The sequence below is a fragment of the Rheinheimera sediminis genome, from assembly GCF_004005375.1.
Lineage (GTDB): Bacteria > Pseudomonadota > Gammaproteobacteria > Enterobacterales > Alteromonadaceae > Pararheinheimera.
The window spans coordinates 1-115,343 of sequence record NZ_RZUF01000014.1 but is presented as its reverse complement, the minus strand read 5'-3'; the positions used below and the strand labels follow the sequence as shown (position 1 = coordinate 115,343).

Here is a 115,343-nt window from a genome sequence, read left to right as displayed (position 1 = left end):
AACTGAAAGACAGCACAGCTGAATTTGTGCAAAAAACTGTGGCTCAAATCAAAAAATATGCGCCTCATCAGCTAACGGTCGACGGCACTTATTTAAAGATTATTCCAGAGTCTCTGACCAACCCGCAAGTCGATATTATCTCCAACCATTTTTACACCACCAACAACAATAACAACCCAGAGCAAGTGAGCAAAGATCTGGCGGCTATTGGCGGGAAAAAGGTGTATCTGATTGGTGAATTTGGCTTAACCGACAGCAAAAATATCGCTGCTATTCTGCAGGCGGCGGTGCAGAGTGAAGTGAAAGGCGCGAAAACAGCAGGCGTTTTTGTCTGGGGCTGGCGTGGTCAGCGCCACAATGGTGGTTTTTATTACCACAAAGAATACACAGGTCATTACAGCTACCGTTTGCCTGGTTTTGCGGAGGCTGCTTTTAATGATGAGCAACAGGTCGTAAATTTAGTCCGCCAGGCGCAAGCCAGGTTGGCGGGCAAGGCTAAACCTGATGCTTTACCTCTGCCTTTGGCGCCTAAGCTCAGAGCCATTACAGATCCTATGAATATCCAATGGCTGGGCGCCGCTGTAGCCCGCTATTACCGCATCGAAAGAGCCAGTTCAGCACAAGGACCATGGCAGCTATTAGCTGACAAAGTCTCAAATGCCAAACTGCCGTTTGACCCGGCCAAAGATAGGATTTTTTCCGATCCGACTGCATTAAAACAACAAGGCCCAGTGTATTACCGTGTGATAGCGGTGAACGAAACAGGCCAGTCAGCACAGTCCAACATCCAAAGCTGGACCAGCGCTGCAGCACTCTAATAAAAGTAACAAGGATATATAAGATGAACAGAACTTCGCTGTTGCTGAGCTTAGTGGCTTTGGCCGCCACAGCATCGCAGGCGGCAGACAGCTGGCCAAAAGCCCAGTCGCCACTGAAAGCGGATCCGGCGCTGGAACAAAAAATTAATCAGCTGCTGGGTAAAATGACGGCTGAAGAAAAAGTCGGCCAGCTGATCCAGCCGGAAATTAAACATCTGACGCCGGCTGATGTTCGCAAATTTCATATTGGCTCAGTACTGAATGGCGGCGGCTCAGTACCACAAGGCATCAAACAGCATAAAGCCAGCGACTGGGTGAAGATGGCCGATTCCTATTATCAGGCTTCCATGGATGCTTCCGATGGTTTTGCTGCCATTCCTATTGCCTGGGGCACGGATGCTGTGCACGGTGTTGGTAACTTGTATGGCGCCACTTTATACCCGCACAATATTGCCTTAGGTGCGACACGCAACCCTGAACTGATCCGGAAAATTGGTGCAGCCACAGCGGCAGAACTTGCAGCTACGGGGCTGGACTGGAACTTTGCTCCTACAGTGGCCGTGGCGCAGGATGACAGATGGGGCCGCACTTACGAGTCTTATGCGGAGCAGCCAGAGCTGGTGGCCTCTTATGCCGCCGCTTTAGTGGAAGGTTTGCAAGGCAAAGCCAACAGCATTGGCTGGTTTGGCGCTGGCCAGGTGATTTCGACCGCTAAACATTTTATTGGTGATGGCGCTACCTTGGATGGCATAGACCGCGGTGATGCGGTGATCGGCGAGCAGCAATTGCGCGAGCGCCATGCCGCTGGTTACTACAGCGCTATAGCAGCTGGTGTGCAGTCCATTATGGCGTCTTTTAACAGCTGGCAAGGGGAGCGTTTGCATGGTCACCGCTATCTGTTAACCGAAGTGCTGAAAAACCAGATGGCTTTCGACGGTCTGGTGATAGGTGACTGGGACGGCCATAGTTTTGTCAGCGGCTGTAGCCCAGTCAGCTGCCCGGCTTCTATCAATGCCGGTGTCGATATTCTGATGGCACCTAATGCCAACTGGAAAGAGCTGTATGCCAATACCCTGGCTCAGGTGAAATCAGGTGAAATTCCAGCGGCACGACTGGATGATGCTGTGCGGCGTATTTTGCGAGTCAAGTTCCGCTCAGGTTTATTTAACAAAGGCTTACCGTCCAGCCGAGCCCTGGCAGGCCAGCAGCAACTGATAGGATCGGCTGAGCACAGAGCTGTTGCTCGTCAGGCGGTGCGTGAGTCTTTGGTGTTACTGAAAAACCAAGGGCAGTTATTGCCTTTAGCACCACAAGCTAAAATCCTGCTGACAGGAGATGGCGCAGACAATATAGGCAAACAAACCGCAGGCTGGAGTTTAAGCTGGCAAGGCACAGGCAACAGCAACAGCGATTTCCCGGGCGCTACTTCTATTTATCAGGGCATGGCCGCTGCTGTGACTGCAGCTGGGGGTCAAATCGAGTTAAGTAAAGACGCCAGCTTTAAACAAAAACCTGACGTCGCAGTCGTGGTCTTTGGTGAAGAACCTTATGCCGAAATGCAGGGTGACACCCAGAATCTGCTGTATAAAAACGGCGACGACACAGACCTCAAATTACTGAAGCAACTTAAAGCTCAGGGTATTCCTGTGGTTGCTTTGTTTATTACAGGCAGGCCTTTATGGCTGAACCGTGAACTGAACGCAGCAGACGCCTTTATGGTGGCCTGGCAACCTGGTACCGAAGGTGCTGGTGTGGCCGATGTGATCTTCAAAGCCAAAGATGGTTCAGTGCCTTACCCTGTCAAAGGCAAGTTGTCGTTCTCCTGGCCAGCTACAGTGGAGCAACTGGTGCTGAATAAAGCTGACGCCAACTACCAGCCGCTATTCGCCTATGGCTATGGCTTGAGTTACGGCGAACAGGACAAGCTCAGCACAGCTTTGCCTGAAGTGATGCCAAAAGCCAAAGTGTCACAAGATCAACTGGCGTTATTTAAGCGCCGGCCTTTAGCGCCATGGCAAGTGCAAGTGATAGGCTCGGAAAATAACAGAGCTTTAATGACAGGCCAAAGCATCAGTGTCGATTCCATTAGTGTCAAAGCTGTGGATTATCAGGTGCAGGAAGATGCCCGCGAAGTCAGTTGGAATGGCAAAGGGTTAGGCGCAGTGATGCTGGCCAGTCAAAACCGTCAGGATTTATCTGCCTACTGGCGTGACGGCGCTGTGCTGAAATTTAAACTGAATGTCAGCGCAGCCCCAACTGCTGCAGCTTTTGTCGCTATAGGCTGTGGCCCTTCCTGCTTATCAAAAGTGGATATCACGGCTGAGCTTAAGCAACGCGCCGGTAAAGGCTGGCAAGATTTTGCGGTAGCGCTGAACTGTTTCCCGGACGCAGGCTCGGATTTTGGTTTAGCCCAGCCGCCTGCAGCGCTGTTTAAACTGGTGCTGGAACCTTTTGGTTTGCAAAGCAGCGGTAGTTTAAAGCTAAGTTTTGCTGATGTTGAGCTGAGCAAAACCCATAAAGCAGATAAAAACTGCGCAGCGCTTTAAGTTGTGGGGTTAAGGGGTCTGGCTAGGGGTCTGGCACCACGCTGCCTGACCCCACTGTGAGGATTACTGGATTTAAGGATAATCAGATGTTTAGACTTGCTTTCAACTATGCAAAATATGTGGTGCTGCTGCTGACGTTCTGTTCGCTCCATGCCTGCAGTGGCAACCCCAACAGCCCTTCGGTGCAGGACGCTGCTTCCACTGGTTCAGTTCAGCAGCAGTTTTCGGATTACAATACCAATCCAGCAGCGCCGGATAAGACTGGAATGAGCAGTACTGCCAGAGAACTGGCCAGCCGTATCCGGATAGGACTGAATAAAGGCAATACGCTGGAGGCTGTTGGCAACCAGGGGGAAAAATCCTGGGGCAACCCAGCCATTACAGCCGACTTTATCGCCCTGGCAAAAAAATCTGGTTTTAATGCGATACGTTTACCTGTGTCCTGGGACCAATATGCAGATCAGAGCACTGCCGCTATCGATCCAGCCTGGCAAAATCGCATTAAACAGGTGGTGCAGTACTGCATCGATAACGACTTGTATGTGCTGGTGAATATTCACTGGGATGGTGGTTGGCTGGAGCGCAATGTAACGCCTGAAAAACAGCAGCAGGTGAATGCCCGCCAAAAAGCCTACTGGCAACAAATCGCTACTTTATTGCGTGATTTTGACGAGCGTCTGATCTTTGCCAGCGCCAACGAGCCACATGCCGAAAACGCTGAGCAGATGGCGGTGCTGTTGTCTTATCACCAGACCTTTATTGATACAGTCCGGGCCACAGGCGGCAAAAACAGCTACCGGACTTTGGTGGTGCAAGGACCGTCCACTGATATCGAAAAAACCCGCAACTGGATGCATCAGCTTCCTGAAGATCCAACTAAAGATCGCATGATGCTGGAGCTACACTATTACAGCCCCTATAACTTCACCCTGATGGCTGACGATGCATCCTGGGGCAAAGCGGCCTACTACTGGGGTAAAGACTTTATGTCTGACAACGATTCTGAACGCAACGCCAGCACAGATGAAGACTACGTCGATCAGATGTTTAGCTCTGTGAAAAAACAATTTGTAGACGCAGGCATACCCGTTATTTTGGGCGAGTTTGGTGCTGACATCCGCGGTAAGCTGACAGGTGACGAGCGAACACGCCACCTCAATAGCAGGGCTCACTATTTTAACTACGTGACCAAAAGCGCCATAGCACATGGCCTAGTGCCCTTTTACTGGGACACTGGTTCTTTGCTGGACAGGCGCCAAAACAAAGTACTGGATCAACAAGCCCTGAATGCGCTGATGTCAGGCAGCAGCGCATTCAAATAAGCAGCAAGCGGGAGTCAAGGCAGCAGCCGAATGGCTCCCAGTTTCATCTGGCCCGATAAGGTCTGGTTTGCCAAAGCCGGGTCCGCTGCATGGATAAACACCGCCAGCTGACTAAGCTCTCCACCGCTAAAACACTGCTGCTGATTACAAAACTTCTGTAGTTCAAGCTTCACGTCCTGGCCTTGCCTGAACTCAGTTCCGGGCTGTACAGGCCACTGGCTGAGATCCACGCTCTGGTAGTAACTTTTTCCAGCACTGAACAGTTCCAGCGCCAGACGCTGCATCTTTTGATCAGGTTGCAGATAGAAGCTCAGGTGCCGGCCCGCCGCCAGCATAACAGGCTGTTGTGGCATATAACGTAAGCCGGTATGGCCAGCTGGATGCAACTTGTACCTGGCTTGCAATACACAGTCGTTTGACGCAGTACAAAGTGCCTCAACCTGCACGCCATCGCCAGTGCCAGCGATCAGTTGCTGTAAGCGCTGCGAAAAGCCTCTGGACCAGTTGGGATCAAACAGCGTTGTGGCATCAGGCTGTGGCTGAGCCGGTAACAAGGGCAGTTTTTCAGTCAGAAGCTGACCGTTTTTCAGGTCAGCATGGAACTCCAACTGCAAGGGCAGTTGCTGAAACGACAACTGATCCAGCGGCAGCTCTGCAATCCAGTACCACTTTTGTTGCTGCAAAGGCCAGCTCTTGCCCTGAGCCCGCACTGTGACTTGTTTGACGGGCTGAGCAGATTGTACCTTCAGTTGCACCAGTACCTTGCGCTGTACTGGCTGCCAGGCCAAAGGCGACATCAACACCAGTTGTTCAGCCGCTGGGGCTACCACGACATCCTGCTGATACAAAGTGGCTGGTAGTTTATTTGCCAGTAGCAGATAAGGCTGGGCGGCAAAAGCTTTAAAATCATCAACCCGCACTGCAGGCTCAGTCGACAGAGGAACATAACTGTGCTCAGCAGTAAAATTAGCCCAGGTCATCATGTAAACCAGCTGCGAAGCCAGAGGGTCAGCCTTTAAAGCCTGCAACAAAGGCAGGTAAAAACCAGCTTTGGCTTCATTAGGCTTACCCTGACCAAATTCGGTTAAGGCCGCGACTTTGCCTCTTTCTTTGGCAAATTCCACTAAAGTCCGGCTGGTGGCAACCACAGACTGGATCCAAGCCTCTGTATCGCCGTGCTGGTAATCGTCAAACCCCAGCACATCGACATAAGCATCGCCCGGATAACGCTCGGCAAAAGCTGCTTTATCGCCGGCAAAACCTGAAGCAGGTGAATAGGCATACAAAAAATTGTGTACGCCTTTTTCCAGCCGCAGGTAATCAACAATAAAGCGAAACAAAGCTTTGTATTGTTCAGGGCTGCTTTGTGCTGCCCCCCACCAAAACCAGCTGCCGGTGTTTTCGTGCAGCACACGGAAGATCACCGGAATGAAGCTGCCATCATCCGCTTTGAGCTGATGAGCCCAGTCAGCCACCTGATCCAATTCAGCTGTAAATTTCTGATGAAAACTGCCACCTGGCAGTATTTGCGCCACCGCAGGTTGGGTGTCCCAAAAGTCCCCTCCTGTCACAGGGTTATAAAAGTGAGTACTGATGGTAATAATACCGCCAGCTCTGTATGCGGCCTTAACAGCAGCGCTGATATCCCCTTCGGGTTTTGGCTGAATAATAGATAAAGTATCCCAGCCATAAATGGCAGGCATCTGCCCTGTTAGGCTGGCGATATCAGAATGGGCTTTGGCGTCGAATTTTTTACTCAGCACTTTGGTGCTGGCGTGCTGCTGGCCAAATAAAATGCCCTTGCCCTGCTGTTGATGCAAATACTGCAGCAAGGAGCGGCCTTGTGCTGTCAGTTCAGGGTCAGCTGCGGTTAAAGGTTGGGCGCTTAAAGGTTGAGCAGTGAAAACAGACAGGCTCAGACTGAGCACTAACGCTGTTACTCTATGTGTTAGATTCATGGAGAGTCCTCAAAACAGATGCGCTGCAGCGAGGGAAAGGGAGACTGCAGCGCATCTTAAAAAGGCGATGGGCACAGTGCCCATCGGTTTTTTGGCTTTGTAGTTACAGACGGGCACGTACACCTAAAGTGATACGACGCTCCTGCACTGACATGGAGTGGAACTGGCTTTCAAACTGAGCATAACTGCGCTGATTGGTTTCAGTTAAGTTGGTGCCCTGCAGATAGACAGTCAGATGTTGGTTTGGATCGTAGTTAATCGAAGCATCCAGATAGCCTGCGTCTCTGGCCCAGTTACCCAGGCTGATAGGCGCTTCGTTGGTATTTAAGCCAACCCGGCCGTTAAACTGTTTACTACGCCAGTTGTAAGCCACACGGGTACTGAAAGGACCGGCCTGATACCACAACACCGCATTGTACTGGTGCTTGGAGTTGGACTGCAGCGGGAAGGGATTACCTTCCAGATCTTTGTCCGTCGATTCACTGTCCGAGTAAGTGTAGTTCAACTCTGAACCTAAACCGTTAAAAGGCTCAGGCAAGAAGTTGTACGACTGTTTATAACCCAGCTCAAAACCTTTCAGGTCCGAAGCACCGACATTTTTTGTCGTCCAGACGTTGACGCTGCGACGGATCACACCATCAGAATCGGCGTACTGGCGCTGTTCCTGTAAGGTCTCAGTCGCGCTTTTGACGTCGATCAGGAAAATGCCAGCGCCTAAAATGCCGCCTTCGGCAAAGTACCATTCAGCTGAACTGTTGTAGTTCACAGCACGCCATGGTTTCACATTCGGATTCCCCTGATCGTTACCACCACCAGCACTGGTGACTGTGCGCTCTGTGCCATCCGCATCTGTCACAGTGTACTGCTGATACCACAAGGTTAAACCTTCGCCTACGTTGACTAAATCGTTACGGCTCATGGTTTTAGCATAAGAGAAACGTACTACTACATCGTCATGTGGGAAGAAGTTGATGTTGGCTGAAGGTAAGTAATCAGTGAAATCAACTTCAGTCACTTTAGTGCCAGTGGCTTTGAATACTGAGTTCCAGGATTGGCTACCATCAGCACCACCACCAAAATGGTTACCTTCTTCATAATACAAAGGCACTTCACTTTGCACTACGGTACGGTCAGTGCGAACCACCTGTAAGCCCACATTACCAGAATAAGGGATACCCCAAATACCTATGGCATCGTCAAAATTGCCCTGGAAATAAGCCGAAGTTGAACGTTCTTCCACATTATAGGCTTTGGCCGGGTCGTTAAACTTCTGCGCGCCGGGATAAACAAAGTCCATAAACTGAGCCAAGTTATCCAGCGACTTAGGATCTAAACCTGCCACTCCGGATTCAAAGCCTTTAAAAGGACCAAAGTCGGTGTAAGAAATCAGCTGACTTTGTAAGTCAGTGGCAGCAGGTAAACCCAGATTGCCATCGCCTTTAAAATCACGCCAGTCCGGATAACGTTGCCATACCTTGTCGCCCGGTAACATTTGGAACCACAGGTCTGGGTCTACGCTTGGATCTTGCCAGGTGGAATAGCGACCTGTAGGAGTCAGATAGTCATAACGGGTGGTATCGACATCACGGGTGCCCACACGGGCGCCAAATTCGAAGGAACTGAAATTTCCAAGTTCATACTCGTACTTACCATCGGCGCGGAAAGCGTCCATGCTGGCTTCGTCTTTAATCCCATAAGCATAAGCCTGATACAGGTTCAGCCTGTCTACGCCAGACAAGTTATCGGTATAGCTAAAAGTTGGATATTCAGTTCTGAAATCCACAGTTACGTTAAACGGATCTCTTGGGTCATTCTGACCATTATTGTCTGCATCTATCCAGTACCAAGCCGGAGTGCCTTGCTGGAAGGTGGCGTCTTCGTAAACTTTTTCTGCTGTCGCATAGACATAACGCACTGAGCCGGTAAAAGGACCTCCATCGTCAAAGTTTAGCTGCAGATTGGTATTCACTGCATCTGTATGGTTTTGACGACTACGGGTTGTGGCCTGAAAATCCGGCGCTTCAATCACAGCAACCTGCAGTGAATGCAGTACCCGGTCTGGCGCACCACCAATGCCCGGCACTGTGGCTTCTTCAGTCAAGACTGAGCCAGGTCTTAAAACGTCGTAATTGGAGTTGTTACTACCGTTAAACTGAGTTTCGATACCCCGGTCAAACTGATCCATTTTGGTGTAAAACACCTCGGCACTGGCGGTCCAACTTGAATTAAGCACTTTTTGCAATGAACCGGCAAAACCTTCTCTTTCACGCTCCATCACATAAGCTTTGACGCCATAACCTGCTGGCACCAGAAATCTGTCATTGACTGTATTACCATTGCCATTTAAATCTGTTGGATCGCCACCAGCGTTCGGCCAGGCCATACGTGAATCTTCATACATCTGGTAGTTGGCTGAGTTGCTGTTTGAATTAAAAGCAGCCAGCGTAAAGCCAATATCACCATTGTTAAAACCAACAAAAGCATTGGCATCATGGTTGTCTTTTTCTGTAATTGAACCTCGTGAGCCTTCAACACCCGCTGATGCGGTCCAGCCCTGCGACATCTGCAAAGGTTTACGGGTTTTTAAATCCACCACACCAGAGATACCACCGGCAATCATCGAAGCGGGCATCGACTTGTGCACATCCACAGATGAAATCATCGCAGATGGAATATCAGAATAGTTGGCCTGTACATTGGTAATAGACCATGGACTCAGGAACTGCTCGCCGTTCAGTGTCGTCAGAACCTGCGGCATACCACGCACGTTTAAACTGGAGCCCTCACCTGCAGTTCTGTCAATCTGTACACCGGTGATACGCTGTAACGAATCGGCAATAGTGGCATCAGGTAACTTACCTATATCTTCAGCCACAATAGAATCTACGATGTTACTGGCTGCCCTTTTGACATCAATGGCCGCTTCCTGGGCGCGACGTATGCCTTTGACGCTAATAATTTCGATATCTTTGTCGGATTTTTTATTGTCGCTTGCTGGAGTCGCATCATCCTGCGTCTGGCTGTTTTGTTGCGCCTGAGCTACAGATAACGCCAGCGCACAGCTTACCGCCAATAGCGAGAGCTTCAGCGGCAATCGAGCTGATGTGTTCATTTGTTCCACCCCTATCTTACTGTTTTTATGATTATTTTAAGTGTCAGATAATGTCGGCGAGCCCCAAGACGCCCTGTCATCCTTCACCCTGTTGTTGGCTTTGTTATGGTCTTTCGCTTTTATAGCAGCGCTGTTTTACCATTCTGGTGCAGTACAGCTGAGAACTGCACCAGAACAAAAATATAACCGGTTACATTAGCATGCAAGAGCAAATTAGAAATAAATCTGTAATTACAATCAGACAAAAACGACTTAAACGCCAAATAACATAGGCTTAGGACCAAAAACGCTCACTACTTATACGACTAAAGTCTAGCCGGCTTTCCGCTAGAAACACCAATGAAACTGGTTACAGTGAAATACTGAGCAACCAGCACCAATTCAGTCCAATAAATTGAGGTACAGTAACAACCTGGATAACAGCCTGCATATTCAGCCGGACTGATTCAGTTCACTCACAGTTTCTGTTAAACTCTGCCGCGCCTTTTTTCAGCCACAGAAGAAGTGATGATGACTCTTGCAACTCAGGTCCTGGCAGTCAATGACGACTTGCCTATTCGTACAGATTTACCTGTTCATTCAGGCAAAGTTCGCAGTGTGTACTGGCTGACTGCCGCTGACAGCGAGCGGTTGATCCGGGAAAAAAATTACCCTGTAGCACCAGACACGCCACTGGCCATCATGGTGATCAGCGACCGCATCTCGGCTTTTGACTGCATCTGGCATGGCGAAAATGGCTTAAACGGTGTGCCTGGCAAAGGTGCAGCATTAAACGCTATCTCGAATCACTGGTTCGCCTTATTTAAACAACATGGTTTAGCCGACAGCCATATTCTGGATATTCCGCATCCGCTAGTGTGGATAGTACAAAAAGCCCGTCCGCTTAAAATTGAAGCCATAGCCCGCCAGTACATTACCGGTTCTATGTGGCGCGCTTACAGCAAAGGCGAACGTGAATTCTGTGGTATTACCCTGCCGGAAGGCCTGCAAAAAGATCAAAAACTGCCGGAAATATTAATAACTCCATCCACTAAGGGCATTCTGACTGGCCTGGCAGGTGTGCCGGAAGCAGACGATGTCAACATTTCCCGTGCCGATATTGAACGTCATAGCGCTGCTTTTGGGTTTGAACAGTTGTCTGACATCAGCTTATACGAAACCCTGTTAAAACAAGGTTTTGGCGTAATAAGCGACGCTTTAGCTGCACTGGATCAGATGTTTGTCGACACCAAATTTGAATTTGGTTATGTCAACGACGCCAATGGCCAAAGCAAACTGATTTATATGGACGAAGTGGGCACACCAGACAGCTCACGTATTTGGGATGGCGCCAGCTGGCGCAGTGGCAGCATTGTCGAGCAATCGAAAGAAGGCTTCCGTCAGTGGCTTTTGAGTAACTTCCCGGACCCGGATATTTTACTGAATAAAGACCGTATGCCAGAGCGTGCAGCACTGGCGCGCGACAACGCCCTGCCCACTGAAGTGATGATGGATATTTCCCGCACTTACCTTGGCATAGCGGAAAAAGTCACAGGCCGGAAAATTGAATTAGCAGCCAACCCTAAAGCCGAAATTATTGAGGTGTTGGGCCGTGATTATGGCTTGATAGTCGGTTAATTCTGCGGGGTCAGGCCTGACACCGTTAGTTTAAAGAGACAACAGATGATCCGTCAGGCAACAACCGCAGATGCAGCAGCTATTGCAGCCATTTATAACCACTATGTGCTAAACACTACTGTTACTTTTGAAGAACAGACAGTGACCACTGAACAAATGGCCGAGCGTATAGAGCAAGTACAAAACGATGCTTTACCCTGGTTGGTGCTGGAACGAAGTGGCGACCTGTTGGGTTATGCTTATGCTACGAAATGGCGGGTACGATCGGCTTATCGATTTTCGGTGGAAAGCACGGTTTATGTCAAAGATGCAGTGACAACCAAAGGCATTGGCAGTCAGTTGTACCAGCAACTACTGGCTGAATTAAAGGCTTTGGGTTTGCATCTGGTGATTGGTGGCATCACTTTGCCTAACGACAAAAGCGTAGCGCTGCATGAAAAGTTTGGCTTTGAGAAATGTGGCCACTTTCATCAAGTAGGTTTTAAGTTTGAACAGTGGCGCGATGTGGGCTACTGGCAAAAGTTGCTATAGCAGCCCGCAGTTTTTTCAGGTTATACCCATAGTCCTTAAAGTTGCTGCTTTGTTGACTGCACCATTTCGTCCCGGTCACATAGGTTTATCAGGCTACCGGGGGTCTCACTGGCTTGTCACCTCGTCGAAACTTCAAGTCACTTGGGTATAAAGGTCAATAGGCGCTATTTTTTTATATCGGATAGCACTTTTTGCAACAGCGCTTGGGTCGACCAATCCAGCTCGTTATGGGTTAAAGCCGGAGTGTAATACTGACCATTGGCTCTGGGTCTGTTGACATAAACTTTGTTCGGGATAATCACCTTGCCAAGGCCTGATGGTAGTGGCTCGAATCTGACATCCATATAAGTGGAATCGGCACTGCTGGGTGCACCAGCCAGTTTGGTATTTTCAAACAAGCTAAATACATCCACTGCATCCAGACAAGCACTGGCACATTGGCCCGGCATAATGACATATACAGGTGCATGCAGAGGTGGCAGCTCTGCAGTTGGATCTGGCAGGACCGAGGCTACATCAGCTTCAGTGTCATTGCCTTCAACGTAAAAAGCATTGCCCGTTTCCAGCGACTTTTGCATACCCTGCCCTACAGCCTGGATCCAGGGCAACATCGTGGTTTGGCCCTGAGCTTTAAGAACATCATATAAAGATTTTACATAGGCTGTATTACCGCGGGATGCAAACCACCAAACTTCGGTATTTCTAAACAAGGCGTTACCCAGAGATTCCACCCGCTTTTTGCCCCATAAAGCACTGGCAACCTGAACACTCCAGTACGAGGATCCACCCTGGTTGTGGCGTAAATCCAGCACTATAGCCTTTGCCTGCAACAGCAGTGATCGCTGCTGCTCAAGGCTACTGAATAAGCTTTCATACAGCTTGATCTCATCAGCATCAGGACTAAAAGTAGGCATAGCAATCCAGGCTATATCCTGCAGCCAAGTTAAGCCAATAGCTAACTTGTCACCATTATAAGCGGCCTCAACATGCTGCATAGCAGTGGCAGGACGCTCCACCCAATTTAAAGTGATATCAACAGCTTCAGCACCGGATTTTACCAGTTGGCATTGCTTTAAAGGCGGATTAAATGGATTACCATCATCCAGCAGCAGCCTGCCGCCATAAGACCACCAATGTCCTGGCTGGCCTGCTTGCCCTGCAAAAGCAAACACTCTGTCTTTGATCAGGCTTTCTACTGGCTTACCTTCACAAGACAGCACCTGCATTCCTGCTGTTACACCAGTCTGCTCACTGTAATACACCCATAAGGCATCGCCGCGCCAGACGGTATTAAAACCAGGCCAGCGTCTGATGGCGGGTACTGAATCAGGTAAAGTAGCATAAGCTCCGGCATGACCGTCCTGCAAACTGGTGCTGAAACGGTCAATAGCTGCTTCATAGCCGTAGGCATCCGTCACTTGGGTGCTCAATAAAAGTGCATTGGTTTTGGCTTGCAATAACTGCTGTCGAAAATCAGGGTTTTGCCTGTCAGCCATACCAGGATGGTTTTCAGCCGTTATTTGATAAGCAGCTTCAATATCCTGACGGGTGAGTTCTGCCCATTCCTGAGCGCTAGCAGGCACTGTAGCGTAAACACGAACAGGAAAGACTGCAGCAGACCATACAAATGCCAGAATGAAGACTACAACTTTTATAGCAGAATCCATGAGTTACCATACTACAAAAAAGAAAAACAATAACTTAGCACTGCTTGGGCTTCAAGCTGATTTCCCGATAAGCGTAATTTTTTGTATTCCACAGCATATGAGGTCGTCATGCTATTCAGCACACCTGACTCAAGCAGATAAGGCGTCTTTGCCAAAAAGTAGGATTAGATGCTGTTGAATAATTCACAACGCTCAGATCGCATTCTGCCGGACTGTAAGAGGATCCACATCAGCTAATCACGCAGCTCAGTTCGCTGTTGGTTTTTCTTGCTTTAACAAACGCCTTAAACTGCGCGCGTCTTCAAAACCAATTTCGTAAGCGATCTGTTCACGACTAACACTGCCTTCGGCTTGAAGTTGCAGTGCCAAAGCCAGCCTGACCTGTTGAAGTACCTGGCGATAGCTAGTGCCCAATTCTGCCAGCTTGCGCCTCAGACTGCGTTCGCTTAACCCTAAAGCTCTGGCCGTGGCTTCAATGTTTTCTATCTGAGGCATAGTGCGAATGATCCGGCTCTCCACCCACTGTAGCAGGTCACGATCAGCCACCTCGGTTTTTAATACCTGATCCAGCACAGTTATTACTTCTGCATACACAAAAGGATCAGACTGGATATTCGGCTGATCCAGTACTTTGCCACTGAAAGTAATACTCAGCTCAGGCTGCTCAAACAGCACTGGACAGTTACAGAGCAACTGTAGCCTTTTTGCATCTTTAGGTTTGTAAGGTGTAGTGACCTGAAGTACAGGATGTAGATTGGTTTTGATGAAGTTAAGTGAGGTCATGATCACAGCCAGAGCTTCCTGCATCACAAAACGCCGCACCGGTGAATCAATAAAACGTGGCCGGATCATAATACGCAGGTCAGAACCTGCGAGAGCAACAGCCTCAAACTCAATCATTGAGCCGGTAATACGATGGTATTTACCCGCAGTTGAAATAGCCTGTCGCAGATTTGCACTAGCCAACATAGCACTGGCAACTAGTCCCATAGAAGCAAAAGGTTGGCGCATCCCCACAGCCAGACCTAAATCTGGATCGGCGGCTAATTCTGTCGCCCTTAGCAACAATTGTTGACTCTGTAAAAAAGTGAGGCGATCGCGCCCTGGCAAGAAACCATCTGCGTTGAAAATTTTCCACAAAGGGTCCTGCCTGATTGGAAGGCCCCTGTGCTGCAGTTCGTGGAAGGTATGGAATAAAATCTGCGGCGTTATCGAAATCCGTTCCTGACGCGCCAATAACTCTGTACTCACTCCAGGCTCCATTTTTATTTTGTGGAGGTCTGCCCTTTTACGAGCCAACCCCCAACAGAATTTACACCGAAAATCGTTTTACCCGTCCTGCCAATTCATCACTGCTACCTAAGGTGTCACGCACTGTCAGTTGGATGCGCTGGGCAATCTGATTCAATTGCTTCGACATGTCCGACAAATGGCTCAGGTTTTTAGTGATTTCGTGAGCAACCATGCTTTGCTGCTCTGTTGCGCTGGCTGTTTGCAAGGCGTGATCTTCAATCAATCCCGCCGATTGTTGCACAGAATGAAAAGCCATCCCTACCTGAGTATTCAGCTGCTCGGTGTTATCGGCTAAAGTGACACCTTGCTGAATACTACTGACTACGTCAGCTACCCCAGATTGTAATTGCTGGATCATCTGGCGAATATGTTCAGTTGATTGCTGAGTTTTACTGGCCAGAGCCCGGACTTCGTCAGCAACCACTGCAAAGCCACGCCCCTGATCGCCAGCTCTGGCCGCTTCTATCGCGGCATTAAGCGCAAGCAAATTGGTTTGTTCTGCAATGGTCTGGATCACTCCGGTGACAGAAGCAATTTGCTCCGACTGATTAGCCAAATCCCCAACCACCACCGCAGCATGCTGCACCTGTTGCGACAACTGATGCAAACGTTCTGTTGATTTTGCCAACGCATGCTGCCCTTGGTTAGATGTTTCAGATAACTGATGCACCTGATGCGCCGTTTCTGCGGCATTATGCGCCACGTCTTTGGTAGCACCACTCATTTCCTCTATAGCTGTCACTATCATATCCAGCGCCTGATCCTGCTGCAAACTAAGCTGACTGGCCTGCTCTGCGGTCACCCCCATCTGCTGCATCTGAGTTTGCACAGACAAGCAGCCACGCTTTACTTCGCCAATCAGGCTGCCAAGTTTAGCGATAAATTCGTCCAGAGCCCGGCTTAAATCTCCAGTCTCGTCCAGCCTTTTGCTATTGATACGTCTAGACAAGTCACCGTCGCCACTGCTGATTTGCTCCACATCCACTGTCACAGTGCGGATTGCATCTGAAATCCGCCGCGGCGCTATCCAGGCCATCAGTAAACTGCCCAACACCACCAGAGTCGCAATCACAGTAACCACCAGCTTAAAGCGAGCCGCCAGTTGATCAATTTGTTTCCGCTCTGCGGCTGCATATTTGCTGATTAATGCCTCGGATCCATCGTACAGCTCCCGTAACTGGCTAAACACCTGCTCAGATTGAGCGAGCGACTGCTGAATATCCTCGGCCGATGAAGTGTCACGACTCAGCAGCAACTGAGTGTCTTTCTGCCACTGCTGATATAACCCGGAAAAAGGTTCCAGGTAAGTGACAATTTCATCCAATTCTACAGTTAACTTCTGAAATGTCTGCATCCGCTGCAAAGCCTGACTGGCGTTACTTTCTGTATCAGCACGCCAGCTGGCTCGCTGCACGGCATCTGCCGTTGTATTAGTCAGCAAATTGGTCAACGCCAGCCTGGATTGATAAAGATCCCGATCTGCATTCTGAATTAAAGAGGCACCGTCGGCATAACGGCCAACACTGGATTGAATAAAACTGATCAGCAAAAACGACGCTGCGACTACAGCCAAAAACACCAGGCTCAAGCAACTAAACACTAGGGTATAGCGGGAACGAATGGTGCGAAACCAAGACATAAGACACTCCTTTTAAGCAACGGGTCTTCTGTGATCTGCAGTAAGAACCGCAGGTCAAAGCGGCATATGGCAGAAATGAATGGGTATATACAAGGGCTGCAGTGGGAAGCAGCAGTGTTCAAGGTTCTAAATCAAACACATATTCCTTATTTGGAAAATCCTAACAGAGGTTGCCGACTTAGCAAGGAGATAAATCAGGAACTATGCATATATTTTAGCTGCCAGCCGGATAGCGAATCAAAGCTGAGAATAGGCGGTAAAATTATTTTAATAATGGCCGATTTTGTCCACTTTTCGGCCGAAGCCGCCCTTACTGCCGTTACTTACTCGTCATATGCTCATTTAAACACCAAGGCATTTTGCTTGCCCGGCACCACACACAAGGAGTACCTCTATGAAGAAGCGATTGCCGAAACATTGGCTCGGCGCTGCTGCATCTATGCTGGCAAGCAACATGGCTTTTGCCGGAGCTTTAGAGCAAAGTAATCAAGGCATTCAATTGCTGTTTGAAGACAGCAACTATGCCGAACTGGGCTGGGCTAAAGTCTGGGTTGATGTGGAGGGAACGGACCTGCTCGGAGTCAATACTGGCGACGTTGCACCGTCCTATGGCATGGGCACTCTGGGCGTGAAACTGCAGCTGACACCGGACTGGTCCGCTGCCTTGCTGGTCGATCAGCCGTTTGGCATTACGGTCAATTATAGCCAGGCGTCGCCCCTGTATGCCGGTACTGCCGCCCGAGTAGACAGCACCGCGACCACCGCACTGCTGCGCTATAAATTCAATCCCCACTGGAGCTTGTATGCAGGTCCCAAAGTGCAGTGGCTCAACGCCGACGTTACCTTGGGCGGTCTGGCAGCTGACGTATTTTCCGGTTACCAGTTGAAGATAGATCGTGAAACAGGCTTGGGCTACGCAGCAGGTGCATCCTATGAACTGCCCGAAATTGCACTGCGAATTGCACTGACCTATCACGCTGAAATCAGCTATGCCAGTGCGACCACAGAACGTTTACCCGAAGCATTGGGCGGGCCAGTGACCATTCAGAATGACGCCCACTTCAAAACACCACAGTCCGTCAATCTGGATTTCCAGACCGGTATTGCAGAAAACACATTGCTGTTTGGTCTGGTGCGCTGGGTGGACTGGTCGGCTTTTGAGCTATCCCCCAGTACTTTTAGTGAACTAACAGGCGAACCTTTAGCCGGTTATCCGAACGATATCAGCACCTATATGCTCGGCGTTGCCTATCAGCTAACGACTGAACTGACCCTTGCCAGCACGCTGGCGTTTGAAGATGAACGCAACAGATACGGATCAGCACTGGGCCCGGTAAACGGTTTTACCAGCTTTGGCTTGGGCTCAGTGTACAACAGCGGACCAGTCCGCCTGAGTCTGAGCGCTGGCTATTACCAACTGCGGGATACCGATCCTGTCAGTGCAGACACAGTAACAGGACAATTCAGAGACAACAGCCTGACGGCTGTTGAACTGAAAATGGGCTACAAATTTTAACCAGGAGCACAGCTATGAATTCAGCATTACCTAAAGTTTGCATTATTGGAGCTGGCCCGGCTGGCCTTGCTATGGCCAGAGCCTGTGTGGTGATGGGCTTAAGCTACGATCAGTACGACGCCCACAGCGATGTGGGTGGCCTGTGGGACATAAAGCAACAAGGCTCGCCTATGTACGACAGTGCCCACTTTATCTCATCAAAAACCATGTCAGGCTTTGATGGTTTGCCAATGCCGGAACAGTACCCTGACTATCCGTCACACCAGCAAATTCTGCAGTATATTCATGCCTTTGCCGACCAGTGGCAGTTGCGGGATAAGATCAGCTTTCAAACCAAAGTGGTGGATATTGAAAAACTGCAGGATGACAGCTGGCAAGTGAAGCTAAGCACAGGCGAAAGTAAAAATTACCTGGCCGTGGTTTGCGCGACAGGCTCGAACTGGTTTCCGCGCCTGCCAAAGTTTGCTGGAGAATTCAGCGGCGAAATCCGCCACTCCAGCACCTATCGCAGCCCTGATGAATTTAAAGGTAAACGAGTGATGGTGATAGGCGCAGGGAATTCAGGGGTAGATATTGCCTGTGACGCGGCCACTCATGCCGACAAAGCTTTTTTATCGGTTCGCCGTGGTTACCATTTTGTTCCTAAACATATTTGTGGCGTTCCTACCGATGTGTTTGCTGCCTCGGGTCCACAGCTCCCCCTCTGGATGCAGCGTATGGTGCTGGGCGGGCTGCTGCGGTTTTACGTCGGCGATATCACTCGCTTAGGATTACCAAAAGCAGATCACAAGCTGCTGGAATCGCACCCTATTCTGAACACACAAGTGCTGTATTACATGCAACACGGTGATTTGATTGCCAAACCAGATGTAGAGCGGCTGGAAGGACGCTCTGTGCTGTTTAAAGACGGCAGCAGAGAAGAGCTGGATATGATACTGCTGGCCACTGGCTACAATCAGGTGCAGCCCTACGCCAGAGATTACTTCAGATATGAAGGCGGCCGGCCCAATATGTATCTGCAACTGTTTTCACGCGAGCATAAAAACCTGCTGGCTCCCAGTTTTATTGAAACCAACTCTGGCGCTTTTAAACTCTTTGATCTGATGGCCTTCGCTATTGCCAACCACCTGAATGACCAACTGCAGGGCAAACCGCAGGCAAAATGGCTGGCAGAGATGATCCAACGCGATGAACCGGACCTGACCGGAGGCATCGACTTCGTCAAATCCGACCGTCATGCCGCCTATTTTGACAGTAAAACCTGGCAAAACTACTTGAAAAAAATATACCGGACCATGGGCTGGACTCTGCCTACCGAACATCCGGCCGTGCTACAGCAAGCAGCCACAACAGCGCGCAGCGCATCTCTGGCTCATTCCGGCTAACCAGTCGATGAACTTGGCACAACGCTGGCACCTGAGCCACAGAGGAAAAGTATGAGAAAAACCGCATTAATCACCGGTGCCGCCGGCGGTATAGGTCAGGAACTGGCCAAATGCCTGACTGAACAAGGCTACCAGTTGTTGCTGGTAGACCGAGATGCACGCCAGCTGGCGTTGATGGAAAAACTATATCCAGCGAGCCAAATTTATCCGCTGGACCAAACGAACAAAGAACAAGTAGCTGCGTTTTGTGATCAGATCCTGGCAAGCTATGATTTTGATCTGGCTATTATCAACGCTGGTATGCTGGTGATTGGTGAACTGACACAGATCAACAGGCAAGCATTGACCAGTCAGTTGGAAGTGAATCTGGTTTCAGCTGCCGTGATGATCCAAAGTCTGGCGCAGCGCATGAGTCTGGCAGGCAAAGGCCATATACTGGCTACAGTGTCGATGGGCGGCATAGTGTCACTGAAGGGCTCAGCCGCCTATTCCGCCTCTAAATTTGGCTTAAGGGGTTTACTCTGGGCACTGCGGGACGAGCTGAGCAGTAAAGGCGTTCATGTGACCGGTATTTATCCGGCAGGCGTTGATACCCCTATGCTGCGACACGAAGCTTTGCATGGCGGTTCGGCGTTAAATTTTGTGGGTGAGCCCGTCAGCACTGCCGATGTGGTACAGGCGTTTTTGGCTGCCATCGCCAAACCACGACTGGAAGTCTATGTACCCTGGTCGGAAGGACTGACAGGCCGCATAGCGGGCGCCTGGCCTGGCCTGCTGGCTAAGCTCTACCCTGTGCTGGAACGTCTAGGTGAAGCGGGCCGGAAGAAGTTTATTCAAAGGATCAAGAGCGATTCTCCCCCAAGTCCTTGACACTGCAGCTTTGTTAACTCCACCATCCCCCCCGGCCACATAGCTTGACTATGCTGCTGGGGTCTCAACCTAAATGACTTGGCTACAGAGCAAGAGCCTGATTTAAACCCGGCAGAATTGAAAAAATCCGATTGAATTGTAGAGATTAGCTGTACTAGGATGTGATTCCAGCGCAAAGACGCCTATTGTCTGTATATATGGCTGTAGTTGAGGCATATCACAATGAAAACACCACGTCTGATTTTAGCGCTGCCTCAGATCAAAACGTTTCCAAAATACCGGTTGTGGTATTTCAGCTTTATTCTGAGTTGCTGTGCAGCATCGATTGCTGCCAGTTTTTGGCTGATTCCCTTCAATGAGGAGTTTTTTAATGGCTCTGGTTTCGCTTTTGACCTGATTACGCTATTGATTGTGCTGTTTATGCTGTGGACTGTGCAATGTGCGCATATGCAGATGCACACCTATTGGATCCTCAGTACCGGCTTTGGCTTATGGCTGCTTGCCGCCGTACTTGATGTGCTGGATGAAGTACTGTGGCAACCCATCTGGCTGGGGATTTACTTTGAGGATTCGTTCCGGACGCTTGGCATGATTCTGTTCGCAACAGGTACATTGCAGACCATGTACTATCTATGCGATCTCTACAACCTGGTAAAACAGCAATCAGCCTCAGATGAGCTAACCTCCTTACCCAATCGCCGTCAGTTCAGGCAAACACTGGATCAGATTGGCACAGCTCAGTTTAGTATTGCTTTAATCGATCTGGACCATTTTAAAAAAATTAATGATGAGTTTGGCCATGACGCCGGTGACCAGGTGTTGATCCAATTTGCCGCTTTGCTGCAAAGTCTGACACCAGAAGGCGCCTTGGCAGCGCGACTGGGTGGCGAGGAGTTTGGCTGGCTATTTTATGACGAGCAGCTGCAGGTGGATGTATTATTGCAACAACTGCTGCAGCAAAGCCGCACCATCCGACCGGACAACCAGCGCCCACTCACTATCAGTATTGGCGCAGGCAAACGAACACCAGGTGAAGCACCTGAACATCTGATGCACAGAGCTGACCAATCCTTGTATAAAGCCAAAAACGCGGGGCGGGATCAAATTCAGTGGTCAGAGTAGCAAGGCCCAGATAGTGAGTTGCAATACTGCTGCTATACTGAGGCCAAACAGTATCAGACCCTTGATTATGTGCAGAAAAATAGTATCAGCTCTGTTATTGCTATTGTGTCTGAGCCCTGTGCATGCCAGCAGCGAGCTAGAACTCAATACCAAACGGGTGTTAATTTTGTACTCCTATGACCCATCTTTTCCTACCTCAGGAAAAATTCTGGCTGGGGTATTGTCGGCTTTTGGCTCCAATTTGCCGGTGATCGACCAGGAGTTTCTTGATAGTAAAAGGTTATGGGACCAACAAAGCCAGAACCTGAGTTTCCAGCTGCTGCGGCATAAATACCAAGACCGCCCGCCTTATGATCTGGTGATCACAGCAGATGACGATGCGCTTCATTTTGCGCTGCGGCATAAAGCAGAACTTTTTGCTGTCGCTCCTTTGGTTTTTCTTGGTGTCAATGATATTGCCACAGCAGAACAAGCCAGTCGGCGGCCCGACGTCACAGGCGTAGTAGAAGCAGCGTCTTTTGGCGAAACACTCGAACTGGCCAACAAATTATTTCCCGAACGCACCAGAGTACATTTGATTGTCGACCCAAGCATTAGCGGCCAGGCCGATTTGCATTCAATGCTGTTGCTAAAGCCGCAATTCCCTCAGCTGAGTTTTATCACGCAGAATTTGTCAGATCTAAGCTGGGATGAATTCAGCAGCAAGCTGGCACAACTGGGGAAAAAGGATATGATCCTGCTGCTGTCGGCCTACCATGATAAAAACACCAAAGAAAAATCCTTTGCTGAAAGTCTGGCGCTGATCACAGAGCTGACCCAGGTGCCAGTCTTCCATTTCTGGGAGCATGGTATCGGCAGTGGTGTGCTGGGCGGTTATGTAATCAGCCATTATGAACAGGCCAGACAGGCTGGTTTAATGGCAAAACAACTACTGAGCGGTGCCACAGATACAGATGTTGCGTTGGTGCTGGAAAGCCCAAACCTTGCCATTTTTGACTACCCGCAACTCAGGCGCTTTGGGATCGGCAGCGGAGCGCTGCCAGAGGGCTATCAAATCCGCAATAGCCCGGTGTCGCTGTTCAGCCAATATAAACTGGAATTTAGCTTTATTATCTCACTGATTGTTATCTTAGCCTTATCAACCCTGTATCTGGCGAAACAAAACCTGCTGATGAAACGCTTAAGCGATAACCTCAGCGAAAAATCCAGCTTTCTGGAATTATTGATGAACACACTGCCAGATCTGGTCTGGATAAAAAATGCCCATGGCAGGTATTTAAGCTGCAATAAAAGATTTGAAGATTTATATGCCGCAAAAGAGCATCAGATCCGGGGCAAAACCGATGAAGATTTTGTCAGCAAAGAACTGGCTTTCATCTTCCGAACCCATGACCGTCAGGCCATACTACAAGGCGGTCCTCTAGTGATTGAAGAACAGGTCTGTTTTGCCAGCGATGGACATACAGAACTGCTGGAAACCATTAAAACGCCGATATACGACCACAGTAGTGGCGAACTACTGGGCGTGTTGGGTGTGGCGCGTGATATTACAGAACGCACGAAGAACGAACTAAAAATCCGCCAAAGTGAACAAAAATACCGGCTGCTGTTTGAAGAAATCACCCAAGGTGTACTGGTGTACAACACAGAGCAGGAGCTGGTGGATGTCAACGCTGCAGCTCTGAGTATTCTGGGTAAAAACAGTGCAGAAGTGATGCACCAAAAGTTCGCGCTGGATCTATGGTTTAGCCATTGCGAATGTTCAGCTGCAGTCAGCTATTCAGACTTAATCAGGCAGGCTTTTACCGACAGCCAACCGCAGAAAAATATCTTACTGCGCGGAATAACGCGGCACAACCAGCAGCTTGTTTGGCTGGCTGTGGATATAGTGCCACTACCAGACCCCTCAGACAGCAGTAACACCAAGCTTTTTGTCAGCTTTAACGATGTTTCAGCACAAAAAATCTCTGAAGCCTCATTAAAATTGGCAGCCAGTGTATTTGAAAGCTGCGCGGAAGGAGTGATGATCACAGACGCCCAGAGTCGTATTATCGATGTCAATCAATCGTTCTGCCAAAGCACCGGCTACAGTAAAGAAGAAGTGGCAGGCCAGACTCCAGCTGTTCTGGCGTCAGAAGAATTGCAACCTTTGGTGTATCACGACATCAGACTGAAGCTGAGTAACAGCGGAGTCTGGCAAGGCGAACTGCGCCACCGCAAGAAAAACGGCAAGGAGCTTTCTGTCTGGCAAACCATTACAGCGGTGAGAGATAACAACGGAATTTTAAGTCATTATGTCTCTGTATTTTCTGATATCAGCCAGTTGAAGCAGTCGCAGCAGGAAATTTACCATCTGGCCTATCACGACGCTCTGACAGGTTTACCCAACAGACGCTTTCTGATGGAGCAATTGGCGCAAAAAATTGATCAAGCTCAGCAAGCCAGCCATAGTTTTGCTGTGATGTATCTGGATTTGGATAACTTCAAAATTATCAATGATACCCTTGGTCATATAGAAGGCGATAAAGTACTGGAAATTATTGGCCGGCACCTGACTGCACTGGCTACAGGCGCCAGTACTATAGCCCGGGTCGGCGGTGATGAATTTGTGTTATTGCTCAGTGCTGATTTGAATACAACCGAGGCAGAAGACATTGGCCGCACTATTTTAAAGCAAATTGAACAACCTATAGTGCTGAGTGGTCAGCGCATTAATTTGTCGGCCAGTATTGGCATCTGCTTTTACCCGCAAGATGGCAGGCAAGTCCAGGATTTACTGCGCAATGCCGACATTGCTATGTATAAAGCCAAGCAACATGGCCGCAATTCCTGCCGTTTTTATAACAAAGCAATGGCCGATGCAGTACTGGAACGTGCCCAGTTAGAAAATCAGCTGCGGTTGGCTATTACCAGAAATGAACTCAGACTGGTGTATCAGCCGCAGTATGATCTGCAGTCAAAACAGATAGTTGGAGTAGAAGCCTTACTGCGCTGGCACAACGACATACTAGGTACTGTGCCACCAGATAAAATGATCCCTGTGGCTGAAGAATCCGGCTTGATCCTACCAATAGGACTCTGGGTATTGAATGAAGCCACACGCCAGGCCAGAGTCTGGCTGGATAAAGGCCTGAATGTCGGACGGGTTGCAATTAATATTGCAGGCCCTCAGCTTTATAGCGGCCATCTGGTGCAGCAAGTGACTTGTGCACTGGCAGAATACAAGCTGCAGACCAAGCATATAGCACTGGAAGTAACAGAAACTTTCATTATGCAGCAAAGTGAAAGCTCTATTGAACAACTGCGGGTACTGTACGCTATGGGCATTGAAATCGCCATTGACGATTTTGGTACAGGCTACTCATCGCTCAGCCACTTAAAACGCTTGCCGGTAAATAAACTGAAAATCGATAAGTCGTTTATCAGTGATATACCAGGCGACAAAGATGACGTAGCTATTGCCAAAACCATAGTAGCGCTGAGTAAAAGCCTCGGCTTAACCGTAATTGCCGAAGGTGTTGAAACTCCGGCCCAGGCCGATTTTTTGGCCGACGAGGGCTGCCATGAAGCTCAAGGTTATTTGTTCAGCAAAGCTGTCCCGAGCAGCGGCATCGAACAATTGTTGGCAGAGCAGCAAAGCGCAGCCTTGTTACAGAGTTAAGTTTTGGACTCTGATGCAAAATCACCAAAGATGAAATAACGTTCTCTCCTATGCTGCTGAACAGGGAATGCTGTTGGTAATTTTTCCTGACTGGAGTTATGGTGTTCTCATCCACACCAACCGGAAACTGCTGATGAAATTGATATTCTCTGTATTATTGCTGTCCTTAATGCCGCAGTCACATGCTGCAGAAGAAATAAGGGTTAAACCGTCACTGACCCCAAAGTGGCAAACAGCCAAGCTGCGTGTGCCAGAGTCTGTGCTCTGGTATCAGAACGCAGCTAACAAGGATACCCTGTTGTTTGTCTCCGAAATTGACGGTAAAGGTAGTGAGGCAGATGGCTTGGGCGGCGTGGCGATTTTAAATACTGATGGCAGTATCAAGCACCAGGACTGGTTACGCGGCTTGAATGCACCCAAAGGAATGGCAATGTATCAGGGCAAACTGTATATAGCCGATATAACCGAAGTAGTTGTAGTGGATATAGCTTCAGCGAAAATACTGAATAAAATTCAAGTACCGGATTCAGTATTTTTGAATGACGTTGCCGTAGACAGTCAGGGTACAGTTTATATTTCTGATACCAGAAAAAACCGTATCTACCAGTTGGAACAGCAGACTATCAGCGTTTTTCTGGACAATATAGAAGCAGCAAATGGCTTAACAGTACTTGACCATCAGTTGTATATAGCTGCAGGCGATAAGCTGCTGAAAATTTCTTTATCAGAAACACAGAGCACTTTATCTCAAGTGGCCATTGGCTTTGCTGAACGCGCAGATGGCGTAGAAGCAGTTGGTAATGGCGATTTCATTGTCAGTTGCTGGGCTGGTTTGCTGTATTACGTCCATGCCGACGGCCACATCGAACTGTTGATGGACAGCAGAGAGTCAAAGCTGAATACCGCAGATATTGGTTGGGATCCAACTACAAACACTTTATATATCCCAACCTTCTTTGGCAATTCAGTACAGGCGCATAGGCTACAACGCTAAATATCTATAGTCACTCTTGATCCGCATAGTGCGAAATTAAGCGACTGAGTTGCGAAGCATCTTCTTGCTCTAAATAGCGGGTATGAGCCAGTATAAATCGATCGTCCCGATAAAGTGTTACAAGCACCCGATCTACAGCCTGAATAAAAGCCTTGGTACTGGCAGTGTTAGCACACATCAGATGACCAGTAATCAATTCGGGAACATCGGCGATAGCATAACTTCGGACGCTCACCCCTCTTTTTCGGCTCAAAAACAAACTCATTTCGGTGGGGTAAGCGATGGCAAACTCAGCTCGTTTTGAAGCAAACATACCGATAAAATGGCTATCATATAAAGGCGCTGATAAAGGTGATACCTGTTTGGAAGGTAATTGACGGATCTGCTGGTCCAACACATCACCAAACGAAATATACTTCGGTACCAGCAATTGAGCACCAGGTGTTGCTTGCATCACCTCAGCAATACTCTTTACTTGGCCATGACTATTAAGCAATGCCTCAGCCAAAGCAGGAGATTCACTTAACTGATATAGCCGGTAGCCCAGATAAAAATTCACTGGCTTGGAAAACAGGTATTTTTCAACTCTACTGCTGTTTTTTACTTTGTCCAAAGTGCAAATCGGTTTTTTACCGCTCATCATCAGCTCGCTGCGGGCAACCGGAACCTCAATCAGTCGGATTGGCTTCACCAATTGCTCAAACAGCAACACATTGGTTTCGGTGTTGATAGAGTTATACTGGCCAGCATTGAGCATATTCACTGTAGGCAGATCGTAGTGATGAAACTCGAGCCGGACAGGTACATGAACGGCAGCACCATGGGCTGTGCAAGCCATACTTATCAGCAACATACTGAAGCACGGGAAGCTTTTCGGCATAGCAAACCTGTAATGGCACAAAAATACAAGTGTGCTGAAAGTTTTACAAATAGTAAAGTCTGAGCCTGTTTGACTTCGTTTTTAGATTAACCCGAACTAGGGATACCGAGCGTCAGACTTTGATGATTTAATCAATAAAATCAAATAAATAAGAGCATTTTTTAAAAAACCGATCTCTTTACTGACTGAATTCACAGATTTTTGTGCATATCAAGGCGCTTTGTCGTACGCCATAGCGAGCTATGGTCAGACAGAGCGACACAGAGAGGCGTAAAAAGAGACCTATTCAATGGCGCGGCTTATCCAGAGCTCATCAGGTTAGATTAGATTTTGTTCACTGTGCCGGGGCAATTTGAATGCGAAAGGCGAAGTACAGCTGAGTGCCTTACCACAAGCAAAGGGTAGCACTTGCACTCAGTACATCCCGCTTTCCCTATGGCGCGATCAAGGCCAAGCCAGCAGCAGCCTCCCAAGGACTGCAACGAACAGTTAAAAATCGACAAGAATTTTACCGGCAAAAATCTTTTGGCTGGTCCCGTCATCTTTCATGGTTTGAATACTCTGCTTGATGGCGACTTCCAATTCAGGGCAGTTGCAGCGGCTTGATAAGCCGATGTACACAGCTTCAGGTTTTACCAATTCAGTGGAGAAGCTCGTTTCTTTAAGTTGTTTCGCTAATTCAGGATGATCTTTCAGGACAGCCTGTACCTGAGTAGGTGTTAATAAGGCGGCATCAATGCGTTGTTTCGCTACCATTTGCAAAGCTGTTAACACTGAGTCAACTTGCACCAACTGCCTTTTTTTCATAGTATCCAACACCATTTGGAGCTCAGGCGCTGCCTTGTACGTTCGTATTGTGACCAAAGTCATAGTGGCTAATTGCCCTGGATGATCTAAACGTAGATTTTTACTGTTGGCGTAATACACTTTTTCCGGCAAGCGGGCTCCAAATTGAATGTAGTTGATAGCCGGATTACCTTGTTGCGGTTTGAGAATATTGATCATCAGATCGGCTTCGCCAGTTTTCATCTGTGCCACACAGCGAAAGGCTGGAGTTTCTTGACTGGCAATTAAGGTAAAATTGGCTCTTCGGGCTATTTCCTGCAGATAAGACACCGAAAGTCCTTCAGGTTGTTTGGTTTGTGCGTTAAAGCCATAAAAGCCAGGAAAAGTTCCCAGACACCAACGAAGTTGAGGCTTTGCTTCTGCAGGACTAAAGAGCGAAACCATAAAAACAAGCCATAACAATCTATTCCTCATGCTGCACTCTCCCTGAAAACAATTTAAAGATGTGTACTGATATCCATACTTAAGCTGAACTTCGTAAAAAAGGTTCACAGCAGCTGATTTTACAGAGTGAAGTAAGCAGGATAACCATTGAGTCCTCCAAACAACAACCATAAGCTCGCTGATACAACATAGTAAGGTATAGTAAGGTGATGCTTATCCCAAAATTCTGGTTAGTTTATACTGGCAAGCAAAGCAGCAATAATCTTTAACTGAATTATCCCTGCTGCACTCTGTTCCTGCCCATAGCCTTGGCCTGATACAAGGCCTGATCTGCTCTGTTAAGAATAGATGCTGCGTCATCCTGCTGACAATACTCAGTAACGCCGAAACTTATGGTAAAAGCCGGCAAATCCGTTTCCTCCAGACTGGCTATATGCTGCCTCAGCACTTCAGCCAACTGGCAAGCTGCTTCAACTTTTTGTTGTGGCAATAAAATGGCAAATTCTTCCCCACCTAAACGGAACAAGGTATCGGTTTTGCGCAGGCGTCTGCCCAGGTGTTCAGTTAAAGTCTGCAGTACTTTATCACCTGTTTGGTGGCCAAACTGGTCGTTGACCTTTTTAAAGAAGTCCACGTCCAAAAGGGCAATACTGAAGGCACTGCCACGTTCTGCCAGGCTGATCTCCATACGCAGTTGCTCCTCCCATTTATGTCGGTTAAAGGCGCCTGTTAATTTATCTCGTGTTGCCAGCACCAGCAGCTGTTGCTCTATTTCCTGCCTGTTGCTGATTTCTTGTGATAAGCGCTGTACCATCATTTTCAGGTCCTGTTCAAGCTCAGTGAGTTCATCCTGATGTTGTAGCTGGGGAAATACCGGGCTTGCGATGGGTAGTCCCTGCTCTATTGAATGATGCACATTTTTGATTTCGGTCTGAATACGGCCAATACGCTGACGAAAAATCTGCAAAATATAAAAGGTCAGGTACAGTCCTATCACAAAAGCACAGACACCAAGGCCGGTATTAACCAGCATAAACTCGTTTTCATGTTTATCTGTGTAGCGGCTGGCTTCCAGCGTCAGCTTCTCCATATGCCGTAAAATGGCCACAATGTTTTGATCTAAACGGGCCGCTTCGTCTTCAAACCTCTGCCATTGCTGATCTGTGGTATGGCCTTCTTGTAATGCCAGTTGCAACTGATGTTCAAAACTGTCACTTTGCTGATGAAACGCCTTCATACTGACCAAAATTTGCTGATGTTCAGCTGGGGCAAAACGAATCTGATGCTGCTGTAAACTTTTAGTTAATATCCGCTCAGCTTTGGTCAGAATCAACTTCAGGCCGTCACGCTGCTCAGCAAAAGCCTGCTCAGGTGCCAGTACAACTTTGTCCTCTGTACCTTTTAACCGAAACTGTTCAATCAGCAGGTGTTGTTTCAACTGCATGATTTCCAGCTCACTGACCATTTCTGTCAGCGGCACGTCAATTTCTGCAACTTCATGCATTTCAGCATCTATTAGTTTGAGTTTGTAAATAGAGTAGAGAATAACGACAAACATAAAGGACAGCAGCACCACCAGTAAACCACTGATTTTTCGCTGTAAGGATGCATTAAACCATTGCTGCATGGGAAGATTCCGACCAGATGAAGCACTGAGAAACAGGCATTTTGGACTGTAACACCAGTATAATTTAGTATCTGTCAGATATCTTAGTGCTAAATGGCTGATTTAGATAACCTTGCTTCAACTCCTGCCCTTAAGCCGCAGTTGATAACGCCTGATCCCCAGCCAGGCCAATAGCAGTGGGAAAAATCCACACAGCAGCCATAAGCAGCGTAGGGCTAAACCACCCACACTGCCATCATGCAAAGGATGCAGCCAGTTTAATATTCGTTCTTTACTACCCTGCTCACGGATATCCAGCAGCTGAGCCACAGCGCCGCTGTAGGCATCAATGAGAATGTAACTGTGCGGGAAACGACGGGACGGATCGCCCGGCAGCTGAACCCTGAATTTGTAGTAAGGCCCCTGTAGGGCTGGCGTTTCAATCCAGGCCAGTTGCCCTTCTGGTGCTGCACCTTGGGCTGCACTCAGAGCCTGTTTTAAACTGATGTGCTGCTGATCGGGCTCCACCTCTGGCGTACTAAGTGGTGCAGCCTTGGCCTTTTGGCCTGGCAGCTGTTGCAACACTGCAGCCGTAGGTTCTGGCAACGCCAGCATAACTCCAGTCAGGGTGAGCAGTAGTAAGGGGAGAACACTAAGCAAGCCCAGACTTTTGTGCCAGTCGTACAGCGCACCTATGGCTGAACTGCGGCCTTTAAAACTGAGACTTTTCCGCCATTGCCCGGCTTTTGGCCACCAGGCCAGAAGTCCCAACAGAAGCAGCAACAGGCTTGCCAGGCCGAGATAACCCACAATCACAGTGCCAGTGCTGCCAAGCAGCAACTGATAATGCAGCTTGTATAACCAGGTCATCAGATGCTGGCCCCAGAATTCTTGCCGCAAGACAGTACGACCATCTGCTGATAACCACAGCAACAAAGGCGCAAAGCCCTGGCCCACAGTTTCTACCGGATTGTAGTAGCGGGCTGGGATTATTCCGGCAGAGTCTGTGACCTCAAAGCGCCAGGGACCGGTACGATCCGGATACAGCGCCCGCACTGTGGCAAGTGCCTGTTGATAATCAGCTTTAGCCTGAGCCTGCTGCAACTGGGGATGCAGCGCCTGATCCAGCTCCACATAAAACACCACTGCCGCGCCTGATAAGCTGATCAGCACCAGCAAGAGCCCAACCGACAGGCCAAGCCACAGGTGCAATCGCCGTGCTATTTTTCGCCAGGACCAGAGCTGCATCAGTAACGCAAGTGCACTGATACATTCAGAGCTCTGGATTCACCAGGGCTATGCAAAGTTTGACTGCCGTCCCACCAGACATACTCATAATACTGATCGGTCAGGTTTTGAATTTGTGCAGTGATTTCAGTTTGCTCATTCAACTGATAGCTGGCCTGTAGGTCCAGCAGCAGGAAATCACCAAAACGGCCTTTATCATTGCTGGTCGTCAGTTCATAGGACGACTGCGCCCGCACTGCCGCAGAGAAACTCAGTTGCTGGTTCAGGCTATAGTCCACTCCAGCGTTGTATAACCATTGAGGTATATGATCAATGTCTTTGCCCGCCAGCGCAGGTGTGGCAGGGTCTGGCGTTTCAATCTCGGCCTGTTGCCAGGCCACAGCGCCCCACAGACTTAACTGCTGCAGCGGTGTCCAGCCTAATTGCAGGTCGACGCCTTTGCGTTCAGTCGCGCCCAGGTTATCAAAATCGCCCAGCGGGTCATTCAGCTTACGCTTAAACTCGCCGCTGGCGCTTTGTTGCCATAAAGTAGTACGCAGTTGTAGATCATTCTCGCCCTGATACTTCAGACCCAATTCCCAGCCCTTGTTGATCGATGGCGCCAAATCAACCTGGCGTGGCGGAATTAAATAAGCTCCTGAACCTGCACCAATCTGAAAGCTGCGGCCCCAGTTGCTGAACAAAGTCAGCTCGTCCGATGCCAGCACAGCGACGGCCAGTTTTGGCTGACTGATGCTGCCATAGTCATTGATCGGCGCATCGGTGCCAGAGCGAACATCAGTGAAGTCACCTTCGACCTGATCAATACGCCAGGATGGCGTAATACGCAGCCAGTCATTCGGCTCCATAGTGGCCTGGGCGTAAATACCCTGTACCTGCAGATCGAATTGCTGATCCCTGGTCTGGCTGGTGACCAAACGTTCTTTCGTCAGATAACGTCTGGATTCATTGTCCTGTACTTCAAGGCTGGCACCGAATTCCAGATAAAAGCGCTGTAACAGAGCAACTTGCGGGCTAAATCCCAGCGTACTGGAAGCGCCATAATGCTGCTCTTTCGTCACTCGGTTTTGTTGAGACGCGGCAGCTGAAAACTTCACAAAACGGTCATCGTCTAGCTGATTCATCCAGACCAGAGTTTTTACATCGGCCTGCTCGTTCAGTTTGGCGTCCAATCCCAGAATAAATTGGTCCATAGCCCGCTCGTCCAGATCGCTCTGATTATAGGCATTAGTCGCTCTGGGGTTACTGTAGGCCAGATCGGCCGTCAGATAACCAGGCTCCTCTAAATCAGCCTGATAAGTACGGGCGCTGGCGTTGAGCGTCAGAGCCTCCGACATATCCCAGCCCCATTTACCGGAAAAGCCGTAGCGGGTCGATTCAGAGTGGTCACGGTAGCCATTCGCTTTACGATAACTCAAGGCATAATTCTGGCGCAGGTCGCCCTGCTCTATACCTGCTGCAAACTGAGCCTGAGTCTTACCAAAGGAGCCGGCAGATAAACGGCTGTCGAGATAATTCCCACCACTGCGGGTGACGAAGCTGACATTACCGGCAATATTGTACAAACCAAAGCGGGGGTCTGTAGTACCACGCACCACTTCAGCCACTTCAATTTCGAGCGGGAAAATCATGTCCAGATAAGGCATATTGCCGTCATTAGAGTTAGAGGGTATACCGTCGATCAACAACTTCACCGCATTAACTTCGCCTTCACCATTAAAACCACGGAAAGATAATTTACCGCTGGACGAGCCCTGATTAAATTCAGTCAGCATCACACCAGGCAAACGGCCGAGCAGTTTCCAGGCGTAATCGGCCTCTGAGCTTTGCGCCACGTCAGCACTCATTCGATCGACTGAGGTCAGCACCCGACTGGCATCCGTCAAACCTTTACCCACCACTTCAATATGTTCACCGATCTGAAAACTGGTATCGCCTTTTTTCATCTGATCAGTTCGGCGCTCTGAGGCTGTATCCGCCTGCACTGGCAGAGTCAGCATAGCTAAACCGAGGGCAAGAATAATGGGCTTTTTATTAAATCCAGCGGAATAGAGTGAGGTGTTCAAATTAAATCCCTAGCAGTTTCATTGAGTTATAGTACTGAGATGATACTGGCCAATTATAGAGGAAGTACCAAAACCCGACACTGCGACAAATTGTCACAGCAGGCGTAATCAAGCGGCAATGTCACCGAATAGCCAGGCCGATCCAAGTCAGGATCTCTCTGTTACACCAAACCTCAATCCGGGCAAAAGACAAAACCCGTTGATCTGACAAAGTGCAGTAAGGATCCATCGGCTGTATGATTAAACTGTCCAGTTCAGTTGGTCACGCCAGCTTGATTAGCGCATACCGCAGATATTGGCGGGGATCCAACCAGGGCTACCCTCTATATCCTGAGCTTAGTTGGCAATTCAGTGCTGGCTTACCACTGCAGCTTCAAATCGCGGATAGCAGCATTTTTCTGTTCATATTTTAGTCAGAATACTTTGCTACGCTGATCCCAAAATTAAAGGAGCAAGTGCAATGAAAAAGAACCTGATCACGCTGTTTGCCCTCTTTGTTCTGAGCGCCTGTGCTGCAGATCCTACAGCATTGCTTGGTGAACAATTCATTGTGAAAGGGAAAGGCAGTCCAACCATTATCTTTGAAACAGGAGCAGGAGATAACACCAGCTCCTGGCGTGAACTCAGTGAAGCTCTGTCACGCCATGCCACTGTCGTCAGATATGACAGGCAACAAAGTCTGTCACTCAAAGCCCGCACAGGTAAAGAAATTGCACATCAGTTGCAGCAAAAGTTACAAGCTCAGGGCCTGCAGCCACCTTATATCCTGGTCGGGCATTCTATTGGTGGACCTTTTGCGTTGAGTTTTGCTACAGAATTCCCGACTCAAACAGCGGCTGTGGTTTTAGTAGATGGCAGACCTGCCGGCTTTACTCAGGCTTGTGAACAAGCCAAAGGCAGACTTTGCGATATACCGGCCTTGCTCAAACTGACCTTGGCTCCCTGGGTTGCAGCTGAAATTGAGGGCTTGGAACAAACCTATCAACAACATCAGAACTATCAGCATTTCCCTGATATCCCGGTAGTGCTGTTTTCAGCCACAAATCCTCCTCCTTTATCTGACGCGACCTTTATGCGGGTCTGGATTGAACAGCAAGAGCTGCAAGCAAAAAAATTCAGGCAAGGTAAGCTCATCCTGGTGCCTGACAGTGGACATTACGTACACCATGATTATCCTGAATTGGTTGCAGCGGAAATTTTGCAGCTGATTCAAAAATAAGCAAAAAAACGACAAACACACACTGCTGTGGCTAAGGTTCAAAACCTGCCTGGCACCGTCTGGATCGCGCAAGCTACCGCAAGCGCGATCTGAAGCAAACTGAGCAAGCTATACCTCGGACTGAGACCACAAAGTTCCACTATTGGAAAATAACCTTTATAAGTTACCAAAAGGTATATAAAAGGTTAACGTAGAAGTATCCTTATCAGGAACACAACAATCGGAGCTTCTATGAACTTACTACGCAATTCGATCAGAGTATTATCTTGTGCCCTGTTATTGCCTTTGTCGCTGTCTGTTGCTGCACAAAGCGAGCTGAATACCACTCTGATGCTAACCAAAAAGACCGACAAAACCTACCTGAGCTGGTCAACGGAAGTTCCTGCCATAGCACGACAGGAAATTTACCGCGGTACCAACAGCCTGTTTGAACAGGCTGAGCGCATAACTGTATTAGATCCTTATCAACAAGTGGCTGAAGACAATAGCTTTGAACCACATCAGGACTATTGGTACTGGTTAAAAGTCATTGATGCGGATGGTCAGGAATATCTGTCCAACTTATCTGCCACAGTGCCGGCGTTAAGCTTTCAGCCTTTTGCCACTATCGCCAATGCCAGCCGCTGCAAAGCTGGTGCTACCTTTACCAACGAAACAGTGGACTGTGGGGGTGTGACTGTGGGCAGTAGCTGTGGCAGCGATGATGAAGGCCAAAAACCGGTGATCACACTGAAAAACGCCAGTGTGAAAAACCTGCGTATTTCGGCCAGTGGTGGTGCCGATGGTATTCATTGCAGCAGTGGCAACTGCACTATTGAAAACGTTGTCTGGGAAGATATTTGTGAAGATGCTGCCACTAACAATGGTAAGACGATGACGGTGAAAGGTGGTTTAGCTTTTAACAGTGCCAATGGCCCGGGTGGCAAACCCGACAAAGTATTTCAGCATAACTCAAAAAACAGCACCACTGTATTAACAGGTAACTTCACCCTGACCGGCGAACACGGCAAATTATGGCGATCTTGTGGCGACTGCACCGATAACGGCGGCCCACGTTACCTGACCATTTCAGGTATTACTGTGAATGGAAAAATTGACAGTATTGCTGGTGTCAATAGTAACTATAAAGATGTGGCTACTATTCGTAATCTGAAAATTAAAGATTACAAAGCAGGCAAGCCACCAGTTTGTGAACACTACACAGGGGTGAAAAAAGGTCAGGGTAAATCGGTAAAAGACAAAGAATACTGGAATAGCGCCAGCTGTAACGTCAGCAAAACCGACGTAACTAAGCTGTAAATTACTCAGATACAAGGCAGGAGCTCCCGACAAAAACTCCTGCTTTGCGCCAGCTCATTCCGAACAGTGGTATAGGGTATTCAGCAGTACCTCTTGCACCGGCCCACCACATGAGTGGTCGCAAATAGGCCCTAGTCTCAATACAAAGTTTAAAAACTCAGATCACTTTTTTGGTGAAGTAGCGACTTTTCATTTAGTTAGACTAAAGTGTATCAATAGAGCTATTGTTTACAGGAAGAGAGCTTATGAACCTGAATGAATTTACTATCCGTACCAAATTCTCCGCACCTCTTATTGCTATTACCTTATTCACCATACTGATCAGTGTTCTCAGCATGAACAACGGCAAACGTCTGTCTGCAGATGCTCACTTGATCTCTACAACCTTTATGACAGCGATCAATGTGGGCCTGAATGCAGACCGGGACTTATATCAAGCGCTGACCGCCAGCCAAAACTATGTCACCAAGAAAATAGTAGGTTTGACTGATACGGCAAAAGAACGTCAATCTTTCGATGAAAATGCCAAGCAAGCACTGGATAGAATGAATCAAGTACTCGAGCTATTAAAAGAGTACCCTGAGGCACAACAAGGCAAAGTTGAATTTCAACGTGATTACAATAGTTGGTTAGCTGAAGCCAAAATAGTCTTTGCCATGGCTGACGAGGGAAAAGCGACAGAAGCAGCTAATTATTCCAACACTACCGTCATGCCACTGTTCGAGAAACTCAGAACGCACTACGATGTCTCAGGTGAAACTGTTAAAAATAAAGCCGACCAGGTCTCTGCTGAAGCCAAAGAAGCAGGAGATCAGCAGCGTTTAATACTGATTATAGTCATTATTCTGGTCATTATCGCCAGCACAGTCAGTATCATGTTTGGTCCAAAAATGGTCACAAAGCGCGTGATGGAATTAGACACTATGATTGCCACCATCAGTGCAGGTGAAGGTGATTTAACGGGACAATTAGACAGCTCTGGCCGCGATGAGTTATCGAAATTAGCCGGCACTTTTAACGGTTTGATGCGTAAACTACAGCAGTTGATCAAGATGGTGCAAAGCGATGCTTCATCGCTGAATCAAGCTGTGATCCAACTGAATCAATCCGCAGAAAAAGGCCAAAAAGTATCCAAAGAGCAAAACTATAACCTTGATCAGATAGCGACAGCAGTCAATCAGCTGAGCCATGCTGTGCATGAAGTTGCGGGCAATTCGCAATCTGCTTTGTCAGAAACAAGAGAAGCCAAAGATAAAACCTCCCAATCCGGCAAAGTGATAGAGGAGTCAGTGCACAGCATCACCAAGCTGTCCACTGCTGTCACTCATGCCAGTACTGTGATTAGTAAACTTGCAGAAGAATCGAAAAATATTACTCAGGTGCTGGATGTGATTCGAAGCATTGCAGAACAAACCAACTTGTTGGCACTTAACGCCGCTATAGAGGCAGCCAGAGCCGGTGAACAGGGCCGGGGTTTTGCTGTTGTGGCAGATGAAGTGCGAACTCTGGCAAGCCGCACGCAAAAATCGACTGAAGATATTCAACGTATGATCGCAGGCCTGGAACATGGGGTGAATGAGGCAGTCACCGCAATACAAACAGGAACCAATAATGTAGATACTGTTGTTGCCATGTCGCAACGGATTCAGGACTCACTGCAGATCGTAGAAAGCTCGGTGAATCAGGCCAATGATATGATTTACCAAATTGCAACGGCGACAGAGGAACAAAGCAAAGTTGTGGATGAGATCAATCGTAATGTCACTATGCTAAACAGCTTGTCACAGGAAAGCGTACAAATCGTCAGCATCACCACGCAGGTATCTCAAGATATCGCCCGCATGGCTGTCGGACTCAACAATAATGTAGGCCGCTTTAAAGTCTGACACTTAAAAGCCTTTGAATAAAGGCACTGTGATGCCAGCTATCTGGCATCACAGTGCCTGCTGCACTATCGGCTATAGTCTTCTGAAATTCACCAGTCTGTACAAAGCCGGCAGCACCAGCAAGGTTAGCAAAGTGGAGGTGATAATGCCGCCTATCACTACAGTGGCCAAAGGCCGCTGAATTTCGGCACCAGTACCCGTATTAAAGGCCATAGGCACAAAACCCAGACTAGCCACAAGCGCTGTCATCATGACTGGCCTTAACCTCGATAAAGCGCCCTGCTCCAGCGCCGCCACAAGCTCCATGCCCTGATCACGCAACTGGCGGATAAAACTGACCAGCACTATGCCATTCAGCACAGCTATACCTGATAAAGCAATAAAACCTACAGCAGCAGAGATAGACAGCGGCATATCACGCAGCAATAAAGCAAAAACTCCGCCTGTCAGTGCCAGCGGCACACCACTGAACACCACTAAAGTATCCCGTACTGAATTTAAAGCGCCATACAGCAAACCGATGATCAGCAGCAAAGTTAAAGGCACCACTATGCTTAAACGCTCCGTCGCCGATTGCAGTTGCTTAAAAGTACCGCCGTAATCCAGCCAATAGCCATCTGGCAAAGGCAAAGCATTGATTTGCTGCTGCACTTCGGCAATAAAACTGCCTAAGTCTCTGCCTGTGACATTGGCTGTCACCACTACATTACGTTTACCACTTTCCCTGTTAATTTGATTCGGGCCTGTGATTTCTTTAATAGTAGCAATTTCACCCAGCGGCACATAACGCAGCTCAGGCGAATCATAGACAGGCAAAGTGACGGGAATACGGGCTAAGGCTGCAGGGTCTTGCCGCAACTCTTCCGGTAAACGCAGCACTAACTTAAAGCGCTTGTCACCTTCATACATCAGCCCAACCTGACGGCCACCAATAGCGGTTTGGATCAGTTGCTGCATTTGCGCCACATCCATACCAACCAAAGCTAAATGGTCACGCTGAGGTTCTATTGACAGCAAAGGCAAACCCGCCGCCTGTTCCATCCGTGCATCTTCAGCGCCCGGCACAGCAGAAAGCACAGCAGCAACCTGCTCACCCACTTCGGCCAAAATATCCAGATCATCGCCATACACCCTTACCGCCACATCAGTACGAACCCCGGCGATCAGTTCATTAAAACGCATTTCTATTGGCTGGGTAAACTCGTATTTATTGCCCGGAATTTGCTCGACTAATTGCCTAAGCTCTTCTTCAAACTGAGCTTTACTTTTATCCGGGTTAGGCCAATCCTGCTGGTTTTTCAGAATAATAAAAGTATCGGCAACATTGGGTGGCATAGGATCTGTAGCCACTTCCGGCGTGCCAATTTTAGAGAATACTTTATCTACTTCAGGCAGAGTGGCGACTTCCGCTTCCAGCTGCATTTGCATCACCACCGACTGGGTTAAACTGGTGCCCGGAATACGCAAAGCATGCATAGCAATATCGCCTTCATCCAGTTGAGGCAAAAACTCCGAGCCCATTTTAGTGGCTTGCCAAAGCGCCGCCGACATTAGAAGCACAGCAGCAACAGACACCAACAGCGGCGTTTTAATAGACAGCACCAGCAAAGGTTGATACGCCTTTCGTAACGCCAGCATTAAAGCATTTTCTTTTTCCGAAATTTTGCCACTGACAAACAAGGCAATAGCAGCCGGAATAAAGGTAATGGCCAGAATTAAAGCGCCCAATAACGCCGCTATGACGGTAAAGGCCATAGGCTGGAACATTTTGCCTTCAACACCACTTAAGGCAAAAATCGGCAGGTAAACCAACATAATGATAAAAACCCCAAACATAGCGGGTGTCATCACTTCTTTGGTGGCGGCTAAAACCACTGCAGAACGTTCTTTTAAGCTCAGTAAACGGCCATGCCGATGCTGAGCTACACCCAGTTGACGCAGGCAGTTTTCTACCACTATCACAGAGCCGTCGACTATCAGACCAAAATCAATAGCCCCTAAGCTCATCAGGTTGCCACTCATTTTATTGGCCGCCATACCGCTGATGGCAAACAGCATACTCAGTGGGATCACAAGCGCTGTTAACAACGCGGCCCTGACATTGCCTAAAAACAAAAACAGGATCACCACCACCAGCACAGCACCTTCCAGCAGATTGGTTTCGACTGTTTTGATGGTTTTATCCACTAAGGTAGTGCGGTTGTAATTGGCTTCAGCTAACACACCTTGGGGCAAACGTAAGTTGATCTCCTCAAGCCGGCTCGCCACTTGCTGCGAGACAGTGCGGCTGTTTTGCCCCAGCAGCATCATCACTGTGCCAAGCACTACTTCGTTGCCGTCCTGAGTGGCAGCGCCGGTGCGAAGTTGTTTGCCAATAGCTACATCAGCCACATCTTTTACCCGCACCGGACCGTCGTCTCTTTTGGCGATCACCAGTTGGCTGATATCCTCTAACGACTGCAACTGACCTGGTGAGCGGATCAACCATTGCTCACCATTACGTTCTATATAACCTGCCCCGACATTGCTGTTGTTTTGCTCCAAAGCTTGCGCCAAATCATCCAGCGTCAGTTTAAAGGCCAGCAGTTTGATCAGATCAGGCGCCACCTGATATTCACGGACATAACCACCAATGGTATTTATTTCGGTGACACCCGGCACTTTGAGTAGCTGAGGCCGGATCACCCAGTCCTGAATAGTGCGTAAATCTTCTGGGTTATAAGCAGAACCATCAGCTTTTTTCGCATCAGGTACTACTTTGACAGTGTAAGAGAAGATTTCGCCAAGGCCTGAAACTATAGGCCCCATTTCCGGATCTATATCGGCTGGCAGTTCGTTTCTGACATTTTGCAGCCGCTCCGACACTTGTTGTCTGGCCCAATAAATATCAGTGCTTTCGGTAAATACCACTGTGACTTGCGACAAACCATAACGCGACAATGAGCGGGTGTATTCCAGTTGTGGCAAACCTGCCATCGCTGTTTCAATGGGGTAAGTAATACGCTGCTCGGTTTCTAGTGGTGAAAAACCTTCTGCAGCTGTATTAATTTGCACCTGCACATTGGTGATATCTGGCACAGCGTCTACCGGCAAACGCGATGCTTGCCAAAGCCCTGCTGCAGCCAATAGCAGCGTCAGCAATATGATCAGCACTGGCCTTGCCAATGCTGTTTTGAGGATATTATTTATCATGACAACCCCTTAATGATCATGGCTGGCGCCAGACTTCATCAGGTCGGCTTTGAGGATAAAACTATTGGCTGTGGCGTATTGCACACCCAGTGGCACACCGGATAACACTTCCACTTGTGTATCGTCGGCACGGCCTAATTGCGGCATACGAATTTCAAAGTTATCGCCATGGCGGATAAAAATTACGGTTTTGCCATTCCACTGCTGCAAAGCGGCTTTGTTGATCACTAAAGGCGCATCTATAGTGGCGACAGTGACGTCTGTTTTGACATGCATACCTGGCCGCCAATGGCCGTCAGGATTGGCTATTACACCGCGGGCGCGGGCAATATGGCCGCCTGTCATTTGTGGCGCTATATAACTGATTTGGCTTAGGGCAGATTGATGACCATGTAAGTCTTTTACCAGAAAATCATCCCCGACTTTGAGCTGTTCTGTATCAGAGGGAAAAGCCGACATTTCAATATACACAGAAGAAAAATCACTGATTTCCAACAGCGGCTGTTCAGATACCTTGCTGCCAACGCTGACGTATTTGGCTGTCACTTCACCTGAAATAGGCGCATAAACAGAGTAACTTTTTAAGCTGGCCGGGTTTTGCACTGTCGCCACTAACTGACCTTTCGTCACTTTATCGCCGACTTTCACCGCCAGTTGTTGCACCAAGCCAGCATAAGCGGCACCAAGCTGCACCTGCTGCTCTGGCAGAGCTGCCACTACACCAAATAAATGCAGTTGGGTACGGATTTGGCCTGCTTTTGTTTGCTCCAGCTCTATACCGGCTTTTTGAATAGAGCGCTCCGACATCTGAATACGGCCTTCAAAGGAGTCATAATGCCATTGATAGTTTTTGCCCTGATAACTGGCCTTTATCTCCACTTCAAAGGAATGAGGCTCACGAATCACTGTATCGCCCAGCCAATAATCCAGCTCAGGGCTAAAGTTGATGGGTTCGGCAGCTTCACCCAACCGCTGTAAAGTGACCTCTGGTCTTAGCTCTGTTGCCTTTATGGCTTTGCCATTTTGATAAAGATATAAACGCAGCTCGGGCTCTACCCCGGTTTCGTAAATAGTAACTTCCACAGCAACATCATCCTGGGTCAGTAAACGCCCGCCCTGTGGACCTTTGGCGGCTTCGGTTTCAGAATATCCGTCTTCGTGGTCTGTGCCAGGGTCATCACCGTGAGCAGCAACCAAAGCAGTAAAGCCCATAGAAGCACTTAGCAATAAAATGGTTAAAAAGCGAAAAAAATTCATTGAAAAAGCTCCTGCTGTATAGGGAGATTGATGCTGTTGCGCTCTTGGGTTAAGACTTGTGGACCTTTCACCACCATAGGTAAACCGGTCAGACGTTCCAGCTCTAAAAGTTGCAGATGCAAAGCGTATTGCAGGTCAATGACGTTACGCTTGGCCGATAAAATTTCCTGCTGCGCTGAGAGTAAGTCGGTCATGTCAAAGATGCCTTGCTGATAACCGGCCGACATCTGCTGTAGAAGTTGTTGCGCCAGCGGGATCACAGCTTTTTGATAATCAAGAACTTGCTCGCTGAGCTGAGTCAGTTGCAGATAAGTGCGCTCTGTTTGTAATTGCAGTTGCTGCATAGTCTGTTGCTGCTGCAGCTTTGTTTGTTCAGCCAAAGCTTCACCTGCCAGCACAGCGCCCCTATTGGGGTTCTCCAGAGTAAGCGGCATACTGAGCTGCAGCACAAAGGCATTGTCGTTGCTTTGTTCATTGCGGCGAATGCCAGCACCAAGGGTTAAATCAGCCTGACCTAAAGCTTTGGCTAACTGCAACTGACTATCCAGCACCCGGCTTTGCGTCAGCCACCATTGCAACTCTGGCGCTTGTTGTAACTGCGTCAGTACATCTGCTAAAACAGGCAAAGTCGGAAGCAGGCTTAAATCACCTGATACCGCATTAAAATCAGGCTGACTTGCCCAATGACTGGCTAACAAACGCAGGTTAACCCGCTTTTCAGCCAACAGACTTTTATGCTCCATCCGGCTTTGCAGCACTTTCAGTTCCAGTCGGGTGACATCCGCATCTGTGACATTGCCCGCTTTAGCGCGTTGTTTCGCCAGGTCAAGCATATGCTGTTCAGTCGCCATTTTTTGCTCTGTCCACTGCAACAATGCCTGCTGATGCAACAGCTGCAGAAAAGAGCGCATAGTGGCCGCCAGCGCATCCACTTTATCCAGTTGGTATTGCTGCTCAGTTAATTTGCTTTGCCATTGGATCAGCTCAAGCCGCTTCTGGCGTTTATCACCCAGTTCAATCAATTGACTCAGGCTTAAGGTCAGTTCGGCATTTTTAAAGCCAGTGCTGTCGCCCGTGCCAAGCACATCGGCCAGTTCCAGCTGAAGTTCAGGGTTAAGCCTTTGTCCGGCACTGATAGCTGCGGCATCATGGATACGCTGCTGATAGGGGTAAAATTGCAAGCCAGGGCTTTGCACTAAAGTGCGTTTTAACGCTTCTTCAATAGTAAGTGTTGTCGCTTGGGCAGGCATTGCCCACAGCAACACTAAGGCCAGCAGCACAGAAGCCGCATGGCCGGAATTCATAGTCATCACTATGCTCCACCAGATTATTTAAACAAAAAGTAAAAAACGGTTGTTTAACCAGAAGATTTAAAGATTGGGTGGCGGCACTAAAGGGGTATAGCTGGTGGTGATCATCGCATATTGAGCTAAGCCCGATGCTTTGTGTACCACAGGGTCTGCAGATACTGAAAAGAGTTCGGCTATATAGCAGGCAACATGAGCATGAGTGGGATGATGGTTATCCTTATGTTCTGCTTCATGTCCTGCGGCATCTTGTGCGCTTTGTTGAGTACCGTCTTGCGTAGCACAATGCTGGTGTTCACTGTGACTGGAGTTGTCGAGTAAAGAAAAGGGGTGATCCTCCTGTGGCAAATGCATCACAATGCTTTCACAGGCCGAAACGGCGTGATTCAGCATAATCAGCATCAATACAAGCAGGCGGAGCATAGGTTTTGGCATAAAGCCCTCGATAAGAACTGTTCGAATCATAGCCTATAGTTCTGCACCAACTCAAGCTTATAGATAAGGTTCAAACGCCTTTGAGTAGAGTTCTACAAACTCACCTTGTTGGTTTTTCACAATAAACAAAGCGGCAATGTGGTGTTGGTTCGCAAGCTCCATGGCTTTTTCAGGTCCCATCACCATAAAAGCTGTGGATAAGCCGTCCGCTGTCATACAGGACGGATGGATCACTGTAGAGGACAACATCATGTGCGTCACAGGCTTGCCGGTTTTAGGATCTATCAAGTGCGAATAACGCTGGTTGTTTTCTTCAAAGAAATTACGGTAGTCGCCTGAGGTAGCAACTGCATTGTTTTTAGGCCGGATCAGGCGCTGCAACACACGACCTTCAGCCACAGGTTTTTCCAGGCCTACGGTCCAGTCTTTGTTTTCCAGAGAAGTGCCTTTGACACGAATTTCACCACCAATTTCAGCCAGAAAATTGTTGATGCCTTGCTGCTCCAACACTTCTGCCACCAAATCAACACCATAACCTTTGGCAATGGTGGATAAATCGACATAAAGCTCTGGCTTAGTTTTATAGACACTAGTGCCTTCCAGCTGCAGATGTTGTGCACCAATTTGTGTTCTGGCCAAAGCTATAGCCGCATCATCCGGTACTTTTTCTGGTCTGTGTGTGGGGCCAAAACCCCATAAATTCACCAAAGGACCTACAGTAATATCCAGATAACCGTCGGTCAGTTGTGCCAGCCGGATCCCCTCTGCAAACAACAGCCGCAGCATTTCTGAAGCTTCGCGCGGCTCTGTCGAATCACTGCTGTTAAATAAGGACAACTCAGAATCTTTGATATACGTAGAGGCCACCTGATTCACCTCTTTTAATGCCAGATCAATCTGAGCCTGAACTTGCTGTTGATCCGGCATACCAGGCTGGTTGATATAGGTGATATGGTAGGTGGTGCCCATGGTTTTGCCTTCCAGCAACACTTTTTCGCTATCAGGTTTTGCACAGGCGGCTAAGGTCACTACAACAACACAAGCGAAAACATGTTGTTTCAGACCCAACAAAGATGCGGTATTCAAATCGGTTTTCCTTCAGAACAGCTCTGTGGTTATTATCCCACAGAGCCTTTGGTCAAAGCTTTGCACTTATCTGATCTAATGGCTTAACCATCGCCCCAGTGCAGATTTATCTGTGCAACTGTCCTGCCCTTTCTGGCTGGTAAACCAATTGCAGTACTTGTATCGGTTGAATATCGCCATCAGGCATAGGCCAGTGAATTTCATCGCCCTCACGTAAGCCAAGCAAAGCTGAACCTACAGGAGCCAGCACTGAGACTTTATCGCCCGTCGCATCCAGATCTTTTGGATACACCAGTGTCAGGCAAGGTTCTTCACCTGTTTTTAGTAAACGCAGCCGAACTGTAGAGTTCATAGTAACCACGTCCTTTGGAATTTCTTCGGGTTCAACCACAGCACCTCGTTCCAGTTCTTGCTCCAATAGTAAACGGGCCGGATCTGTCGCTGGTAATCGGCTTAACAGCTGATCTAAACGGTCCAGATCCAGACTGGATAACAGCAATTCAGGTAAGACTGGGTCAGGTAAAGTTGGATTCATCAGTTTCTCCTGTACAGAAGGGGTAAAAGTAAAAGCAGGGGGTTGCTTGACCGACATCAGATCACACAACATAAAACGCAAAGTGCGACGAAACAGCTGAACTTCAGCCACCTGCCCGACATTTTTCCCCAATAAAGCCGCGCCTAATGGGGATAACACCGAAATAAAACCTTGTTCTGGTTTTGCTTGTTGTGGGTAAACCAAAGTGATCCAAGATTCGGTCTGATCAGACAAATCCAGCAACAGAGCCGAACAGCCTGGCACTATGCCAGTTTCGCTCAGAGCTTTGCGTTTGTGGTTCGCAACAGAGCCTAGTTGCTGCAACAGCTGCTGTAGTCGCCAGGGCGGTAAGGGGTGAATAGCCGAACTTGCCATAAAAAATAGCGCTGAAACATCGGTTTTAGCCGATGTTTTTTTAATAAAGATAGTCATTCCAGACTCCGGAATTTAAATAATCAAAATCAGAGAGGGTAACGAACAGCCGACCCCGTCACACGGAGCCGGCTTAAGAATGGAAGACGGTAAAAAAAGCAGCGTGATAAGACGGCGACTTTATTGCTGTTTTCAAAAAAATAACCTCCGTCTTGTTGCAATGGGAAAGAGAATTCGATTGCGAACACCATAATGTATTTGGCTGCAAAATTCAAAGCCCAGCTTGCTTTGCCGCTGTGTGCCTTAGCCCACAGATCTGTGGTTAAAATCAGTCCATGCTCACCAGTCAGCCCAATACAAGGAGTACGACATGAGCTATTTCACCACCAAAGACAATACCCGGCTTTATTACAAAGACTGGGGTAGTGGCAGCACTGTGATTTTGATCCATGGCTGGCCTTTATCTTCCGACAGCTGGGAGGATCAGGCCATAGCCTTGGTCAATGCCGGCCACAGAGTCATTGCTTACGACAGACGCGGTTTTGGCCGTTCTTCCCAGCCCTGGCATGGTTACGATTACAATACGCTGGCTGACGATTTAGCTGAACTGATCAACCACACCGCTGTGACCGATGTAGCTCTGGTTGGCTTTTCGATGGGCGGCGGCGAAGTAGCCCGTTATATGTCACGTTTTGAAGGCAAAAAAGTCAGTAAAATTGCGCTGATTTCCTCCGTCTTACCTTTTCGTTTACTGACGCCGGATAACCCAAGCGGCACGGATGCAGCCACTTTCGAACAAACAGCTTTGGCATTAAAAACCGACAGACCGCACTTTTACACCGCGTTTTTCCAGAAATTTTTTGGTATCAGTTTATTATCCAATCCGGTTAGCTCCGCTTATTTAGCCTGGATGCAAGGCATAGCTATGCAAGGCAGTTTACGCGCTACGTTACAGTGTCTGAACTCTTTTCCGTCCACTGATTTCAGGGCAGATTTAGCAGCCATACAGGTACCTGTGTTAGTGATCCATGGCACCGAAGATGCCACGGTACCCATTCAAAGTTCGTCCCGCTTAATCCATAACTTTATTCCGGACGCTGAACTGATTGAATACGATGGCGCACCTCATGGCTTATTTGCCACAGAAAAAGACCGCTTAAGCCAGGATCTCATCCAATTTTTAAAAGCTGTCTGATGTAAGCAAACTGCATCAAAGCGCATAGAAAGCACTTTGGCGGTGGGTTCAACATACCGTCTGAGTGCTTATTTTTATGTTTCCATCAGAGTATAAATATCGGACTAAGAAACAAAACACTCTCTTGACTGCCGCTTATCCCACTAATCAGGCCATTTACTGCAAAACCTGTTCTTTCAGCCCTGCTTTTGGCATACTCAAGCCGTTATAAATTGATGGTTTCCAGTGTAAATCCATAACTAAAAAGCAACCAAAATACCCAGAGGGAAAGATCCATGCGTAAGACCTTGATCGCCAGCGCTATTGGTGCAGCAATCGCTTTAAGCGCCTGCTCCAAGCCAGCCGAAGAAGCTAAAACCACTGCTGCAGTTGAGCAAGCACAAACTGCGGCACCAGCAGCGGAGCAAGTAGCTGTGAGCAATCCATTATTCGTAAAAAGTACTCTGCAATACGAAGCCCCAGAATTCGATAAAATCAAAGTTGAACATTACCAACCAGCCATGGAAGAAGGTATCAAACAGCATATGGCTGAGATCCTGGCTATCGCTGGTAATACCGAAGCAGCCACTTTTGACAATACTATAGTCGCTATGGAAAAAAGCGGAGAGCTGTTAGGCCGCGCTTCTACGACTTTCTATAACATGACGGGCACTATCAGCAACCCAACTATTCAGAAAATTCAGGCTGAGATGGCGCCTAAATTTGCTGCGCATTCAGATAATATCAACCTGAACCCAGAGTTGTTTGCCCGGATCAAATCTTTGTATGACACTCGCGCCACCTTAGGTTTAGACGGTGAAGCCACTCGTTTAGTGGAAGATTACTACGAGCGCTTTGTTCGCGCCGGCGCTAACTTAACTGAAGAACAGAAAACTAAAATTCGTGCATTAAACGAAGAGCAGTCTACGCTGACCAACAAATATCAACAAAACCTGATGGCGATGAAAGATCAAATCGCTGTTTATGTCGACACCAAAGAAGAATTGGCTGGTTTGTCTGAAGCAGAAATTACTGCGGCAGCCGAAGGTGCAAAAGCTAAAGGCAAAGAAGGTAAATTCATTATTGAAATTACCAACACCACTCGTCAGCCAGCTTTAGCCTCACTGGAAAACCGCGATGTACGTAAAAAAGTATGGGAAGCCTCAGCAAACCGTGGTACTTCAGGCGAAACAGACAACCAACCTATAGTTGCCCGTTTAGCTCAGTTACGTGCTGAACGCGCTAAGTTATTGGGCTATGACAACTGGGCAACTTACCAGTTAGAACCTACTATGGCAAAAACACCTAAAGCTGTATTGGATATGTTCGCTTCTATGGTACCGGCAGTGGTCGAAAACACCAAAAAAGAAGCTGAAGCTATTCAGGCGATGATCAAAGAAACTGGCGGTGATTTCGAATTACAGCCTTGGGACTGGGAGTTCTACGCTGAGAAAGTACGTAAAGCCAAATACGATTTAGACGAAGCCCAAGTGCGTGAGTACTTTGAATTTGAGCGCGTATTAACAGACGGTATGTTTTACACCATGAACAAGCTGTTTGGCATTACCATGAAAGAGCGCCCGGATTTACCTGTGTACCACCCTGATGTAAAAGCTTATGAAGTCTTTGACGCTGACGGTACAAGCATTGCGTTGTTTTATGCCGACTACTTCGCACGTGACGGTAAACGTGGCGGCGCCTGGATGAGTTCTTTTGTAGAACAAAGCAAGCTGTTGAATCAGAAGCCTGTGGTCGTGAACGTGATGAACATTCCGAAAGGCCCGGCTGGCGAACCTACGCTGGTGAGCTATGACAACGTCACTACTATGTTCCATGAATTTGGTCATGCAGTGCATGGTTTATTCTCCGATGTAACTTACCCGACTTTAGCTGGTACTTCAGTATCACGCGACTTCGTTGAATTCCCGTCCACTTTCCAGGAGGACTGGGCAGCTCACCCTGATGTAATTGGCAACTACGCCAAGCACTACAAAACAGGCGAAGCCATTCCGGCTGAACTATTAGCAAAAATCATGAAGTCACGCAGCTTCAACCAGGGTTTTGATACGCTGGAATACATGTCTGCGGCGCTGTTGGATATGGAATGGCATGCTCTGCCAGCTGATGCACCACTACAGGATGTACAGAAGTTTGAAGCAGAAGCACTGAAGAAACACGGTGTGGATCTGGCTGCTGTACCACCACGTTATAAGTCGACTTTCTTCGCTCACGTCTTCTCTGGTGGTTACTCAGCCAGTTATTACGCTTATATGTGGAGTGAAATTCTGGCAGCTGACGCCTATGCCCATGTGCAAAACCAGGGTGGCTTAAAGCTGGAAAACGGCATTAACTTCCGTAAAAACATTCTGTCTATTGGTAACAGCAAAGACCCAATGGAAGCCTATAAAGCTTTCCGTGGTCAGGAACCTACTACAGATGCACTGTTAATCCGTCGTGGTTTAAAAACCGGTATTAACTAACAACTGAAAAAAGGGTGGCTCAGATTGTTAATAATCTGAGCCACCCTTTTTGTTTTTAATGACCTGCGATTTGCATCTGGCCTATCAGTACTGAACCTGTCAGCACACCACCCCGAGGGTCCACGTCTTTGCCTATGGCCTGAATATCCATAAACATTTGCTGCAAAGTACCAGCTATGGTGATTTCAGATACAGGGAACTGAATTTGACCATTCTCAACCCAGAAACCAGCTGCACCACGTGAGTAGTCACCTGTGACTGTATTGACGCCCTGCCCCATCAGTTCGGTTACCAACAAGCCGGTGCCCATATCACGGCACAGCTGAGCTAAATCAGCATCGCCGTGCTGCACTAACCAGTTATGGATACCACCGGCATGACCCGTACTGGGTAAACCTAACTTGCGGCCTGAATAACTGGTGGTCAGGTAGGTATTTAATACGCCTTTATCCAGCACTGTTAAATCACGGGTTTTCACACCTTCGCCATCAAAAGGGCTGGACGCTAAGGCTTGTTTTAAATGCGGACGTTCAATAATAGTTACTTTGTCTGACATCACGCTCTGGCCGACTTTATCCAGCAGGAAGCTGGATTTGCGGTAGATACTGCCACCACTGATCGCGGATACCAGATGACCAAAAATACTGCTGGCGATATCAGCACGGAAAATCACCGGCACTTTTTGTGTGCCTAGCTTGCGGCCATTTAAGCGTTGTACTGTCTCCAAAGCAGCTTCGCGGCCAATTTGGGCTGGGTCCAGTAAGGCGCTCAGTTCGCGGGCCACAGTGTAGCTGTAATCGCGCTGCATATCGTCGCCGTCTTCACCAATGACGACACAGCTTAGGCTGTGACGGCTGCTTGGGTAACCGACCAGTTGACCATGGCTGTTGCCATACACCTTCAAGCCCTGATGCGACGAAAATGAAGCGCCTTCAGAGTTAGTGATACGGGCATCATAAGCAAAAGCTGCTTCTTCAGAAGCTTTACACCATTCAATAGCTTGTTCGGTAGTGACAGATGCAGGGTGGAATAAATCCAGATCCGGTGGTGATAATTCCAGCCAGGCCGCGTCAGCTAAACCCGCATGTGGGTCCTCTGAGGTATAACGGGCGATATCAATAGCAGCTTCGACTGTGCGTTTTAAAGCAGCTGGGCTTAAATCAGCAGTAGAGGCAGAACCCTTGCGCTGACCGACATAAATACTAATACCTAAACCGCCATCCTGATTAAACTCGACGGTTTCCACTTCGCCATGTCGGGTTTCCACACTTAAACCTCGGGTGCGGTTCATTGAGGCTTCAGCGCTGCTGGCACCCAATTGTTTTGCATGCGCCAGCACTTGGCTGACCGCATCTTTTACTTCGGCGATTTCTTGCCAGATTGTAACTTCGGTTTGACTCATTGCTTTACCTGTCAGAGTTGTTCTGTTTTAACTGCCAGAATTTGGACCCAGCTTATCATAGTTCCTCAGCAATTGGACGTAGGGGCCCAACGCAGCTGCCGCTATGTTGGACAACTCGGCCCAAAGTAATTGGAGTTGCAGCAAGGCGACAAGCGAGAGAGACCCCAGGAGCATAGTTGTCTATGTGACTGGGGCTATGAGCGCAGTCAACGCCGCTGAGGCTTCAAGTACGAAGGGCGCCGCTGCTATTGCTCAGTAGATCGGGTATACTATGTATATTAATTAAGATGGTAAGAGAATTCTATGGCCGATATGACCGACTTTACCCATGGCGACGACTGGGATGTTGAGCATGGTAAAAGTAAAACCCAAGTCAAAAAAGAGATGACTGCATTGCAGAAACTAGGGGAAGATCTGGTTTCTTTGAGCCCTGCTGCACGTGCTAAGTTAGATTTAGATGATGAATTAAAAGACGCTTTGGCGCTGGCTGATAAGCTGTCGAAAAAACACGAAGCGCTGCGCCGTCATATCCAGTTTATTGGTCGTTTAATGCGTACCCGTGATCTGGAGCCTATTGAACGTGCTTTAGCTGTGCTTAGAAACACCAATCAGGCGGCGACCCGTAAGTTTCACTTAGTGGAAACCTGGCGCGATAAACTGATTGCTAATCCAGATGCCTTAACTGAATTTGTTGCAGCTTTCCCTGAAGTGGACGTACAGCAGTTACGTGCACTGATACGTAATGCGAAAAGAGAACAGGAAAAGGATCTGCCACCTAAGGCATTCCGCGAACTGTTCCAGCTGATTAAACCCGCTATTTTGGAAGACTAGTCTCTGGGGCAGCGTTGGACCCAGTGGGGTCAGGCTAAAAAGCCAGACCCCACCGGATCCCAAGCTTAGATCAACCGTTTCACCACTAAATCCGCACCTATGCGGCGCAGCTGGCTGAGTAGCTTTTGTACCACTTCAGGATAATCCCGCACCGTCTCTATTTCGGAATAATGCAATATTTCACTGCTATGTGCTGTGATCACTTGCTTTTCCTGCTCCAGTAAAGCCTTCAACTGTTGCAGATCATCTTCAACATAAATACCGTTTTCAAAATCCAATGCAAAAGCGCGTGGATTCAAGTTGTGGCCGGTAAACAGATGTTTTACCCCGTCCACACTTAAGCCTTTGAGGTGGTAGCTGTTGTCTTCATGTTTCCACAGTTTGACATGCAGCAAACCTGCATCAATAAATTTTTGATTCGCCCGAACAAACTTACGCAAGATAGTTTCGTAAAAATACGGCAAACCACCAATTTTGCTAAAACGCTGACCGGGCGGAATATAAAAATCATTCGCAGTTTTGTCGCCTACCACTATAGTCACAGACACGCCACGTTTTAAACACTTCCGCAGCGCACGGGCTAACGCTATGGGTGGATTAAAGTAAGGGGTATAAATCAGTACATCCTGCTGAGCTACAGCAAGCAAAGCCAACACTGTACTGTTCAGCTCATTATGACGACGACCTAAGCCGATCAATAGTGAGGCGCGTAAAGCAGAGTCGTTTTTATCTGCATACTGATACCGAGTGGCTTTTGCCTGTTTTAACCATAAACGTGACTGACGTTTGACCGCCTGACTGACATAGCCTTCGTCGTCAAGCAGCTCTGGGGTTTGTTCCTTATCGCCAAATAATTGCTGATGCGCCTGCACTATGGCGTCAGTCATCACCTGATTTTGCAGCACTAAATAACGGTCAGCACGGTAACGGTTTTGTTCAGCCAGATAGACATTGTTCAGTGAAGCACCACTGTAGAGCAGAGTTTGATCAAAGACAAAACCTTTTAAATGCAAGACACCAAACAGCTCCCGCTTTTTAACAGGAACACCGATGATTTGAATAGGATGATCGTAGTCTTTAGCAATTTCACGGTAAAAATCGTTGTTGGTTCGTGCGCCGTCCTGACCTATCAGGCCGCGACGGGCCCGATGAAAATCAACATAGACTGTCACCTGCAAATCAGGTTTTTGCTGTTTAGCTGCAAATAAAGCCCGTAGAATTTGCTCACCTGCTTCATCCGCCTGCAGATACAAAGCTGTGATCACAATACGATGCTGTGCACGCTGGATCAGATCCAGCACTGTGCTTTTGTATTCAGCGGCAGACCACAACACTGAAACGGTTTCAGCCACCAGATCTGTTTTTGGCAATTTAGCCAGACGACGTCTGTTTAACAAAGTTTGTAACATAACAGGCGAAATTCTCAGTCAGCGCTTAATTCTAATGAGTTGGATCTTGCCGCAAAACGGCACAAAGTCCTAGTGTTTTTCGTCTGAAAGATTAGAGCGTGTTGACGTTTCAGGATTATTTTTGCAGCAGTCTGGCCGGTTTTTATGCAAGGCAGCGCGAGTGCAGTGTAGTTATTCTACATAAACGAGTGCTAACGCAGCAGAAAGGCCGGCCAGGCGCTGCCCTTCGGGTTCGTCTGGCGGCGCCCTGAGCTTTGTTGCCTACATGGATGTAGGTAAGGGGCGTGAGCAGGAGCGGAAGCTTCACTCGTCGCTCATTTAGAATAACTAAACTTCGCTCCTCCTTTCGCGCTCAAAGCGCCTCCAGAACGAACAAAATTAAATCTCGAAACGTCAACACTCTCTAGTTACGCAGTGCCACCTACCGTCATGGCATCCAGTTTTAATGTCGGCTGTCCCACCCCTACTGGCAGGCTTTGACCTTGTTTACCACAAACACCAACACCAGCATCCAGTGCTAAGTCGTTACCGACCATAGACACCTGCTGCATAGCCTCCGGGCCATTGCCAATCAGAGTTGCTCCTTTAATTGGCGTGGTAATTTTACCATCTTCAATCAGATAAGCTTCCGAGGCTGAAAACACAAATTTGCCTGACGTAATGTCAACCTGACCACCACCAAAATTCGGCGCATAAATGCCTTTTTTCACGCTGCCGATAATTTCCTGCGGGTCATAGTCACCAGCCAGCATATAGGTGTTGGTCATACGCGGCATAGGCAAATGGGCAAAAGACTCACGACGGCCGTTGCCTGTAGGTGCCACATTCATCAACATAGCGTTGTGTTTATCCTGAATATAGCCCTTTAAAATACCGTTTTCGATCAGCACATTGTATTGGCTAGGCGTGCCTTCATCGTCAATATTCAGCGACCCCCTGCGATGGGCCAAAGTACCGTCATCCACAATAGTGCAGTGTTTGGATGCCACTTGCTCACCAATACGGCCAGCAAAAGTAGAAGAACCTTTACGGTTAAAGTCGCCTTCCAGACCATGACCCACAGCTTCGTGTAACAATACACCAGGCCAGCCAGAACCTAACACCACAGGCATAGTGCCAGCAGGTGCGTCGACCGCAGTTAAGTTGACCTGAGCCATCCGCACAGCTTCACGGGCATAACCCTGCCAGCGCGGCGAACCATTGACGTCTTCAAGGAAATATTGATAGTTGGTGCGGGCACCACCACCACTGCCACCGCGTTCACGGCGACCATTGTGCTGCAGCAGTACAGAACAGTTTAACCGCACTAAAGGGCGAATATCTGTAGCAAAAGTACCATCAGAGGCCGCCACCAGCACTTCTTCGTAGACACCAGACAAGCTGACAGCTACTTGTTCAGCACGGCTGTCGAGGCTACGAATATAGACTTCCATTTGCTTAAGCAGCTCAACTTTCGCTGTGTTATCCAGACTCTGTAGTGGCTCACAAGGCAAATAAATTTCTGGTTGGCTTTGTTGCTTAAAAACCTGTACTGAACCTTGTTTTCCTACAGCTGCTATACCACGAGCCGCTTCAGCCGCTTGTTTCAGAGCCGCAGCAGAAATAGAATCGGCATAAGCAAAACCGGTTTTTTCACCGCTAATAGCGCGAACACCAACACCACGTTCGATATTAAAAGAGCCGTCTTTGACCAGGCCATCCTCCAGAGCCCAGGATTCATGCACGCTGGACTGAAAATACAGATCGGCATAATCTAATTGATGAGCAAATAAAAATCCCAGGCTTTGCTGTAGATCATTCGCAGTCAGATCACTGGCGCTTAACAGGTTATGTTCGACATTACTCATGCTTTAACTCACTTTGAAATCTGTTGTGGTGCCTTACCGGCATTTTCTCTGCCAGCTGCTGGCAAAGATCTAAATCTGTTTCGACACTCAGCACCATTTCGTTGCTGCCATCGGCTTCGGCCAGAATGCGGCCCCATGGGTCAATAATTAAACTATGACCGTAGGTCTGGCGACCATTGATATGAGTGCCTACCTGAGCTGGTGCTATAACAAAGCTCTGGGTTTCTATAGCCCTGGCTTTTAATAAAGTGTGCCAATGGGCCTCTCCTGTGACAGTAGTAAAAGCCGAAGGAACAACCAGTACGTTCATGCCTCGCGCGACCAGAGCCTGAGCCAATCCGGGAAAGCGCATATCATAACAAATCATCATACCCAGTTTTAGGTCATCAAACTCTGCCACACTCAGTTTATCACCAGCCATAGTAGTGGCTGATTCCATATACTGCTGGCTACTGTCATTGACCAGAGCGTCAAACAAATGGATTTTCTGATAGTCGCCAATCAAATCACCAGCAGGACTATACAACAGACTACTGGCAGCAAATCGGCTTGGATCAGTAGTTTGAGTCGGCAAAGTTCCCACCACTAAGTACAACTGGTGCTTTTTCGCTAAAGCAGCATACCCCTGCTGCATCGGTCCGGCACCTACAGGCTCAGCCAACTTCAGGTTTAACCCCTCAGGGCCGGCAAATACAGCCACGCCTTCTGGCAATACAGCAAGATGTCGCTCAGCTTTTGGTAGCTGCGCCAATAATAGGTCTACTTTAGCCAGATTTGCTAAAGTGTCTGGGCCACTGGTCAACTGAACTGCGGATAAACGCCACAATTTAGCCACTGACCTTTTCCTTATTTTGTTTACTGACAGAGGGTTTGGCCGGTTTTTTAGTCGCGTCTTGCTCCTGCTGTAAACGTAAACGTTTTTCCTGCTCAGCTTTTAATAGCTCTGAACGTGGCACTTCAACCTCTGTGGTATGACGCGCTACTTCCACTACTTCCGGCTGATCAAAATTACCTGTGACTACAAAATTCACTTTGGAGACCACTTCTGCAGACTCGACAATTTCATCTAAGGCCAAAGCCGCTAAACCAGTGGCAGGATTAAACTGCAATAACGCCACCAGCACTGGCAAACTGGAGGTGATTTTTGGCAAAAACGCCATCTGATAATCCAGCTGCCGGGTGACTAAGTCGGCATAGCCCTGAATTTCAATTTTGCCTGCGGCCCCATCAACCAGGGTATTATTGGTATGAACTACACCTTTATCCAGCTGCACATCGCCTTTTATTTCAGTGTAGAAAAACCCTTTTGAGAAAATATCCCTGAAATCCAGCTTCAATTTACGCACCAGAGAACCGAGACTAAACACAGATAACAAGCGTGCACCTTTATCACTCACTTCTGATAAAGAGCCTTCACCTAAGGTCCAATTCAACTTGCCACCTAAGGTGGCGTAATTAAACTGAGTTGGGCCACCAGCCCAGCTCAGCCGTTCGACTTTTACCTCAGCAGGACTACCCGCTATGGCAGAACTTAAATGATAGTCTTTCATCAACTGGCCGAAGTCAGGGCTGGTTAAAGTTGCAGATAAGTTAGTTACGCCTGCTTCAGCATCTTTTTGCCACTGACCTTGTATACTGAGCTGGTGTTGTTTATAGCGGGACTCAAAACGCTGAATGAATAAACGCTCACCATCAGATTCGGTCTCGACGTTCAGCTGACCTAAATCAAAAGGCCCGAATACGCAATGTTTGCAGTCCAGTTTTAACCGGGGTAAGTCGGCCAACCAAGGCATAGGTTCGGGTTTCACCACTTCAGCCAGAGCTTTGGCAATTTGTTGCTCTTTCGTTAATTTGGCCATGGCTTGTTCTGCCACTAAAGCTTCAGCCTCAACTTGTTGAGGGTCGTAAGGGAATAACTTTAAAAACTCAAGATTGGCTTCAATACCTTGACTACTCAGGTCTTTTGGCAACTTTAACTGGCCTTGGGTTTGAGTTGCGGTAACCTCAGCCAGCCAAAAGTCTGCTTCTGGTTTGATCTGAAACTGAACCTGATCAAACTGCATACCTTCAGTCACTGTCAGTGTATTGATCTTCGCTTTAACCGATGTTAAAGCTGGGAGCAAACCGGCTTGAGCGGGTTGTTGACTGACTTGATGACGCACCAGCTCGAACCAGGGCATAAAATCAGTTTTGTCGAGATTTGCGCTGATGGTGAAACCATCTGCAAAACCGGCATTGTCTTTGGCCCCTAAACTTAAATGAGCACGGCCAATTTGGCCTTGTGCATGGGTGTAACTGGCATCAAAAAACACCAGGTCCTGATAACTCAGAGCTATTAAGGAGTTGTCCTGGCTACCACTGGAAGACCAGAATACGGTACCAGCCTGGCCTGATTTTTTCGCCAGAGGCGCAGGTAATAATAATTCGGTATCAGTTACATCCAGCGCTAAATCAGCCTGATAAGTATAACCCTCGCCAGCCAGCAGCAAGTCGAGTTTAAACTGCCAGCTTAGAGGGCCGCTGGCAAACTGCTCCAGTTGAGGCGCTAAATTCAATAATAGATCCTGGCTGTTCTGTAAGCCCTGGCTCAACAAAGATACCTTGTAGTTATCTTGTTGCTGCTCACCACGAAAGCCAAACTGCAGCGGAATAGCACTTATAAACAGCTGCAAATCGTCAGCAGTCACTATGTCGTTATGAAACTTCAGCTGGCCTGTCAGACCCTCTCCAATTAAAGCAGGGACAGATAAAGACAGACCATTTCGCTCAAAGTCGATAGTACCTTTCACATCCACTGTAGGATCTTTCAGGCCAATAGTCAGACGTACATCGCCTTTAACCGGACCGGTGACACCTAAATAAGCCAGAGTTTCGCCAACAGAATCATGCAGAGGCGAAGCCTGCATTAAGGTGGTGACCTGCTCAGCCAGCAGCTGTTGTTTAATATCAATAATTAAACTTTCAGCATGGAACAGATCAGGGATCCCGACCTGAACACCTTGTTCAACTGGAGCATCTACCAAATAACCTGATTTACTGCTGATCAGCATGGCTGCATTTTCAAAAAGCAGTTCGGCGGACAAGTCCGTTAAACTTGGCCAGCTTTCATCAAATAGAAACTCGGCATTACTGACTTCAGCCAGTGCCTGAAATACACCGTCTTTTTCAGCATAAGGATAAGCTGAAAAGTCACCTGACCACAGCACCTTGCCTGAACTGATATCACCGGAGACCAACGCAGGTTTAAGGTAACGGATAACAGACTCAGGCATGTAAAACTTAGGGAAAAATTGCTCCGCATTTTGAACTGGCACACCATGCAGCTGCGCAACTAAATCCATATTGGGTTTATCGTCCAGATTGACCACCAATTCGGCTTCCAGGCTAAAAGCGTCATGCCATAAACTCAAATAGGGCACAACAACTTGCCAATTACCGGCGCGCTTGCGCCAGGCCAGCTCTAATTCAGCACCTTTATAAGTCCAATCCTGACTAAAAGCCTGACCCCACTGCAGTGCGCCGTCACGGGCTTTTAGCCCAATCCAGCCAAAATGCGGTGACGCAACAAAACTGCCATTAAAACCTTTGACACCTGGCACATCAGCCACTGGAGCTGAAGACAACTCATTAAACTGACCAGATAAATACCACTGCTGGTCTTCCGTTAAAAAATCTAACCTGTCTATTTTGCCATCTAACTGATAGGCCAAAAGTGACTGTAATTGTTCAGAGCCATCAGAAAACAACTCCAGCAGAGGCCTCGCTGTCCCTAATTGCAGGTTTTGTAGTGACGCCTGGAAACCCAGTTCATTCTGGCTTAGCTGTAACTGCAAGCCAGGCCAGCTTTGACTGCTGTTACTCAATGTCATAGGGCTTGAACTTAAGCTCCAGCCTTTCGCTCTGGGCAACCAACGCAAATAGCCATCCGACAAGGCCACTTTGTTCCAGACTCCGTCTTTTAGCCAGCCGACATTGTTATCCGCCAGAGCCACATCAATTTTTTGTAACTTCCCGGCTTTAATATCGCCCCAGGCGGCAAAATTTAGTTTAGCGCTATTTAATTTGCGGGTTTGAGGCAGTAACTGCTGAAACCAGGGCAATAAGTCAAGCTGTTGACTGGCCAGATAGAGCTGGCCATCGGCTTTAGAGGGCTCGCCTGTTAGATCGATAATAAAAGATAAGGTATTGGCGGTCACGTCAGCCACGGACAATTCACCCCAGCCCTGATGCCGCTCACCTTCGTTTTGCCAGTTCAGTGCTTTGATTTCCAGTCGGATATCTTCATCCTGAGCGTTGTTAAATACCAGTTGGCTGTCGAGCACGGAAAAATGCTGAAGCTGCTTAAAAAACAGATCCTGTAAGGCATCAAATAAGGGTTGATTGTCCGAAGGCGCAGCCACACCAGTGCCTAACCAACGCTGCGCATCCACTCTGTAGGTTAGACCCGTTAGTTCAAAATGAGCTGCACTGAGCTTCATGCTACGTAATGAACGCCAGAAATCCAGCCGGATGCCGGTTTCCTCGATGGTTAATTGAGGCTGAAAATTACTATCTAAAACTTGCAGTTGCTGCAATACCAAAGCAGGCCCAGTGCCCTGCCAACCCGCAGATAAAGCGCCAATCCGAACTTCAGTGCCGTATTGTGCTTTAATCCACTGTTCGATGTCTGTTTTATAGCCAGGAGCATAAGGCAGACCAAAACGTAGAGCTGAGACTAGGGTGGCCATCAACACTACGAAGATAGCAAAGAAAATCCACACCTTGTGTAAGCAATAAAGCCAGGCCTGTTTCACAGTCCGCACTACATCATCACCACGTCGAATTGCTCCTGACCGTACTGAGGCTCGATCACGACACTAATTTGTTTACCAATAAAGACTTCAAGTTCAGCCATGCTGTGAAATTCATCGTTGATTAACGCATCTTTTACTGCGGGTGAGGCATAAACCACAAATTTATCGGCCACATAAGCCCGGTTCACCCTTACTATTTCACGTAAAATTTCAAAACAGACGGTTTCCACTGTTTTTAAGCTACCACGGCCAGCACAAACAGGACATTCGCCACAAAGCACATGTTCCAGACTTTCTCTCGTGCGTTTGCGAGTCATCTCAACTAAACCCAGAGCAGAGAAGCCATGAATATTAGTTTTAGTTTTATCCCGGCCTAACGCCAGTTCCAGGCTATGCAATACGCGTTTTTGATGGTCTTCGCTTTGCATATCAATAAAGTCGATAATAATAATGCCGCCCAAATTGCGTAACCGCAACTGACGGGCTATTGCCTGAGTGGCTTCAGTGTTGGTATTAAAGATGGTTTCTTCTAAATTACGATGTCCAACAAAAGCACCAGTATTGACGTCTATAGTGGTCATGGCTTCTGTTTGATCGATCATCAGATACCCGCCACTTTTCAGCATGACACGGCGCTCCAGCGCACGCTGAATTTCATTTTCAACATCAAATAAATCAAACACAGGCCGCTCGCCAGGATAATACTCCAGCCGCGCTGTCATCTCTGGCACAAACTCCTCGGTAAAGGCATGCAGTTGCTGATAGGTCAGCTTACTATCGATGCGTACCCTCTCTAAATCAGAACCAACAAAGTCACGTAATATACGATAGGCCAGCGTAAGTTCTTCGTACAACATGGTTTCTTTGCGGGCATTTTTTTTACGTTTTTGGATCTTCGCCCACAGCTTTTGTAAGAACTTACCGTCGTGCAATAATTCGTCTTCACCAGCGCCTTCAGCTGCAGTGCGCACTATGTAACCACCGCTTTCATCAAGGCAAGTACTGACAATATCTTTTAAGCGCTGACGTTCAGATTCACTTTCAATACGTTGTGATACCCCCACATGGGCAGAACCCGGCATAAATACCAGATGACGGCTCGCTAAGGTGATATCTGTAGTTAAACGAGCGCCTTTGGTTCCTAAGGGATCTTTGACCACCTGCACCAGCAAAAACTGGCCCTCATGCACTAACAAGCGAATATCTTTCACAGGTCCGGCTTTAAGTTCAGCATCGGCGATGTTCAGACCCGCAGTGACTATATCAGAGGCATGTAAAAAGGCAGCTTTATCTAAACCTATATCAACAAAAGCGGCTTGCATACCGGGTAAAACCCGGCTGATTTTTCCCATATAAATATTGCCAACCAGCCCATGTTTAGCCTGACGCTCAATATGGACTTCCTGCAATACACCATTTTCAATCAAAGCCACCCGGGTTTCACTGGGTGTCACGTTGATCAGTAATTCTGCGCTCATTGCCTGTCCTTCAGAGTCTGTAACAGCTGTGCGGTTTCGTACAAGGGTAAACCGACCACAGCAAAATAACTGCCATCTATACGCTGTACAAACTGACCAGCCAGTCCCTGAATACCATAGCCGCCGGCTTTATCTACAGGCTCACCTGTAGTCCAGTACCAGAGTATCTCCTGCTCAGACAAAGCTTTAAACCAGACTTTAGTGGCAACAGTAGTGCTGACTAAACCCTGTGCTGTTGCAATAGCTACAGCTGTTTTCACCCAATGACTCCGGCCGGATAATAACATCATCATGCGCTTAAAATCGGCTAAATCAACTGGCTTACCTAACACCAGTTCATCCACCTGCACTATGGTATCGGCCCCCAGAGTCGGCAGCGGTAGCAGTTGACTCTGATAACCTGCCTGAGCTTTTTGCTCTGCTAAACGCAGTACGTACTGATCGGCAGTTTCGCCTGCAAGCTGGGTTTCATCAATTTCGCCTTTGACCAGCACAAAATCCTGCTGTAGCTGAGCTAACAATTCGCGACGACGGGGAGAAGCAGAAGCAAGCGCTATCATAGGGACACTCAATGAATTTTAAACTGGCGACGGATACGGCGTAGTAACCAAAAAATCCACGGCCACACTGCAGCCCCTGTGACTACTGGCCACAAATACGCCATGGTAAAGACAACACCTGTTAAGAAGTGACTCAACCAAAAAATAAAGTAGTGATAAAAAGCCAGAAACAGGGCTATCACTAAGCTTTGCTGCAAAATGGAGAAATTACGGATTTTTAAATGATGTGCTGAACAAAAGTAAATAATCACAGAATAGGCCAGCGCATTAACACCAAGCACAGTGCCTACCAACACATCCAGCAAAAAACCTGTGACAAAAGCTGTACCTATACTGACGCGAAACGGCAAAGCCAAAGACCAATAAAACAACACCAGCAAAGGCCAGTCAGGTCGAAACAGCTTTACAACCGCAGGCAAAGGAACCACAGCCAATACCAGGGCAAACATAAGAGACAAATACACCAGATACAAACGATGCGACTTTTCCATCAGAAATCTCCTGCCACGGCAGCAGCTTCGGCATCAGGCGGTGCTATCTGTTCATCAATTTCTGGTTTCGCTTTCGGCCAAACCAACAATACATAACGAATACGGTCTAACTGAGCATAAGGTCTGGCATACACCTGTAAAAACGGCTGCTGTGCATTACGAGTAATTCGCACTACTTCGGCCACAGGATAGCCTTCAGGGAAAACACCATCCAGACCAGACGTAATCAGCTTATCTCCTTGCTGAATATCAGCACTGTGTGGAATATGCATCAACCGCACTTCATCGGACTGCCCCAAACCTTCAGCCACGACATGATCGCCATTACGCTCTACCCGCAACGAAATGGCATGAGTGGTATCGGAAATCAATAAAGCACGGCTACTGGTAGGGCCCACACTAACAATCTGACCCAATACGCCTAAATCATCAATCAAAGGCTGCTGAGCCACAACACCATCGTTGCTGCCTTTGTTTAGTACTATCTGATTACTGAAGGGATGACTATAAACAGCGAGCACCTCCGCTACCAGACGTTTACTCTCTGCAACAGGCACTGAACCTAACAGGGAGCGCAGCTTATCGTTTTCCTGCTGCAAAAACTGCAGACGCTGCATCTGAGTGTTTTGTCGCAGCAAAGTTTCACGCAGCTTCTCGTTCTGCTCCAGCAAACGTTGATGTGACATAAATTGTTCGGAGGCATCAGACATCATGGCCGCAGGTAAATTAGCCAAATAATATAAGGGACTCACAGTTGCAGTCAGGTAACTGCGCAACTGAGTGGAGCTGTCGGTAAATCTGTCCAGCGTCATCAGCCCAACGCTGCATAAGACTGCAAAAAACAGTCGTAATGGCAGTGCTGGGCCACGCTCAAAGATAGGTTTCATTCAGGACTGACTTGTTAGTCGTAACTAAACACATCACCGCCATGCATGTCGATCATTTCTAAAGCTTTACCACCACCACGAGCGACACAGGTCAGCGGGTCGTCAGCTACAACCACAGGAATACCGGTTTCTTCCATCAGCAGACGGTCTAAATCACGCAATAAAGCGCCACCACCTGTTAATACCATGCCACGTTCTGAAATATCAGACGCCAACTCTGGCGGAGATTGTTCAAGTGCAACCATTACAGCAGAAACTATACCAGCCAGAGGCTCTTGTAAGGCTTCTAAAATTTCGTTGCTGGTCATAGTGAAACTGCGTGGTACACCTTCGGCCAGGTTGCGACCACGAACTTCGATTTCAAGAATTTCGTCGCTTGGGTAGGCAGAACCAATTTCTGTTTTGATACGTTCAGCCGTGGCTTCACCAATCAGGATGCCGTAGTTACGACGGATGTAGTTGATGATCGCGTCGTCAAACTTGTCACCACCAATACGAACTGATGAGGAATACACCACACCGTTCAAAGAAATAATAGCTACTTCAGTGGTACCACCACCAATATCTACCACCATAGAACCTGTAGCTTCAGACACAGGCAAACCTGCACCAATAGCAGCGGCCATTGGCTCGTCGATTAAATAGACTTCACGAGCACCAGCACCCTGAGCTGATTCACGGATAGCGCGACGCTCAACCTGGGTCGAACCACAAGGCACACAGACCAGTACGCGAGGGCTTGGACGCAGGAAGCTGTTGCTGTGCGCTTGTTTGATAAAATGCTGCAGCATTTTTTCTGTCACATAGAAGTCGGCGATGACACCGTCTTTCATTGGACGAATGGCTTTAATATTGCCAGGAGTACGGCCAAGCATCCGCTTAGCTGCGTGGCCGACGGCCGCAACACTCTTAGGTCCGCCAGTTCTTTCCTGACGAATAGCAACTACTGAAGGCTCGTTCAGGACTATGCCCTGATCTTTTACATAGATGAGTGTATTGGCTGTCCCCAGGTCGATCGACAGATCATTTGAAAACAGACCACGCAGTTTATTGAACATGGAACAGACTAATCCTTTTAACTAAGAGGTGGTGACACAAGGTGCCCAAAATAATGTCGCTTATTTTAAGTAACAAAACGCCAAGAAAATAGCTTTATCTTTAGTTTTTACCAAATTAAACCAAAGCTATTGAAAAGCCAAATGTTTCGCAGTCAGACAAGGTAAAAGCAGTTAAGTTTTGTGGCAGGAAGAATATAAATACTCTCTGGCTGGAACTTGCAGCCGCCGCGGCAAAACCGACCTAAAATCGGAGACAGATTTGCTCCTTGACTGGCAGAGTTTTCAAGCGAAATTTGCCTGGCTTGCCCCACCGAACTCGATCACCTCACGCAAATACCCTCTGTCTCTTGCTCAAGCTACTTCATGCCTCGCAGGAATTTATCTTGGTGTACATGTATAAAACCTATTAAGATAATGTTTTTTATTTTATACAGGGATGTCTGTACTTATGCTGAAAAATGTTTTTGCTTTAACTATGTTGTTGACCCTGTCTGCTTGCGGCGGCGGTTCTGGTGATTCAACACCTACTGCGCCTCCGGTATCCAAGCAGCCGGATTTGTTATTGACAGCAGAAAACTACCAGGACGTGACACCTATAGCTTTTGCTTTTCAAGAAGCACTGTTACAACTCAGCCATTATAGCTATGGCAGGATCCGTAATCTAAGTGAAACAGACCGCAAGCAGGATATTGTGTGCAGCAATGGAGGTATACGCTCTATCGACTGGACTGGCGCCATCTCTGCTTCAGGTCAGGCCACACCGGGTGCAGTGATCACCGAAACCTTCAAAGATTGTCTGGTTACAGAGTTTGACGAAGTGCTCAATGGTGCTGCTGTGATTAGTGTAAAAGCAGAGTCCACTGCGACCAATGTGAAACTCCAACTGAATTTTCATGGCCTTGAAATCAGTTCTTCGCCAGCCATAGTTGTGGTCGACCCTTTTGAGCTAACTATCACCGAAAGCGCCGATCTGTATTCAATCAAACCTGTTTTGATCAACAACAAACTAAGATTCAACTTTAAAGGTGAGGGTGTTTACAGCCTGAGCAATACAGTTCTCAATCATCAACTCAATATCAAAACAGCTTTGTATACCTCATCCTTTCAAACAGACTTAACGGTAGATGGCTTTCAGAGCGGCTTAAAAATTGCCAGCAGTACAGCCTTTTCCGGCTATGTCGGCGAGTATCCCCATGAAGGGGCTATTAGCATTACAGACATAAAGAATAACAAGTTAGAAGTGAAGGCCAATTACGTTGAAAATTCCTACCTCGCTAATATCATCTTTAGTGGCGTTTCAAATCCGGCAAGCACACACTGGACTAGCCTGATTGAAGGAGTGTTATGGTCATGGCCAGGACTGAATTCTCACTATTTTTCAGAGTTCAGAGCCGATAATTTTGCGTTTAGTGGTTTTTATCAACCGGAAAAATTGTCACGCCTCAATGCAAATGATTCAGTGATACTACAATTCTCCCGCGAATTAGCGCCATCCCAGGATCTGAATCTTTTTTTGGAGGGAAATTGGACGACTCCCAATATTCCTCTTGAGTATCAAATCAAAGGTTCTCAACTGATACTGTTTATACCCGAAGGCATGGAATACGACGAAGAATATCGTCTTAGCTATTTTGAGATTACATCCGCCAAGGGCTATAGCATTGCAGTCGCAAACTGGGACAAATTTAAAGGCAATAACGCTGTAAAAGCAGAGATTACGGCCAGCACTACTGTCTTTGCTAAAGACCAGTATCCGCAACTTTCAGCGGAAAAATCAGAATCAAGAACCGGTCTTGCACTGATATATCACTGGTCAGAAGTCACAACTACAGGTCTGGTATTTAGCTCGCCCAATAACAAAGAAACCAGTTTTTATTACACAGGGTCCACCCCAAAAGAAAAGCCTTTAGTAAAACTGACTGTGACTGATAGTAAAGGTAACTCGGCCTCTGATATTTTGCAGTTGTCACCCTATACTCAAGGACTGAATACTTTGTATTTTACAAGTGACGACGGTGACTATATTGGCGCGGGTCAGACAGTTTTACATCAAACAGAGGGTAGTTTTGTTAGTTATTTCAGCATGTTTAATCAATGGAATGCGGTAAGAGCAAGTGTTGAATACAGCGAAAATAACCAAAACTATAACTGGAGCTTGAGTTTCTCTGCAGCCAACGGTATTCCTTTAGCCGCCGGCCACTACACAGGAGCCAGCCGTTACCCCTTTCAACCTTTTAATACAGCAGGCCTTGATTTTAGTGGCAATGGCAGAGGTTGTAATACCTCAAGAGGCGAGTTTACCATTCATGAAATTGCCTATAGCGGTGATGAAAATTCACCTCAATTAGACGTATTAGCCATGGACCTGGTGCAGCATTGTGAAGGAGGCTCAACCAAAATTAAGGCTTCTATCCGGATTAACTCCAGTGTAGCGCTGGTGCTCTGACTAGACCTCACTTAGGCAATACCGTCAAGGTGGAAAAGTCCATTGCTCGTGCAAGGCAGATTTTATCAATCTGCCTTTTTTATCAGGTTAATTGAGTTTTTCCTGCCAAAAAATCTGACGCTTGTTGCCGCGAAAACGGCCTACGCTGACTTCCGCAGCAGGATTTTCCAACAGTAGAGGCTGACCCACAGGCTCTTTTAGCCAGTCAAACTGCAGCCATGGCGGAGCACTATAAAACACTGGCCAGCTGCCTTGGGTATTTGCAGGCACCTCAACAAATAAACTACTAGCGGCACTCTGCCCGCCACTAAGATATCCAATAGCACCAGTCTTGCCAAGACCAGACTCCACCGTCAAATTCGCAAAGTTCACTCCACTGCAATTATCTGCAGTATTAACAACAAAGCCGGAACCATTCCAATACTCTGCAGATAAGCTCACAGGTATTGATACAGAATTTGTCGGATGAGATTCTGCTGCAGAACCACCCGTCAGGCGCAAACGTCCGTACCTTAACTCTGGCACAGTGATAGTGCTAAAAGTAACAGGCAGACAAGCAGTATTATCTGCAGCTTTGACACAAATGCCATCACTGTCTTTTACAAAGCTATCCGCTAAGTTCAGCGTCAAACCTAAAGCAGAACTTACAATTGGCGGGCTGTAAGGCAGAGTTCGGGCAAAACTAAGCTGTTCAGCGCTGGCTGGCAGTGTGGTTACATCACTCATCGCCAGGTCAAACAAGCCATCATAATTATCATAATTTACTGGCTCCAGCTGGCCTCTGCTCACCGCAGAAGGCGTTGCTACAGTACTTAAAGTGGTGTAGCTGGTCGCACCAAGCATTGCAACGTCTGAAGCTGCAGTCATGGACTGAGCTTTGAAAAAGCTAAGACCATAGTTCAGGGTTGTTTGGTTCTGCACATTTTTTGCGGTTAAGGTAGCACGAGGGAAAATCTGATAGCTCAAAGGTTGTGCCAAATAAGCAAACTTAGCTATAGTCGGATCCGCATTTGCTGAGTTACAGGCGCCCAGCACAGGTGTGTTTACTGTTGCAGTAAAATAAGCAGGAGTAAAACGCCCTACAGGAGCGCTGGTTGCAGGAGCAATGGTGTAACCAAAGTAGCTGTTCACAACAGGGGTTGCAGTAAAAGAGTAGACTCCCACTTCAGAGGCCGTTTGGGTTATTGTAACTAAGCCACCAGCAGACTGTTCATGGTTATAAGATGCGACTCCAAGCATACCCGAGCTGGCACCATCAGCTACTAGGGGGGAGAGCAAAGCATGGGATAACGCAATAGCATCGAGCTTAAAGTTTGGTGTGCTGATTGGATTCGCACAGATATTGGTATCGCCATTATTCGCAGAAGCTTTGGCAATAAGGGACAGATTAAAACTTTCACCTGCTTTTTTGTATACCGCACAATTGCTATAAGGTGAGCCACAGCTCACAGGCGCAGCACTGCCATTGCCTTCCTGAATGCAAATACCTGCAGGACGGGCTATAAACTGATCCGAACCTGTCATCAGCAGCCCATTGTCACCTCTGGATGCCGAACCATCATAACGAGCATTCAGTTGCATTTGGCCAGCATCTGTATAATTCAGCGCTATAGTGGCCTGGCCGCTGGAATTAAACGCCAGATTTTGAGCGACAGCTGAACCCAAGCTCTGAGCTATAGCTGTTGCATTCACTAAAACCGGGCGACTTTCAGGTCTGTCTGATGCATTTGGGTCCATATAATCCGACCAAAGTCTGACGGGTCTGGTGACATCTTTAAAACCAGGCACACATTCTTGGCTGGAATTATCCTTGCGCACAGCGCGGATCAGTACATTTTGTGGCTGATTGGCAATCATATCCTGCACATCAAATACAAAACCGCTATCGGAAAAACTCAGAGAACAATTACTTGTTACTCCGTTTTGCTTACATTGCAGAGCATTTGTTGTAGACACAGAAGCCGAACCAGCCTGAATACCTATGATAGTTGAACCAGCCAGGGTTTTCGTCAAGTTGATGCTTTGACTACCGGTAAAAGTGATATTGCCTGCCGACTCAAACACAGCGCCATTACTTGCAGTCAGTTGTAGCGAAACCTGATTTGCATAAAGTTGCGTGCAGGCAGCATTTGCGCACGCCTTAACCGTTACTTCAGTTGGATTACAGGTCAATGAAGAGTTGCCATAACTAAGCTCAAAATGATGAATACTTTCTTCACCTATAGCCACAGGAACAGGGGCTTTAAAACTACAGACTTGTACATTATCCAAAGCATGAAAATTGGTATTAGTCCCTGTCGAACCGGTAAAAGAGAGCAAAAAATTAGCTGGCATTGCTGGCTGGCTGGCCAAATTCACATTGGATGAATTTAATATGTCAGTAAAGACGCTCCCCGTAGCCTCACGTCTTTGCAAGCGAAAACCCACCTGATTGGCTGTTGTAGCAGTATCAATAGTGATTCTGAACCTATCCCCCCGACCCGGGGTGCTGCCACTGATACTCAGGCTACGGGCAAGTTTGCCGCTCCAGCCCAGCCAAGAATAACCAGAGGTTCCGACACCTGCACCGCGAACTCCTATAGCTTGAGCGCTGTCGGTGTTATTTGCGACACCACCGGTTCGGCCTTCAGTTGCTTTGGCATAGTTACCAAACTCATCAAAGCCAACGCCTAGCCAGCCTCCGGCAAAACCCGGTTGAACAGGACTGATATTACTGCGCGGAGCATACCCCAAACTGCCACCAAAGCTACCAGGAACTGGCGTCATAGTTGCGTCAGACAAGACTAAACCTATACCATCAGCACCGTTGCCACCATAGGCAAAATGATCGAATTCTATAATCAGCTTATTGCCAGTAGTAGGAAAACCTTGCCGAAAGGTGATAGAGGTCGATTGATTTGGCTCGTTGTTGGTTAATTGCAATCGACCATTCACTAGCTCAGGCACACTGCCACTACGAACTGTTCTGTACCATTGGTTGTAGTTGTTAAACTCCTCTGTTATCAAACAGTTGGCAATCACACTACAACTACTGCGCTCCTGCATTATTTCGATAATTTTACTTTGACTCTGAGCTTTGGCATAAATGCGCACTTCGTCTAAATCGCCATTAAAATAACGATTAGCAACATTATCCCGGCCTAGTTCCAGAGCAAGATTGTTAGTAGCAAGTTTCTTTGTATAACTAGCGGTATTTATATCTGCATTGCCATTAATAAAAATGCGCTGGACGCCATTTTTATAGGTAATAGCGACATGGGTCCATTGATTCAACGGCACACTGGCATCACTGGTCAAAGTCCTTGCGATTCCGTCTTGATCATGCCACCACCAATATATTTTTCCTGCAGGAGTTAAATGGAACTCGTAGTTAGTATCTTTCGACAAAATAGTCATTAAATCTGAGCCAGGATAAGCTCTTGGTCTCACCCAAATAGCTACTGTTAATTCGTCAGTAATATCCAGCTTGTCGTTATCTGCCACCGCAATATACTGATTTGAACCATTGAACTGAGAAAACGCGCAGGTACCAGGATCATCAGCAAGAGCAGGCACACTAATTGAAGATAACAAACCATTGTATGTGCGGCCGTTTAAACTGTTGCCAGAGGTATCAAGTACTTCATCACTTGCACCAGTCCAGGCTGCAGTGTTTAAACTCCAGGACAAGACAGGTTCAGCACTAATACAACTGGACGTCTCAGTTCGCAAAGCATTTATTTCTGAAGTGTTTAGTACGCGATTAAAAAAGCGGACTTCATCCATTTGTCCCGTCATGCCATAAGTCGAATCAGGATAAGCGCCTATACCAAAGGCTGCAGCAGAATCTGCACTGATATCTATTGGAGTTCGTGCATCGTTATTTGCGTGGTTAAAATCTAATGATTGCCTATTGCCATTTAAGTACAAAGATAATTCAGAATTGGAGTAACTATATACCGCAACGACATGGTGCCATGCACCGTTGGATACAGTAGAGTCGGTACGAGTGACAGTCCTGAGTGTCCCGTCTCTCATGATCACGCTAAAAGCCAGTCTGTTACTATTGTTCCGATATACGACAAATCTGTTGCTACTGGCGGTATTGTTTTTACCGTACGCCATATAGATCTGGCCTGATGTACCTGAAGATTTAACCCAAAACGCCACCGAAAAACTATTTGCGTTATTTATATAGGAGCTTTTAGGGGCTGTAACCAAGCTAGACCCTACTGAAACCCCAGTTCCGGTAAAGTTACCATATCCACAAGTACCCAAACCATTAGTTGTGGCAAGTGCAGGCACGAGGTCTGCAGTAAAAGCTCCGTTGCTCGCTCGGCCATGCAAATTATACACAGATGAATCTAGCACCTCGCCAACAGCACCGGTCCATTCACTCTCATTAAAGTTCCAGGACAATTGGTTATTGGCCCCAGTGCAGCTTGCGGGCCTCTGGCCATTGGAGGTATCACAAAAGGTAGAACCTGTAATAGAGCCGTTATTTTCTATATGAGGCGAAGTTATATTACCAACAACCTGTCCACCGAAGCCAATGCTGATAATCTCATTCGCTACAACATTCCCCTCTATCTGCCCATTACCATTTGGCAAACTAATTTGATTGGCAAAGACTGTACCTATAATTCTACTACCACTTACAACCAGCGTCTGATCAACAGTAACATCACCATTAATTTGGCCATTGGAAAACTCCATAGTCAGATTTCTAGCTGAGACATTACCTGTGACCCTACCACTGCTCTTCAAGTTGAAATTATTGACAACACTTACAGGCCCATTAATAGTGACAGAGCTAGCGGTTAATAAGTCTCGTCCTGCAGTCACAGAACCATTGATGACCGTATTGCTGCCAATCAATACATCTTCAATCGATTGCACATTACCGTTGATAGTTGTAGAAGTGCCAGTATCTATAACTCGGGCATTTATATCACCAGTATGCACATTAGAACTGCTTAAATTAACCTCATCATTTACGCTAATATTAGCTTTCGCCTGAAAACCATTACCTGTAGTAAGGTCACCTCCAACATTAATAGTTAGATTTGCTGAGTTTCCTGACAAATTAATTTTAGCATTCTGCCAGTTTGCAGTACCTGCAATATTCCACACCACAGTCCCGGTTACATTAACGACATCATCCCATTGCAGAGTTAAATTGCCAGGACAATTAACGGTTTGTCCATTCCCAGGACGGCTACAACCACTAGGCCTGTTTGATGGCAAATTATAGGTAGCAGCAAAGAGTTCAAATGAGAACAACATCAGCAGCACTAACAGTACATTATTTTTCATCTAGTAACCCACTACTGCCACACTTCCATCTCCAGGGTTCGTGAACTGGTATAGCTGCCTTCACCGCAACTACCTATACTGGTCAGATAATAGTGCCTGATCCCTGTGTTTGTATCATCACTTTCCACACAGCTAACCTGAGCTTTGCACTGCGCTAAACCTGCTACTGAAAAAACATAGTCTTTCACTTCACACACCATGGGTTCGCCTATCGCAGTGCTATCCGAAGCCGAAGTTTTTCTCTGTAGCGGATAAAGCTCAGCCAAACCTAACTCTAAACCACTTTGAGCTGCAAAAAATGCTCTTGCTCCTAACACTTCGGTTGAAACCATACTTGAACTACTAATCACTAACCGGCTTAACGCAGCCACAAGTAACCCCATCACCACAATAATAAACAGTGCCACCATCAGCATGGAGCCTTGTTGTCTTTTGAAAGAGCCAGTGGGGTTATTAGGGCACATTGGGGATATGGATCTCCTGATTAAAAAACAGATCATCCGCAAAATTACTGCTAAAACTCAAAACAACATGCACCACAGAAGAGCGTTTTAATACTCCATCTGAATAGGTAAAAGGTTCAAGAGGCTGACCAGGAATAAAGACAAGATCTATAGCCATTAAAGAGCCCGACTCTCTTTCCAAATCAGTCGTCTGAGGCTCCTGAGCAAGAACGCCATAATGACTGAATCTATATATATGATAAGAGTTTGGGGTCTGGGAATTTGATTCAGTCAGCAGACAGTAACGGACTGGAGAGCTCCAGACAAAAAATCGCTGGTTTGGTGAAGCCTGAGGAAAACCTGCGGCCGTGACAGAGTTAAACTCTAGTGTCACTCTTTGCCCTGAGCTTTCGTCAGCCGCTATCGCCCCTTTCAGCTCTAAGGTACGATCTTTACTGTAGTAATGTTCAGGCTGTGTGGGGTAAACGGTGATGAAATCTCCTTCGGCAATCAAGCTGGAAAACGCGCTCTGGCTGCTGCTTTGCCCGCTAAAAAACGTCATATCTAAAGCAGTTGCGGCGTTAACACCAGGCAGTTCTGTATAGCGCCCGGCAAACTTCAGCGGAATAAATTCAACACAAAGTCCGTCTGTAGAAATCCTTACACTGTTGGGTAGCGCATTACGCAGCTCACGGGTTAAGCGCTCTATCACAAACCTGCTCTGACTTAATAAACGCTCGCGGTCGGCAGATTGGGCGTACATTTCGGCGCCGCCACTTAGATAGCTCAGGCTGAGCGTAGAGACTATACCCAGCAGAACAATCACTAAAATCAGTTCTACTAAACTAAAACCCCGCGCAGCCCTTAGCATCACCAATTTCCTCTGTAAGCGGAAAAATCTATGGTTTCGCCAGAGGGCGTTGTAATACTTACCACTATCAGTTTTAACTGTCGCTCCAGGCAAAACTGATAGGGATCAGGCGCCAAAGTACAGTTTTGGTTATTCATAATACCGTCTCTATCACCGTCATAGCCAACCCGGACTGCAACCCCGTAGTTAAGGTAACTACTGGCTAATGACTCAGAGATAATATTTGCAATGGCCACGCCGTTTGAGCTAAAGCCGTTAAAATCATCGACGTCATCAAAACTCAGCCGCTCTTCACAGCTGCTTCCACTACAGTCTGGCGGAAAAACCAATGAGTCAGCAGAAAGCACCGGGGTTGTACAAGGCACAGAGCCCAGCTCTGCACCCGCATCGCAGCGGTAATAGCCACCAGCCCGGTCTGAATATTCATCAAAAGAGCGAGCCAGAATTTCATTTAAAAAGCTATGGCCAAGCTCAGCCGCCCTCACCCTGTGCCAGGGATCAGCGCTTTGCTTATACAAAGGCCCAAGACTCGCAGTGATCACCAGCAAAGCGATAGCAAGCACCACTATACCCAGTATAATTTCGACCAGGGTAAAACCTTTAGGCACAGGAAAAGGCTTTAACTGCATGCGTGAATATAGCCTTCAGATTCAATACAAACAGCAGCATTGACAGCACCGCTAATGCTAATTCTGAGGCCGCTGTGAAAACGCGTTGCGGGCTCAGTGTCAGTCACGGCTTGACCCAATGAATTAAAGCGAAAACGCAAGGGTGAGCTAAGTTCGCTGCCATCACTACTGGCGTTCAATAAACTTAACCTAATGTCGCTATCAGAAAGAAGCAGTTGATCAGCGTCATTTTGCTGCTGAGGGCTAAAAGCCGAAGTATCGCTACAAGGATTGATCGCAGCTGAACCTAGTTGGGTAGAGGTAAAAAGCACCTGATGACAGGCGTCAGGCGCTGTATTTTGCATGGCGCGATTTTGCATCAAACGCAACACAGCAATTAATTGATCCTGAACTGTAATTTCCTCAGTGCCAGCTTTGCCCAAAAACTTAGGCAAAGCAGTCACTGAAAGAATGGCAATCAGTATCATCACAACTATCAGCTCAACAAGCGTAAAGCCATGTTGTTTTGGATACTTCATCGCTTGAAGTCTTAGTTACAAGTCCCAGCGTCCACTGTGACTGTTGCTGGAGTAGTTGTAGCAGTTGCCGGAGTATAGACAACACGACAACCTGTAGCTGCTGCATCTGTCGCATTGTTGGCAATCACTATAGAAGCAGGCACTGCAGCTACAGGTGGAGTCACAGTGTTGTCCTCTGGCGTAGCAGGGACAAGAACAACGGCAATATCACCAGTGAATTCAGCGATAGCTCTTACACTGTCAACACTCATGGCAGGAGAACCAAAGTTAAGAGCAACCTGAGTAGAGCCAGTGGCCGTATCACATGCAGGCGTGGTGCCTGTTGCTGCAATAACGGAATTGGTCGCAGTGTCAAAACAACTTAATGCTGCCGTATTTAAACCAGCAATAATAGCTTTGCCTTCCACTATCTTTAAGCCTGATTTCAAACTACCAGCTACACCTTCCAGCACTGATGCTTTAGCATCACCCTGGAAATTTAAAAAACGTGGTGCCGCTGTTACAGCCAAAATACCCAAAATTACGATCACGATAATCAGTTCAACTAAGGTGAAACCTTGCTGATTTTTATTGATAACTTTCATACCTATTCCCTTTTAAAAGATTAAATCTGTTTACTAACTCTTATTCTTAAATACAACGACGCTGCCTGTAGCTGGATTATATTTAAAACCGTTCAGGCCAGCTTCGTCACCCGGAGCTGGCCTCGCAGCAATGCCTGCAACCTGATAATAAAAACAAACATTAGCAGTACTTGTAGCACCTTCCTGCACAAATAAAGTTGCGCCAGAATCACGAATGGCCTGCAGTGTTGGGTTTGTAGCGCTAATAGCCACTATTGACAGAGGTCCATTTTGCAAAATCGTATTTAAAATTTCCTGGCAACGAAGGGTAGTGATATCACCTACTTCACTGCCAGCATCGTCGTCAGCAGCCCCAGTAGGGTAGCCCTGACTGATACCCACTGCTGTACTGGTTCCATCAACCAGAATACGTATATTGTCAATCACAACACTAGTAGTATCCAGCGGGTTTGTAGCATCGACAATACCGTTAAAACCATTTCCTGAAGGTCTGCCTTCCACTTCCCACTGGCCACGGACTAAACCAACGGCTGAGGCAAAACCACCTGCTATACCGTCGATAGAGGCATCTTCAGCTCGCTCTGTTACATTCAGAAACCGCGGCAAGGCCGTTGCCGCCAATAAACCTAAAATTATCACTACAATGATAATTTCAATAATAGTGAAACCACTTTGTCTTCTCATTAAGTCAACTCCCTCGCTTTATTTATTAGTTTAACGCGCATTGCGTTTATTTTACCCACTATTATCAACTTGTCTTGCATTTCTTTCATTTCAATGACTATTTACTAACCACCTTTGTAGGCGTTGAGCATGTCCCACATCGGAGTAAAAATACCTAAAGCTAAAATAAGTACCATAGCTGACACAACAGAAATCAAAATAGGTTCTATCTTTGCTGTAAGTCCCTTCAAATCATAGGCCACTTCTCTTTCGTAAAAAGAGGCAACTTCTGTCAACATCTCGTCAACCTGGCCAGTTTCTTCGCCCACGGCTAACATTTGCAGCACCAAAGGAGTAAATAGTTCACTTTGTACTGCAACGCGCAGTAAACTTTCACCCCTTTCAATGTTTTTGCGCATTTCACGGATTTTTTCCGCCATATAATCGTTGTCAACAGCTTCAGCCACCAGGGTTAAAGCTGAGGTTAAAGGTACTCCAGCTCTGAGCATCATCGAAAATGAGCGACTAAAACGGCCCAAACCTGCTCGTACTAAAATAGTCCCCATCAGAGGCATTCTCAGTTTCCAGTAGCTCCATTGGTAGCGGCCCTTGTCTGTTTTTAAGTACAGCCTTAAGGCCCAGAGCCCAGCTAACAAAAGCGCCAACATGTGCTGCCAATAGTTAATAAAAAGACTGGAACTGGCAAGCAATACTTTGGTGGCCCATGGTAATTCGGTATTAAATTTGGCAAACATAGTGGCAAACTGCGGTATAACCAGAATATTCATAATTACCATCGCCACTGTGATCGCAATAAGTACAAAGGTCGGGTAACGGGTTGCTTGTTTTACCTGCTTTTTAGTTTCCATTTCCTGCTCAAAATAGCCAGAAAGTTGCAAGAAGGACTCGTCCAAACGACCTGTGTTTTCCCCTACATGAACAATAGACACCACCAAACGACTAAATACTTTGGGATGCTGTGCCATAGCAGCAGATAAAGTGCGACCTTTTTCCAATTGCTCAGCTAAATCACGCAATACAGTATTCAGAGCAGCAGAACTGGTACTGTCGGCCAAACCCACTATGGCTCTGATCATAGGAATACCAGCTTTCATCAGAGAGTACATCTGGCGCGAAAAAATAATCAGCTCCGTCATACTGACCAACTGCCAGGGCCAGACAATAGCCACGCTCTGTTGCTTTTCTTGCACAAGCTGAATTTTAACCGGGATCTGGCTGCGCTTGAGCAGCATGTCTGCTACCGCAGCTTCGCTGCCAGCCTCGACGTTACCGCTTACAGCCTGGCCTTGCCTGTCTCTTGCTGTATAGCTGAACGTGGCCATTAGTCAGCACCCTGTTGCGTCGCGTTTTCTGCGTCAGCAGTGCTTAGTTGGCTACTTAACGGCTCTTCCAGTTCCAGGTACTCAGATACTTTAATGACTTCTTCTATACTGGTCAGGCCCAGCATCGCATAATCCAGCGCCATATCGCCCAAAGGCCGGAAGCCTTCGTTCTGACGCGTAGCTGCAGCAAAACCCTCTGCATCGCCACGGCGCAGCGCATCAGCCAGTTCACGATTCATCACCAGTAATTCAAAAACACCAATACGGCCGGAATAGCCGGTGTAATTACAGTTTTGACAGCCCTCACCACGCCAGAACTGCTGGCTTGCTGCTATATGTTTATGCTGCAACCAACTCATCTCGGAGGAGTCCGGCGAGTAGGGCTTTTTACAATGTGCACACAAACGCCGAACCAGGCGCTGTGCCAGAATAGCGCGCAGTGCACTGGCGACTAAATACTCAGCTGCCCCCATATCAATTAAACGTAAGGTACTGCTGATAGCATCGTTAGTGTGTAAGGTGGATAACACTAAGTGGCCTGTTAAAGCACCACGCAAACCAATTTCTGCGGTTTCCTGATCCCGCATCTCACCCACCATGATGATATCCGGATCCTGACGTAAGCTGGTTCTTAATACATTGCTGAAGGTCAGGCCTATTTTGTGGTTCACCTGTACCTGATTAATCCGGGGCAAACGGTATTCCACCGGATCTTCAACGGTAATAATTTTATTACCTTCTTTGTTCAGTTCACTCAGCATGCCATACAAGCTGGTGGTTTTACCCGAGCCTGTAGGGCCTGTCACCAGGATCATGCCATGGGGTGTTTTTAAAATGCGGCGCAAACGTTTCAGCAACGCATCCGGCATGCCTGTTTGTTCCATCGTCAGCAAACCTGCCGACTGGTCCAGCAAACGCATCACCACCGACTCGCCATACTGCACTGGCATAGTCGACATACGCACGTCGATGGTGCGGCCTTTAATTTTGATTTGAAAACGACCATCCTGCGGTAAGCGTTTTTCCGAAATATCCAGCTGCGCCATCAGTTTTAGCCGCAACACCAAAGCGGGCACTATACTGACTTCTTTTAATACGTTTTCCTGCAACACACCGTCTACCCGCTGGCGAATACGCAGCAGTTTTTCGTCAGGTTCAATATGAATATCCGAAGCCCGCACCTGCACAGCATCTTCAAAAATAGACTGCAGTAATTTGACTATGGTGTTGTCGTTATCTGTCGGGTCGTTTAGCGCACCAAAGTCCAGAATATCGGTTTCGGCGTACTCTTCTTTTAATTGAGTGGCAAAGTTTTCAATTTGTTTGGTACGGCGATACAAGCGATCAAAGGCACTGATTAATTGGCTTTCCCGCACTATCGCAATAGAAATATCTTTTGGAGCCAGCATAGGCGCTATCTGGTCCAGCACGGACAAATCAGCTGGATCGCTCATCCCCAGCAAAACAGAGGCTCCCCTGTCTTCCAGTACTAAGGCACGAAAGCGTCTGGCATGAACTTCTGGCAACAAAGCAACAGCTTTGGGATCAATTTGCTGCGAGCTGATATCCAGCAAATCCACTTTGAGCTGCTGTGACAAAAACTGCAGTAACTGATCTTCAGTTAAAAACTGCATATCGATCAGACTGCTGCCTAACTTGCGGCCGGTCTTTTGCTGCTGAGCTAAGGCTTGCTGCAGTTGGTGTTCGCTGATGATGTTTTCGTGCACCAACAGGTCACCAAGCCGCATTTTTAGTCTGGGTTTTAACATAGAATCACTCTAGCGCCGCTATACGTTTGTTTACATAGTCAAGGCTGGCTGATGATAAACCAGCACCTGTTGCCCTTGCCTGACGGTAAGCTAACAAAGCCTGTGGCTGTTGTTGCATCGCATCAAAACTCAGCGCCATGCCTAACCACCAACGCGCCTGGTCTGGTTGCTGCCTGGCCAGTTGCTGAAATACCTGCACTGATTGCGCATGCTGATGTGTTTTTTGTAAAGCCGCGGCTTTTAGCGCATAAAAATCTATGAATTCAGAGAGTTCAGGCTCGCCCTCTAAATAACTCAATGCTTTGCTCCACTGCTGTTGCTTGACCGCCAAAGCCGCTAACGCCATAGATACTTTAGTATCTTGCACGCCTGCTACTCTGGCTTGCTCCAGGATCTGTACTGCTCCTGCTGCATTGCGCTGGACTTGCGCAAGACGGGATAACTCTAAATAAGCCTGACTGGATCCTGGTTCCAATTGACGGATTTGCTGCCAGCCACTGACCGCCTGCTGCAGATTGCCAACAGACTCGGCTTTTTTAGCTTGTTGCACCAGCCTGTCTTTTTGCTGTTCTGGGCTCAGCTGCACTTTTTCAATAGCCAGAGAGCGGGGTTTGTTTTCTACTACTACTTGCTGGTCCCGCTGGGTTTCCAGCAAAGTGTCCTGCTCTGGTACAAATTCCGCTGCCTGATCAAATTCACTGATTTGGACTTCCGCATGAAGCAGCAGCTCAGCTGAAGAGTCAGAAGAACTGTCCTCTACTGCTGGTTCGAGGATTTGCACCGGCACAACCCGTGGTTCTGCAACAGCACGACTGGCAAAAGCTTGCAATTGATCTGCAACTGCAGCCTGTGGCGCTGGAGTGCCGGGCGACTCAGCCGCCGTTTCTGACAAAACGCGATTAGCGACTATATCCTGCAAGCTGACCGCTTGCTCTGTCGCAGCTGCAGGCGCTGTTGATGCGGCTAAGTTTTGCACTGCAGGCATCAGCTCAGTCAATACAGCCAGCGTATTTGGCTGATCCTTCGGCACTTCAGCAGCAAGCACCTCCTGCGGTGTTGTGATGGCAATACGCTTCAAATACCAGGCCTGGCCCCACCAGCCAGCCAACAACGCCAAAGGCACTGCAGCCCAGACCAGCCACTGTGATTTACGTTGAGGCTTAAAACTGACAAAACCTCTGGTCTGGGGTTGCTGTTGCTGCTTGTCTAAATCACGCAGCATTTTATTGATCACACTCATCACCAAAGCTCCCTGAAATACCAGGCAGCGGCAACAACCATCAGTAATGAGACCAAAAGGCCCACCCCCAACAAACTCAAACCAGAACCATAAGTCAGGACATCCTCAGTATCTTTAGCTGCATAACTCAGATGTCTGGTATCAACCTGCAGCTTATTTTCGCCAAAAGCCAGCATCAGGCCCTTGTGACTTAATACATTTACCAACCTGGGTATACCTCTGCTGTATTTCCAGATGGCCTTTAATGCACCCGGTGAAAATAAGGGTTGGCGCACTCCAGCTATATCGACGCGGGCCTGGACATAAGCCTGCACTTCGTAAAAAGACATACCACGCAAAAAATAGGAAAAACTGACGCGCTGACGCAGCTGACGAAATTTATAACTGCCTAAACGTTTATCCAACTCAGGCTGACCAAACAGCACCACCTGCAATAACTTTCGTTGCTCAGTTTCGAAATTGGTCAGCAAACGCAAAGCTTCCAAAGTGTCATCAGGCAAAGCCTGCGCTTCATCAATAATCAGCACAACCCTTTTGCCTTCTGCAGCAAGCGCAACCAATCTATGCTGTAACAACTGCACTAACTGCTGATTGTCTATAGTGCCCGCTTGTTGTAAGCCTAATTCGGTGGCGAAAGCCCAGCGTAACTCCACAGGAGATAAAGAAGGGTCTGGAATATAAGCTATCACCCAGTCAGCTGCAGCTTCGTTTATCAGCTTACGGCACAACATCGTTTTCCCTGTGCCCACCTCTCCCGTTACTTTGATGAAACCTTCACCAACATTCAAGGCAGTATTGAGCACCTCCAGGGCTTCATGATGTTGAGGCAAATCGACATAAAACGCCGTGTTTGGTGTCAAACCAAAAGGAGCTTGCTGTAAACCGAAGTGATGTAAATACAACATAGTCAGTTCTTTGGATACCATTGATCGATCAAATCCGCAGACTGTTTAATCTGTTGCTGCATAGCACTGCTGGACGATACCGTAGGTTTAATCAGAATAATCAGTTCCTTTTTACGTTCTACTTTACTGATGTTGGTAAAGAGTTTTCCGAATAAAGGCACTGATCCCAGCACTGGCACTTTGGATTCATTGTCACTGATGCTGGATTGCATCAAACCACCAATCACCACAATTTCGCCATTACGGGCTTTAATAATAGTATCGGATTCACGGATATTGGTTTGAGCAGAAGGTAAAGTAAAGGAACTACCCGCCCCCAGATTAATGGACTTACTCAACTCAGTGGTCTCTGAAACCGAAGGGTGTACATGTAAAATCACATCACCATCGACATTAATCTGCGGCGTTACGTCCAGCGCTATACCAGAGAAAAAAGGTTCCAGCTCAGGGATAGGAACATCCCTGGTAATACCTGTGCCTGTTCCTGTGGTGTCGCTCAGATTTGAACTACTACTGACACCAGTCACATAATACTCGTCTGAACCCACTTTGATCACAGCCTTTTGATTATTAATAGCTGTGACACGAGGGCTGGACAAGACTTGCGCATTGCCCTGAGTTTCAAGCAAATTAATGACACCGCTAAAATCGTCGCCTGCAAAACCTATACTGCCCAAACCACCTATCTGAGCGGTAATGTTATTACCCAAGCTAAATGTATTATTACTAAAGTTGATATCAGTAGAGCCAATAGTAGTGGCGATCTGACTCCAGTTAATACCTTGCTGGTAATCGTCATTTAACGTGACTTCAATGATTTTAACTTCCAATATCACCTGGCGTTGTAAACTTTCTTCCGTTTGCCCAAGGTATGCCTTTACCGCTTCAATTTCAGCAGGTAAACCACGTACTGTGACCAAACCTGCTTGCGGACTAATCACCACAGCGCGATCTGGTCCTGCCCCCATCACACCAGTAATAGCTTCTTTTAAATCTTTCCAAAAATCGGTCTGACTGGAGCTTTGCACTGAGCTGCCATTGCCCTGCCCACCCTGATTGTTCTGGTTACCATTCTGATTAGTTTGGTTGTTATTCTGGTTATTATTCTGGGTAGTGTTGCCTGAACTACCTCTGCTGTTATTACCACCTTGTGACGAAGAGATACCCCCAGCAGTCACAGAAATGGAAGAGCTGCCGGAACGCTGCATCAATAAATAATTCACAGCTATGGTTTCAGTGCGAAGACCACCTGGTAGTACTTTGTAAATAGAGCCTACCTGCTTAATATGGTAGCCATAGAGCTGTTCAATAACAGTAAAAGTTTCATTCAGTGTTACCTGCTTTAAATCCAGCGTGATCTGGCCCGAAACAGCAGGATGAATAGCAACACTGTAGTCTGTATCAGCCACTAATGATGTAAAAAAGTCTGCAATATCGACATTAGAGGCTGCGACATTAAAACGTTGCTGCATAGGCCGGGCTTGCTGCATAGGGCTGGTCAGCGCCAATAAATCCTCAGTCACGCTGTCAGGTACAACCAGGGCTGCCGCTTGGGTCAGCTTTTGTTGTTCAGCCAGTACTTTCTGTGCATCCTTGGGCACCTTAGTTTCCTGTACCCCCTGACAACCCGCTAAAGCCAGACTGATAAAAGCTAATGTGAAACAGTTTTTCCTAAAATAATTCATTGAGTTTTCATCGCTTTAAACAAACTTAAGGTGAGGCGTTCATTTGCCTGCTGTAACACAACCTGTTGTCGGTTAATACTAAGCACCCTGTAACCTTCAATGTCGTCGCCTTGTTTAACGGACTGGCCATTAATCAAAGCCATATGCTGCCCTTGTACATTTTTGATCAGACCCAGTTTAAATTTTGCAGCTTTGGCAGCCATGTCAGAATCAGCTCCAGCAGAACTCACAGCCATAACCACAGCCATATCAGGTTTGGTTGGATCTGAAGCTGCAACCACAGCACAGCTCAGAACGAAAAAAAGGCTACAACTTAATATAACTTTCATTGTCACTCACAGTCAGCAATTGCAACGTCAGCTCAGCATCAGGGTATTGAGTCACCTTATAATCAATACTCTGCCACCCCAAAGACCACGACAACTTGTCCAGTCGCTCTAAAACAGCTGTTAGCGCAAAATAATTACCTGATAAAACAACAACTGTCGCGTGTTGATAAATAACCGCTTTACTGTCTGACCCCTGATCAGCAAAAGTTAAGGGGACAGGCGGCTTGATACTGAGAGATTTTAATTTTACGTTGTTGCTACTTTTTAAAACATCTTGCAACACCAGCGCCATACGTTCAGAACCAATAAAATAACTGGTGAGCTGAGCAATTTGTTGCTGTAACCCTTGTTCTTCAAGCTGTAGACGCTCAATTTCCTGCTTGTAGTTTGCATCTGCATCTATCCCTTGCTGTTGTTGCAACGACATCAACATAGTGTTTTGCTGCTGTACTGTCGCAGTAGCACTCTGTAGTTGTTGTTGTGTTTTTTTCAGCGCTTCAAATGCTGGCATTAACAGCTGTAGCATAAAAAGCCACAAAGATATCAACAAAGCGCTGCTCAGTGCAGCGATTTTCTCTCGTTCTTTTAATGCTTTGAAGCGTTCAGACAATTGCTGCCATGCACTCATGGTGGCGTCTCCCCGATAGCAGCGGAAGATGTCACTTTAAAAGTCAGCGCCTCAGTATTTTCTTGCTGTTTCATTTCAAAATGAGAAAAAGTCTGGCCTTTGAAAAATTCAGAGTTGCTTAACCGGGTGAGCCATTGTGGTAACAACGACGCTTCTGTGACATAACCACTAAACTGACTGGAGCTTGCATCCAGACTAAAACTGTCCAGCCAAAATCCCTGAGGGTCTATCTGGGCAAGGTAATGAAATACCGGCGAGTACTTCACTGAAGTTTTCACCTGTTCGCCTTGAACAAAACGCAGTAGCTTTTGCTTTTGCGCTATGGTCTGACTCAGCTCTGTGTGCTGCTTCACTATAGAGGGCGTAGGTTCGCGCGCCGCTAACTTTTGCTGCAACTGGCTGATCTGTTGTTCCTGGGTTTTCAATTGCTGCTGCACTAATGCGAGCTCAGCTTTTTTTTCATCATTTTGCATACCTATGATAAAGCCCGCAGCTGACAAAACAGCACAAAGTCCAAGCGTGCTGCCGACCAGCAACTTTAAACTGATTTTCTCTTTGACTGGCTGTAAAGCCGGTACATAAAGGTTAACCCGCAGCTTCAAGGTTGACCTCCCGTCGAGCGCACAAAGGCTCAATAGCAGCAGCAAGAGCCACCCAATAAAGACTAAACTGCTCGGCAGTCATCTCCACTCCAGCCTGTTTGGCTGACAATCTAAATACCTGCGAGAACCCATTTTGCACGAACAACTGCACCACGTCGTCCTGATCTGAACGCGCGAACAACAAGGCAATTTCCTTGACCGGTGCTTGTTTCAGTTGGCCCTCGAAGTAATCAATAGAACGCTGTAGTTCGAGCAGCAAGTTATCAAACGGGCCCAGTTGTAATTCTTCCAGACTAAATTGGTCGAGCCGATTAAATCCACGAAGACGACGGGAAAAGCATAAATTTCCCTGCTGCAGAATTTGCACAGTCAAATCCTGACCCGGTTGATGAGACACCAGCATTTGTGCCTGCTCTTTAGCCGGCAACAAGTTTCTGGCTAACCATTCTTCAGGTTGAATACTCACCAATTGTAATTTATTTGCCACAAACAAAGCGACCAGATCGGCCAGCCAGCTTTTTGAGCTGACAACTACATTGACTTTGATGCCCTGCAACTGGTTTTGCAGCGGTAAGTCCAGATAGTCCAGTACCATGTCATCATCAGGCAAAGTGACCAAATCTTTGATTGTCCAGGGTAAAGCCAATGAAATCTCTTCATCAGGCACCGCGGGTTTATCAATTTGTACCACCATGTATCGCTCAGGAGGTATCACTAAAGTACATTGACAATCTGTCGGTAATTTCGCGGCTACAGCTTTAAAAGCGTTAGACAATTGAGCTGCGGAGCCAAACTGTTCCAGCAGTACTTGTTCTACACTGTGCTCAGTTGCGGATTGCTGACTCACCACAACAACCTTTAGACTATTGGCAGACAGATGGATGCCAGCAAAGGTATTGCTTGATTTCCCAGTGAGTTTTAATAGCGCCAATAGCTTTGTTAACATAACTGTAAATACGACCTACTGTGCTTTCTTTATTATAGTGACGGTAAACTATCACAAGAACGATAAAAGTGATAAAAATTCATGCTGCAGTGACAACGAATTATGACACCAACTTCTTATGTACAGTGGCAAAAACTTGACCACCCACTCCTGAGTGAGCATCAGATCGAGCTCTGGTTGCGTTATGCTCAGGAAACCAATCCGGATATCTCCGGAAACAAAATATTGAAACTAAAATACCAGTTGGAACTAGCGCTGCAACAAAAATATCAAGGCCTATTCACCTTTGGTGGCGCATTTTCCAATCATTTGGTCGCAACAGCAGCGGCAGCGGCAGAAAATAAGCTGCAGAGTCTAGGTATAGTCCGGGGTGAAGAGGTTGATTTAAATAACCCTACTTTAGCGCTTTGCCAATCTTATGGCATGCAGTTGGTGCGGGTAAGCAGAGAGATGTACCGCAAACGCCACACTGAAGAGGTTGTACAGCAATTAAAGGAGCAATACCCTGGGTACCTGCATATCCCGGAGGGAGGCACTTGTGAGGCGGCTGTGAGGGGAGTCAGCGAGCTGCAAATCTGCACCACACCTGCAGGCCCCGCATCTTTGCTTATTTGCGCTGTCGGCAGCGGTGGTACTATAGCGGGTTTAATTCGTGGTTCCGACAACACAGCGGTTTTAGGTATAGCTGTAGTTCAGGATCAGACTTTGCCGGAAAAAATTAAGGCTTTTTTGCCTGCCGAGACTCAGTGGCCCTTGTGGCAGCTGATTCAGGCCCTGCACCAACCTCGTTATGGTCATTTTGATCAGAAGTTGTGGCAATTTTGCCTGTCTTTTACCGAGCAGAATGTGCAGCTTGACCCCATTTATACCGGCAAAGCTTTGTATTCTGTGTTTGAGTTGATTAAAAGTGGGCAGATCGCAAAGGGGAGCCGCCTGAGCTTTTTTCACACAGGCGGATTACAAGGTCTGAAGGGGTTGGCTTACAGAGGCCTGATAGCTCCGCTTGATTCAGTGCAGTAGAACATCATAGTGACCGGCTTATTTTGACAATTGGTTCTGGGCAATCAGCCGTGCCAGCGGCTGACTGAAGTAATACCCCTGTGCACCTACTACACCCAGCTTTTTCAGGCATTGCCATTCCTGCTCCTGTTCCACCCCTGTCGCTATCACTTTTATATCTTTGCCGACACAAGATGCCAATAAGCCACGGATAAATAGTTGCTGCTCCAATTGATGGTCAATACCCCTCACTACAGCTGGATGAATTTTCAACATTCGTATTGGCAATTCATCGGTATAAGGGGTAGCGTCAAGACTTAGCCCTACATGATCCACTATTAATTCAAAGCCCCACTGCTGCAATTGCAGCAGTTTAGGTTTCAAGCTTTTGTAGTGTTTCATCAAGTGATGCTCATGAAATTCCAGCGCCAGATCTGCCGCTACTATACTGCCATTGTTCACTTGCTGCTGCAGCCAATGCCACCATGCCTCATCCAATACAGACTGAGTACTTAAATTCACACTACAACGACAATGCTCGAGCGCTTCTGTTTCACCCAGTTTAGCGACCTTCAATAGCACATACTGGTCTATGGCGCTGACCAGACCACAGTTGGCTGCCATAGGCAAAAACAGTGCAGCAGCAAGTTTGTCGCCATCACTACTGGCCAGTCGTACCAGCACCTCATGCTGCAACACATCATCGTCCTGCCAGGAGAATACGGGCTGAAAACCCAACAAGAACCTGTTTTGTTTTAACGCATTGTGCAACTCAGTTCGCCACCAGACTGAGCCTTTAATCTTTGGCTTTTGAGGATCATTGAAACCAAAAGCAGCATTAGGCCCTTGTAGCTGAGCAGTTTTTAATGCCATATCTGCTTCAGCCATTAATTGGTAAGAACTTTGACCCTGTTGATACAACACGAAACCTATGTGGATCAGATCAAAATCCTGACATTCCGCAAAGAAATTGGCTTGACTCAGCACCTGTGCCATCCGATCACCAAATTGTTCTGCTTCTTTTCCGGTTAACCCCGGCAGCAGCAGCGCCAGATCGTTATCAGCCAACCTGGCCATTACTGCCTCTGGCCAAACCGCGGCCAGCTCGGTAATCAATTCAACACAACCTTTTAAGCGCTGCAATTTGACCAGATTGGACAAGTTGGTTTCAGGGTGCGACAGCTGAATTAAAAACACAGCGCCACGCTCAGCCTCGCCACTTTCAGTTAAATAATGATTTAACCGGCTTTCAAAAAACACTCTGTTACCTATAGCCAACTCGTGATCCACTAAGCCCTGAACACGCACCAATTGGCGAATCTCGCTATCACGTTTTTGCCAGTTTTGCAGTTTCAGTACAACGCGTTGTAATTGAGTGGCAGGGTTGGTGTCCTGATGAAAAGGTAAATCCAAATGAGTCATGAGTTGCAGAGTTTGCTGCTCCAATTGCTGTAACTCTTGGCTGAATTGCTGTTGATAAGGCCTGATCCACCACAACCAGCACAACCAAATCAGAAAGGGCAGATTCAGCAACAGGTAATCCAGAACACTCCAAGTGTTCACTAAGTCAGATGAAAGGTGCAGAGCAGGATTTGAACCATCCAGAGTTACAAACTCCGCCGCAGTTTCAGGTGGACTGGATAAAAGCTGCAATTGGTTTTGTTCGCTCACCAGCCAGGACTGCTCAGCCAGAGGCTGCAGCGAAAGCCATTGTTGCAACTGCTGCTGGCGCTGCTGCAATTGCAACTGACCAATAGTAAAAAAGCTGATATTAACCAGCAGCAGTACCAAAACACTGAGCAACTGCTGCCAATGCCGCTTCTTTTGCACTATTTGGCTTAACCTCATTACAACTCCTTTTGCTTGATCAGATGAATCTGATAAGTGTGAGTCAAGTTTGACCTCTATGCAGATTTTTTTGCTGTGCTTGTATTTGTCCACCAGGTACAGGATCGGACAAAAAACAGTGACTTTGATATAGTAAAGTCAGAATCACGATAAAAAAACAACAGGACGGACAGATGGAATGGCAAGTTGCAAGCTTTAGTCAGTTGGATTCGTATACGGTATACGCCATGCTGCAATTAAGGGTAGATGTGTTTGTCGTAGAACAAAACTGCCCTTATCCAGAACTGGATAACAAAGATTTACACCCACAAACCCGACATATTCTGCTGAAAAAAGGCGACAAGATTCTGGCTTATGCCCGGGTGCTTGCCCCAGGCGTCAGCTATGAACATAGTCCGGCTTTAGGTCGGATTTGCGTATCCCAAACCGCCCGTCGTCTGGCTCTGGGCCGGGGGTTAATGGATAAGGCACTGGATGTCACCAGCAGCTGCTGGCCTGATTTGGAGATCCGTATATCCGCTCAGTGTTATCTGCAACGTTTTTACGAGTCTTTTGGCTTTATCGCTTGCAGCGAACCTTATCTGGAAGATGATATTCCGCATCTGGAAATGGCCAGACCTGCCACTCCCCCTCAGTTCAGCAGCCATCCAGTGACCTGATGGCGAATACAAGATCTATTTAACCTGAACTCGGGATAATGAGTGTCGACTTTTTTGATTTAATGAATTAAATCAACGAAATAACATTGTTACGTTAAGCAACCAAAGTCTTTGCTGACTGAATGCACAGATTTTTGTGGATCTCAAGGCGCTTTGTCGTACGCCATAGCAAGCTATGGCTAGACGGAGCAACGCAGAGAGGCGCGAAAAGATGTCTATTCAGTGGCACCGCTTATCCCGAGCTCAGGTTATTTAACCTGTTCAGCTTTCCGGTGCCTGACCGTAGAGCTGCTCAGCCCTATTAAATAACACCCAACTAGTCAAAATGTACTTATCGTCAGACACTGGCACACAACCTCTATGAGTGTGAGTAAAATAAGCCGGTGCTATCACCATACTCCCGGCTTTGGGCTGAATGGCTTTATTTTGATAATAAAACTCCGTCTGGCCGCCCTCCGCTACATCGTTTAAGTAAAACATAAATAACAAAGTGCGATGCAGTGGCTCATTGTGCGGTAACTGCGGATAGACCTCTGAGTGCCAGTAGCCGTAGTTTCCTTTACCCTGCTGGTACTTTTGCATTTGAATAGGACCCAGCCGATACAAAGTACGCATAAAATTATCGGCCTGAGGGGCGCCCAGCTCCGGGTAGTTTTCCGCAGTGATGGTCACCATACGGTGCTCAGCTGGATGGGGAACCGTCATACTAACAGGACCAATTAAAGCAAAATGGTATTTGCGAAAATAATCGGCTACGTAATCAGTGGTGTAGCGGATAATCTCAGCCAAGGCTGGGTGATAGTCCGGATACTGATTTAAATACAAGTCTGTGCTTAATTTTTTGCTTGGATCGACACCACCGCCTGTGCGACCCGCTGTGGTATAAGGACTTTGTTCAAAAAGCTGGATCAGTTGCTGACAAAAAGCACGCGGCAATACATCATCATATACTTCGATAAAATCATTCATAGTTTCTAGGTTATTGTTATGTTTAAAGAAATTATTCAGCCACGTTTCAATGAAACGGACGCCTCAGGTCATATCAACAATACAGTGCTAACGGCGTGGTTTGAAGGGGCTCATGATCTTTTTCAAATTATTTACACCTGACCTCGAGACCAAAGTCGGCGATTGAGTAGCAAAGTAGGGGGTCAATCGACGCGAAGCGGCATTGCGCCATAAACTATGAATGGCTGGCTATTTTCCGATAACCTTTGGCAGACTGCCTTTGGCGAGTCCACCTTAGACTATGAACAAAAAGCCGCCTTGACCAAACATTTGGTTTCAGCCAGCTAATCTGGCTTTTGGTCGCGTGCTGCTGGTAATTTCATCATAGTATCACTAGCTTGTGTGCTCCTGTATTTCAGAGGCACAACCACAATGAAAAAACTCCTGCTCTGCAGCCTGATTGCGTTATCACCTCAACTGATGGCTTATGACCGTATTACCGGCGCTGACTTTGCCAGCCGTTCTGAAGTGATAGCGCCTCATGCGATGGCGGCTACCAGTCAGCCATTAGCCACCCAAATCGCTTTGGATATCATGAAACAAGGCGGCACTGCAGTAGATGCAGCCATCGCAGCAAACGCGGCTTTAGGTTTAATGGAACCTACTGGCAACGGTATAGGCGGCGACTTGTACGCTATTATCTGGGACGGTAAAACCAATAAAATTTATGGCTTAAATGCCTCTGGCCGTTCCCCTAAAGGCTTAAGCCATGCACAACTGTCTGAAGAGCTGAAAAAACTCGGACGTGAAGACTTGCCTCCTTACGGTATGCTGCCCATCAGCGTACCTGGTGCTATAGACGGCTGGTTTGAAATGCACCAGAAGTTTGGCAAATTGCCTATGACTCAAATTCTGCAACCTGCTATCACTTATGCCGAACAAGGTTTCCCGGTTAGTGAGCTGATTGCTTACTACTGGGACAGATCCGTACCCCGCTTAAAAGATCAGCCAGGTGATTTTGTCGGTACTTTTACTATCAATGGCAAAGCACCAGCCAAAGGCGAGATGTTCAAAAACCCTGACTTAGCAGCCACTTATAAAGCCATAGCCGCAGGCGGCCGTGATGCCTTTTATAAAGGCGATATCGCCAAAAGTATCGACGGCTTTATGAAAGCCAACGGCGGCTACCTGCGTTACGAAGATTTCGCCAACCACAGCTCAGACTGGGTAGAACCTGTATCAGTCAATTACCGTGGTTATGATGTCTGGGAGCTCCCGCCTAACAGTCAGGGCATAGCTGCATTACAGATGCTACAGATCCTGAAGAACTTTGATTTAAAAGCTATGGGTTACAATAGTGTCGAAAGTATTCACACCTTAGTGGAAGCAAAAAAGCTGGCCTTTGAAGACAGAGCCAAGTTTTACGCGGACACCGACTTTAACAAACTGCCCATCAAAGGCTTGATATCTGAAGCCTATGGTAAAGAGCGCGCCAAACTGATCGGTGCTACTGCCGCAAAACGGGTGGACGCTGGTAATCCAGCCGCTTACGAAGGTGACACCATTTATATGACCACGGCCGATAAAGACGGCACTATGGTGTCGCTCATTCAAAGTAACTACAGGGGTATGGGTTCAGGTGTGGTTGCGCCTGGCACAGGTTTTGTGTTCCAGGACAGAGGCCAGATGTTTTCTATGGATAAAAAACACGCCAATGCCTATGAGCCGGGTAAAAGACCTTTCCAGACTATTATTCCGGCCTTTATCAGTAAAGACGGTAAACCCTTGACCAGCTTTGGTGTCATGGGTGGCGCTATGCAGCCTCAGGGTCATGTGCAGATTGTGGTAAATATGATTGATTACGGCATGAATCTGCAAGAAGCTGGGGATGCAGCGCGCTGGCAACATCTGGGCAGCACTGAACCTACCGATTCACAGGCAACTTACTTAACCAATGGTGGTTATGTGCAACTGGAAAAAGGTGTGCCTTATGAAACAGCCCGTGAACTGATGAAAAAAGGCCATGACGTGCGTTACGCTTTAGGTGAATTTGGCGGTTATCAGGCCATTATGAAAGACCCCAAAACCGGCGTTTATTATGGCGCTTCAGAGTCCCGTAAAGACGGTCAGGCCGCAGGGTATTAATCTTTACTTGGGGTCAGGCCTTGAATGTTGCAGCGTACTGCAACATGCAAGGCCTGACCCCAAGTAACTGCAATTTTACTTCAACAGCTGCTTTAGTGTTTCTTCCCGCTGTTCAGGGCTTAACTGCTTGACCACTGTACCTTCAGCTCGTATTTGTTTTAGCTGATCGCCCAGCAGAATATCGCGGCCTTGTTCGTGGTGCTTAATCACCAGTAACTTCTGCACAAAAATCGTATCCGGATGGGTGCTATTCAGATAGTTAGCCGGCATAAAGTCCACCCATTCACTGGCATAAGGTTCAAAGCCAAACTGACTTAACCACTGGCCGTCCACCAGCGCCTGTACCACATAAGCACCACTTGGCTCTGTGGTTAAACGGAACTGATCAAAGTCTTGTTGCTGGATTTGTTCCAAAGAAGATAAGGCGATGGGAGCACGAATACCGTAGCTGCCAAAACCTAAATCACAGATCCACTGGTCACCATCAGCTTCCACCAGCAATACCATATGAGTTTTAGGTCGACGCACCGGGTAAAACATAGGGCGACAGGCGACAAACTTATAGCTAAAACCTAAAGCCTGCAACGCCATTGCAAAGAGGCCATTCACCTCATAACAATAACCACCACGGCCCTGCCCCACTATTTTATCGACAATCTGTTCTGGCACTAAGGAGACAATTTTACCGGCCTGTACATCGAGGTTTTCAAAAGCAACATGAAAGAGCTGGGCACGCATCAGTTGTTTTAATATCTCGGCGTTTTTCCCCAAAGGCCCTTTATAATCAATGCGTTTCAGATAGGAGTCTAACTGGAAATTTTCTGCATACATAAAGCTTTGACCTGCCTGATTAATGAGTAGATGAAGCAGCTTTATCCTGCACCAAAATCCAGGGAGAAATCACCACAGCCCAAAGTTCGGCCTGTTGTTCTACCCAAAGCACTGCTTGCGTGTCTGACACTCTGTCGACTAAACCAGAGTGCAGCCAGCGCTGCACAGCGGCTTTGTCATCCTGACTAAAAGCAAAAGCCACATCGACCAAATCCAGCTCTGCTGAAACCTGAATTACAGAACCTGCCGCATAAAATTTCTGCAAATCCAGCCAGTTAATACGGGCAGTTTCGCTAATGATTTTAGCTTTGAGTACATCGGGTTCGACTTCAAAATTCTCGTGCATCAATCAATCTCTTCGTTATTCCAATTCATCGCTTTGCTATTCAAGTTCGTCGCTTTGCTCGGATACCTGAGCTGCGCTGAGTTCGTGTTTTTTCATCAGTTTATGAAAGTCTGTCCTGTTACGGCCTGCAAGTTCTGCAGCCCGAGTCACATTACCTTCGGCCATTTTTAATACCCGGATCAAATACTGTCGTTCAAATTGGTCACGTGCTTCACTTAAGGTCGGCCAAAAGCTACGATTTTGTGAAAGAGCCTGCTCCACTAAAGCTACACTGAGCACTGGGCTGTGGGTTAAAGCTACACATTGTTCAACCACATTCACCAGTTGACGCACATTACCCGGCCACTGAGCTGTGACCAGTGCTTGCATCGCATCCTCAGAAAAACGATTGACCTGCATACCATGGCGTTCGGCATTTTGTTGCAACACATGCCGGGCCAATAAGGGAATATCTTCAGCCCGCTCTCGTAAGGTTGGTAACTGTAAATTCACCACATTTAAGCGGTAATACAAGTCTTCGCGGAAACTTTGTTCCTGCATCGCTAGCTTTAAATCCCGGTGCGTTGCAGACAACACTCTTACATCGATAGGAATAGTTTTGGTACTGCCGACAGGACGGATTTGTCGCTCCTGCAAAGCCCGCAACAGCTTTACCTGCAATGGCATGGGCATGTCACCTATTTCATCGAGGAACAAAGTACCGCCGTCTGCTTCGCGGAATAAACCTAAATGCTCAGTCACAGCGCCAGTAAAAGCGCCTTTGCTGTGACCAAAGAGTTCAGACTCCAACAAATGCTCAGGTAAAGCCCCACAGTTAATAGCGACAAAATGGCCTTTAGCCCTTGGGCTGGCCTTATGAATAGCTTTGGCCAGCATTTCTTTACCTGTGCCACTGGCCCCAGTGATTAATACACTGACATCGCGCTGCGCAACGCGATACGCCTGATCCAGCACTTGTTCCATCACTTTACTGCGAGTAATAATATCGGTACGCCATTCGTCTTTACTTGGCACATGAGATTGATGCACGGCCTTTGCCAAAATATCGCGTAAGTCATTATTATTTAAAGGCTTAGTTAAAAAACCAAAGACACCGCGCTGTGTCGCTGCTACAGCTTCAGGAATGGAGCCATGAGCAGTCATCAATACCACAGGTAAACCTGAATGGCGTTTGGCAATTTCATCAAACAAAGCCATGCCATCTAAACCCGGCATACGCAAGTCACTCAGCACCACATCCACTTTATTTTTACCCAGTAGTACCAAGGCTGTTTCAGCACAGTCTGCGCTGATCACCTGATAACCTTCGCCTTCCAGACGCAAGGTTAGCAAACGTAATAAGCTGGGATCATCATCCACCAGCAATAACCGGGCGCCATTGCTCATGCTTAATTTCCTGTCTGGTTTAGTTTGGCTTCAATTTGAGTCAGTGCATCAATTTTCTTCTGCAAATCTTTACTTTGCTTACGCAGTTTATCCAATTGCTCCTGCTGCTGTGCGTTAAGACGGGATAACGCTGTAACAGCGGACTCACTTTCAAGTAATTTCTGGTTGTAAGCTAAATCCCAACGCAACAAATCTGCCAAGCCTTTAGGTAAAGCCGTCAGCTTGTCATTTAATTGAGTTTGAGCAGCAAAACGCACAGCATAAGGACTGTCTGGATGCAATTTAATCAGCAACATTTGTAAGGTCGTGACAGGGCTGGTTTTAAAGCTTTTCAGTAATAAATCACGCTCAGCAACCGGCATTAAAAGTAACTGAGCGCGAAAATCACGCCAGGCCTGTAAAGTGAGGGCATCATCTGCAATAGCAAGCTCAGCTTTCACAGCCTTGGGAGCCTCAACCAACTGGGTTTGAACAGGTTCAACTGTGGGTATAGTTTTATTAACTACCGGGACCACAGGTTTTACAGTTTCGCAGGCTGTTAACGCCAGACAGAGGCCTAGACTAAACCAAAGTTTCATACCGCATCCTCAACTAAAGGCAAACGCACCTGAATACATACATCGGCGTAACCGACGTCGATAATTTCTGCCAGACCACCTAGTAAACGGGCACAGTCGGCGACTATAGATAAACCTAGTCCTGATCCCTGAACAGCATCAAAACGAGGGGCTTTGCCACGCTGGAAAGGTTCAAACAATTTAGCCCTCAATTCTGCAGGAATACCAGTGCCATTATTGGCTACGTCCAGTAGCATAAACTTATCATGCTGACGTAAATTGACCCAAACCTGACTGCCCTCAGCACCATAAGCCTGAGCGTTGTTGATCAAGTTATCCAGAATGCGTCTGAACAACATGGAGTCGGTGTAAATACGCGGCAACTGACAATCCAGTACAATTTTTTGTTCGCGTTGCTGCAAAGACAAGGCATGGTCATTAAAGCAATTTTGCAACAGAGTTTTGCTGTCGTGCCAATCAAACTCTGGCTTAGCTTGCTGCAATAACTTGTTGTAGTCCAAAAGTTGCTCTGTCAGCACACTTAAACGATCGGCACTGCCGTTAAGCAAGCTGACCACTTCCATTTGCTGCGGATTTAAAGGGCCAACTAACTGTTCACTTAATAGTGCACAGCCTTCACGGATACTGGATAAAGGCGTTTTAAGTTCATGCGAAGCATGGCGCAGTAAAATAAGTCGTAAAGCTTCTAACTGTTGTAAACGGGACGCCAACCAACGTAATTGTTCACCCAACTCAGTTAATTCACGTGGGCCATCCACTTTATCGTGTGGGAAATGATGGCTGGCCTGCCCTATAGAACGGATCATTGTATCGAGCATTTTTACCGGAGCAGTAATGCGTGCACAAGCCCAAAGCACCATTAACAAGGTCAGCACCACTAAAGCCACTGTTTGCCAGGCGAGATGGCTTTGTGCCTCTTCAGCATACACCTGCTGTTGCTGTAATCGTTGTTCCAGCAAAGCCCAGATCACTTGCGTCAGTTGCACTTGCTGCTGACGAATTTTTTGCAAAATAGGACTTAGCTCTTCGTTGCTTTCATGCAAGTAACTATTAAACAACAACTCCAGCTGCTGCTGTTGCTGTGCGCAAAGTACAGGCTGGCTCAAATTCAAACACACAGAACCTAAATTCTGCTGATAATTATTTAAGTGAGTCGCCGCCAGTTGCGACAAAGCGTCAGTTTTCAAAATACTAAATTGCAGCACAGAACGTTCAATATCATTCACCAGCTTCTGCATATTTTCAGCACGGCGTACATTAGCCACCGAGCTTTCAGCTTCAGCTATGGCATAACGGCTGACATCAGATAAAGCACTATGGCTTTGCCATAACAAAACCCCTAGTGGGATCAAGGCCATAAAAAAGCTGAGTAATACAAACTGCCGCAGGGAAGCAGGCTGAACAGGCATTCGCATCAGAACAGGGTTCCACGAAAAATCAGGCGCTTATCATAACGGATTTACACAGGGACGTAAAAAAATCGTCAGGAACGATTTTTAACAACGCAACGCGTTGGCCCCATCGGGGTGAGCGCCATGGACAGCGGCGAATAAAAAATCGTCAGGAACGATTTTTAACCTGTAGGGGCGCGGGCTTGTCTCCGCCCGTCTCAAATTCCAGTCCATTGTTGGGTGAGCGCCATGGACAGCAGCGAATAAAAAATCGTCAGGAACGATTTTTAACCTGTAGGGGCGCGGGCTTGTCCCCGCCCGTCTCAAATTCCAATCCATCGTTGGGTAAGCGCCATGGATGGAGACGAATAAAAAATCGTCAGGAATGATTTTTACCCTGTAGGGGCGCGGGCTTGTCCCCGCCCGTCTCAAATTCCAATCCATCGTTGGGTAAGCGCCATGGATGGAGACGAATAAAAAATCGTCAGGAATGATTTTTACCCTGTAGGGGCGCGGGCTTGTCCCCGCCCGTCTCAAATTCCAATCCATCGTTGGGTAAGCGCCATGGATGGAGACGAATAAAAAATCGTCAGGAATGATTTTTACCCTGTAGGGGCGCGGGCTTGTCCCCGCCCGTCTCAAATTCCAATCCATCGTTGGGTAAGCGCCATGGATGGAGACGAATAAAAAATCGTCAGGAATGATTTTTACCCTGTAGGGGCGCGGGCTTGTCCCCGCCCGTCTCAAATTCCAATCCATCGTTGGGTAAGCGCCATGGATGGAGACGAATAAAAAATCGTCAGGAATGATTTTTACCCTGTAGGGGCGCGGGCTTGTCCCCGCCCGTCTCAAATTCCAATCCATCGTTGGGTAAGCGCCATGGATGGAGACGAATAAAAAATCGTCAGGAATGATTTTTACCCTGTAGGGGCGCGGGCTTGTCCCCGCCCGTCTCAAATTCCAATCCATTATTGGGCGAGCATCATGGATGGTAGAACACCAAAAACAAAAAACCGGTCAGAGACCGGTTTTTTCGCGTATCGACAGCAACTAATTAGTTAGTAGCTTGTTCCAGTGCAACAGCAGTGCGTGCCTTACGTACTTTAGCAGCAGTGCGGGCATAAGCATCAGCAGATTGAACACGTTCTAGCTCTAAAACTGCATTGCCATTTAAATCAATTTTGCGCATGTAGGTTACAAATACAAAAGCGTTAACCATAAAGAATGCTATAGCTGCGATTAAAAATAAGTCCATAATTCACCCCGTCTTTACTACTGTTTATTTCAGCGTTTTGCTGAGCCTGCCGGTAAATTAGGTAAGAGTAACAACTGCGTACCTCTTACCTAATTTACCGTTACAAACTACTTAATGCAGATACTGTGCCACATTTTTAAATAAAATTTAAACCGTTAAATATCAACAACTTAAACATAATCATTTTAATTTTTAGCTATATATGAATATAAACTTGAAAAAACCTGTCGCTAATTAGCAACAGCAAAACAGAGGTTAAAATATTATTGTTAAAATTCAATAACTTAGCGTGTATGTTTTTTGCGACAGTTTTGACTGAATTTATCAAATATAAATAATTAACTTTATTTTCAATAAGTTATACCAATGTCGGCATGCAGCATTCTGAGGGGCATTTTGCAGTCTGGGGACAGGTCTTACAGGTTACACCTTGGAGTCTGGCCTGCCGTAAAAGGCCTGACCCCTATTGGATAGTGTTAAACAGCAAGGCTTTTCTCAGCCGAACTGTTAGGGTCAGGCTGAAAGCCAGACTCCCTAGTTAATAAAGCCGTATTTTTGCGCGACTTTATCGAAGTACTCTAAACATTGCTTAGCGTACTGGCGTTTTTCTACATAGCTGCCGGGAAAAAAGCTTTTCTTAAAGCCGTAGGCCACCATGTCTTTTAAACGTTTAAGCGGAATATCAAAGTTATCCAGCGCCAGTTTGTATTCACGGCTGACTGTAGTATTCGACACCAACCTGTTGTCGGTGCAGATCACAGTGACAATACGATGGTCCAGCATATCGCCGAGTTTATGCGCTTTGATGTCGCTGATACTTGGGTTGGTTTGCAGGTTGCTGGTTAAACAGACTTCAATAGCAATACGTTTGTCGGCGATGTAGGAGGCCAGCTCACGAATATACTTTTGTTTATCTTTGATGGCAGGGTCCTGGATCATTTCAGGCACAAACAAGGAATAACCATGGCCTATGCGGTCGGCATAACATTCGGTAATGGCTTCAAACACACTTTCAGCACCATAAGCTTCACCGGCATGTAAGGTTTTCAGCAAAAAATGCTGATGAGCGAACTCATAAACTTCTTTAAATTTGCTGGCCGGATAACCCGACTCCTGCCCAGCTAAATCCAAAGCCACTATAGGAATACCAGCTTCATCCCGTAATCGCACACTGGCGCGCACTAATTCCATAGCAGCCAGCTTAATGACTTCAATAGGACTGAAATCGCGCATCAACTGGAATAAGTTGGTGTAGTAAGGTGAAAAACCTTTGTCGCCAAACATCCGCATGGCGCAGTTGATAATGCCGTAGGCAAAAGGCGGTTTGTCGCCGTTCAGAATAGCAGCCTGGCTATTGTATTCCTGCTGAGCTCGTTTCAGACCATTATTGACCGCATGCATCACCCGGTCAAAATCTATGCCTGTTGGCAGGTCGATTAATAGCTGAGGCGCAAAACGCACTTCAATGTAGTTGACGCCTTCCAGTTGGTTGTCGATGGCAAGCTCGTAAGCAGCACGCTCCAGATTATCCATATCACGCAGCACGGCGCAGGTGTATTGGAAGCAATGTAGGTATTCGCCCAGATTCTGATAACTGTCCTTAAATACCAGCTCTTTTAAGCCTTCCACTGTTTGACTCGGCAGCTGCACACCGGCTTTTGCCGCCATCTCAATCAGGCTGTCTAAACGTAAGCTGCCATCTAAATGCAAATGCAGATCGGACTTTGGCATTTCTTTAATAAAATCAAGAGAGTAAAAATGCATAACAGAATAAACCTGCAAATTAACAAAGTGTTTTAGTTATAGCAGTTTAGTGGTAGAACTGGAATTTAAAATGGAATGTATTGCTTAATGGAGAGAGGAAATGGTGCCCGGGGCCGGACTTGAACCGGCACGCCCTTTCGAGCGAGGGATTTTAAATCCCTTGTGTCTACCGATTTCACCACCCGGGCATGAGCAGAGCGTGTTTAACAACACTGGCAGAACGGGGCGCATTTTATGCTGAATAACTGGCGTTCGTCATGTGTTTTTCATAAAAAAATTGAAAAAACGCATCAACCGCCTATTTTTTCAGCAAAAACCGCTCTGCTTAACGGCCTTTGCTGCAAAAAACACCAGGTTGATGATTCTGTCGCTGACATTAACCTCTGACATAAAGGCCTTATTGCGAACAGTATCTTCAGCTTTTCAAGAAACCATACCATGACATACAAAATAACCATACGATGACAAATTTGGTGTTTCCCAGTAAATCATGTGCATCCATAATGTAATAAAGTTACCAATATAAAATATTCTTTCCCCTAAGAAGAATAACGAGAAAAACTCTAACTGCCTATTCGGCAGACCATGCTATGGGCCAAAGTGCCGTAATATTTCTAGTATTTCCAGCTGCCTATACGGCAGAACACCATTCAGATTGTACCTCCGCCAGCTATCTTGTTTTTTCAGCTGCCTATACGGCAGAACACTATAGATTAAGTATAAATTACCTATGTAAATCAACGAGAAACATAAGGTTTTTTCAACCTACCTTAAAACACACTAACGAATATAAACGTATTAAAAACATCAACTTATTTGAACAGAAAAAATGAAGGTATTATTTCATCGCAGATAACCTGAAAAATCAGGTACAGAGCCATTCATCTGCTGATTAGTGGCAAGCCCATAGCTATTAAAATGGGATTCACAGGGTTTAGATACTGAATCTTTTTGGATGTTCAGACAAAAATCCTGGCCACTACTGCGGCTGGCTATAGTTACAGCATGAAATGACTCAAACTCTCGGAGTTGCATGGTATGTGGGGGTTCAAACACCTCTCCTCTTGCGGTCGCTCTCTTTTCAGCTCGCTTCAGCTTTCTTCTTATCCCACCCACAAACATCTTTGAAATTGTTTGGTTGCGCCTGAATCTGACTTCAGGACAATCTGCAGGAACAACTTGTACGTTGCTAATCTCAAACACACCGTATTCTTGCATCTCCTGAAAATACGCTTGCTGCTTTAGCTTATCCAGGATGGATATATCCGAATGCACAAAGGCAATCACATGACCGATGCTTGAGTTAGTCCAAGCAGGAAAGCTAACGCCCAATCCTTGTAAATCATGCTTAGATACGTAGCCATGCATCACTGAAATGCAACGCCCGCAAAGTAATGAAAAATTGGCCTCTTTTGGCAGAAAACGGATCATAAAATAATAGCGAGTCATACTTTACTCCTGTGTTCTGGATTCAGTCTTTTTCTGAAACAAACCACCTTTAATCAGGACAGAAAAAACATAATAGATCTGACTACTGATTTTGATCTGCGTACTATTTTTCTGCTGTTTTAGTTCATCCAAAAAACTGTCAGCTTTGATAAACAACGAATAAAAATTAAGCTCTGAGTTTGGCTGGCGCAGAGCAATACCTAACTCTTTGTCCGCTCCATACTCGTGTACCCTCAGACGTTTAGATTCAGCCAGATACCAGTCATCAATAGATTGCAACGCAGCACCAATTTTGACAGAGTTAAAACTTACGGCATGGCGTCCATCAACACATTTCGTTTTTACGAATACCTTAGATGCTTCTCCTTGAGCAGCCTTTTCACTAAAAACCTGGCTAGGGTAGATCTCCTGGCAAAACGCAGTAGCTATTTGGGCTGTAATGTCAGCACACCAGAATACTGCAGGATTTGTTAATGCCTGATGTATCTCTTCACTCAGCTGTTCCAACACAAGCAAAGCATCTTCTGGCCAAACACTATCCCATGACAGCTGGCGCGTATTATCAATTTGATAAACTTTGCCCGAGCTACTTTTAATCTCGATATTGGTATCGCCAGTGTTTTGGTTCCGCCATAACCAGGTGCCCAACAGGATATTTTTGCAGTAGCGAGTTGCCAGCTCTTTGTAACCGCCACATGCTTTAAATACATCAGCAAGCTCCTGCAGCGTATTAAAAACGCTGGTATCGCTGCAACCAGATGGCTTTAAGGAGTTCGCTTGAACTCTCAATGAAAAACGACAGTAAATATGCTCAACATTAGGCGGGACGTAGCACTCCTCTATTACCACTGGATTGCAGTGCGCAAGGTCTTGAGGCGCTAAATTTTTGGGAGTGAACTTTGGCGTAAATGCTTCAGTAAAACCTGCTTTCTGGCCACGAATTCGATTTATGTCTGCTTCAAGTGGCACAAAATCGTCATCTGCTGTTTTATAAAAAAACACTGCCTTCCCTGGGTAAAGGGATCTGTCATATTTCAGAATATTACATAACTCCATCTGCACCCTCTCATATCCGCTTCATTAACATGAACTGTTCTTGAGCATCTAACATCCAAAATGCTCTTTTGAAAAAGTTCTTCAACCCTTGCAACCTGATTTCACTGGTATTTGTGCATTGAACTACACCTACGCCCGCCTCAGCGTAGCAATGTAAAGCTTCCTGAGAATTGGATCTGCTTTGAGGTGCTCCAAGCAACAAGTAACCGAGCATTGTTGGGCATAAAGACGGATCACTACTGAGTAACCCTATAAGCTCACTCAGTTCCGAGAATTTATATTTCGTTGGCATAATCCAGGTTCCTGAGTGTGGCAAACCACATAGCTTGGAATAGAGTTCAAGCTCCCCCTGATACAAAGAGCACCATTCCGCGGTAGTGCTCAGCTCAGGCGGATGCATCACTCCACCGGCAAAAGTTGTGGGAAAACTTGCCTTTAGCGCTTCAGGTTGTGTATCCAGTGCATTCAGGTCGTCGTCAAAACCATCAAGATGCACTACTAAATCAAATGAGAAATCACAATATCTGTGGTCGATGATGCCAGGCCGTCTGAATTCTGATTGCTTGTGCCCATGCATCCCAAACTCTGGGAGTCTCTTACCTTCCAGGTAGCTAAAACTTCTCACATACCATGCGAACGACGTTAGACGAATACGAGTGCCAAGAATGCCATTGAGCTGTCGTTGGTAGCGATGCAACATGCCCCATACTGCTGTTAAAGATGGAACACCTGCACAATAAGGGGTCGATAGTGCTTGTGCTTCATGCACCCGAATACCTTTTAAATGCAGGTAACACTGAGGCCTTTCGTTATCTGATTGGCTGATGCGCTCATCAGCACAAAGATTCGATAGTAACCACTTCAGCTGGCTTTTTAGCGGCAACATTAACTGTTGATGAAAGGCGTACTGAGCAGTCTCTGGATGATTTGAAAGGCATGAATTTAATAGTTTGAGCAGCGGTTTAAGCAATTCGGATAATTCAACAGCAGGCAAAGTCACAAGCTGTCGCTCTAATGTGAATTCGCCACTATCCAATTTGTACAAAAGCTGTGGGTTTTCTTCAATGGCCGCTCGAAGTTCGGCTATTGGTGCGATCCACTCAGCCAAAGAGGCTCTTATTTGACGAAGGCTTGTAACCCTCTGATGACGACGCTGTTTTAAAGCTACAGCAAAACGACTAGTCCGCAAAAGTTCTAAGGCTTTTCTAAACCTCTGCTGAGATAACGTCCTAAGACTTAAGATTGTCTCCCCCCTATATACTCTCTCCAGCAGGGTATCCACTGAACTGCTGGCCGTTTGATTCACTCGCGGTGGGTAATTCAGCACTTTAATACTGCCACCAAGCGAAGCAGCTAAATCACCAACGGAAGCGGGTCGGGTAAAGATGATATTTGTTGAACGAACTTGCTTACTGAGAGCAGCTTTTTGAATTTCAAGCTGAAGCGAATGAGACACCACAGGAGTAATTGCCAGATACCCGTCACGGTAAGGCATTCTGACCTGAACTGAATGCCTATCTACAGCATCAGGAAAAGCGCTTCCTGGTAAAAAGTGGCTAACCCGATAACACAATTCCAGTATTTGTTTGGACTGCATTCCGTGGTCCTTGAAGGCCTTTTCCCAAGGTTTAGGCAAATCTTGCGTCAGTTCAGCCAGGCAACAAACACGCCCTTGCCAAAAGAAGTAAGTACCAAATAGTTTGATCAGATTTACCTTTCCCGAGTCATGAGACCACCCAAGTACTGGCAAGCAATTAGCCCCACTTATAACGCCATATTTCGCGATAGGTGGCTTTGTTTTCAGTCGTTGTTTGCTGACTCTGATATCTGGATACTTTAAGTTATGAGAATGCAGCCACTGCACCTCATTTACACAGCTGTCTATGTGTTCTTTATCCTCTAACGTTGCTCTGGCCAAGCTCTGATCAAGCAAATCTTTAACATCTGACTTGGGGTACGTCAGATTAAGCAAGACAGAGAGCGCTGAAGTCTCATTACCCGACACGTCCATCGGTTCGCTATAAGCAGCAAAGGCCGACCTCAATGCTGTAGTGCGTTCTGAGACTTCTTCAACGTCTAATAATTGTCTAAAAGTCAGGTTAGTTACCATGCTGACAAATACATCCCTATACTGTTTGCGCCAAAACTGCTCTTGTACTCCGTCACTTGCCGCAAATGAAATATTGGAGCATTGGGATCAATCCGTTGACGTAATGGCTGCCTAAACGCATGCTTTAAAATACCCTCCTGATAAAGTCGGTAGACTTGCTCATTTGTAGTTGCAAGCAGTACAGCAGTCTCTGCAACGCTTACCAACATGTCTGCGATATTTGGCTTTGTCGTTTTAGGATTAGACTGAACCAACAACTCTAAATAATCCATCAACGCTAGGTAGATAAAATGCGGTTCTTTGTCATAGGGATATAAGCATTGTGACCTCAAAATGAGGTCGCCATAAATATGGTGAAAAGGTGTTTTGTTAAACTGGTCAATAAGCTTTTGTTCTGCCCTTAAAGTGACTTGATCCAATTCCTGATAAAAGTTCTTTGGCCAATTATTGAAATACAGCACAGCATCCCTAAACACATTTTCGGTGCCCTCGGAATACCTATCCTGATACCAGACCAGGGCGGCAAAACGCTGCGAAGCGGACCGCACATTTAGCAAAGGATTACTGGATACAGGGTCAGCATTAATAAGGCTTTTGGATAATAAAAAAGTCAGTTCTTCAGCTTTGGCTGTGGTCGCCAAGGCAAATTCGTAGCCGCAAAGACAGTTTGTAACAGAGCCGTTTTCCAAGTAATTGATTGAGGCACTGCATTGAGGGCAACTATGAAGCAACTCACACTGATGCTCGGCACAAACCTGATAAGGCTTATAGTGCCAATGCTGTCGAATGTAAGGTTCACTCGACAAGCAATAAGGACAAACCGGAACGCTCGTTAATTCGTTTTGAGCAGAGTAACGGATAAAGCTCAGCGGAATATCAACACCACCTCGGTGAACTGCGGAAAAAGAGCCGCTAAAAATGCGGTTTGACTTTAAGAGCGCAAGTTTTTTTAATTCATAATCCGGAAGGCCAAGCAAGCGCTCAAGCAAACCCAGCGCTCTCATTCGAAAGTGGCTGTTCAGCTTGGCGTGGTAGACGTTTAAGAGTTTTAAATCGACGGGAAAAGCGCCATGCGCTTCAAAATCTAACTCATGTAGCTCTTCTCTTATCGCTAAACTAAGCTGCGAGTAAGAGGCAAAAAAATTCTCTGCAACAACACGTAATAAGTAGCTTTCCAGCGACTCATCAGCAAAAGCACGCGCCTTGGGTGAAAAGAGAAACGCCATAGCAACTCGCCAGAATTAACACGTCATTAGAATCAAGTTAACGGCCATGGGCAGTATTGACAAGAGGATTTGTCCTCGGAGATGGAGAGAGGAAGCGTGAGCTGTTATCTCCTGCTTTTACTACTAGTTGGAATGCTCTACCCAGAGTCAGGTAGCTGATAATTAGAGTTGTTTAGTGTCAGAGGCGGATATTTAGGTTTTTAAATAGAACAGACGATATAGAGTCACCGAGACGAAGTAAGCGTTTTCTGATTATCGGCTATCCCCCAGTACACAACAAAATAGACAGACTTGGCGGTTGTCAGTTAGCGCATGTCTACGCTAGCTTTTAAAAACATACCATTCGAGTTAAGTTTAATCATTTAGTAAATGCTGTTACACAGAGGGATCCCATGAGCTACTCCGTTGAAATTATTAATAATAACCTTCTGCCTTTGCCTGATGAGCTGTGTACTGAGCTAGGTTTTGCCGTAGGAGATATTTTGGTTTGTGAGATGAATAAAGACCGCTCAGAAATGAGGATGGTAAAGCATAAAGACCAGACATTAACTGATGAACAGATCTTAGCAGCAGGGAATTTAACACGCGTGATAAACACCATGCCTGACGAATGATGGCAGCACTAAAGGCTGTCTGAACGTCAATAAACTCCATAAGGTAATAAGATGACACCAAGACCATCTATAAAAAACGAACAGGAATATAAATCCGCATTAGAAGCCATTGAGCAGCTTCTTGAATCTGAGCCAGGGACGCCTCAAGGCGCAGAGCTTGAGGTCCTTGCAAGGTTGATAGAAGAGTATGAGGATATTCATTATCCGCTCAAAGAGTAATACGGACAAAAGCAATGGATTAGCTAGTATTCAGCGGTTTCAGATGGCTAGGACATCATGTTTGGAGGCTTTCAGATCTGAATTAGGTAGTATTGGCCTGCGTTATCAGACTATGAAGACCGAATTAGGTATGCATTCAGTCCTAATTAGGCTCTAAAAGCCTAATTAAATGGCACTTAGAGCTGAATTAGGTAATATCAGGCTTGTTTGTCAGACTCTAAATACAGAGTTAGGTAGTATTCAGCCCCTAATTAGGCTCTAAAAGTCGAGCTTAATGGCTCTGAGATCTGAATTAGGTAGTATTAGGCTGCGTTATCAGACTATAAAGACCGAATTAGGCACTATTGCTCCCCTGACGAAGGAGAAAAGTACTGAATTAGGCCAACTGTCGGATTATCACTGAAAGCGGACGTTTACCAGTACTTATAAAATATGAATTTCGAAGCTCTCAAAATGACCATTTGTGGATTTCTGACTGAAAAAGACATGTACGAATTTGAGGCAGCTCTAATTTTTTCGATGTTAATTGGTGCAACAAGATATCTAAATATATAACGCTTCATTAAAACTCATTAACCTTAAAACTATGTCGATAGTAAAAACCAGTCTGAAAATGAAACAAGTCAGTGCTTTAGCACACTTATCTCAATTAAATTCCCTAAAAAGTGTGATAGTGTCATTGAATAACAAAGAAGCTTCGCTCTGAAGCTGACAATCAAGCGACGAAGCATCAAGGAGCAAGGGTATGTCGTCAGAATCCGATACAAGAGCCAATTACATCGATCTAGCTCTTAAGGCGGCATCGTGGCACCCCAGTAATATTATTCGCGAACACTACTTCACCGATGGGCGCAAGCTAGCAGGCGGAGCTCGTGGTCGTCGCTGTTTCGTTGATTATCTCTTGCATAAAGACAACCGCTACCTCGCTGTCGTCGAAGCTAAAAAAGAATCTGAGCATCCAACTAAAGGCCTGCAGCAGGCGATTGATTACGCCAAAAAGTTGTTAGTTCGGTTTGTATATTCAAGTAATGGCAAACAAACCTATGAGTTCGACTTAGAGACGGGCAAAGGCGCATACATTGAGTTTTATCCAACGCCTCAAGAATTAGAACAACGCTATGCGGGGATTACTTCAAGCCTAGGCCAACAGCTTCGGAATGTGCCGTTCCATCTCGAAGGCTCCATGCAACCCCGCTACTATCAAGAGTTAGCGGTTCATGCAGCCACAGATGCTATCGGTCAAGGTAAACCAAGAGTGTTACTCACCTTAGCTACGGGAACAGGTAAAACCTTTATCGCCTTTCAAATAGTCCACAAGCTTTATCAAGCCCGTTGGAATAAGGAAAACCCAGGCACACGTCGCCCAAGAATTCTGTTTTTGGCTGACCGCAACATTTTGGCTGATCAAGCAATTAATACTTTTAACCCCTATGAGAAAGATATCATCAAGATTAATGGCGAAGAGGTTAAAAAGCGTGGGGATATAGTACCAACTAACGCTCATATTTTCTTTGCCATTTATCAAGCTATTGCAGAACGTGAAAATATCGAAGGCTACTACAAGGCATACCCAAGTGATTTTTTCGATTTGGTAATGATTGATGAATGCCATCGGGGTAGTGCTAATGAAGAGGGATCTTGGCGAGAAATTCTGAACCACTTCGGTAGTGCTGTGCATATCGGTTTGACAGCCACGCCAAAACGAGATGCAAACGTCGATACCTATGAGTATTTTGGAAAACCGGCTTTTGAATACGCTCTGAAAGACGGTATTAACGACGGTTTTTTAACTCCTTACAGGGTCAAGCGTGTTCGTACGAACCTTGACGAGCTTATACTGACAAAAGACGATAAAATTATCGAAGGCGAGTCGGAACAAAGCGTGTATCAGGTTGCAGACTACGACAAAAAGATCATCGTCGACGAGCGCACTGAGCTGGTCGCAAAGACCATTCTTGAGAACATCAATCCACTGGATAAGACCATTATCTTTTGTGAAAACCAAAATCATGCACTGACTATGCGGGACATGATTAACAAGCATAAAAAGATTTCGGACCCACTTTATTGCGTGCGAGTTACCAGTGATGAAGGAAAGATCGGTCGAGAGTTGTTAGAGAGGTATCAAGACAACGACAAGGACATACCGGCCATCCTGACGTCATCGCAAATGCTGACAACAGGGGTGGATGCCCGCAATGTGAGAAATGTCGTGCTCGATAGAACAATCAACTCAATGGTTGAGTTTAAACAAATTGTTGGGCGTGGTACTCGGGTGTTTGACGGCAAAAATTACTTCACAATTATCGATTTTCGAGGTGCGAGTAATAAATTTTATGACAAAGACTGGGATGGGGAGCCTGAACCACTAGAACCAAAAGGAACAACTGAACCTACACCACAACCGTATTCGCCTGAACCAGGCACTAATAATGGTGGCGACGGCGAACCAGCAACTGGCGCGACAAAACCCAAACTCAAAGTGAAGTTGGGCAAGCACAGGGAACTAAAAGTCATTGATGTCGAAATCAGGGATATCGATGAAAATGGGATCCCGCTTACCATACAGGCTTTTGTCGATAAGCTAATGGGGCAATTGCCTGGTTTATTTAAGTCGGTGGAAGAGCTTCGACATATTTGGTCTGATCCTGACGAACGAGAAGTTTTGTTAGGTAAGTTAGTTCAAGCAGGATTCGATAAAGAACAACTAGCTACACTTCGTCGAATGTTTGAGGCAGAAGACAGTGATGTTTTCGATTTGCTTGCGTACTTAGCATTCGAACAACCTATGGCCACTCGGAAGGCGCGAGCCAATCACGTTCGCAGCAATAACGCTTTCTTTGGTCAATTCCAGCAAGACAAAGCCCAACAGTTCCTACATTTTGTACTTAACCGGTTTGAGCAAACCGGCAGCACGGAGTTATCACGCGAGCGCCTACCAGCACTTATCGAGCTATCCGGGTTGGGGACAGTCAAAGATGCTTCAATAGCATTTGGTGGAAAACCAGCATATTTGCTGGCGGCATTTAAACAATTACAACAACAGCTATACCACGTGAGCTAAAATGCAATTAACACTCGCACCTAACCAGCTGTACGATCAGCCTCAGACCCTACATATCAACAAAGTAGCGACCTTGATTGGTGAAAATGGCAGCGGTAAATCCAGTATCTTACATTCAATCTTTAGAAAGCAGATTGAAGAACCTAGCGACACGCTTCAGCTGATCTGTGCTACTTCAGGACAAAATGAAAACTTCTCTTTCTTTTTCGAACGAAGACTAACCTCTTTACGATCAAGGAAAGATATAAGTGATATTGATTTTTCTAGCCTTTTCTTTACTCAGAAAGATGTGCGATTCCTTACGTTTCTCGCCTACACATTCAAGAGGAACGGCTTAGTTTTTAATTTTGTTAACAACCACAAGGCATTCAAGGATCAAGCTTCAGTTAAATTGAGACTGAATATATCTGTTCCTGATACTTATATAAAAAATGTACAACAAGACCAGATAGCTGAAGCTAAAGACTATGAACACCCGTCGATAAGAAAAAGACCTTTTAATCAGCGACTTGACGCCTTTCTTGAAAAAATAGAAACACTTCCTGACCTTGATGCTCTGCTAGAAACAGGTAAAGGCTTAAAGTCAACCGAAGTAGAAGTAACTAGTGAACAATTTTTTAATGTTTTTGATGGTTCTAGAGTTGATGCCACAAAATTTCTAATCGAAGGCTCATACAACGAATATTTCTTTTCAGCTTCTGAAATTTTGCTTTACCTCACTGATAATATTGAATTTTCATTGCTCAGCGATGGTGAGTATCAGTTTCTATTCGTAGCTTCACTAATTGATCTATTTGATGGGACTTCTTCTCTTTTCATGTTTGATGAAGTTGACTCACACCTGCACCATAAAAACGTTGAGCTCCTTTGGGGTATCCTAAGCAAAACTAAGGGTAAGGTCATAACAACAACTCATTTAGTCGACTCAATCGCTGAGAATGACTTCGATTCATTGTTTTTGGTTGAAAATGGACAGATAAAAAATGAGCAGAAGTCTCAAAAATTATTGGAACGATTGAAGATTTTATCCAAAAGTAAAGTCGTCGAGTTAGAAATCGCCTCCAAATTGAACAACATTTGCTTGATTGATTACTACAACGATTGGAAGATTTTTGAGTTATTAGCAAGGCAGAAAGGGCTTGACTGGACACCTCTTTCTTCCATCAATCCGATAGCAAAGTCATCTAGTTACAGTGCGGCAGGTGACAGCTTCGGCGCGTCTAAGATCAAGTGGCTTAATGAATTGAGGGATATGAAGGAATATATCAGGGCATGTAATGCTGATAAGTATGGCAAAGCGAACGCAATCTATGACCACAAAGTAACCAACGTCTTTTTGGTGTGCGATCGTGATGAGTTACCAGACGCAAACATTCACGCTCAAAGCGGGGTCAAGGTAGTTGGAGTTGATTACCCTGATAAATTCAACTTAGGTTTACCTTGTCCAGAAAGAATCAACAGTCATTTGCTGACTTGGAAACGCCGCGAAATCAAAAATTACTTGCTTTCACATACAGCTCTATCGCATCACAACGTACTTGCTGCAATCAACAATCCTGACATTGCTCAGCGAAATCTTTTACAAACAAACACCCCAGGTGATAACGACGATATCCGCCGCTTGAACGCAAAAACTGTCATCGACCCTCTGATCAATACCGAGGGTATAGGGCTCGACATGGACAAGCTCAAAGCCTATATCGACCTGATTCCGCCCGCAGAAATCAGCGAAGACATCACCAATATGTACAATTTTATTATCGGAAAACTATAAGCCATGTCATTACAACAAAAGATTGACCGAATTACCGACATACTTCGCCGCGACGATGGCATTAGCGGTGCTATGCACTACACCGAGCAAACTTCATGGGTGTTGTTTTTAAAGTTTCTGGATGATTATGAATCTGAAAAACGAGACGAAGCCGAGTTATCAGGTAAAGCATATCAACCCGTATTAGATGAAGCGCACCGATGGTCGACCTGGGCCTGCCCGAAAAACGCGGATGGAACCAAAAACCTGAAAGCTGATTCTGGCGATGACTTAATCAAATACGTTAACGAAGAACTTTTTCCTTATCTGAAAAGCTTTGCGAATAGCATCGTCACCGGCGGCGCTGACCCTAAGTCATTTGCTTACAAGGTTGGTGCTACATTCCAATATCTAGACAACAAAGTAGCGTCCGGCCATACCCTGCGGGAAGTGCTGGATATTGTGGATACCCTCAATTTCCAATCCAGTGATGAAATGTTTGAATTGTCATTGGTATACGAAGGTTTATTACAAAATATGGGCGATGCCGGTGGTTACGCTGGCGAGTTCTATACACCACGCCCTGTTGTACGTGCCATGATTAAAGCCATTGATCCACAACCAGGCCAAACCATTTATGACGCTGCTGCGGGTTCCTGTGGTTTCTTAGTTGAAGCCTTTGACCATCTGAAGTCTAAAAAGAGCGAGCTTTCAACCGAGCAGTGGAATTTCATTCAACGAGATACCTTCTTTGGTTTTGAAAAAACCTCACTAGCTTACGTCATGGGCATGATGAACATGATCTTACATGGCATCGAGTCACCTAACCTTTACCGCGGAAATACGCTGACGCAAAATATCCGCGATATCCAAGAGAAAGACCGGTACGATATTATCCTTGCTAATCCGCCATTTGGTGGCAAAGAAAAAGACCAGATTCAACAGAACTTCCCAATTAAAGCAAATGCCACAGAATTGCTGTTCATGCAGCACTTTATGAAAACGCTGAAAAGCGGTGGTAAAGCGGCAATTGTGGTGCCAGAAGGCGTTTTATTCCAAACCAACAGCGCCTTTAAGCAAGTGAAACAGGAACTGTTAGAAAATTTTAACTTGCACACCATATTAAGTCTGCCTGCTGGCGTATTTTTGCCGTATTCCGGCGTTAAAACCAACGTGCTGTTTTTTGAGCGTAGCGGAGGCACTAGTGATATTTGGTATTACGAATGCGAGCCAGAGCAAAAGCTCACCAAAAACAAACCAATCACCGATGAACACTTAAAAGAGTTTGTCGAACTGTGCAATAGCCGCGAAACTACAGACCGTTCCTGGACTGTCTCGGCCAGAAATCTGGCTGAAGATTACGATATATCGGCAAAGAATCCTTCTAAACAGAGAGATACTGAGCATTTAACGCCAAACGATATCCTCAAGCAGGTCCGCAATAAAGAAAAGTTCGTGTCTGGTCTTTTGGATGAAATTGAAGACCTTTTGGCGGGGAAATAGGCATGGAGCAGGCATTGTATAATTTACCAGAGGGGTGGGAGTGGTATTCTGTTAAAGAGCTCAGTAATAACATCCAGTATGGGCACACAGCTAAAGCGGAAAGCAACGGTAATGCAAAATTTTTGCGTATTACAGATATTCAAAATGGGAAGATTGATTGGCAAGGTGTTCCAACTGTATCTCTAGAAGAAAAAGAAGTTAGCAAGTATGCCCTGAATGATGACGATTTAATTTTTGCCCGTAGTGGTGCAACAGCAGGGAAATCTATTCTAATCAAAAGTGCGCCAAAAGACGCAGTATTCGCATCATATTTAATCAGGATTGTACCAAAAAAAGAAAAGATTCTACCTGAATTCCTCAGCTATTTCTTTTTGACACCAACCTATTGGGAGGTTGTCAGCCAGAACGCGGCTGGCGCAGCGCAGCCAAATATCAATGGTACGAAGCTTTCCGAGTTCATAGTTCCTGTGGCGCCTCAAGAACAACAAAAACGCATCGTTGAAAAACTCGATGCACTGCTCACACGCATCGACACAGCCATCGAGCATTTGCAGGAAAGCGTCACACTGAAAAGTGCCTTTCTTCAATCGGCGCTTGATGGCCAGTTTTCTGCTATCAGTGAGAGAATGACTATTGAGTCGCTGGCTGAGGTAAAAGGCGGCAAGCGCTTGCCAAAAGGCGAAAAGCTAAGTGATGAAGTGACTGATCACCCATATATCCGAGTAACAGATTTTACTGATAAAGGAACAATAGATTTATCTGACATCAAGTACATATCGAAACATATCCATAATCAAATCAAACGCTATGTGATTTCTAAGGACGACCTTTATATCAGTATTGCAGGAACTATCGGTAAGACAGGTTTTGTCCCCCCAGAATTAGACGGTGCAAACCTGACAGAAAACGCAGCTAAGTTGGTTATCAAAGATAAGCAACAACTAGATTTAAGCTACCTGTATCTATTTACATTGACCTCTGATTTCTCTGCTCAGGCAGGACTCGCGACCAAAACAGTTGCGCAACCCAAATTGGCGTTAACACGCTTAAGCAAGATCGAAATCCCGATATGCTCTCTGGAAAAGCAGAAAGATTTAGTTGCAACGATTGAGGCATTGAAAAGCAAAATTCACGATGCGGAAGCCGTCCTTCTAGGAAAAATGGAAGACTTAAAATGTTTAAAAGCATCAATTCTCGATTCTGCTTTTAGAGGCGAGCTCTAAGGAGGGAGTATGAGCTTACAAACCAATCTCAAAGGTCGCTTACGTAATACGTCTTTACCCAAAAGTCACGGTCTGATGCCAGTTTTTGAGGCGGTAGTAAACTCTATTCACTCGATTGAAGAAAAAGGGCATAGCGAAAATGGTAAGGTTGTTCTTTGTATCAATCGCGATACTCAAAGCAGTCTGGCTCTAGATTCAAAGTCTCTATCACCTATTATCGGTTTCACTATAATGGATAATGGCTGTGGTTTTAATGAAACCAACTTTAAGTCATTTGAAACATTAGATTCCGACCACAAAATTGATAAGGGCTGTCGCGGTGTTGGTCGTCTGATGTGGTTGAAGGTGTTTGACCTGGTCGAAGTCGAAAGCCACTTTGTCGACGTTGATGGTCTGCTTAAAAAGCGTGTATTCCGCTTTGACGATAAATTGGGCGTCCATGGTGAAAAGATCCTGTTAGCAACCGCTCAGCAAGCAGGAACACAAATTAAGCTGATTGGTTTTGATGAAAGCTTCCGTAAGCATGCGCCGACAAGGAGCGAATCAATAGCTAATCAGCTATTGGAGCATGTACTTTGGTATTTTGTACGAACTCAGGATGCTCCAAAAATGATTGTTGAAGATTCCGGTGAGAGCATCGATCTGGATGCTCTCTATGATAAGCACATGCATGCAAGTGCTTATCACGAGAATATTACAATTCGAGACTATTCCTTCGACCTAACCCACATTAAATTTCGTGCATCGGTAAATAAAAAGCATCAGCTGGCTCTCTGTGCAGCGAACCGACTGGTTAAAGAAGAATCCATTCAAGGAAAAATTCCCGGCTTATACGGCAAAATATCTGACGCATCAGGGGAATTTACTTATACCTGTTACGTGTCTTCAGGCTATCTAAATGAGCGTGTACGCAGCGAACGCACCTCTTTTGATATTGCAGAAAATGAAGAGGATATGCTTAACGAGGTCAGCTTTAAAGATATTCGCGATACAGTGCTGGCACGCACTAAGGAATATCTGCAAGATGTTTTGGCAGAAAATGTCTCAGCGGGTCGTAAGCGAGTAGATGATTTTATCGATCATCATGCACCGCGATACCGGCCTATTGCTCACTATGTGGCAGAAGAACTGCTGATTGTTGACCCCGAAAAATCCGACAAAGATTTAGAGTTACATCTACATGCACAGTGGTACGAGGTCGAGAGACAGTTAGTGAGCGAGGGCCATGACATCATGCAACCTCAAAATGAGGAGCATGTGGAGGAATACAAGGAACGGCTGAGCGGGTATCTACGAAAAGCTGAAGACCTGAAAAAATCAGACCTTGCCAATTACGTTTCACATCGAAAGGTCGTTATTGATCTGCTGCAAAAATCCATCGAGCGCCTAAAAGATGGTCAGTATGCCCGCGAGGATATGATTCATGAACTAATCATGCCTATGCGCAAAGATTCCAGCGAGGTTTTACTAGATTCTTGTAACCTGTGGTTGATTGACGAACGTTTGGCATTCCACAATTACCTTGCGTCTGACAAAACATTCAAAGCGATGCCAATTACTGGTAATGATTCAACAAAGGAACCAGATTTAATCAGCCTGAGAGTATTTGATAACCCTTTGCTTGTTAACGATCAAACTAGCTTTCCTCTGGCCTCTATCACCGTGGTCGAAATCAAACGCCCAATGCGCAACGACATGCGTGAAGGTGAAGATAAGGATCCGATTGATCAAGCACTTAGTTATTTAGAGCGCATACGAGCAGGTAAAGTAACGACAAAATTTGGGCGACCGATACCCGGCAACAATGATATCCCTGGGTATTGCTATGTGCTTTGTGACCTGACTGAATCCATGCATCGCCGCTGTCGCCGAGCCAATCTGCGGATAACATCTGATGGGATGGGTTATTTTGGGTATAACGAGCCATCCCATGCCTACATCGAAGTGATTAGTTTCGATCAGTTAGTAAAAGTGCGTATTCTGATTTATCTGAACACCTAT

The 115,343-nt window shown here is 46.7% G+C and carries 86 protein-coding genes, 1 tRNA gene and 1 pseudogene (1 of these 88 running past the window's edge); 30 read left to right on the top strand and 58 right to left on the bottom strand.

Annotated elements, in window-relative coordinates; all coding sequences use genetic code 11:
- The 3 genes from EMM73_RS11195 to EMM73_RS11185 all read left to right on the top strand — a co-directional run.
- Nucleotides 1-818, top strand: the 3' portion of a protein-coding gene (locus EMM73_RS11195; protein WP_127686520.1) for a glycoside hydrolase 5 family protein. Its footprint begins 658 nt before the window's first position; the window shows 818 of its 1,476 coding nt (coding positions 659-1,476); its start codon lies off the left edge, out of view; the stop codon is at nucleotides 816-818.
- Between the two features lie 23 nt (nucleotides 819-841).
- Entirely contained in the window at nucleotides 842-3,364 is a 2,523-nt protein-coding gene (locus EMM73_RS11190) for a glycoside hydrolase family 3 protein (RefSeq protein WP_127686519.1), read from the top strand.
- Nucleotides 3,365-3,450: 86 nt separating this feature from the next.
- A complete protein-coding gene (locus EMM73_RS11185) occupies nucleotides 3,451-4,686 on the top strand; it encodes a glycoside hydrolase family 5 protein (RefSeq protein ID WP_222422648.1) in 1,236 nt (411 codons plus the stop codon).
- A gap of 14 nt (nucleotides 4,687-4,700) precedes the next feature.
- Here EMM73_RS11185 and EMM73_RS11180 read toward each other — a convergent pair whose 3' ends face one another.
- Entirely contained in the window at nucleotides 4,701-6,644 is a 1,944-nt protein-coding gene (locus EMM73_RS11180; protein ID WP_127686518.1) for a glycosyl hydrolase, read from the bottom strand.
- Nucleotides 6,645-6,747: 103 nt separating this feature from the next.
- Nucleotides 6,748-9,756, bottom strand: coding sequence for a TonB-dependent receptor (locus tag EMM73_RS11175; RefSeq protein WP_127686517.1), 3,009 nt, complete (start codon nucleotides 9,754-9,756; stop codon nucleotides 6,748-6,750).
- Nucleotides 9,757-10,263: 507 nt separating this feature from the next.
- On the opposite strand from EMM73_RS11175, the gene EMM73_RS11170 reads away from it, so the two are divergent.
- A complete protein-coding gene (locus EMM73_RS11170) occupies nucleotides 10,264-11,373 on the top strand; it encodes a phosphoribosylaminoimidazolesuccinocarboxamide synthase (protein WP_261373384.1) in 1,110 nt (369 codons plus the stop codon).
- 45 nt (nucleotides 11,374-11,418) lie between these two features.
- Entirely contained in the window at nucleotides 11,419-11,904 is a 486-nt protein-coding gene (locus EMM73_RS11165; RefSeq protein ID WP_127686516.1) for an arsinothricin resistance N-acetyltransferase ArsN1 family B, read from the top strand.
- Between the two features lie 164 nt (nucleotides 11,905-12,068).
- On the opposite strand, the gene EMM73_RS11160 is transcribed toward EMM73_RS11165, so the two are convergent.
- From EMM73_RS11160 to EMM73_RS11150, 3 genes are all read right to left on the bottom strand, one after another.
- Nucleotides 12,069-13,571 carry a S41 family peptidase gene (locus tag EMM73_RS11160; protein WP_127686515.1) on the bottom strand — a complete coding sequence of 501 codons (1,503 nt, stop codon included), beginning with the start codon at nucleotides 13,569-13,571 and terminating at the stop codon, nucleotides 12,069-12,071.
- A gap of 246 nt (nucleotides 13,572-13,817) precedes the next feature.
- Nucleotides 13,818-14,822 (bottom strand): AraC family transcriptional regulator ligand-binding domain-containing protein, encoded by a 1,005-nt coding sequence (locus EMM73_RS11155; protein ID WP_186435193.1) that lies wholly within the window; start codon nucleotides 14,820-14,822, stop codon nucleotides 13,818-13,820.
- Between the two features lie 61 nt (nucleotides 14,823-14,883).
- On the bottom strand, nucleotides 14,884-16,503 hold the full coding sequence (locus tag EMM73_RS11150) for a methyl-accepting chemotaxis protein (protein ID WP_127686513.1): 1,620 nt from the start codon (nucleotides 16,501-16,503) through the stop codon (nucleotides 14,884-14,886).
- Between the two features lie 66 nt (nucleotides 16,504-16,569).
- Here EMM73_RS11150 and EMM73_RS20055 point away from each other — a divergent pair, with 66 nt between their 5' ends.
- The 7 genes from EMM73_RS20055 (at nucleotide 16,570) to EMM73_RS11120 (ending at nucleotide 26,051) form a co-directional block, all read left to right on the top strand.
- Nucleotides 16,570-16,989 (top strand): hypothetical protein, encoded by a 420-nt coding sequence (locus EMM73_RS20055; protein WP_186435192.1) that lies wholly within the window; start codon nucleotides 16,570-16,572, stop codon nucleotides 16,987-16,989.
- Entirely contained in the window at nucleotides 16,898-18,019 is a 1,122-nt protein-coding gene (locus EMM73_RS11145; protein ID WP_127686512.1) for an OmpP1/FadL family transporter, read from the top strand. The genes EMM73_RS20055 and EMM73_RS11145 overlap by 92 nt, the downstream gene beginning before the upstream one ends.
- Nucleotides 18,020-18,033: 14 nt before the next feature.
- The gene (locus EMM73_RS11140) at nucleotides 18,034-19,404 is read left to right on the top strand and encodes a flavin-containing monooxygenase (RefSeq protein ID WP_222422647.1); all 1,371 of its coding nucleotides are present in this window, start codon (nucleotides 18,034-18,036) and stop codon (nucleotides 19,402-19,404) included.
- 51 nt (nucleotides 19,405-19,455) lie between these two features.
- Nucleotides 19,456-20,274 (top strand): SDR family NAD(P)-dependent oxidoreductase, encoded by an 819-nt coding sequence (locus EMM73_RS11135; RefSeq protein ID WP_127686511.1) that lies wholly within the window; start codon nucleotides 19,456-19,458, stop codon nucleotides 20,272-20,274.
- Nucleotides 20,275-20,496: 222 nt separating this feature from the next.
- Nucleotides 20,497-21,396 (top strand): GGDEF domain-containing protein, encoded by a 900-nt coding sequence (locus EMM73_RS11130; protein WP_127686510.1) that lies wholly within the window; start codon nucleotides 20,497-20,499, stop codon nucleotides 21,394-21,396.
- 67 nt (nucleotides 21,397-21,463) lie between these two features.
- Complete coding sequence (locus EMM73_RS11125; protein ID WP_127686509.1) at nucleotides 21,464-25,057, top strand: ABC transporter substrate binding protein; 3,594 nt, start codon at nucleotides 21,464-21,466, stop codon at nucleotides 25,055-25,057.
- A gap of 133 nt (nucleotides 25,058-25,190) precedes the next feature.
- Complete coding sequence (locus EMM73_RS11120) at nucleotides 25,191-26,051, top strand: SMP-30/gluconolactonase/LRE family protein (protein ID WP_127686508.1); 861 nt, start codon at nucleotides 25,191-25,193, stop codon at nucleotides 26,049-26,051.
- A 10-nt stretch (nucleotides 26,052-26,061) separates the two neighbouring features.
- Here EMM73_RS11120 and EMM73_RS11115 read toward each other — a convergent pair whose 3' ends face one another.
- The 5 genes from EMM73_RS11115 to EMM73_RS11095 all read right to left on the bottom strand — a co-directional run bounded on the left by EMM73_RS11115 (nucleotide 26,062) and on the right by EMM73_RS11095 (nucleotide 33,081).
- Complete coding sequence (locus EMM73_RS11115; protein ID WP_127686507.1) at nucleotides 26,062-26,931, bottom strand: hypothetical protein; 870 nt, start codon at nucleotides 26,929-26,931, stop codon at nucleotides 26,062-26,064.
- Nucleotides 26,932-27,420: 489 nt separating this feature from the next.
- Nucleotides 27,421-28,191 carry a substrate-binding periplasmic protein gene (locus EMM73_RS11110; protein ID WP_186435191.1) on the bottom strand — a complete coding sequence of 257 codons (771 nt, stop codon included), beginning with the start codon at nucleotides 28,189-28,191 and terminating at the stop codon, nucleotides 27,421-27,423.
- Between the two features lie 244 nt (nucleotides 28,192-28,435).
- Nucleotides 28,436-29,788, bottom strand: coding sequence for a GGDEF domain-containing protein (locus EMM73_RS11105; protein WP_127686505.1), 1,353 nt, complete (start codon nucleotides 29,786-29,788; stop codon nucleotides 28,436-28,438).
- A gap of 117 nt (nucleotides 29,789-29,905) precedes the next feature.
- The gene (locus EMM73_RS11100; protein ID WP_222422646.1) at nucleotides 29,906-30,979 is read right to left on the bottom strand and encodes a PepSY-associated TM helix domain-containing protein; all 1,074 of its coding nucleotides are present in this window, start codon (nucleotides 30,977-30,979) and stop codon (nucleotides 29,906-29,908) included.
- Nucleotides 30,980-31,014: 35 nt separating this feature from the next.
- Complete coding sequence (locus tag EMM73_RS11095; protein ID WP_127686503.1) at nucleotides 31,015-33,081, bottom strand: TonB-dependent receptor; 2,067 nt, start codon at nucleotides 33,079-33,081, stop codon at nucleotides 31,015-31,017.
- A gap of 460 nt (nucleotides 33,082-33,541) precedes the next feature.
- On the opposite strand from EMM73_RS11095, the gene EMM73_RS11090 reads away from it, so the two are divergent.
- The 3 genes from EMM73_RS11090 (at nucleotide 33,542) to EMM73_RS11080 (ending at nucleotide 37,485) form a co-directional block, all read left to right on the top strand.
- Nucleotides 33,542-34,300 carry an alpha/beta fold hydrolase gene (locus tag EMM73_RS11090; protein ID WP_127686502.1) on the top strand — a complete coding sequence of 253 codons (759 nt, stop codon included), beginning with the start codon at nucleotides 33,542-33,544 and terminating at the stop codon, nucleotides 34,298-34,300.
- Between the two features lie 231 nt (nucleotides 34,301-34,531).
- Nucleotides 34,532-35,599, top strand: coding sequence for a pectate lyase (locus tag EMM73_RS11085; protein ID WP_127686501.1), 1,068 nt, complete (start codon nucleotides 34,532-34,534; stop codon nucleotides 35,597-35,599).
- A gap of 245 nt (nucleotides 35,600-35,844) precedes the next feature.
- Entirely contained in the window at nucleotides 35,845-37,485 is a 1,641-nt protein-coding gene (locus EMM73_RS11080) for a methyl-accepting chemotaxis protein (protein ID WP_127686500.1), read from the top strand.
- A gap of 72 nt (nucleotides 37,486-37,557) precedes the next feature.
- Here EMM73_RS11080 and EMM73_RS11075 read toward each other — a convergent pair whose 3' ends face one another.
- The 7 genes and pseudogenes from EMM73_RS11075 to EMM73_RS20330 form a co-directional block, all read right to left on the bottom strand.
- Complete coding sequence (locus EMM73_RS11075; RefSeq protein ID WP_127686499.1) at nucleotides 37,558-40,677, bottom strand: efflux RND transporter permease subunit; 3,120 nt, start codon at nucleotides 40,675-40,677, stop codon at nucleotides 37,558-37,560.
- A gap of 9 nt (nucleotides 40,678-40,686) precedes the next feature.
- Nucleotides 40,687-41,934: an efflux RND transporter periplasmic adaptor subunit gene (locus EMM73_RS11070; RefSeq protein WP_127686498.1), complete on the bottom strand. Its 1,248-nt coding sequence runs from the start codon at nucleotides 41,932-41,934 to the stop codon at nucleotides 40,687-40,689.
- Nucleotides 41,931-43,244: a TolC family protein gene (locus EMM73_RS11065; protein ID WP_127686497.1), complete on the bottom strand. Its 1,314-nt coding sequence runs from the start codon at nucleotides 43,242-43,244 to the stop codon at nucleotides 41,931-41,933. The genes EMM73_RS11070 and EMM73_RS11065 overlap by 4 nt, the downstream gene beginning before the upstream one ends.
- 60 nt (nucleotides 43,245-43,304) lie before the next feature.
- Entirely contained in the window at nucleotides 43,305-43,706 is a 402-nt protein-coding gene (locus EMM73_RS11060; RefSeq protein WP_127686496.1) for a hypothetical protein, read from the bottom strand.
- Between the two features lie 27 nt (nucleotides 43,707-43,733).
- Complete coding sequence (locus EMM73_RS11055; protein WP_127686495.1) at nucleotides 43,734-44,762, bottom strand: FAD:protein FMN transferase; 1,029 nt, start codon at nucleotides 44,760-44,762, stop codon at nucleotides 43,734-43,736.
- Between the two features lie 106 nt (nucleotides 44,763-44,868).
- Nucleotides 44,869-45,297 carry a nucleoside diphosphate kinase regulator gene (gene rnk / locus EMM73_RS20335; protein WP_261373385.1) on the bottom strand — a complete coding sequence of 143 codons (429 nt, stop codon included), beginning with the start codon at nucleotides 45,295-45,297 and terminating at the stop codon, nucleotides 44,869-44,871.
- Between the two features lie 99 nt (nucleotides 45,298-45,396).
- Nucleotides 45,397-45,672, bottom strand: a pseudogene (locus tag EMM73_RS20330) (GreA/GreB family elongation factor); the annotation flags it as partial.
- Between the two features lie 367 nt (nucleotides 45,673-46,039).
- Between EMM73_RS20330 and EMM73_RS11045 the strand changes: the two are divergent.
- Complete coding sequence (locus EMM73_RS11045; RefSeq protein ID WP_127686493.1) at nucleotides 46,040-46,864, top strand: alpha/beta fold hydrolase; 825 nt, start codon at nucleotides 46,040-46,042, stop codon at nucleotides 46,862-46,864.
- 275 nt (nucleotides 46,865-47,139) lie between these two features.
- Nucleotides 47,140-49,323: a M3 family metallopeptidase gene (locus EMM73_RS11040; protein ID WP_127686492.1), complete on the top strand. Its 2,184-nt coding sequence runs from the start codon at nucleotides 47,140-47,142 to the stop codon at nucleotides 49,321-49,323.
- A gap of 55 nt (nucleotides 49,324-49,378) precedes the next feature.
- On the opposite strand, the gene pmbA is transcribed toward EMM73_RS11040, so the two are convergent.
- Nucleotides 49,379-50,725, bottom strand: a complete 1,347-nt coding sequence (gene pmbA / locus EMM73_RS11035) for a metalloprotease PmbA (protein ID WP_127686491.1) — start codon at nucleotides 50,723-50,725, stop codon at nucleotides 49,379-49,381.
- Nucleotides 50,726-51,028: 303 nt separating this feature from the next.
- On the opposite strand from pmbA, the gene yjgA reads away from it, so the two are divergent.
- On the top strand, nucleotides 51,029-51,556 hold the full coding sequence (yjgA, locus tag EMM73_RS11030) for a ribosome biogenesis factor YjgA (protein WP_127686490.1): 528 nt from the start codon (nucleotides 51,029-51,031) through the stop codon (nucleotides 51,554-51,556).
- A gap of 65 nt (nucleotides 51,557-51,621) precedes the next feature.
- On the opposite strand, the gene pssA is transcribed toward yjgA, so the two are convergent.
- The 9 genes from pssA to EMM73_RS10980 form a co-directional block, all read right to left on the bottom strand.
- Nucleotides 51,622-52,965: a CDP-diacylglycerol--serine O-phosphatidyltransferase gene (gene pssA / locus EMM73_RS11025; RefSeq protein ID WP_127686489.1), complete on the bottom strand. Its 1,344-nt coding sequence runs from the start codon at nucleotides 52,963-52,965 to the stop codon at nucleotides 51,622-51,624.
- A gap of 407 nt (nucleotides 52,966-53,372) precedes the next feature.
- A complete protein-coding gene (gene tldD / locus EMM73_RS11015) occupies nucleotides 53,373-54,812 on the bottom strand; it encodes a metalloprotease TldD (protein ID WP_127686488.1) in 1,440 nt (479 codons plus the stop codon).
- Nucleotides 54,805-55,647, bottom strand: coding sequence for a carbon-nitrogen hydrolase family protein (locus EMM73_RS11010; RefSeq protein WP_127686487.1), 843 nt, complete (start codon nucleotides 55,645-55,647; stop codon nucleotides 54,805-54,807). Before EMM73_RS11010 ends, tldD begins: the two co-directional genes overlap by 8 nt.
- Nucleotides 55,640-59,614, bottom strand: a complete 3,975-nt coding sequence (locus EMM73_RS11005) for a YhdP family protein (protein WP_127686486.1) — start codon at nucleotides 59,612-59,614, stop codon at nucleotides 55,640-55,642. The genes EMM73_RS11010 and EMM73_RS11005 overlap by 8 nt, the downstream gene beginning before the upstream one ends.
- Nucleotides 59,614-61,083, bottom strand: a complete 1,470-nt coding sequence (rng, locus tag EMM73_RS11000; protein WP_127686485.1) for a ribonuclease G — start codon at nucleotides 61,081-61,083, stop codon at nucleotides 59,614-59,616. Before rng ends, EMM73_RS11005 begins: the two co-directional genes overlap by 1 nt.
- Entirely contained in the window at nucleotides 61,080-61,643 is a 564-nt protein-coding gene (locus EMM73_RS10995) for a Maf family protein (protein WP_127686484.1), read from the bottom strand. Before EMM73_RS10995 ends, rng begins: the two co-directional genes overlap by 4 nt.
- An 8-nt stretch (nucleotides 61,644-61,651) precedes the next feature.
- Nucleotides 61,652-62,134, bottom strand: a complete 483-nt coding sequence (gene mreD / locus EMM73_RS10990; RefSeq protein ID WP_127686483.1) for a rod shape-determining protein MreD — start codon at nucleotides 62,132-62,134, stop codon at nucleotides 61,652-61,654.
- A complete protein-coding gene (gene mreC, locus EMM73_RS10985) occupies nucleotides 62,134-63,021 on the bottom strand; it encodes a rod shape-determining protein MreC (RefSeq protein ID WP_127686482.1) in 888 nt (295 codons plus the stop codon). Before mreC ends, mreD begins: the two co-directional genes overlap by 1 nt.
- A gap of 14 nt (nucleotides 63,022-63,035) precedes the next feature.
- Nucleotides 63,036-64,079, bottom strand: coding sequence for a rod shape-determining protein (locus EMM73_RS10980; RefSeq protein WP_127686481.1), 1,044 nt, complete (start codon nucleotides 64,077-64,079; stop codon nucleotides 63,036-63,038).
- Nucleotides 64,080-64,527: 448 nt separating this feature from the next.
- Here EMM73_RS10980 and EMM73_RS10975 point away from each other — a divergent pair, with 448 nt between their 5' ends.
- A complete protein-coding gene (locus EMM73_RS10975; protein WP_127686480.1) occupies nucleotides 64,528-66,525 on the top strand; it encodes a hypothetical protein in 1,998 nt (665 codons plus the stop codon).
- An 87-nt stretch (nucleotides 66,526-66,612) separates the two neighbouring features.
- Here the strand turns inward: EMM73_RS10975 and EMM73_RS10970 are convergent, their stop codons facing one another.
- From EMM73_RS10970 to EMM73_RS10895, 16 genes are all read right to left on the bottom strand, one after another.
- Nucleotides 66,613-71,820: a DUF6701 domain-containing protein gene (locus EMM73_RS10970; RefSeq protein WP_127686479.1), complete on the bottom strand. Its 5,208-nt coding sequence runs from the start codon at nucleotides 71,818-71,820 to the stop codon at nucleotides 66,613-66,615.
- Nucleotides 71,821-71,831: 11 nt separating this feature from the next.
- Entirely contained in the window at nucleotides 71,832-72,230 is a 399-nt protein-coding gene (locus EMM73_RS10965) for a pilus assembly PilX N-terminal domain-containing protein (protein ID WP_127686478.1), read from the bottom strand.
- 43 nt (nucleotides 72,231-72,273) lie between these two features.
- On the bottom strand, nucleotides 72,274-73,134 hold the full coding sequence (locus EMM73_RS10960; protein WP_127686477.1) for a PilW family protein: 861 nt from the start codon (nucleotides 73,132-73,134) through the stop codon (nucleotides 72,274-72,276).
- Nucleotides 73,134-73,763 carry a type IV pilus modification PilV family protein gene (locus EMM73_RS10955; protein WP_127686476.1) on the bottom strand — a complete coding sequence of 210 codons (630 nt, stop codon included), beginning with the start codon at nucleotides 73,761-73,763 and terminating at the stop codon, nucleotides 73,134-73,136. The genes EMM73_RS10960 and EMM73_RS10955 overlap by 1 nt, the downstream gene beginning before the upstream one ends.
- Nucleotides 73,754-74,281 (bottom strand): type II secretion system protein, encoded by a 528-nt coding sequence (locus tag EMM73_RS10950; protein ID WP_127686475.1) that lies wholly within the window; start codon nucleotides 74,279-74,281, stop codon nucleotides 73,754-73,756. The genes EMM73_RS10955 and EMM73_RS10950 overlap by 10 nt, the downstream gene beginning before the upstream one ends.
- 11 nt (nucleotides 74,282-74,292) lie before the next feature.
- Nucleotides 74,293-74,865 (bottom strand): prepilin-type N-terminal cleavage/methylation domain-containing protein, encoded by a 573-nt coding sequence (locus tag EMM73_RS20465; protein ID WP_127686474.1) that lies wholly within the window; start codon nucleotides 74,863-74,865, stop codon nucleotides 74,293-74,295.
- 33 nt (nucleotides 74,866-74,898) lie between these two features.
- Nucleotides 74,899-75,549: a prepilin-type N-terminal cleavage/methylation domain-containing protein gene (locus tag EMM73_RS10940; RefSeq protein WP_127686473.1), complete on the bottom strand. Its 651-nt coding sequence runs from the start codon at nucleotides 75,547-75,549 to the stop codon at nucleotides 74,899-74,901.
- A gap of 104 nt (nucleotides 75,550-75,653) precedes the next feature.
- A complete protein-coding gene (locus EMM73_RS10935) occupies nucleotides 75,654-76,871 on the bottom strand; it encodes a type II secretion system F family protein (protein WP_127686472.1) in 1,218 nt (405 codons plus the stop codon).
- Nucleotides 76,871-78,640 (bottom strand): GspE/PulE family protein, encoded by a 1,770-nt coding sequence (locus EMM73_RS10930; RefSeq protein WP_127686471.1) that lies wholly within the window; start codon nucleotides 78,638-78,640, stop codon nucleotides 76,871-76,873. The genes EMM73_RS10935 and EMM73_RS10930 overlap by 1 nt, the downstream gene beginning before the upstream one ends.
- A gap of 4 nt (nucleotides 78,641-78,644) precedes the next feature.
- Nucleotides 78,645-79,880, bottom strand: coding sequence for a tetratricopeptide repeat protein (locus EMM73_RS10925; RefSeq protein WP_127686470.1), 1,236 nt, complete (start codon nucleotides 79,878-79,880; stop codon nucleotides 78,645-78,647).
- The gene (locus EMM73_RS10920) at nucleotides 79,880-80,785 is read right to left on the bottom strand and encodes an ExeA family protein (RefSeq protein ID WP_261373383.1); all 906 of its coding nucleotides are present in this window, start codon (nucleotides 80,783-80,785) and stop codon (nucleotides 79,880-79,882) included. Before EMM73_RS10920 ends, EMM73_RS10925 begins: the two co-directional genes overlap by 1 nt.
- Nucleotides 80,786-80,787: 2 nt before the next feature.
- Complete coding sequence (mshL, locus tag EMM73_RS10915; RefSeq protein WP_127686468.1) at nucleotides 80,788-82,470, bottom strand: pilus (MSHA type) biogenesis protein MshL; 1,683 nt, start codon at nucleotides 82,468-82,470, stop codon at nucleotides 80,788-80,790.
- On the bottom strand, nucleotides 82,467-82,799 hold the full coding sequence (locus EMM73_RS10910; RefSeq protein ID WP_127686467.1) for a hypothetical protein: 333 nt from the start codon (nucleotides 82,797-82,799) through the stop codon (nucleotides 82,467-82,469). The genes mshL and EMM73_RS10910 overlap by 4 nt, the downstream gene beginning before the upstream one ends.
- On the bottom strand, nucleotides 82,777-83,427 hold the full coding sequence (locus EMM73_RS10905; protein ID WP_127686466.1) for a hypothetical protein: 651 nt from the start codon (nucleotides 83,425-83,427) through the stop codon (nucleotides 82,777-82,779). Before EMM73_RS10905 ends, EMM73_RS10910 begins: the two co-directional genes overlap by 23 nt.
- Nucleotides 83,424-84,029 (bottom strand): PilN domain-containing protein, encoded by a 606-nt coding sequence (locus EMM73_RS10900; protein ID WP_127686465.1) that lies wholly within the window; start codon nucleotides 84,027-84,029, stop codon nucleotides 83,424-83,426. The genes EMM73_RS10905 and EMM73_RS10900 overlap by 4 nt, the downstream gene beginning before the upstream one ends.
- Complete coding sequence (locus tag EMM73_RS10895; RefSeq protein ID WP_127686464.1) at nucleotides 84,013-84,876, bottom strand: MSHA biogenesis protein MshI; 864 nt, start codon at nucleotides 84,874-84,876, stop codon at nucleotides 84,013-84,015. Before EMM73_RS10895 ends, EMM73_RS10900 begins: the two co-directional genes overlap by 17 nt.
- Before the next feature lie 201 nt (nucleotides 84,877-85,077).
- Between EMM73_RS10895 and EMM73_RS10890 the strand changes: the two genes are divergently transcribed.
- Entirely contained in the window at nucleotides 85,078-85,995 is a 918-nt protein-coding gene (locus EMM73_RS10890) for a 1-aminocyclopropane-1-carboxylate deaminase/D-cysteine desulfhydrase (RefSeq protein WP_127686463.1), read from the top strand.
- An 18-nt stretch (nucleotides 85,996-86,013) separates the two neighbouring features.
- Here the strand turns inward: EMM73_RS10890 and EMM73_RS10885 are convergent, their stop codons facing one another.
- Nucleotides 86,014-87,822 (bottom strand): EAL domain-containing protein, encoded by a 1,809-nt coding sequence (locus EMM73_RS10885; protein WP_127686462.1) that lies wholly within the window; start codon nucleotides 87,820-87,822, stop codon nucleotides 86,014-86,016.
- 173 nt (nucleotides 87,823-87,995) lie between these two features.
- On the opposite strand from EMM73_RS10885, the gene EMM73_RS10880 reads away from it, so the two are divergent.
- Nucleotides 87,996-88,481, top strand: coding sequence for a GNAT family N-acetyltransferase (locus EMM73_RS10880; protein ID WP_127686461.1), 486 nt, complete (start codon nucleotides 87,996-87,998; stop codon nucleotides 88,479-88,481).
- Nucleotides 88,482-88,742: 261 nt separating this feature from the next.
- On the opposite strand, the gene EMM73_RS10875 is transcribed toward EMM73_RS10880, so the two are convergent.
- On the bottom strand, nucleotides 88,743-89,450 hold the full coding sequence (locus EMM73_RS10875) for a 2OG-Fe(II) oxygenase (protein WP_127686460.1): 708 nt from the start codon (nucleotides 89,448-89,450) through the stop codon (nucleotides 88,743-88,745).
- 411 nt (nucleotides 89,451-89,861) lie between these two features.
- Here EMM73_RS10875 and ggt point away from each other — a divergent pair, with 411 nt between their 5' ends.
- Complete coding sequence (gene ggt, locus EMM73_RS10865; RefSeq protein WP_127686459.1) at nucleotides 89,862-91,574, top strand: gamma-glutamyltransferase; 1,713 nt, start codon at nucleotides 89,862-89,864, stop codon at nucleotides 91,572-91,574.
- A gap of 75 nt (nucleotides 91,575-91,649) precedes the next feature.
- On the opposite strand, the gene EMM73_RS10860 is transcribed toward ggt, so the two are convergent.
- The 13 genes from EMM73_RS10860 to EMM73_RS10800 form a co-directional block, all read right to left on the bottom strand.
- Nucleotides 91,650-92,405: an arylamine N-acetyltransferase family protein gene (locus EMM73_RS10860; protein ID WP_127686458.1), complete on the bottom strand. Its 756-nt coding sequence runs from the start codon at nucleotides 92,403-92,405 to the stop codon at nucleotides 91,650-91,652.
- Between the two features lie 19 nt (nucleotides 92,406-92,424).
- The gene (locus EMM73_RS10855; protein ID WP_127686457.1) at nucleotides 92,425-92,751 is read right to left on the bottom strand and encodes a DUF2288 domain-containing protein; all 327 of its coding nucleotides are present in this window, start codon (nucleotides 92,749-92,751) and stop codon (nucleotides 92,425-92,427) included.
- Between the two features lie 36 nt (nucleotides 92,752-92,787).
- Complete coding sequence (locus EMM73_RS10850) at nucleotides 92,788-94,137, bottom strand: sigma 54-interacting transcriptional regulator (RefSeq protein ID WP_127686456.1); 1,350 nt, start codon at nucleotides 94,135-94,137, stop codon at nucleotides 92,788-92,790.
- Between the two features lie 2 nt (nucleotides 94,138-94,139).
- Nucleotides 94,140-94,715 carry a hypothetical protein gene (locus EMM73_RS10845; protein ID WP_127686455.1) on the bottom strand — a complete coding sequence of 192 codons (576 nt, stop codon included), beginning with the start codon at nucleotides 94,713-94,715 and terminating at the stop codon, nucleotides 94,140-94,142.
- Nucleotides 94,712-96,130, bottom strand: a complete 1,419-nt coding sequence (locus EMM73_RS10840) for a sensor histidine kinase (protein ID WP_127686454.1) — start codon at nucleotides 96,128-96,130, stop codon at nucleotides 94,712-94,714. The genes EMM73_RS10845 and EMM73_RS10840 overlap by 4 nt, the downstream gene beginning before the upstream one ends.
- 81 nt (nucleotides 96,131-96,211) lie before the next feature.
- A complete protein-coding gene (locus EMM73_RS10835) occupies nucleotides 96,212-97,075 on the bottom strand; it encodes a hypothetical protein (protein WP_127686453.1) in 864 nt (287 codons plus the stop codon).
- Nucleotides 97,076-97,160: 85 nt separating this feature from the next.
- Complete coding sequence (locus EMM73_RS10830) at nucleotides 97,161-97,361, bottom strand: hypothetical protein (protein WP_127686452.1); 201 nt, start codon at nucleotides 97,359-97,361, stop codon at nucleotides 97,161-97,163.
- A 534-nt stretch (nucleotides 97,362-97,895) separates the two neighbouring features.
- Nucleotides 97,896-99,125, bottom strand: a complete 1,230-nt coding sequence (locus tag EMM73_RS10825; RefSeq protein WP_127686451.1) for an adenosine deaminase family protein — start codon at nucleotides 99,123-99,125, stop codon at nucleotides 97,896-97,898.
- Nucleotides 99,126-99,226: 101 nt separating this feature from the next.
- Nucleotides 99,227-99,313: transfer RNA gene (locus EMM73_RS10820), tRNA-Leu, on the bottom strand.
- Nucleotides 99,314-99,968: 655 nt separating this feature from the next.
- Complete coding sequence (gene cas6f, locus EMM73_RS10815) at nucleotides 99,969-100,574, bottom strand: type I-F CRISPR-associated endoribonuclease Cas6/Csy4 (RefSeq protein WP_127686450.1); 606 nt, start codon at nucleotides 100,572-100,574, stop codon at nucleotides 99,969-99,971.
- A 3-nt stretch (nucleotides 100,575-100,577) separates the two neighbouring features.
- The gene (csy3, locus tag EMM73_RS10810; RefSeq protein WP_127686449.1) at nucleotides 100,578-101,630 is read right to left on the bottom strand and encodes a type I-F CRISPR-associated protein Csy3; all 1,053 of its coding nucleotides are present in this window, start codon (nucleotides 101,628-101,630) and stop codon (nucleotides 100,578-100,580) included.
- 10 nt (nucleotides 101,631-101,640) lie between these two features.
- The gene (locus EMM73_RS10805; protein ID WP_127686448.1) at nucleotides 101,641-103,740 is read right to left on the bottom strand and encodes a type I-F CRISPR-associated protein Csy2; all 2,100 of its coding nucleotides are present in this window, start codon (nucleotides 103,738-103,740) and stop codon (nucleotides 101,641-101,643) included.
- Nucleotides 103,734-104,966 carry a TniQ family protein gene (locus tag EMM73_RS10800; protein WP_127686447.1) on the bottom strand — a complete coding sequence of 411 codons (1,233 nt, stop codon included), beginning with the start codon at nucleotides 104,964-104,966 and terminating at the stop codon, nucleotides 103,734-103,736. The genes EMM73_RS10805 and EMM73_RS10800 overlap by 7 nt, the downstream gene beginning before the upstream one ends.
- A 56-nt stretch (nucleotides 104,967-105,022) precedes the next feature.
- Between EMM73_RS10800 and EMM73_RS20515 the strand changes: the two genes are divergently transcribed.
- From EMM73_RS20515 to EMM73_RS10765, 8 genes are all read left to right on the top strand, one after another.
- Nucleotides 105,023-105,121, top strand: a complete 99-nt coding sequence (locus EMM73_RS20515) for a DUF4113 domain-containing protein (RefSeq protein ID WP_127686446.1) — start codon at nucleotides 105,023-105,025, stop codon at nucleotides 105,119-105,121.
- 237 nt (nucleotides 105,122-105,358) lie between these two features.
- Nucleotides 105,359-105,580, top strand: coding sequence for a hypothetical protein (locus EMM73_RS10790; RefSeq protein WP_127686445.1), 222 nt, complete (start codon nucleotides 105,359-105,361; stop codon nucleotides 105,578-105,580).
- A 51-nt stretch (nucleotides 105,581-105,631) separates the two neighbouring features.
- The gene (locus EMM73_RS20050) at nucleotides 105,632-105,799 is read left to right on the top strand and encodes a hypothetical protein (protein WP_186435190.1); all 168 of its coding nucleotides are present in this window, start codon (nucleotides 105,632-105,634) and stop codon (nucleotides 105,797-105,799) included.
- 745 nt (nucleotides 105,800-106,544) lie between these two features.
- On the top strand, nucleotides 106,545-108,863 hold the full coding sequence (hsdR, locus tag EMM73_RS10785) for an EcoAI/FtnUII family type I restriction enzme subunit R (protein WP_127686444.1): 2,319 nt from the start codon (nucleotides 106,545-106,547) through the stop codon (nucleotides 108,861-108,863).
- A 1-nt stretch (nucleotide 108,864) separates the two neighbouring features.
- Nucleotides 108,865-110,637 carry an AAA family ATPase gene (locus EMM73_RS10780; RefSeq protein ID WP_127686443.1) on the top strand — a complete coding sequence of 591 codons (1,773 nt, stop codon included), beginning with the start codon at nucleotides 108,865-108,867 and terminating at the stop codon, nucleotides 110,635-110,637.
- Between the two features lie 3 nt (nucleotides 110,638-110,640).
- Nucleotides 110,641-112,119 (top strand): class I SAM-dependent DNA methyltransferase, encoded by a 1,479-nt coding sequence (locus tag EMM73_RS10775; RefSeq protein ID WP_127686442.1) that lies wholly within the window; start codon nucleotides 110,641-110,643, stop codon nucleotides 112,117-112,119.
- 2 nt (nucleotides 112,120-112,121) lie between these two features.
- Nucleotides 112,122-113,342 carry a restriction endonuclease subunit S gene (locus tag EMM73_RS10770; protein WP_127686441.1) on the top strand — a complete coding sequence of 407 codons (1,221 nt, stop codon included), beginning with the start codon at nucleotides 112,122-112,124 and terminating at the stop codon, nucleotides 113,340-113,342.
- Nucleotides 113,343-113,351: 9 nt separating this feature from the next.
- Nucleotides 113,352-115,343 (top strand): ATP-binding protein (locus EMM73_RS10765; protein WP_127686440.1); only part of this gene is annotated, 1,992 nt, incomplete at its 3' end.

Bases quoted from the DNA above. Each gene is read 5' to 3' on its own strand.
- EMM73_RS11190 (WP_127686519.1), top strand. From the start codon at position 842: ATGAACAGAACTTCGCTGTTGCTGAGCTTAGTGGCTTTGGCCGCCACA.
- EMM73_RS11185 (WP_222422648.1), top strand. From the start codon at position 3,451: ATGTTTAGACTTGCTTTCAACTATGCAAAATATGTGGTGCTGCTGCTG.
- EMM73_RS11180 (WP_127686518.1), bottom strand. From the start codon at position 6,644: ATGAATCTAACACATAGAGTAACAGCGTTAGTGCTCAGTCTGAGCCTG.
- EMM73_RS11175 (WP_127686517.1), bottom strand. From the start codon at position 9,756: ATGAACACATCAGCTCGATTGCCGCTGAAGCTCTCGCTATTGGCGGTA.
- EMM73_RS11170 (WP_261373384.1), top strand. From the start codon at position 10,264: ATGATGACTCTTGCAACTCAGGTCCTGGCAGTCAATGACGACTTGCCT.
- EMM73_RS11165 (WP_127686516.1), top strand. From the start codon at position 11,419: ATGATCCGTCAGGCAACAACCGCAGATGCAGCAGCTATTGCAGCCATT.
- EMM73_RS11160 (WP_127686515.1), bottom strand. From the start codon at position 13,571: ATGGATTCTGCTATAAAAGTTGTAGTCTTCATTCTGGCATTTGTATGG.
- EMM73_RS11150 (WP_127686513.1), bottom strand. From the start codon at position 16,503: ATGTCTTGGTTTCGCACCATTCGTTCCCGCTATACCCTAGTGTTTAGT.
- EMM73_RS20055 (WP_186435192.1), top strand. From the start codon at position 16,570: ATGGCAGAAATGAATGGGTATATACAAGGGCTGCAGTGGGAAGCAGCA.
- EMM73_RS11145 (WP_127686512.1), top strand. From the start codon at position 16,898: ATGAAGAAGCGATTGCCGAAACATTGGCTCGGCGCTGCTGCATCTATG.
- EMM73_RS11140 (WP_222422647.1), top strand. From the start codon at position 18,034: ATGAATTCAGCATTACCTAAAGTTTGCATTATTGGAGCTGGCCCGGCT.
- EMM73_RS11135 (WP_127686511.1), top strand. From the start codon at position 19,456: ATGAGAAAAACCGCATTAATCACCGGTGCCGCCGGCGGTATAGGTCAG.
- EMM73_RS11130 (WP_127686510.1), top strand. From the start codon at position 20,497: ATGAAAACACCACGTCTGATTTTAGCGCTGCCTCAGATCAAAACGTTT.
- EMM73_RS11125 (WP_127686509.1), top strand. From the start codon at position 21,464: ATGTGCAGAAAAATAGTATCAGCTCTGTTATTGCTATTGTGTCTGAGC.
- EMM73_RS11120 (WP_127686508.1), top strand. From the start codon at position 25,191: ATGAAATTGATATTCTCTGTATTATTGCTGTCCTTAATGCCGCAGTCA.
- EMM73_RS11115 (WP_127686507.1), bottom strand. From the start codon at position 26,931: ATGCCGAAAAGCTTCCCGTGCTTCAGTATGTTGCTGATAAGTATGGCT.
- EMM73_RS11110 (WP_186435191.1), bottom strand. From the start codon at position 28,191: ATGAGGAATAGATTGTTATGGCTTGTTTTTATGGTTTCGCTCTTTAGT.
- EMM73_RS11105 (WP_127686505.1), bottom strand. From the start codon at position 29,788: ATGCAGCAATGGTTTAATGCATCCTTACAGCGAAAAATCAGTGGTTTA.
- EMM73_RS11090 (WP_127686502.1), top strand. From the start codon at position 33,542: ATGAAAAAGAACCTGATCACGCTGTTTGCCCTCTTTGTTCTGAGCGCC.
- EMM73_RS11085 (WP_127686501.1), top strand. From the start codon at position 34,532: ATGAACTTACTACGCAATTCGATCAGAGTATTATCTTGTGCCCTGTTA.
- EMM73_RS11080 (WP_127686500.1), top strand. From the start codon at position 35,845: ATGAACCTGAATGAATTTACTATCCGTACCAAATTCTCCGCACCTCTT.
- EMM73_RS11075 (WP_127686499.1), bottom strand. From the start codon at position 40,677: ATGATAAATAATATCCTCAAAACAGCATTGGCAAGGCCAGTGCTGATC.
- EMM73_RS11070 (WP_127686498.1), bottom strand. From the start codon at position 41,934: ATGAATTTTTTTCGCTTTTTAACCATTTTATTGCTAAGTGCTTCTATG.
- EMM73_RS11065 (WP_127686497.1), bottom strand. From the start codon at position 43,244: ATGACTATGAATTCCGGCCATGCGGCTTCTGTGCTGCTGGCCTTAGTG.
- EMM73_RS11060 (WP_127686496.1), bottom strand. From the start codon at position 43,706: ATGATTCGAACAGTTCTTATCGAGGGCTTTATGCCAAAACCTATGCTC.
- rnk (WP_261373385.1), bottom strand. From the start codon at position 45,297: ATGAATCCAACTTTACCTGACCCAGTCTTACCTGAATTGCTGTTATCC.
- EMM73_RS11045 (WP_127686493.1), top strand. From the start codon at position 46,040: ATGAGCTATTTCACCACCAAAGACAATACCCGGCTTTATTACAAAGAC.
- EMM73_RS11040 (WP_127686492.1), top strand. From the start codon at position 47,140: ATGCGTAAGACCTTGATCGCCAGCGCTATTGGTGCAGCAATCGCTTTA.
- pmbA (WP_127686491.1), bottom strand. From the start codon at position 50,725: ATGAGTCAAACCGAAGTTACAATCTGGCAAGAAATCGCCGAAGTAAAA.
- yjgA (WP_127686490.1), top strand. From the start codon at position 51,029: ATGGCCGATATGACCGACTTTACCCATGGCGACGACTGGGATGTTGAG.
- pssA (WP_127686489.1), bottom strand. From the start codon at position 52,965: ATGTTACAAACTTTGTTAAACAGACGTCGTCTGGCTAAATTGCCAAAA.
- tldD (WP_127686488.1), bottom strand. From the start codon at position 54,812: ATGAGTAATGTCGAACATAACCTGTTAAGCGCCAGTGATCTGACTGCG.
- rng (WP_127686485.1), bottom strand. From the start codon at position 61,083: ATGAGCGCAGAATTACTGATCAACGTGACACCCAGTGAAACCCGGGTG.
- EMM73_RS10995 (WP_127686484.1), bottom strand. From the start codon at position 61,643: ATGATAGCGCTTGCTTCTGCTTCTCCCCGTCGTCGCGAATTGTTAGCT.
- mreD (WP_127686483.1), bottom strand. From the start codon at position 62,134: ATGGAAAAGTCGCATCGTTTGTATCTGGTGTATTTGTCTCTTATGTTT.
- mreC (WP_127686482.1), bottom strand. From the start codon at position 63,021: ATGAAACCTATCTTTGAGCGTGGCCCAGCACTGCCATTACGACTGTTT.
- EMM73_RS10980 (WP_127686481.1), bottom strand. From the start codon at position 64,079: ATGTTCAATAAACTGCGTGGTCTGTTTTCAAATGATCTGTCGATCGAC.
- EMM73_RS10975 (WP_127686480.1), top strand. From the start codon at position 64,528: ATGCTGAAAAATGTTTTTGCTTTAACTATGTTGTTGACCCTGTCTGCT.
- EMM73_RS10970 (WP_127686479.1), bottom strand. From the start codon at position 71,820: ATGAAAAATAATGTACTGTTAGTGCTGCTGATGTTGTTCTCATTTGAA.
- EMM73_RS10965 (WP_127686478.1), bottom strand. From the start codon at position 72,230: ATGGTGGCACTGTTTATTATTGTGGTGATGGGGTTACTTGTGGCTGCG.
- EMM73_RS10960 (WP_127686477.1), bottom strand. From the start codon at position 73,134: ATGCTAAGGGCTGCGCGGGGTTTTAGTTTAGTAGAACTGATTTTAGTG.
- EMM73_RS10955 (WP_127686476.1), bottom strand. From the start codon at position 73,763: ATGCAGTTAAAGCCTTTTCCTGTGCCTAAAGGTTTTACCCTGGTCGAA.
- EMM73_RS10950 (WP_127686475.1), bottom strand. From the start codon at position 74,281: ATGAAGTATCCAAAACAACATGGCTTTACGCTTGTTGAGCTGATAGTT.
- EMM73_RS20465 (WP_127686474.1), bottom strand. From the start codon at position 74,865: ATGAAAGTTATCAATAAAAATCAGCAAGGTTTCACCTTAGTTGAACTG.
- EMM73_RS10940 (WP_127686473.1), bottom strand. From the start codon at position 75,549: ATGAGAAGACAAAGTGGTTTCACTATTATTGAAATTATCATTGTAGTG.
- EMM73_RS10935 (WP_127686472.1), bottom strand. From the start codon at position 76,871: ATGGCCACGTTCAGCTATACAGCAAGAGACAGGCAAGGCCAGGCTGTA.
- EMM73_RS10930 (WP_127686471.1), bottom strand. From the start codon at position 78,640: ATGTTAAAACCCAGACTAAAAATGCGGCTTGGTGACCTGTTGGTGCAC.
- EMM73_RS10925 (WP_127686470.1), bottom strand. From the start codon at position 79,880: ATGAGTGTGATCAATAAAATGCTGCGTGATTTAGACAAGCAGCAACAG.
- EMM73_RS10920 (WP_261373383.1), bottom strand. From the start codon at position 80,785: ATGTTGTATTTACATCACTTCGGTTTACAGCAAGCTCCTTTTGGTTTG.
- mshL (WP_127686468.1), bottom strand. From the start codon at position 82,470: ATGAATTATTTTAGGAAAAACTGTTTCACATTAGCTTTTATCAGTCTG.
- EMM73_RS10910 (WP_127686467.1), bottom strand. From the start codon at position 82,799: ATGAAAGTTATATTAAGTTGTAGCCTTTTTTTCGTTCTGAGCTGTGCT.
- EMM73_RS10905 (WP_127686466.1), bottom strand. From the start codon at position 83,427: ATGAGTGCATGGCAGCAATTGTCTGAACGCTTCAAAGCATTAAAAGAA.
- EMM73_RS10890 (WP_127686463.1), top strand. From the start codon at position 85,078: ATGACACCAACTTCTTATGTACAGTGGCAAAAACTTGACCACCCACTC.
- EMM73_RS10885 (WP_127686462.1), bottom strand. From the start codon at position 87,822: ATGAGGTTAAGCCAAATAGTGCAAAAGAAGCGGCATTGGCAGCAGTTG.
- EMM73_RS10880 (WP_127686461.1), top strand. From the start codon at position 87,996: ATGGAATGGCAAGTTGCAAGCTTTAGTCAGTTGGATTCGTATACGGTA.
- EMM73_RS10875 (WP_127686460.1), bottom strand. From the start codon at position 89,450: ATGAATGATTTTATCGAAGTATATGATGATGTATTGCCGCGTGCTTTT.
- ggt (WP_127686459.1), top strand. From the start codon at position 89,862: ATGAAAAAACTCCTGCTCTGCAGCCTGATTGCGTTATCACCTCAACTG.
- EMM73_RS10860 (WP_127686458.1), bottom strand. From the start codon at position 92,405: ATGTATGCAGAAAATTTCCAGTTAGACTCCTATCTGAAACGCATTGAT.
- EMM73_RS10855 (WP_127686457.1), bottom strand. From the start codon at position 92,751: ATGCACGAGAATTTTGAAGTCGAACCCGATGTACTCAAAGCTAAAATC.
- EMM73_RS10850 (WP_127686456.1), bottom strand. From the start codon at position 94,137: ATGAGCAATGGCGCCCGGTTATTGCTGGTGGATGATGATCCCAGCTTA.
- EMM73_RS10845 (WP_127686455.1), bottom strand. From the start codon at position 94,715: ATGAAACTTTGGTTTAGTCTAGGCCTCTGTCTGGCGTTAACAGCCTGC.
- EMM73_RS10840 (WP_127686454.1), bottom strand. From the start codon at position 96,130: ATGCGAATGCCTGTTCAGCCTGCTTCCCTGCGGCAGTTTGTATTACTC.
- EMM73_RS10835 (WP_127686453.1), bottom strand. From the start codon at position 97,075: ATGGATTGGAATTTGAGACGGGCGGGGACAAGCCCGCGCCCCTACAGG.
- EMM73_RS10830 (WP_127686452.1), bottom strand. From the start codon at position 97,361: ATGGACTTATTTTTAATCGCAGCTATAGCATTCTTTATGGTTAACGCT.
- EMM73_RS10825 (WP_127686451.1), bottom strand. From the start codon at position 99,125: ATGCATTTTTACTCTCTTGATTTTATTAAAGAAATGCCAAAGTCCGAT.
- cas6f (WP_127686450.1), bottom strand. From the start codon at position 100,574: ATGACTCGCTATTATTTTATGATCCGTTTTCTGCCAAAAGAGGCCAAT.
- csy3 (WP_127686449.1), bottom strand. From the start codon at position 101,630: ATGGAGTTATGTAATATTCTGAAATATGACAGATCCCTTTACCCAGGG.
- EMM73_RS10805 (WP_127686448.1), bottom strand. From the start codon at position 103,740: ATGGTAACTAACCTGACTTTTAGACAATTATTAGACGTTGAAGAAGTC.
- EMM73_RS10800 (WP_127686447.1), bottom strand. From the start codon at position 104,966: ATGGCGTTTCTCTTTTCACCCAAGGCGCGTGCTTTTGCTGATGAGTCG.
- EMM73_RS10790 (WP_127686445.1), top strand. From the start codon at position 105,359: ATGAGCTACTCCGTTGAAATTATTAATAATAACCTTCTGCCTTTGCCT.
- EMM73_RS20050 (WP_186435190.1), top strand. From the start codon at position 105,632: ATGACACCAAGACCATCTATAAAAAACGAACAGGAATATAAATCCGCA.
- hsdR (WP_127686444.1), top strand. From the start codon at position 106,545: ATGTCGTCAGAATCCGATACAAGAGCCAATTACATCGATCTAGCTCTT.
- EMM73_RS10780 (WP_127686443.1), top strand. From the start codon at position 108,865: ATGCAATTAACACTCGCACCTAACCAGCTGTACGATCAGCCTCAGACC.
- EMM73_RS10775 (WP_127686442.1), top strand. From the start codon at position 110,641: ATGTCATTACAACAAAAGATTGACCGAATTACCGACATACTTCGCCGC.
- EMM73_RS10770 (WP_127686441.1), top strand. From the start codon at position 112,122: ATGGAGCAGGCATTGTATAATTTACCAGAGGGGTGGGAGTGGTATTCT.